Here is an 83,097-nt window from a genome sequence, read left to right as displayed (position 1 = left end):
ATCTACGCAGCGTGCTTAGGCACATCAGAGCGGGTCATTAGCTCAGTTGGTAGAGCAGTGGACTTTTAATCCATTGGTCGATGGTTCAAGTCCATCATGACCCACCATTCTTTATTCGTTGAATAATAGAGTGGTTAAAATCGGCGGATTTACGCAGCGTGCTTAGGCACATCAGAGCGGGTCATTAGCTCAGTTGGTAGAGCAGTGGACTTTTAATCCATTGGTCGATGGTTCAAGTCCATCATGACCCACCATTCTGGTTTATTCAATTTCAGTTTATCTGACTCCTATTTAGTAAATTCACATCACTTTACATCAAAAGCAAAAAACACTTACAAAAATCATCGTCAAGCTAAATATAAATGCGTTAATCAAATTGCTATTATATCAATCGTGTTAAGTTACTGACCATTTATAGCGACAGATAAATACAGTGATAACAAGGCGAAAATTTTGACATGTAGTTGTTCTCGGCAATTGCTCCTGCATTGCTCTACCTCCTGCATCCATGCAGTCGTACATAAAAAATAACTAACGCAGTTAACGCTTTATTTAGCCTGCTAGAATGATTAAATATTTAAGTAGATTGGTATTTATGACCACTACTGTTATTTAGTTTTATATTCTCGTATAATCCACCCCATAAATGCACTGTAGATTAAGTGGTCGAGAAATGAGTTTAGCTCAAACTATTATGCCTGAAGGTTATATCTTTCCTCCTAAACCAGCTCCATTGAATAATGATGAGCAGGCGCAATACAAAGCACGTATCAAGCAATTATTGATTGATAAAAATGCTGTATTGGTTGCCCATTATTATACTGATCCTGAAATTCAAGCGCTTGCTGAAGAAACTGGCGGTTGTGTTGCTGATTCGCTAGAAATGGCTCGCTTTGGTGCCAAGCACGATGCTGACATGATTATCGTTGCCGGTGTACGTTTTATGGGTGAAACAGCAAAAATACTGACACCGAATAAAACCGTGGTTATGCCAACACTAGAAGCAACTTGTTCGCTTGATATTGGTTGCCCAATTGATGAGTTCTCAGCGTTTTGTGATCAGCACCCTGATCGTAAAGTGGTTGTATACGCAAATACATCAACTGCCGTTAAAGCTCGCGCTGATTGGATTGTTACCTCATCGTGTGCCCTTGAGATTGTTGAGCACCTAGATGAAATGGGTGAAAAAATCATTTGGGGCCCAGACAAACATTTAGGTGCCTATATTCAAAAGAATACTGGCGCTGATATGATCATGTGGAATGGCGCATGTATCGTGCATGACGAATTTAAAACCAAAGCGTTAAAAGACATGAAAGCGCTTTACCCTGACGCTGGCGTTTTGGTTCATCCAGAATCACCAGCAGAAATTGTAGCGTTAGCTGATGCAGTAGGTTCAACCAGTCAATTGATCAAAGCGGCACAAACTATGAGCAATCAAAAGTTTATTGTTGCCACTGATCGCGGCATTTTTTATAAAATGCAGCAGTTATGCCCTGATAAAGAATTTGTTGCCGCACCAACGGCTGGCGAAGGCGCAACCTGTAAGAGTTGTGCTCACTGCCCGTGGATGGCAATGAACGGCCTCAAAGCGATTGAGGAAGCGTTATTAGATGCAACTGGCAAAGAAGTGTTTGTAGATATGGACCTTCGTGAAGGCGCACTCAAGTCGCTTAATCGTATGCTCGATTTCTCAGCGTCACTCCAACGCTAAACTAGGTTATAAAGATAAGGCCGCTGGTATTGCTATCAGCGGCCTTTTTTGTTTGTTTACTAGGCAGTTAACAGGCAAAAGGGAAAAACACCTTGCACCGCCGCGCGCTATTTCATACTATTACGCCGCGTTACCAAATGGTAACCTGCGGAGGGATGGCTGAGTGGCTGAAGGCGCACGCCTGGAAAGTGTGTTTAGGTTAATCCCTAACGAGGGTTCGAATCCCTCTTCCTCCGCCATTATTCAATATTAGGACGCCTCATGGCGTCCTTTTTTGTGCCTATAAAAAAGTGAAGTAAATAACTCAAATTCTAACTATTTTTTACTTTTTATTAGGTATTGGTGTTTAGTTGCTTGCAATAATAAATATAAAATGAGCAGCGTTAAAGTTGTAGTTAAACTTAAAACGACCGTTATTTAGTTATTTTGTTTGCTAGGTTAGTTAATAAATCAACGGCTTTAAAGCTCGCCGCTTCCATTTGCGATATATGATCAATCATTTTATCCGAATGGCCATCTGCAAAGGCTTGCAATGCTTGTATGCCATGGTTGTGAATCTCGGCGTGCGGGGCTTCTAAGTTTTTAAATTCAATATGGGAGGTGTATTTAGCTGCACCATCACCTTTATAGTACCATTTACCTAAACGACACATTGTGTGATCGGCAAATTCATCTGTGGTTTTATCAGATAAACCAAGTAGTACCTTATAAACTTCCAGTTTCCAAACGATATGATCCATTTTTACCGTCTGAATAAATGCGTTTTCAGTTGAGTCGGTAATAACTGAATACATGTTTTGTGAGAACGTAACAATTTTATTAGCGGTATCTTCGATAGCCGCTGAACTTTCACTGATCTCATTACTTTGTTTCCCGACGTCGGTAATGTTGCCAACAACGTGGTCCATTTGTTGGTTTACTTGTTCAATTAAGCCTGAAATTTCATTCGATGCATCAGCTGAGCGTTGTGCTAATGTGCGAACTTCATCTGCAACTACGGCAAAGCCTCTACCTTGTTCTCCAGCTCTGGCGGCCTCAATAGCAGCATTAAGGGCTAGTAAGTTAGTTTGGTCAGAGATGCCTTTGATAATGTTTACAAAGTCATTAATCCCTGCTGTGACTGTTTGTAATTGCTTTACAGATTCAGAGGCTGTTTTAGTGTCTCTGGATATCACAGAAGTTGATTGCAAAGTGGCGGATAGCATTACAATAATGTTATCAAGCAACTGCTGTGATGATTGAAAGCCATCTCTGTGCATTACAAGTTCACTTGAATTTGCTGCTAGGCTCTCCCTGATTTGCTCTATTAAAATTGAAGACTGTAGCCACAAGCGGTTTAATTCGTCTTGTTGTTTGGCAGTTTTATCAGTTTGATTTATTTGCGCTACTAACTGACTTTTAGCATTCTTAACTTGTTCCAGTTCATCATGCAGTGCTTCATTTTGGTTACGAATATCTACAATTTCATTTTTTAGTTTTGCAATTTCTTTTTTATACTTAGAATTAAATATCACGTATTTGTCCAACTGTTTCTGTAAATGTGCCCAGAGTAAATCTCAGCGTTGTGCTAGCACACTTAATCTAATAGGTTATTAGGTTAGTTTAGCAAACTATGTCGTAATTTTTTTGAGCAAGCGCAATAAAACAGTGTGCCATTGCTATTTTTAGGTCAACAGAGCAGCCTTAATGCGAGGAAATAACATCGCTTTATTAGTAAACTATATGCTTAGTGAGCAACTACATTCAATTACATGATAATGAAGATAGTTGCGCGCAAGAACATTTGTTAGTTTAATTGAGACAGACGACTTTATTCCGCCCTGTTTCTTTAGCTTTATAAAGACCAAGATCGGCTTGTTTAACCATGTCTTTATATTCACCTTGTTGATTATATTCACAGACACCTAAAGAAACAGTGACCTGAAGTAGCTTATCTTGGTAAGTCAATTCAATGTTACTTACAGCTAAGCGTAACTTTTCTGCAAGATGCGATGCTTGCTCTTTATTGGTTTCAGGTAAAAACACCAGAAATTCTTCGCCTCCCCAGCGAGCAACTTTATCCATATTTCTAATTGAATCTTGCAATGCGCTAGCCACTTTTTGCAATACAATGTCACCATAGTCATGTCCATAGGTGTCGTTGAGTACTTTAAAATGATCTATATCCAGCAAAATAATACTAAAAGTTTTTTTATTGCGATTAACCCGGCTCATTTCTAATTCAAAGATATCGTGCAATGCGCGGCGATTAAATAGTCCCGTGAGTTGATCGCGCAACGCAAGCTCTTTAACTTGCAGGTAGGCAGAGTGTTTTAGTCTATAGGCAATATAAATAAATAGGATAATTAAAAGACTGAATGCAACGATCCCATAGAGTCGTAGAATTGCATTTTCATTGCTTGTTTGCGCTAGTTTAGCTTCGATTAATGACTTTTCTTTAGAGGCAATATCATAGGCTGCTTGTGATTGATCAAATTTTTCTTTTGCAGCTAATGAGGTACTTTCATCATCTAATTCTTTGTATTCAATCATAAGTTCTAATGCGCGTTGGTAATTTCCTAATGATTGATAATTTTCGATCATTGGCGGATAGTTTTCTAAACGTTTGATGAGTTGACTCTCGCTTGAAAATATAGCAAGGGCTTGCTCAAAATAGTCGGCAGCAAGTTTATAATTACCTAAACTTTGATTGCTTTGTGCCAGATTACTTAAAACGGTAGGCTTATGTATTAAATCATTGTTTTTATTTACAATATCTAACGCTTTTAAATAATAATCAATGGCTTTTTGGTGCTCATTTAGCTCAGCATAAATAGTGCCTTTATTAATAATTATAGGAACTCGGTCAAATATATTATGAAAGTGGGCTACTTTTTCGGCTTGATTAATGGCAATTAATGCCTCTTGGTATTGGGCTTTATCAACGTACATTGCAGCTAAGTTTGCATACAGCTCAGTGAGCAGTATGTCATTTTCAGGGTATGCTGCTATTGCCTGTTGAGTGTATTCAATCGCTTTGTCGTAGTTTTTCATATAATAATTGGTAAACCCTAAACCAATTAATATCTTCGGTGAAGCATATCCTTGAATGTTTATTTGTAAATCGTGAGCATGTAAGATTTTATCGAGTCCATCTACCATTTTTCCTTGTCTAACAGAGTTAATTCCATACAAATAGTAAGTCATACTCGTAGCAAGCTGTGTGTCATCAGCAAAATAAACCGCTTTTGATAAATAAGAATCGGCTTCGGCAAACTTACCTAAGCGATATTTCATTAGTCCGAGGTTGTCATAAAGTGCGTATTTAGTTTCTATATCGACTTCGCTATCGAGTAACTGTGATACATCGTCTTTGAGCAAGTCGAATTCATGCCAGTTCTTGTCTTCATTCATAAATGCAAGCCAAACAACCATTAACTCAGCTTGTTGTGTGGTTGATTGTGCCGAGGAATATGTTGCTCTTAATTGTTGATAAGCTTGTGCGGATTCACCATCACTTTTGAGCTGTTTTATTTCACTGAGTGTGGATTCTACTGAGTCAATTTGCTCTGTGGCATAGCCACTATTAATAAACGTTAGCAGTAGTAATATTAAAATACCTTGTCGTACCATTATAAAGTCCAAAGAGTAAGGGGCGTGTTGAAGTCAACTAATGCCAAAGTTTTTGCAGTGGGAGCTGTGTTTATTTCACTGAACAGTGTGAATAAGCATAAATTAATTATCGCTAAAAGCGACATTATTGCCGTTATATTTTAATTTTTATAGGTATTAACTTTGTATCTTTGTCTTAAAGCGTTGCGCGTAAAAAATTTAAAGTTTGCGTGGATAAGTCGCAGAACAACACGTCTGCGACTCAATTATAGCGAAGTGTAATTAGTAACGTTTTTTAGGTGCTTTTAGTTGTGAATCAAATTCATCAGGAAATAGAATTGTGCCGTCGTCTTCTTCAGTTGGAAAAACGGCGATAAGTAAGTCATCTTGTTCAAGACCGGGTGTCCATCGGGTTGTCCAATCTTTCAATGGAATTGCTTTAGCTGTGCAATTTTCCCACTCACCGGTAGCCCATGCTTCGGCATAAATACGTTCAGGCCATACCGGTACACAATCATCATCTTCGTTGGCGAGCATAACACAGCCATCGTCGTCATTTAATATCCACACTTGTTTGAACTCTTGGACGGTCTCAAACATAAAAGCCAATCTTTTTTTGGCTCCTAAATTTAAGATTGTCTCGAATTTTTCAGATGCGGTTGCAGTTGCATTACTCATTAATAGACTCTCTCTAGAATGGCTTAGGTATAGTATATTGACTAATATGACAAAATGTCGATTAGTTAAAAATTAATTACACATTGCGTGGTATAAATCGTCGGCGAGTTGGCTTAGATCTTGTTCGCAGCGGTTAGTCAGTGCATAGGTTCGCAAGCCGTAAAGGCCCATTGCTAAAAAACGAGCTAGATGCTCAGCTGTGCGTGTGTTTGGGATTTCACCTTCTTTTATCGCGCGCTCAAATTGTTCGGCGAGGGCGTTTTCGTAGGCGTTTAAATTTGTCATTAGTACGTGGCTGATCTGTGAATCTTGCCCTTCAACTTCACTAATACTTTTAGTCAGTAAACATACTTTCATCGCATCACCACTGATACACTCGTTGACTATTGAGTCTAAGTATTGGCGTAGGCTTGGTAAAACGGGTTTATGTTGACAAAAAAGTGCCGTAAATTGCTGATTTCTATCAGCCTGATATTGCTCAATAGCCGCTAAAAAAATACCTTTTTTATTACCAAACGCAGCATATAAAGACCCCGGATGAAGCGCTGTAACTTGCGTTAATTTTTGCATACTCGTTTTAGCATAACCGTGTTGCATAAAAGCCAGCATCGCTTGGCGAAGTACAAATTCACGGTCAAATTCGGCTATTCTCATAGGGCGCTCTGTTGCATTCTATTTGACTTATAAGGTGTATGTGGGGTTAGTTTACTTAATCTTGAACAAATATTCAAAAATAGACTTGAATGTTTTATTGTTCGCCCTTATCTTGAATGTACACTCAAGATAAGGATTGATAAGAATGACCACTGATCTACTGCAACCGTTTAAGCTTAATGGCACGATTGAATTACAAAACCGTATACTTATGGCACCGCTAACGCGTTGTATGGCTGACGATAACTTAGTGCCAACCCAAGCGATGGTTGATTACTACGCACGCCGTGCTGAAGCCGGTTTAATAATTAGTGAAGCCACGATTATTCGCCCTGATGCGCAAGGTTACCCGAATACGCCAGGTTTATTTACCAGCGCACAAATTCAAGGCTGGAAAAAAGTAACCGATGCTGTGCATGAGCAGGGCGGTAAAATGTTTGCACAACTTTGGCATGTTGGTCGGGTTGCACATCCACACTTTTTTGATGGCGACGTTTTAGCCCCATCTGCGATTGGTGTTGAAGGCTCTGTACCACGTATGCGTGAGCTTACTTATATTACCCCAAAAGCAGCAACCACTGCCGATATTAAGTCATTAATTGCAGATTATGCAAAGGCTGCAGAGAATGCGCTTGAAGCAGGGTTTGATGGCGTTGAGATCCATGGTGCGAATGGTTACTTAATCGATCAGTTTTTACATTATGCAGCCAATGAGCGTGATGATGAATACGGGCAAACTCCAGAGAATATGTCGCGTTTTGCACTTGAAGTTGTTGATGCGGTAATTAATGTCATCGGCGCAGATAAAACTGGGCTACGTTTATCTCCTGGTGCTTACTTTAATATGAGCGAAGATAGCCGCGATAAAGCGGTATTTGATTACCTCTTAAACGAGTTGAATAGCCGAGCACTCGCTTACTTACATGGCGGTATTTTTGACGATAGCATGCGCTTTGCAAGCCTTGCAGATAAAACGACGTCAGAATATTTACGTGCGGCTTATTCAGGTACTTTAGTGGGTGTTGGTAGCTATGATTTTGACACGGCTAAAGCTGCTATTAACGCCAATAAGTTTGATTTAATTGCTATTGGTCGCCCGTTTATTGCAAACCCAGATTACATCAGTAAAATAAAAAATGCTGAAGAAGTGGTTCCATATAGTGATGAAATGCTGGCTGAACTAATTTAAACGTAGTTTGTTTTAGTCACTAAACCACCTACTTCTGTAGGTGGTTGCATTAACGTCGGAAACTACTTGTCTCTGGCGTTTATAACACGTCAATAGATGTTGATTGCAAACTTGTTTTAGGTATTTATTTGCGATTAGCAATATTGCTTTTTAATCGTTACTAATGCTGTGAAAAATACTCTTTCGTATTGATTTAACTCCCTCTCTATTTCCTACAAATATTACCGCGATAGACTGTTATTTAAATTATAATCTTTATTATGTTAATTGGTTAAGCTGCATTGTTGCCATAAATAATCAATATTTTTGTCACTGTTACGTCAATTTTTTCGAGCTTTTTTGTCATATATTCCCTCCATACTTTGCCCGTATACAAAACAATAATTGCAAATGGGACAACAATGCGTACTTTTACTAAAAGATCGACTTTAAGCTTAGCAATCGCTTTAGCGTTTTCAACTAATAGCTTTGCAAATACCAACGAAATAGAAGAAGTCACGGTAGTGGCAAAACCAACGAGCTATGCAAATAGTGTGATTGAGCAATCAATGATTGAACAGCAGAGTTCGGTATCAAGTGTATTATCGGTGATGGATAACCTACCGGGAATTAGTATTAACGAAGGTGATGCATTTGGTGGTGATGATTGGTCTACCACTATTACGATGCGCGGCTTTAGTATCGATGGTAACCAACAGCAGTTAGGTATGACGGTTGATGGTATTCCAAACGGCGGCTCTAATTATGGCGGTGGTGCAAAAGCTAATCGCTACCTAGACAGCGAAAACTTAGCCACGGTTGAAGTGGGCCAAGGTACCTCAGATATCGCGTCAGCATCACTTGAAGCGCTCGGTGGTACGTTTAATTTTGTAAGTAAAGATCCTAGCCTTGAGCGAGGAACTACATTTGCTTACACCAATGGTGACCATGATGCGACCCGTTATTATTTTAAGCATGAAACTGGCACTCTCTTTGATAACACGCAAGCTTATGTGAGTTATTCACAAACCAATACTAGCCGCTGGATAGGTGATGGCAGTAATGGCGGTAAAGATAATCAACATGCTGAGGCTAAATTTGTATCTAACTTTAATGCGCTGACTGTAACAGGGCGTTTATCGTATGATGATGTAAGTGAGACCAACTATAACAGTGTGAGCTTGCAGCAATTTGCGCAAACACCAAATTGGGATCAACTAACTTGGAATTGGACTGGCGTGCCACACTTTGACCAAATGTTTGCAGAAGGTTGGGGTACATTGCGTGAAAATGCGTTAGGTTACGTAAAGTTTGAATACGCAATCTCACCTTCGTCATTATTAACAATCAGCCCTTATTACCATAAAAACTCAGGGCGTGGTGATTGGATCCCACCTTATTTAACATCACCTGTCGACAAAGACGGTAATCCAACAACCGAAGGCGGCACAAATGCTGGCTCATATGGTTTTGCAGATAGCCAAGGTAAGCCATTAACGCCTAACGCAAATTGTACAGACACACTCAGTTGGCCATGGGATTCAGGCACAGGGTTGAATCCGGCGTGTTACCCAGATTCGGCAATACCGGTAATGTCATATCGCCATACACACTATGACAAGGACCGTTTAGGTTTAACCGCCGATTATAAATTAACCTTAGGGATGCACGATATTGAAGCAGGTATTTGGCTTGAGCAAACTGATCGTGACGAATCTCGTGATTGGCATAAAGTTATTGACGCTCGCGTGTATCATCACTTTGATAGCACCCCATACTGGACGCAATATAAAAATACTTTTGAAACAGATACCTTTAAGTGGTACGTACAAGATTCTATCAGCCTAGGCGATTTTACAGTTAATCTTGGCGCTAAACAGTATTTAGTTGAATTACAAAAATACGATCATTTTGCAGATCTACGCTCTGATAAAATAAACAGTGATTCAGATGTGTTATTTAGTGCAGGTGCTTTGTACCAGCTAACTAGCAGTACAGAGTTATTCGCCAGTTTCAGTGAAAATTTCTCAGCAATTAAAGATGGAGTGCTGGAGCGTGATAGTTCTACACTCACAGAAATTGAACCAGAAACAGCTGAAAATATCGACTTTGGTGTACGTTATAAAGCAGACCGCTTGAGCCTAACTGCGACCGCTTATTCTATTGCCTTTGATAACCGTATCACCTTTATCGCACCTGGCAGTGATACCGGCGGGATTGATTATACGATAGGTACAAATGGCTCTTACATCAATGTAGGTGGTATTGACTCGCAAGGTATTGAACTATCAGCAAGTTATATGCTTACAAATGAATGGAATATTTATACTTCATATACTAATAACAGCTCTGAATACGCATCGCACGATCCAAGTGCCTACGATGCCGATGGTGTTATCCTCAAAGATGAAGACGGAAAAGCGCTACCGCCAAGCTTTAAAAAAGGCGATGACGTAATCGATTCACCAAGCGATATGTTTGTGCTTTCGACCGATTATTACAGTGGCGACTTCCGCTTTGGTATATCCGCTAAATATACCGGTGAACGCTTAGGTGCATTTTTAGATGAGCAAACTCGTACACGTAATAAAGTTGATGGTTATACCGTGCTTGATATCAATGCCGGTTATGCCGCAGACGTCAATGCCGGCCCATTTAAATCAATCGATATTGCTTTTGCTGTCACTAACGTAACAGATAAACAGTATTTAGCGGGTGGGACAGGTAATGGCAGCACTTATTTTATTGGTGCACCACGAACTGCAGCACTTACATTTACTGCTAATTTTTAAGCCATAATTATAAAAATAATAACCAAAACCCATCCTTGTTGATGGGTTTTTATTGATAGGAATACTATGAAAGCAATAGCTAAACTGGCCGTAATAGGCTGTACATTAATGGTAAGTCATATTGTCAAAGCCAGTGATAATGTCGTGCTTGTGACGCTTGATGGTGTGCGCTGGCAAGAGGTATTTAACGGCGCCGATCAAAAATTGTTAGCAAATCCCGATTTTGTTAAACAGCCAGAGCAATTGAAACAACAGTTTTGGCGCGATGACAAACACGCCCGACAAGCTCAGTTAATGCCATTTATTAGCAATACGATTGCTCAACACGGTGTGTTAATTGGCGATAGAGAGAATGGTTCAACAATGTCGGTGAGTAACCCGTGGTATTTTTCATACCCAGGCTACAGTGAGATCTTAACTGGCAGTGTTGATGAGGCAATTAACAGTAATGATAAAACGCCAAATCCAAATAAAACTATTTTAGAGCGATTAGAGCAACGCGCTGACTATAAAAATAAAACCGCCTTATTTGGCAGTTGGGATGTATTTCCGTTTATTGTTAATACCAAACGCAGCGACGTATATGTAAATGCGGGTTTTATGCCAATTGAGGCAGACTTATTTGCCGATGCGCCACTATTAAATGCTTTACAACAGGAGATCCCAAGTCCTTGGCATAATGTGCGTTTAGACAGTTTTACATATCGTTTTGCCAAAGCTTATATGCTGGCAAAAAAGCCTAAGTTATTAGTGATCAGCTTAGGTGAAACCGATGATTTTGCCCATGATGGTCATTACGATCACTATTTGCAGTCGGCTAAACAAAGTGACGCTTTTATCAAAGACTTATGGCAAACCATTCAGACTACACCTGGCTATAAAAATAACACAACGCTTATTATCACCACGGATCATGGCCGTGGCAGTAACGCTAATGATTGGCAGCATCATAGTTCAAAACAAGCAATGGCAAAATCGGAGCAAGGTCGTAAAGCTTTTCCTGAGGGAATTATTGGCTCTGAGCATATTTGGTTAGCTGCAATTGGCCCAGATATTAAACCGCAAGGTTTATTAAAAACAACAACAGAGCTCAAACAAGCACAAGTTGCGGCAACGATTTTAACCGTACTTGGCGAAAACCCTAAGCAGCTTAATCCCGCTATGGCGGATGCAATTGATGAGATTTTAAAATGAAGCATTTAATTAAAGCGGCCGCATTGGTAAGCATTGTTGCGAGTTTTTCAGTATTAAGTACACCGCAAAAACTAACGCCGCAAAAAATACTGTTTGGCTCATGTGGGCATCAAGATAAAGATATTCCGATTTTTGACGCAATCAATAAAGAGCAGGCAGATTTGTTTATCTTTTTGGGTGATAACATCTACGGCGACACCAACGATATGCGCGTACTTGCCGATAAATATCAGCGCTTAGGCGCTAAGCCCGGCTTTAAAACGTTAAAAACACAGACTCCCCTTATTGCCATGTGGGATGATCATGATTTTGGCCAAAATGATGCAGGTAAAGAGTACCCACATAAAGAACAGTCTCGGAAAATTATGCTCGACTTTTGGCAAGAGCCAACGGGTTCAGTGCGTCGCACACGTGCCGATGGGATTTATACCTCGTATATGTATGGTGAAGATGAGCACACGATACAAGTGATCATGCCTGATCTGCGTTGGAACCGCGATGCACTTAACCACGTTAGTGAAACACAATACAAGACTGAGCGTAAAGCGAATAATCAAGGGCCTTATAGCCCAAGTGAAGTAAAAGGCGCATCGATGTTAGGTGAGGCGCAGTGGCAATGGCTTGAACAAGAGCTTAAAAAGCCTGCTGCAATTAAACTGATTGCTTCGAGCTTACAGTTACTGCCTGACTTTACCGGCTGGGAGTCATGGGCTAATTTTCCGGAGGATAGAAACCGTTTATTTGCGTTAATTAAAAAACACAAAGTAAACGGCGTGGTAATTATCAGTGGTGACACACATTGGGGTGAGATATCAAGGTATGAACAAAACCTTGATTATCCACTGATTGAAATGACCAGCTCAGGCCTTACTGAAAAATGGAAAAACGTCAGTCCTAATAAACACCGCGTGGGGAAGTTCACACATGACGTTAATTACGGTGATTTAAGCATTGATTGGCAACAAACAGATCCAGCTATTTCACTCCAGCTAAAAGGCATTGATGGCGATGTGATCATGCAAAGCCAATTTAGCTTATCAAGTATTAGCCCATATAAATAATGACTCCCTCAGAAAATAAAACGCACAGTAGCTATACTGTGCGTATAAAAAGTGAGTTAATTATTGTGCTAACTCGCTGATTTATTAATGCCAATTAGCGACAATGGCTACCCCTATAATTGAAAATATCTTACACTGTTTTTATCTCAAGCAAGAACAGTGTCGCAATGCTCAATATTATTCAATCTAACCGCATGGAAGCCCTGCAAGCGCAGTTTCATCAGCTTTTAAAAGTAAACCCATTAAGCAGCCCATTTGATAAAGAAGTGGTGTTGGTGCAATCTCCGGGTATGTCGCAGTGGCTGAAAATTGGTTTAAGTGAAAGTTTGGGGGTGGCAGCACAGGTAGATTTTCCACTGCCGTCGAGTTTTATTTGGCAGTTATACCAGCAGCTATTACCGAATGTACCCAAAGAGTCGGCGTTTAATAAACCTAATCTTGCTTGGAAGTTATTTGCTATTTTACCAAACTGCATTGATGAACCGTTATATTTACCCCTTAAAACCTACCTAGCAGGTGACACTGACGGTCAAAAAACCTTTGCTTTATGTGAAAAAATAGCCGATGTATATGACCAATATTTAATGTACCGTCCGCACTGGATAGCCACATGGGATAGCGGCACTGATAAATTAGATGATGTAGATATTAGTATCGCGCCGTGGCAGCCTGATCTGTGGCGAAAAATAGTAGCGCATAGTCAAGTGCTTGGGCAAAGTCAGTTTCATCGCGCCAATATGCAAGGGCAGTTATTAGCCGCGCTTGATAAAATGGACAGTAGCTTATTACCAAAGCGGATCAGTTTATTTGGTATTTCAGCCATTGCCAGTTCGCAACTTGATGTGTTTGATGCATTGAGTAAAAAAACCGAGGTATTTTTATTCTTTTTTAATCCCAGCGAACATTATTGGGGGGATTTAATTGATGAAAAAACGGCAGCTAAAATAACGGCTAAATACGCCAAAATGCCATTGTTGGAAGCGCAGCAAAAAAAGCAAAGTGAGCCAGAGCAAGACTACTATTTTATTGGTAATCCGTTGTTATCATCGTGGGGTAAATTAGGCCGTGATTACTTTGAACAGCTGGTACAGCGTGACGCAAGCTGGATTGATGGCTTTATTGATGTGTTTGACGACAGTTTACTTGGTCAAATTCAAAGCGAAATTTACCAGTTAGCGTTTAAAGGTGAATCCCTTACTGACAATAAAGAATGGTTTATAAACGATGAAGGTAAGCTTGCAATAAGCACTACCGATACCAGCATTGCTCTAAGTGATTGCCATACTCCACTTAGAGAAGTTGAGCGTTTGCACGATTACTTACTTAATTTATTTAATCAAAACCCCGAACTCACCCCAAAAGATATTATAGTAATGATGCCGGATGTTGGCACTTATAGCCCTTACATAGAAGCGGTATTTGGCGGTGCGCAGGGTAACCGTTTTATTCCCTATGCGTTAGCCGATCTAGCCATTGAGCAAGAAAAACCGGTACTGAGTTCGTTTGCAAGTTTAGCGGATCTGCCGTTTTCGCGCTTTGGTGTGTCAGATATCCTTGATTTACTGCAAGTGACGCAAATAGCTGAAAAGTTTAGTGTTGAAGCGCACGAATATGAGCAAATTCAATATTGGCTTGAGCGTGTTGGCGTCAAGTGGGGAATAAACGCCGAGCATAAGCATAGCTTTGATTTACCCGCGATAGAATTAAATACCTGGCAACATGGCTTAAACCGCTTATTGTTAGGTATCGCCCAACGTGATGAACAATGCCCGTTTAATGGCATATATAGCGCTGATGAAGTGGAAGGGATGGCACTTGATACACTCAATAAATTAGTGCATTTTATTGATGTATTGCAACACTTTAAACACAGGCTCACCCCAGACGACACGCTAACTAATAAAACCCTTATCCTGAGTGAACTATTAACGGCTATTTACGAGAGCGAAAGCGACGATAGCTGGGATTTACTGGTACTGCAAAAGGTGCTCGAAGAGCTGCAAAAGCACCATGATAATGGCGATTACACGCAAGTAGTGTCGCAGCGTATTGTGAGTTATTTAATTAAACAAGGCATTCAAGAAAAAGGTGTAGGGCAACGCTTTTTAGTCGGCCAAGTGAACTTTTGTACGCTAATGCCAATGCGTGCTGTGCCATTTAAAGTGGTGTGTATGTTAGGGCTTAACGATGCCGATTACCCACGAACGGTGCAGCCGATTGGTTTTGATTTAGTGCCTTATTCGAAAAAGCAAAAAGGTGACCGATCGCGCAAATTAGATGACCGTTACTTATTTTTAGAAGCGCTGCTCAGCGCCCGTGATAACTTATACATGAGCTATATTGGCCGTTCATGTTTTGATAATCAACCGCGTATGCCATCAACCTTAGTGAGTGAATTACTAGAATACATTGGCCGCAGTTTCAAATTTGCTGAGCCAAGTGAGCAAACCTTGCCTGAGTGTTTGATCAATAAACAGCATTTACAGCCTTTTAATAGCCTAAATTATCAGGCAGATACCACTAATACGCTGCAATCCAATCACAGTTATAATCCAATTTGGTTACCCGCTCAGGCGATAATCCCAGAGCCACTGACGGCGCTTGAGGTCAGAGCACCTGAACATCTTGAGCTGGATATGTTTATCCGCAGCGTATGCAATGCACAAGAGAGTTTTTATCAGCAAAGTTTAGGGTTGCGTTTAGCACAATTTAACGAAGTAGCTAAAGATGAAGAGCCATTTAGTTTAGACGCACTGCACCGTTATTTTTATCTCGACGAAATACTCGAAGCGGCTATTTTTGAGCAGCCCCTTAGTCGTGAGCAAATACTGCAACGAGGCGAGTTACCGCAGGCGCATGTTGGAGATTTGATCTTTGAGAAAATGCAGCACCGGGTTGATGCACTGGCAGGGCAAGTGAAAGAGCACATCAAGGGCGGCAAAAATGAACCGATTGAAGTTGCGCTAACACTTCACAGTGATAACAACAGTACTGAGCTTGAAGGCTGGTTAAATCATCTTTATCAGCACAAACAAGTGTTTTATCGCAGTGCCAGTATCAAGGCAAAAGATCTCATCAAGGGCTTTATATATCACCTTGTTGCGCAGTGCGTGGATCAACATGTAGAAACTGTATTACTTGGGCTTGATAAACAAATCACTTTTGCAGCTTTGGATAAAGCAGATGCCCAAGCACTGTTGCAAGATTGGTTTACTTTATATAACGCACTACTTAAAGAACCAGTGGCGTTTTTTCCTGTGAGTGGCTATGAGTACGTAAAAAGTGGTGGCGATATTGGCAAAGCAATGAGCAAATTTAGCCCACAATATATTGGCCGAGGCGAGGGCGAGAACCCCTATATTCGCTTAACAACGCAATCGTTGAATGAGTGCCAAGAGGAATTTATACGCTGGAGCGATATGCTACTTGCGCCGTTATTTGCACATGCAAAGGAGAGTGACCATGCAAGCGCTTAATCCACTTATGATGCCGCTTATTGGGCAAAGTCTCATTGAAGCCAGTGCAGGCACCGGTAAAACTTATACTATTACAGGTTTATATTTACGTTATTTACTCGGCATGCAAATCGCGCAACAACACTCATCGCCCGTAAATACTCCGCTGAGTGTTGAACAAATATTGGTCGTTACGTTTACCGATGCCGCCACCCAAGAAATTAAAGACCGTGTGCGCACTCGTATTATAGCAGCACGAGATGCACTGCTTGGCCAAGCAACAGAGGATGAGCTGATCAATGCTGTGATCGCCACAATCGATGATAAACACCGTGCATTTGATTTGCTCGATGCCGCCGCTAAATCGATGGATGAAGCAGCAATATTCACCATTCATGGTTTTTGCCAACGAATGTTAAAACAGCATGCGTTTGAGTCTGGTGTGGCGTTTAATTTGGAGTTTATTTTAGATCAACGAGAGATCTTGCTTGAAACCATTAAAGATTTTTGGCGAGTGTTTGTATATCCACTCAATAAAGAAAAAACTGATGCAATTTTAGAGGTATTTGCTGCCCCTGAAGCGTTATTTAGTAAAGTGGCGAACATACTTAATAAAGGCAATGCGCTGGTTACTCCGCAAATAAAACTAGATGATGTGTGGCAAGCACGCGAGCTATATCTTGGTAAAGTCGCGAGCTTTAAAAAAGCCTGCCTTGATAGCGAATTTATTGCAGCTGTAAAAAGCTCTGGCTTAAGTGGTGCCAAAACACCTGCACGTAAAGGTAGCCTTGCAGCGCTTGAGGCATTTTGTAAAGGTGATGAGCTGTTTTTTGAGTTTGGTACAAACAAGTACTCTTATGAAATATGGAGTACTGAAAACCTCAGTGACGAAGCTAATTATAAAAAAAATCAGCCTTTGTTTAGTCATGTAATGCTTAGCCAGTTTGATGAAATGGCTAAGCTTGTTAACACCGTTAATCAAGGCTTGGCAATCGCTATTGTGCAACATGCGGCAAGTTGGGTTAAACAAGCCATTGTAAAACGCAAGCAAGAGCAAAGCGTTATAACTCCTGATGATTTATTAACTAATTTGCACAGTGCACTCAATACAGAGCAAGGCGCAGCACTGGCAGAAAAAATAGCGCAGTTGTTCCCGGTAGCGATGATTGATGAGTTTCAAGATACTGATCCCATTCAGTACGGTATTTTTAGTAAAATTTATAGCCAAGAAAACACCACGCTTGCCATGATAGGCGACCCTAAACAAGCTATTTACGGTTTTAGGGGCGCGGATATTTTTACGTACATTGGTGCTAAACACGAAGTGGCAAAGGAGCAGCAATTTACCCTTGGTACTAACTTTCGTTCCAGTAGCGATGTGGTTGCAAGCGTCAATGCACTGTTTAGTAAACACGATAACAGCTTTATTTATAACGATGCGATCCCGTTTAATCGCGTGGCGGCACAAGGTAAAAAAGCCGATAAATCGTTTTTAATTGATGGCCAACCTGCCACCGCCTTTGAGTTTTGTGTGTTTGCAGATAGCGCCGCAGATGAAAAAAATAAACCAACTAATAAAGGCATTGGCCAGCAACATTTAGCTAGCTATTTTGCCAATAAAATAGTGACCTTACTTGAGCAAGCACAGCAAGGGCGTGCGTGTATTGCGAATAAGCCAGTCACGGCGGCAGATATTTGTATTTTGGTGCGTGATCGGGTTGAAGCGCAAATTATGAAAAAAGCCCTCAGTGATGCCAAAATTGCGAGCGTGTACTTATCCCGTGAGAGTGTATTTAGCCAAGAGCTGAGCCATCATTTACTTAATTTTTTATCGGCTTTACATGGCCAATACAACGAATCACTGTTGCGCGGCGTGTTAGCTGGGCCACTATTTTGCTTAAGTTATAATGACATTTATGCCTTGGCTGATGATGAAGCACAGTGGCAAGAGCATCTTAACTTTTTTGCTTACCTGAGCTCTATTTGGTACAAACAAGGTGCTATGGCAATGCTTGAGCACTTACTCAGTCACAATCAATTAAGCGCGAAATGGCAAGGGTTGGGTTACAACGTTGAACGTTGGCTGACCGATTTTCGTCATTTAGGCGAGATCCTACAGCAAAAACAAATCGAGCTAGAGGGTACTTTACGGTTATTACGTTGGTTTGCGCAGCAAGTAAGTCAACAAGATGGTGAAACCGTGCAAGTACGCCTTGAGAGTGATGCCAATTTGGTAAAAATAGTCACTATGCATGCTTCAAAAGGGCTTGAATACCCGCTGGTATTTATGCCATTTGCCAGCGGGTATCGTGAAACGAAAGATGCGTTGTATCATCAAGATGGCCAGCTGATTTACGATCTCAGTAAAAATGACGATGCGTTACAAAAAGCGGAGCAAGAACGCCTAGCTGAAGATTTACGGTTATTGTATGTTGCACTCACTCGCGCCGTTCATTACTGCGCAATTGGTATGTATAACCTAGGCCAAGGACAAAGTAGTCGGTTGGCAATTCAAAGTAGCTCCTTAGGGCATGTATTATTTGCAGGACTTGATATCACCAGTAGTTTAGTGTGGCGCACGCATTTACAAGAGTTTTGTGCAGACAAACCAGCCATGAGCTATCAACAGTTTACTAGCGAAGAGTTATTTCAGCAGGGTGCATTATCACTGCAATCAAGCCAAACACAAAGTCACAGTGTGAGTGTTAATAAGGTTAAAGTTAAAATTGAACGTGATTGGCGCACCACCAGTTTTAGTGCGCTGAGTTTTAAAAGTCATAGCGAGCATTTAGAACCTGGGCGCAGCGACGAAGATCATCAAAAAGATGAGTTTGCCACGCAACAAGACGATATTCGCTCACCTTATAGCTTTCCCAAGGGGGCAAAACCGGGTAGTTGTTTACACGAGATTTTTGAGCAACTGGATTTCACCAGCCCAGAGCAGCACCCCACAAACCATGAGCAAAACCTAAGCGTGGTAGTTGAGCGTAGCTTGAACAAATACCATATTAGTGACCAATGGCAAGAAACAACTGAGCAATGGGTGCTTGCCGCGTTAAACTGCCCATTGAATGAAAACGGTTTAAGTTTAAGTAAATTAACGCCACGGGATTGTTTGGTTGAAATGGAGTTTAATCTGCCAATTACCAGTTTAACGGCAAAAGGCTTGAATGAAACATTGATTAAGCACTTTGGTTTTAATCAAAGTAGACTCGATTTTTATGATGTAAAAGGCTTATTAAAAGGGTTTGTCGATTTAATATTTTGTCATAACGAGCAGTATTTTATTTTGGATTATAAGTCTAACTTTTTAGGCAATCAGCCAACTGATTATGAGCAAGAGCATTTAGAGCAAGCTATGAGTAGCCACCAGTACCATTTACAGTATCTAATTTACACCGTGGCATTGCATCGGTTATTAAAACAACGGATCAACAATTACAGCATTGAGCAGCATTTAGGTGGCGTATATTACACCTTTTTACGTGGTATGGCAGATGGAAAAGGTGTGTACTTTAAAAAGTTGACCGCCGAGCAAGTTATTATTTTAGATGGGCTTTTTAGTCAAGGCAGTGTTGCCCAAAGCATAGATGAGGCAACCGAAAATAGCCAAGGAGCAATGCTATGAGCGTGTTAGATACCAATACAGCCATTGCAACAGCAGCGACGAACGACGTACAAATAGTGCCATTATTTGATTACCTACTTAGCGAAAACCGGCTACGAATGGTTGATATAAAACTGGCAGAATTACTGTGTAGCAGTGAGCAAACTCAACAACCAAACGACGTTTATTCACTGCTTTTATTACTCTGTTTATCGCAGCAAAGTCAGCACAGCTGTTTAGATTTAGCGCAGGTAGATTGGCGTAATCCGTTTAATTTACGCCAAAGTGATTTTACCAAACTAGCGGGCATAATTCCTGACACACTCAGCCCGTTTAGCGACACATTTACCACCGCAGAGGCAATTAATTGCTTGCAAAACCATCCTAGTGTCGGGGAGACTAAACCGTTACAGTTACTTGAACAACGACTTTATTTTGCACGTCTAAGCGGTTATGAGCAAACACTGGCATCACGATTGTTGTTAATGAGTGAGCGTAAGCTCGATATTGATAGCGATAAGTTAACTCAGTTACTTTGTGACTATTTCCCCGAACAAGATGCACCAGAGCAAGGGCTCGATTGGCAAAAGGTCGCCTGTGCGATGGCAGCAACCAAAGGCTTTAGCGTTATTACCGGTGGCCCAGGAACAGGTAAAACCACGACCGTGACTAAGCTACTAGCAATTTTACAATCGCTTTATCAAAATGCCCCACTGAGTATTAAGTTGGTGGCACCGACAGGCAAAGCCGCTGCGCGATTAAGTGAATCAATCCTTGGGGCAAAACAACAGTTAAAAGATAAAATAAGCGCTGCTATTACGCCGCTGATCCCAGAAAGCGCGCAAACGATTCACCGGTTACTGGGGGTAAAACCGTTTACTAATAAGTTTAGGCATAACCGCAGTAATCCATTGCATTTAGATGTATTGATCATTGATGAAGCGTCGATGGTTGATTTATCGCTGATGGCTAAACTAATTGAGGCCTTACCAGAGCATGCGCGACTTATATTACTCGGTGACAAAGACCAGCTTGCCTCGGTTGATACCGGCAGTGTAATGAGCGATTTATGCCAAGGTTTAGTGCTTGGCCAAACACCAAGTTATTCAGAGGCGCGTTGCGCTGAACTAAACAGCTTATGCTTTAATAACCAGCGCAAATTGGTCGCAGGTAATAGTCAATTCAAACTGGCCGACTGTATTGCATTTTTACAGCACAGTTACCGTTTCACAGCCGACAGCGGCATAGGGCAATTAGCATTAGCGGTTAATACCAATAACAGCGGCAAGCTCAATTATGTAGAGCAAGAGCTGAGCAGCGGCCAATTTAAAGACGTTATTTTAGACTATGACATTGTAAGTAAACCGATTGATAAACTAGTACAAAGCGCCGCCAGTAAATACGCTCAGTATCTTAATTTAATTAAACAACACGCGAGCGTACAAGACATACATAAAGCTTTTGCCAGTTACCAGTTGTTAGCCGCAGTTCGCGAAGGGGATTATGGCGTTCATAGTTTAAATAAACGCATTGAAACGCAATTAAGCCAGCAAGGATTGATTAATGTAAACTCAAATCAGCGGCATTATTTGGGCATGCCGATTATGATTGCGCAAAACGATTATCAGCTAAAACTATTTAATGGAGATATTGGGATTTTAATGCACGACGACAGTGCCCAGCTCAAAGCCATATTTATTGACGAGCAGGGCAATCAACGGGCATTTTCACCAGCCAGACTACCAGCCCATGACACTGTTTATGTAATGACTATTCATAAATCACAAGGCTCCGAGTTTGCCTATACGGCTATGGTACTGCCACCACAAAACCAAGCAACTGCCGGCATCAACCGCCAGTTAGTCTACACCGGCATTACCCGCGCTAAAAACACTTTCGAGCTGGTGGCTGATAAAAAAGTGTTGTTAATGGCAATGAATAAATCAGTCAGCAGGGCATCAGGATTGTATGAGAGGTTGGTGGAGCTTTGAAAGGGAAAGCTTTAAGTTTTAAGCTGCTTGATCTGACCCCGTTAAATTTATCATGTAGGTCAAGCTTTAGCTTTTTTGTTGTCACAGATGCTTTTATATAAAATGCTGGTTAATCAGAATCATGGGATTAAATAGATGAATTCTTTATTGGTTATTTTGCTTTTAATACCATTTGTGGCATTTTCACATAGCCCAAAATTTCAACAAGTGGAGCAAGAAGCTAGGTTAATCGAAGTGACGCTTTCGGGCCGGATAGGGGTAACGGTTCTTGATACTAAAAATGGAGAATACTGGGATTACAAAGGTGATGAACGCTTCCCTTTGACAAGTACTTTTAAAACAATTGCTTGTGCAAAGTTATTGTATGACTCTGAGCAAGGGGATATTAATCTTAATAGTACAGTCAAAATTAAAAAGACAGATCTTGTGACGTATTCTCCGGTTATAGAAAAGTATGTAGGACAAGCAATAACCCTCGATGATGTGTGCTCTGCAACCATGAAAACAAGTGATAATACCGCGGCAAACATCATCATAAATGCAGTAGGGGGCACAGAAAGCATAACTGATTTTGTAAGGCACACAGGGGATGAAAAAACTCGCTTAGACCGTTTTGAGCCCGAGTTAAATGAAGGAATACCAGGAGACTTAAGGGATACAACGACTCCTAAATCAATAGCAAACACTTTAAATGAACTATTATTCGGCTCAACACTTTCTCCAATGAGCCAAGAAAAGTTAAAAGCATGGATGGTCAATAACCAAGTAACTGGTAACTTGTTGCGCTCAGTGTTGCCTGAAGGTTGGAACATAGCCGATCGTTCCGGGGCTGGTGGCTTTGGTGCTCGAAGCATTACAGCGGTAGTATGGAGTGAACATCAATCACCGATCATAATTAGCATCTACATAGCGCAAACTGAGGTCTCAATGAAAGAACGCAATGAGGTGATCGCTAAACTAGGGAACTCCATTTTTAAAGTTTATACATCGCAGTCTCGTTGATAAAGCTAACGTTGAGGTCTTTCATGGATAAAGAGTAAAGTCTGATGATCCTGCCAGAACAGCTAAACCATTGAATCAAAATAGCAACTCGGCTATGGTTGATGGATTAAAAGATAAATAAAACGAGTCACTTTTAAGGCTCGTTATAGAGGGAGTAGGTACAGGTGGATATTGAAGTTGCTTTGGTAAGCGCGTTTACAGTAAATGGCAAAGGTGGCAACCCTGCTGGTGTTGTGTTTAATGCTGACAGGCTCACAGATGCTGAAAAATTAAAAATTGCTCAAGTTGTCGGGTATTCAGAAACGGCTTTTGTTGCTAGTGATAATGAAGCTGATTTTGAGGTGTCTTTTTTTACGACAACAGCAGAAGTTGATTTTTGTGGCCATGCTACGTTAGCTACTTTTTCTACTATGTTCCAAGAAGGTGTGCTTACTGTGGGCACTTATGTTCAGCGCACCAAGGCTGGCATGTTATCAGTGAGTATTGAACCAAATGGTAAGGTTGTCATGGAGCAGCAATTACCTGAAAAAATAGCTGGTTTTTCATATCAAGAAATTGCCCATATGATAGGTATTGAAAGTAATATACTTGAAAGCACAAACTTACCTATTGAAGCTATCTCAACAGGACTAGCCGATGTCATAATTGCTGTTCCTCATGGATATTTAGATGCAATAGAGCCAAACGATGAACGTATCGCTGATTTTTGCAAACAGCATAACCTTGTTGGCTTTCATGTTTTTGAGCTTTGTGAAGTGCAAAGTAAACATACAGCCAGCTGCCGTAATTTTGCTCCTTTGTTTGGTATTTCTGAAGAGTCAGCAACAGGAAGCTCTTGTGGGGCTTTAGCATGTTACCTTACCGAGCATCTTGCTGAGTTAGGGAATGAATATGTTTTTGAACAAGGTAGGGCTATGAATTGCCATTCAATAATTACAGCATCTGTTGAGTCTAACAATTCAATAATAAACAGCGTAAAGGTGGGTGGTTTTGCCAATAGTATAGGCTCAGTAATAGTCGCCGTATAACAGCTACTCTCTTAAGCCTAGTAATTGACAATAGCGTACAATTGACTGTTTTTATTCTATGTTGAAGAAGCTTGTTTTAGCGAAGGTTAGATTACTCTAAAGGACTCAGTGTGAAATGAATACTATATTTTTGCCCATGTTCGCACACGTGATTTTGTGTGTTGTGCTATATGGTTTGCTCACTATTGCCAGAGCCCCAAGTGTATGGGGGCTTGGTAAAAGAGCGGATGGCTCTAATCCATTTCAATCTATACAGCCAAAACTCAGCGCTAATTTGAGCAACCAATTCGAGTGGCCGGTATTTTTTCATCTGGTTTGTGTGCTTTTAATTTCTACTGATTCAACAATTAGTTCAGCTTATTATTTGCTGGCTTGGGTCTTTATCGCTGGGCGAGTGTTGCACAGTGGTGTTCAAATATTCACTTCAAACATCAGGCTGCGAGGAAGTATTTTTACAATTAACTTCATCGCAGTACTCGCAATGTGGGTGATGTATAGCATTGAAAAAATGAGCAGTTAACAAGGTGGAAAGACTCGCAAACGTATCAAAAAATCAAACTAAAAAGCTTGTAACCACTTAGGCCAAAAATAAGCACTAACACCGGTAAAGTAAGTAAGTTTACCAGCATTGAGTTGGTGTATTTGCCCATTACTGTTTTTTGGTTAACCAGCCACACTAGGTAGGTGGTTACAATAGGCAGTAATAAGCCATTAGCGGCTTGGGCAAAAATTATCACGGCAACAGGGTCTAAACCCAGAGATGCCACCGCAGCACCAAATAATAAAATGATAATCGCGACACTTTTAAAGCGAGTGTTATCCATTTTATTTGACCAACCTAACATGCCACATACAGCATACGCACCGGCAAGGGGGGCTGTAATTGCGCTGGTTAAACCTGCTGCAAATAAGCCAATAGCAAAAAAGTAATGGGCGGCATCGCCAAGTAAGGGCTCAAGTTGTACCGCCATGTTGGCAGCGCTAATTTGTCCTGCATCTGTGCCATAAAATGCCACTGACGCGGTTGATAAAATAGCCAGGGTGATCACGCCACCTAAGGTGATAGATACGCCAGTGTCTACATTAGTTTGCTTAATGACTTTTTGCTTATCACTTTTACTGTCGTGCCTTGCAGCTAAAACACCTGAGTGTAAAAATAAGTTATACGGCACTATGGTGGTGCCCACTAATGCCAGTACCGTGGTAATTGAACCCTCAGGCATACTAGGAATAAACCCTGCTAACACATCACTCAGCGAGGGAGCAGCCATAACTAACGTAGAGATAAACACTAGGCTCATTAAAATCACTAATAAAATAAGCGCATTTTCAACGACTTTGTGTTTACCGCTGTAAAGTAACACCGCACTTAAAAATGCAATGAGTGGCGTCCAAAGCTGGGCATTAACATGAGGAAATATTTCAATTAATCCCATACTGGCACCGCTAAGGTTGCCAGCTTCATAGGCGGCACTGCCTACACCAATGGCGCTGATCACTAAAAATATAGCGAGAGATTTAAATAGGGGCGTTTCAATGTGGGCTCTTAGCGCTTGCGCTAAATCTTGCCCGGTGGCTACGCCGAGGCGCGCCGCCATAGATTGTAATAATATGGTGGCAATTACTGAAAACAGTAATGTCCATATTAGTGCAAAACCAAAGTTTGCACCTGCCACGCTGGCAGTCGTAATAGTCCCTGGTCCAATGAAGGCAGCGGTGACGAGTAGTCCTGGTCCTAATCGCATAATTGACCTTAATAGTACTTTTGCATATTGCTATTTAAAGTTACATCTAACGTTTTATAACGCGATGCCTGTATTATTGCTGCCACTTATATTAAGTGCCTTGCAGCGATAGCCGCCCCTTGGCAAACCCTTTTTTGATGATAATCATATGTTAAAAAAGGTCGCGTAGCATACCAACTTATATATAAATTTAAAGGGGGTGTGGCGCGTTTGCACAAAATTAATACAATCAATAAATAACAGTAATAACCGCTTACCTCAGTTTAGGGCTTATTTAACGACTTAGAGGATTACTTAATAACCTTAAATTGTTCACAGGTTTGTGCCAATAACTATAGGCTCTATAAACGCTTTGCACGCATTGTATTCAAGCAAAGGGTTTGAATGCCCTAAATATCACCCCATTCATGCCATCACGGCTTTAATAGCCTCTAAGCCTTTTCGCAAAGTGCTGGCATCGGTTGCATAATTAATGCGAATACACTGGTGTTTGTGTGCCCAAGTATCATCAATACCAATAAAGAAATTATGCCCAGGAATAATATAAACATCCTGCTCTTTGAGCTTTTGGTAAAGTTGTTCGCTGGTTATTTTTGCCTCTTTAAACCACAGCCACATAAAAAATGCGCCTTCTACTTTGTGTAAGTAAACGGGGAGGTGGGCAAATATTTCATCAAACAAGTTCATTGCTGTTTGTGCTTTTTCTCGATAAAAAGGTAGCACTGAATTTTTACACAGCGGGAGGAGTTCATCTTCATTAATTAGGCGTGTTACTAAACTTGGGCCAAAACTGTTCGGCGATAAAACCATACTGCCATTTACACGGCCAATGGCTTTAATTATGTCATTGTTAGCCACTACAATACCGGTTCGCAAACCCGGTAGGCCAAGTTTTGAAAGCGACATGCATAAAATAATGTTTGAGTTCCAGATTAAGTTTGCGTCGGTATAAATACACCCAGGGAATGGGTCGCCGTAGGCGTTATCAATGATCAGTGGGATATTATATTGCTTAGCCAATAAATCGAGATGATGTACTTCTTCATCAGTAATGACATTGCCTGTAGGGTTAGTAGGGCGAGACACACACAGTGCGCTAATGCTGCTGTCGCTTGCTAATACTTGCTCAACAGCTTTAAAGTCAATGATATATTTAAATTGGTTTGAGCCACTTTCAGTATTTAAAATTTCGATATCGGGCTTTATTGCTACAAACATATCGTCAGTTAAGCCCTGATCTGCATAGCCTACATACTCAGGTGCCAGCGGAAATAAAACCTTTTTATGGCTGCCATCAGGCATACTTCCAGCTAACAGGTTAAATAACACAAAAAAATTGGCTTGGCTGCCATTACCAAGCGCTATATTATTTGCGGTTAAATCCCATGAGTATTCACTTTTTAGTTGCTTGGCCAGAGCTGCACGAAATGCATCATTACCCGCAGGGCCATCGTAAAGTCCAAATACGTTGGAAAGTGTATTATTAGCAACAAGCTTTTGTAACTCATTGATAAAAATATCATTAACCTCAGGCACTAAGGCCGGATTACCACCACCGAGCATAATAATATTTGGATTGTTACTGTTTTTAGCATCGCCTAAATCTTCCATTAACTGTGTAATACCATTAGGTTGAGTAAATTTAGTGCCGAAGTTTGAGTAATCCATAATGACCGTGTGCCTTAAAAAATGATAAGTTAGTGTAAATTAACGCTATGAATTTGATATTGAAAAATTTTCACCGCTTAGATTAATATAGCCATAACCCGCTATAATCGTTTTTCTTATTTTAAGTAGGGCAGCCTTATCAGCAACCTTGAATCACACACTAAAACACATTTAAACACCACTGCAGACGATTCGGTTATTACTAATACGACCCTTAAAATTGCCACTTTTAATTTGTTTAATTACCTTGAGCCGCCTAATGCCTATTATGAATTTGAACGCATATACACCGCAGAGCAGTGGGCTAAAAAGCAGCGTTGGCTTATTAATTACTTAACCGAGCATCAGCCTGATGTGATTGGCTTTCAAGAAGTATTTAGTATTGAGTCGCTTAAAGAATTAGTTAAAGAGCAAGGTTATGTGTACTTTGCCGTGGTAGATGAGCCTCAGGTAATCGACGACTTTATTTACAAACGACCTGTAGTAGCACTTGCTGCTAAATACCCAATCGTTGAAGTGGCAAGTGTTGAGCATGACCATGAGCTTGCTAAAACCCTTGGTTTAACTGATGATTTTACATTTAGCCGAAAGGTGCTTAGAGCTACAATAACTTTACCGCATATCGGCAACACGGATTGTTATGTGGTGCATTTTAAGTCTAAGCGCTCCATGATAGAGCTCGATGAGCAAAACAAAGAACTCACACCCGAAAAAAATATTATCGAGCTATTAAAAGCCGATATAGCAGGGAGTTGGGGCTCAACTATTCAGCGCGGCAGTGAAGCCACATTACTGATGATAGACATAATTTCACGCCGCGAATCTACACAAAACCCAATGGTTTTAATGGGCGATTTTAATAACGACTTAGCTGATGGAGTTTTAAGCCATTTACTAACAAATACACTGCGCTTTGCCCCGACGTTTGACAGTAAAACTTACCTTGCAAAATATTGCCTTAACGACGCGTGGCAGTTATTTGCAAAGTCGCAATTAAATTCGGCTAATCAAAATAATGAAAATACAGTGGATTTAAAGCGTCAGCCTACCCATTATTTTGGCGCGAGCAGCTCCGTGCTTGACTACATTTTGCTATCTTGCGAGTTTGACTCAAGTTACGACGACAGCTTTTTTGAGGTGATCCATTATCATACTTACGATCGTCATTTAATTAACCCTGAATTTGAGCGTGATGATTTAAGCACCGATCATGGCGTGGTATTGATTAGCTTGGCATTAAGGTCGTAACGGGTTTTGTTACTAAAAATTGTAAGCGGATCTGCCGCTGACATAATTAATATTAAGGCGCTCAGTAGGTGCCTTGATGTTCTCCCTTTCCTTTATCCTGTTGTTTTAAAAAATCACTAATAATTAGTGCATTAACTCTAATTTATATTGATCTACATCATCTTTATTAACGGTGATAGTGGTAGATTAATGACGCTGGATTTTTAAGTTCGTTTAAATCGTTTATTACAACTACCCTTGTTGTACTTACAAAGCAGGGTTGCTTTCATATAACAATTAGCGTGCTGTATCCTAAAAATTATTTACCTTATTACTACCCCACTTACATTACTTTTTACATACATGGAGTTTTAGCACATGACAATTAAATCAACGTTCAAATCTTTGAGTAAACTCACTGTTTTGGTCATTGTGGGCGGGGTTGGCTGGTATGCTTGGCAAACCTTGCAACCTACATCATTTGCTGAACAACTCCCTGACAGTGTTGCCTATGGAAATGGGCGAATTGAAGCGACCGAGTACGATATTGCTACAAAATTACCGGGCCGCTTAGTTGACGTTATGGTGCAAGAAGGCGATATGGTCAAAGCGGGTCAAACGTTAGCGGTTATTGACACTGATGATTTAAACGCACAGTTACGTGAAGCTGAGGCGGGGCTTCGTGTTGCCAATGAGTCTCGTAAATACGCATTAGCGATTGTAGAGCAGCATAAAAGTGAGCTTAATTTTGCACAAACTGAATTGCGCCGCTCTGCAAAATTATTAGAAAAAGGCCATATTTCAAAAGAAGTGGTTGATCAACAACGAACCACCTCTGCTATTGCGCAAGCAGCTTTAACCGCGGCAAACGTAAAAGTTGTGCAGTCGGATGCTGAAATAGAAGCAGCGCAGGCACGTATTGAGCGATTACAAAGCAACATAGCCGACAGCACGCTCACAGCACCAATCAATGGACGCATATTGTATCGATTAGCTGAGCCTGGCGAAGTGCTTGGCAGTGGTGGCAAGGTTTTATCGTTATTGGATTTAACCGATGTTTATATGAGTATATATTTACCAACAGCGCAAGCGGGCAAGGTAACAATAGGCTCACAAGCGCGCATTGTTATTGATGCTGTTGCCGAGTATACATTGCCGGCTAAAGTGACGTTTGTGTCTGCACAGGCGCAATTTACCCCTAAATCGGTAGAAACCCGAAACGAGCGCGATAAACTGATGTTTAGAGTTAAGGTAAAGCTCGACTCGCAGTTATTAAAAGATCATATCAAACAAGTAAAAACAGGGGTGCCAGGGCTTGCTTATGTGTTGTTAGCACCTGAAAAAAATTGGCCTACGTCGTTACAGGTACGAGTACCTGAATAATGGATAACGCTAATAATAACACGGATAAAAACGCGCAACAGCCACCTCTTGAAAGTGTAGTTACGCTTACTAAGGTGAGTCATCGCTATGCTAATAATCGCGTGCTGGACAACATTAGCATTTCATTACCTGCCGGGAAAATGGTTGGGTTTATAGGCCCTGATGGCGTAGGAAAATCAAGCTTATTGGCACTTATAGCGGGGGCAAGGGCGATTCAAGAGGGGGAGGTTGAGGTATTAAACGGCAATATGCGTAGTAGTAGTTTTCGTAATTCGGTGTCGCCACGCATTGCTTACATGCCTCAAGGGCTTGGCAAAAATGTGTACCCAACACTTTCTGTGTTTGAAAATATAGATTTTTTTGGTCGCCTTTTTTCTCAAAATAAAGCAGAGCGCAAACAACGAATTAATAACCTTTTAAAAAGTACAGGCTTAGAGGCATTTGCCGATCGCCCCGCAGAAAAGCTCTCTGGCGGGATGAAACAAAAACTCGGTTTGTGCTGCGCACTGATCCATGACCCTCAATTATTGATTTTAGATGAGCCAACAACCGGAGTTGATCCGCTATCGCGTCGTCAATTTTGGCAATTAATAAACAGTATTCGCGCTGAAAATACACAGATGAGCGTACTGGTTGCGACCGCCTACATGGAAGAAGCCGATGATTTTGATTGGCTAGTCGCTATGGACGATGGAAAAGTAATCGGTACGGGCAGCCCACAAAACCTAAAAATGCAAACTAATAAAGAATCGCTTGATGAAGCGTTTATAGCATTACTTCCTGAAGAAAAACGTCATGATCATCAGCGGTTAGTTGTGCCACCTCGTAAACAAGACATAAAAACAACCCAGTTCGCTATAGAAGCAAATGGATTATGTAAAACATTTGGTGATTTTACCGCTGTTAACAACGTGAGTTTAAGTATTGAACAAGGTGAAATTTTTGGCTTTTTAGGTTCAAATGGCTGTGGAAAAACTACCACAATGAAAATGCTTACCGGGTTACAACCGGCAACCAGTGGCGAAGCAAAATTGTTTGGTGAAAAGGTCGATGCCAATAACATCGAAAGCCGCAAACGCGTTGGTTTTATGTCACAAGCATTTTCGCTTTATAACGAGCTTACAGTGAAGCAAAACTTGGTATTGCATGCTCGTTTATTTCACTTACCCGCAGAGAAAATAGAGCCGCGCGTTAAAGATTTAATTACTCGGTTTAACCTTAAAAAATACAGTGACGATTTTCCTACCGATTTGCCCCTAGGTATTCGCCAGCGTTTATCGCTTGCTGTTGCGGTAGTACATAGCCCTGAAATGCTCATACTTGATGAGCCCACATCGGGTGTAGACCCCGTTGCAAGGGATGACTTTTGGCAGTTACTCATTGAGCTTTCGCGCGAACAAGGCGTGACTATTTTTATTTCGACTCACTTTATGGATGAAGCAGCACGTTGCGATAGAATTTCGTTAATGCATGCAGGTAAAATACTTGCCAGCGATACGCCAGCTGCACTGTGCCAAGCGCGTAATACCGACACACTAGAAGCTGCCTTTATTGCATATTTAGAAGAAGCAGTAAATGCAGCCGGAGCAAGCTCGGCGATACAAGCATCGATAACTGATAAACCCAAAGCTTTGGCTACAGCGCCCGCTACTCGTAAGAATAACACTAACCCCGCATTTAGTTTGTTGCGGTTATTTGGTTATGCGCATCGCGAAACGCTAGAGTTATGGCGCGATCCTATTCGCCTAACGTTTGCTTTGCTGGGCTCGATAATTTTGCTGTTTATTTTAGGTTACGGCATTACATTTGATGTTGAAGATTTAAGCTTTGCGGTACTAGATCAAGACCAATCGCCCGAGAGCCGCAACTACATTCAAAATATGGCAGGTTCACGTTACTTTATTCAAAAAGCAGATATTAAAAGCCCGCAAGAACTTAATAAACGAATGCGCAGTGGTGAGTTAAGCGTGGCCGTTGAAATTCCACCTAACTTTGGTCAGCAATTTAAACGCGGCCGTAAACCTGAAATTTTAGTGTGGATTGATGGTTCTATGCCGTTTAGGGCAGAAACGATTAATGGTTATATGAGCGGCGTGTATTACAGCTATTTAACCAACTTATCTTTGCGCACTTATGCACAAGTACCAAACTTAGTGCCAGCTAATATTGAATCTCGCTATCGTTATAACCAAGATTTTAAAAGCATTGAGGCCATGGTGCCGGCGGTTATTCCACTGCTATTGGTATTTATTCCTGCGATATTGATGGCGCTTGGCGTAGTGCGGGAAAAAGAGTTGGGTTCAATCATAAACTTATATGTAACACCGGTTAACCGGCTGGAATTTATTATTGGCAAACAGCTGCCTTACATTTTAGTGAGTATGATCAGTTTTTTTGGCTTAGTCGCACTTGCTATTACCGTGTTTGGTGTGGCGCTAAAAGGCAGCTTTTGGGCGCTTAGTTTGGCTGCATTATTATACGTTACAGCGACTACCGGAGTTGGGCTGTTAATTTCGGCTTTTACAAAAACACAAATTTCAGCATTGGCAGCCACTACGGTGGTGGTGTTGATGATTGCCGTTAACTTTTGTGGGCTAATTGACCCTGTTTCTTCCTTAGAAGGGTTTGGCGCTATTATTGGTAAACTGTTTCCGACCACCTACTTTTTAGAGGCGTGTCGGGGAGTCTTTAATAAAGCGCTTAATTTTTCTGATTTATCAGCCCAGCTACTGCCTTTATTCGCTTTTATACCCGTGCTGACTCTGGCCAGTGTATTTTTACTTCCAAAGCAGGACAAATAGCCATGCAACGTCGCGGAAACATTGTTAATTTAGGTATTAAAGAGTTGCGTAGTTTATGGCGTGATAAGGTTTTGTTGCTATTCGTTTTTTTTGCTTTTACTGGATTGATTTATGTGGTGGCTTCAGCCACGTCGATAGAGTTAAATAATGCGCCGATTGCAGTTGTTGATCACGACCAATCGCAATTATCTAAGCGTATTATTAATGCCTTTTATGAGCCTTACTTTAAAACGCCAGACAGTATTTCATCAAGCGATGTTGACTCAGCTATGGATAATGGCCGTTATACTTTTGTGCTTAATATCCCGCCTTATTTTGAGCGTGATGTACTTGCAGCTAAGCAACCTACGATTCAAGTAAATATAGATGCTACGCGTATGTCGCAAGCATTTATTGGTGATAACTATATTCAAACCATCATTAACGGCGAAGTAAATGAGTTTGTGCAAGGTTATCGAACCGTTTATTCACTGCCAATAAAGCAATCGGCGCACATTATGTTTAACCCAAATATGACAAGTGTATGGTTTGGTAGCGTGATGGAATTAATGAACGTGATCACAATGATTTCGATTATTTTAACTGGCGCCGCGGTGATCCGTGAACGCGAACACGGCACATTAGAGCATTTATTAGTTATGCCATTAAGCCCCTTTGAAATAGTGATGGCGAAAATTTGGGCCAATGGGTTAGTGATTTTATTACTGACTACGTTTTCATTATTTATTGTGATCGAAGGTTTGTTACAAGTGCCTATTCATGGCTCGGCGGGCTTATTTTTATTTGGCGTTGCTATTCATTTATTTGCGACCACATCGCTGGGTATATTGTTAGGAACGCAGGCGCGCACCATGCCGCAACTCGGGTTACTGATGATCTTAATTTTATTACCATTACAAATGCTCTCTGGCGGTGTTACGCCGCGTGAAAGTATGCCTGAGGTAGTGCAAAATATTATGTTATTGGCGCCAACAACGCATTTTGTAAAATTTGCTCAAGCTATTTTATACCGAGGGGCAGGGGGGGATGTAGTTTGGCCTTACTTTTTAGCATTAACTGTTATTGGCAGTGTGTTTTTTACTGTTGCATTAATGCGCTTTCGTAAATCAGTGGCGCAAGGTTAGGGTATTAAAATATAACGCGTGTTTTCAAAAAAGTGGCTGTTTAAGATAAAGCCACCCGTTAACGTTAAAGCGCTAATGGGTGGCTACTGAAGATACCATCCGCAATAATAATTAAGCGAATGGGGATGACTTAGTTTAGTCTTGGGTTAATTTCTAAAGGAGACAGCGTAATGGTCGCATTACTGCTTGCTCCTTTATATTCTTGATAGTCTTTGTTTTCAAACAGCGTGTAAAAAACATCAACATAATCGTCATTATTAGTAAACCATTCATCCGGCATTGCTTTTAGTAGTTCATTGGTCAGCTTAGGGATAATGGCATAACCTTGCGCTTGTAAATCAGGAATGCTCGCCATTACTTGCTCTGATATTTCTAATAATTTTATTGCTAGAGTTTTATAGTTGGTGTTGTCATCTTGTTCCATTAAGAGTAAATCGACCGCTTGCCAACGATAACGCTGCCAATGAATTAAAACCTGATTAGGGCTGTAATCGGTTTTGTCATGATCTAAATAAGGTAAATCAACGATATCTAATATTGGTTCATCTCGGGTGGGGTCGATACCCGTTACAATGGCATAAATTTCAGCACCACCTGAGATCCAAGGTTCTTTGTCATCTTCTAAGCGTATTTTTTTCAATACACTGGTTTGCAGGGGTTGTTCATTGCTTAACTGGTTTTGTGGACTAACCGTGGTTTTACTGAATTTGTTAGCAGATAAAATTCCTCTCATTACTGCAATACCCGCATCTTGTACTTTTTGTTGATCTAATTCGACAATAAATACAGGTTGGGTCGGCATTTGATCAACACTAAGATAGTGAATGTCACCAAACTGATCGAACGCTTCAATCTCGCTCCATTGCGAATCGTCACCAGCAGGTGCAAATGCAAATAAAGGGCGTTCGCCTTGCTGCCAAGCGCTAAGCATTTCATCGCTAGCCAAACGCACTTGTAACAAACTACCGGTGTTTTGTGGTAAACCTTTAAGCTGTTGTAATGCGCTGTTTGCTAAACGAATATTTTGTTGTGTGTGCATGCCTAAAGACGGTAGCTGATCCGCATTCAAAACCAGTTTATATTGGCTTAGCGTTTGTTTAAGATCAGCGTTTAATACACTGTAATTAAGCGCTATTTGTTTTGCGAAATTGCGTTTAATGGTGGTTACGTCTTTGTATTGCGCCAACTTAGACAAGTTTTCACCTTTTTCGATTTCATATTGAGCTGAAAAAGCGGGCGCTGATACACAGTTCAACAGAGCTAAGGTTGCCAAGCATTTGGTTATTTTATTCATCATATTTATTTTACCGTTCCGTTATCAGTAACGCTATAAAACAATACTTAGAATAAATAATCAAACAAAATTTATAAAGTAAGTAATTAGTATTGTTTTTGTGGTTGCGCTTAGGCTGCAAAAAATACCAAGCCGCTGTTATAGAGTAAGTTTTATATAAAGAATGAATCTATTACAAAAAATCATTTTACTAAAAAGTAATTTCTATATATATCAGTGGCTTATATGTGGCTTGATAGTTGCTATAACTACTACTCTAATACCAACACAAAGGATTAAGCAATGACCGATATAGCACATTCAGCGTTTATAGCATTTTATTTATATTTAATTATGGTGTTAGTACAGTGGGCAGTGGCGACGTTTAGTAAAGCCAAACAGCCTGGCGCTGTGCCAGGAAAAATTGATAAAGACCTATCTCATGAGAGTTTTATATTTAGAGCGCATCGCACCTTTCATAACACATTAGAAAACAGCGCGTTATTTATAGGAACGGTTTTATTTGCCTTTGTGATTAATTACCACAGTTCGGTTTTTGCAATCTGTATTTGGGTTTACGTCATTGCACGTTTAATTCATATGGTACTGTATTACGCAATTGCCACAGAGAAAAACCCCAGCCCGCGTAGCTACTTCTTTTTGATTGGCGTAATTGCGAATCTAGTTATGCTGGTGATGCTAGGGCTAAGATTAGCCAACTAATAAAACCTGATAAAGCGAAAAGCGTTATTTGCTTTTCGCTTTTACATTTAGTTATCTACTACAGGTTTTTTTGTGCGGGTAACCCAAAAGCAAATTAACGACCCAATAGTCACGAGTACAACACCTTGTAAAAAATAGTCAGCTAAAGCAACGGATAAGTTAATAGAGGCAAACACAGTGGAGAAAATAGGGGTAAAATAAGACAAGGTGCCTAAAAGTATCATATTTCCACCTATAAATGGCTGACTTCACAAAGCAAATCCTGACCCAATAACAAGAGTATCGAGACTGGAAATACGATGATCTACTTATGGAGCTTGAATTTAAGGCAAACGATATACTCTTGCTTATTTCAGCTTAAATAACTATGAATTTTATGGTGTAACCTGGTACGAAAAATGGACATTGGGATGTAAGATTCAGTTTAATACGTCATCATCGATGAAAAAGGTACGTACAAAAGTTCGGCGTTTTAATCGGAACTTTACATAGCAAACTATTGTTTTCTAACCGACCTTTTTCTAAATATATTTGGTTGCCATCCCCAGTGTAGGGAACCGAGCCGTAAAAATACGGTAATAAAGAGTGCGCCTAAAATACACCAAACATAAGGTACTTCTAATAGAAACAGTGTGGCATAAGTTAAGCCACCAGATAGACACGCGGTGGAGTAGAGCTCTTCGCGCATGACAAGGGGGACTTCACGGCATATTACATCGCGCATTAGACCACCAAAGATGCCCGTGGTCATGCCCATAGTAATAGCCACAATCATCGTAGTGCCTTCGATTAAGGACTTTTCAATGCCAACAATATTAAAAATTGCCATGCCCAAAGCATCGACCAGCAACATGTAATAGTTTGATACGTGAGGTAAATGACGAATAAATATTACGGCGATAAATATGGCGCTGTATGTTGCGTATAAATAATCCGGTTCGGCTATCCAAAATACTGGGTGGTTTAATAATACGTCGCGCAGTGTGCCGCCGCCGAGCGCTGTCACTGACGCGACAACCACAACACCAAAACCTCCTATGTTTTTTTCATGGCCCATTAGAGTACCTGAGATGGCAAAAAACGCTACCCCGATCAAATTTAACAAATGAAAATAGTCAGATGCCATTGTGGTCTCCATACCATTACCAAAAAAGTAGCCTATTAGGATAGCGTACTGATGATTTATTTAGCCTGAACATAGGTATTGTGCATGATTAAGTTTTAAAACAGTGCTTGCAGCGCTCTTATATTCTCAGTACAAGAATGCAAATAAGCGCTGATACAGCTAAATACGGCACTATAAATTGACTTAAAGCGCAAATAAATTGAACGCATTAAATGGTTGTTCGTCCATAAATCATTGCTATTAGATGTTGTTATAGTTATAACGGATGTTAATTGTTTCAGAAATTTCTGAAATTAAATGGAGGTTGCCGAGTGTTTTGCACTCAAATTACTAGGACAATACCAATCTAATACGCGTGCTTTGCGCCTCTCTAATTGGAGAAGTAAGTGAATAAACATGTTTTTGCTGCTGCCCTCAGCTCTGTTATGGGCTTTATGCTTCCAGCGTTTGCTGATGTTCCAAATCCGACTGATACCCCATATTCCGGCACTATAAAAATAGCGGTTGATGCCACAGATCTAGCTCATCGTATTTTTAAAATAAACGAAACTATCCCTGTTAATGCTGGTGAAATGACTTTGCTTTATCCGCAATGGATACCTGGACATCACTCACCAGTTGGACCAATAAGTCAGTTGGCTGGATTGAAAATGTCAGCAAAAGGTAAAGTGATCGAATGGCAACGAGATCCTGGCAACGTATATGCTTTTAATCTTAAAGTTCCTAAAGGTGTACGTGAGTTGCATGTTGAATATCAATTATTGTCACCACAAAGTTCAGAGCAAGGGCGCGTTATGATGACGCCAGAAATGCTCAATTTACAATGGGATACAGTAGCGCTTTACCCTGCTGGGCACTATAGCCGTAAAATTAAATTTCAACCGAGTGTAACGTTACCAAAAGGGTGGCAGTTTGCTACTGCACTTGAAAAGTCTTCGCAAAAAGGCAATACAGTTACCTTTGAGGGAATTGATTTTGAAAACCTTGTAGACTCGCCAATGTTTGCCGGTAGCCACTATAAGCGTGTTGATTTAAACCCAAATGCAGATACTCCGGTGTTCTTAAATGTCTTTGCCGATAAAGAAAAAGATCTTGAGATCAGTGCTGAAGGGTTAACAGCACACCGTGAGCTTATTCAACAAATGTATGCGCTTTATGGTGCACATCACTTTGATCATTATGACTTTTTACTTGCCCTGACAGATAAGTTAGGCGGTATCGGCATGGAACATCATCGCTCAAGTGAAAATAGCGCGAAAGAAAATTATTTTACTGACTGGGATAAGTCATGGGTCGGTCGCGATTTATTAGCACACGAATTTAATCATTCATGGAATGGTAAATATCGTCGCCCCGAAGCATTATGGACACCGACCTATAACCAAGTTAAAGAAGCTAATGGTTTATGGGTATATGAAGGGCAAACACAGTTTTGGGGGCAAGTCATTGCGGCTCGTTCTGGACTTTGGAGCCAAGAAAATGCGATGGATATGCTAGCTCGTTTAGGTGCAACCTACGACCAAGGCCGACCTGGCATGGCATGGCGTAATATTTTAGATACAACCAACGATCCAACTATCGCTCAGCGTTCATCTTTGCCTTATCGTAGTTATCAAATGAGCGAAGACTATTACTCTGGTGGAGAATTAATTTGGTTTGCGGTTGATGCAAAATTACGTGAATTGAGTAACAACAGTCATTCATTAGATGATTTTGCCCACAACTTTTTTGGCGTAAACCCGGGTGATTGGAATGTGTTGACCTACAAATTTGATGATGTGATTAACACGCTTAATGGTATTGAAAAGTATCAATGGGATGACTTTATTAATTCGCGTTTAAAAGGCCATGTTAACTTATCTAAATCACTGGAAGACCAAGGTTGGAAATTGATCTATAACGATAAGGCCTCTGATGGCATTAAAGCAATTGAAAGCCGCTATAAATCAACTGATTTACTTTATTCTCTGGGCTTCTCGGTAAATAAAGAAGGCAAAATGCGTGACGTATTATGGGATAGCCCTGCATTTAATGCGGGTCTTGCGCCAAGTATGCAAATTGTTGCCGTTAATAATACTCAATTTAGTGCTGATGCACTCAAAGATGCAGTGACGGATGCTAAAGGCTCAAAAGCGCCAATTAAGCTCTTGGTGAAAAACTTTGATCAGTACAGTGAAATCCAGATCGATTATCATGATGGCCTTAAATATCCTCACCTTGAACGTATTGAAGGTAAGCCTGACTATTTATCACAGCTACTAACCGCACGATAAAATAAATCCGCGTAGGTTTATCAATACTTTTAAATATACCCACAGAGTGTGGGTATATTTATTTTATGCTAACCGATTATGATTTAGCATGTACCTTGAAGTTCTGGTTATTTTTTCATCGCAAAGTAATCCACAACTAACTGCGTCATCGCATTCACGCCTAATTGCAGTGCTTGCTCGTCAGCGAAAAACTGTGGTGAATGATTACTTGCTGCCGTTTTTGCATCTTGACCTTGTGGGGTAACACCTAAAAAGAAAAACAATCCAGGAGTTTCTAAAGCGTAATAGCTGAAATCTTCAGCGCCGGTGATCAAATCAGTGGTAATGATATTCTCAGCCCCAGCAACTTTAGTTAGTGTTGGCGTCATTTTTTGCGTGAGTTTTACATCGTTTACGGTGACAGGGTAGCCGTGGTCGATATGTACATCAGCTTTAGCACCACCGGATTCAGCGACCATTTCAGCTGTTTTCACTAAACGCTTTTTGATATCAGCGCGCATTGCTTGGTCAAAGGTGCGAATAGTGCCAATTAACTCGACACTATCCGGAATGATATTGGAACGTACGCCGCCATTAATAGCACCAAACGAAATAACTGACGGCGCTTTAGTAACATCAACTTGGCGAGATGAAATTGTTTGTGTGGCTATAATTATTTGTGATGATGCCACAATCGGATCAACACCATTCCATGGTCGTGAACCATGAGTTTGGCGGCCTTGTACATTAATTGTAAATGAATCTTCACTGGCCATAAGCGGGCCTTCACGGAAGCCAATTTGGCCTGTGTTTAATGAACTGGTTACATGTAAACCAAACACGGCGTCAGGTTTTTCTTTAAATAAGCCTTCTTTTAGCATGAGTTCAGCACCGCCTTCTTCACCTTCTGGGGCACCTTCTTCAGCTGGTTGAAAGACAAATAATACATCACCCGCTAAGTGATCTTGAATTTTAGCCAACGATTCAGCTACAGCCATTAGAATAGCGACATGGTTATCATGGCCGCAGGCGTGCATAACACCGACTTCATTACCACGGTAGGTTGAGGTCTGAGTTGAAGCAAACGGTAAATCAACTTGCTCAGTGACAGGCAGGGCGTCCATATCGGCACGCAGCGCCACTAAAGGGCCTTTTTTACCACCTTTGAGTTTAGCAACTACACCCGTATGGGCTATCCCAGTTTGTACTTCGAGCCCCAGTGCTTTTAAATGTTTAGTAATGTATTTAGCCGTTTCAAATTCGCGGTTACTAAGCTCTGGGTATTGGTGAAGATGGCGTCGCCAAGTGATCACTTTTTCACTTACACTGTGGTTAGCTTTTTTTAGATTCTTGTTGAGCTGTTGATCAGGAGCTGCTGCAAAACTTGGTGCAGATAACGTACTTAGCAATAAGCCGCTGTAAATAACTTTGTGTAACATAATGATCCCTTTTATTATTTGATTATTAAAACTAATGTAGAGTAAACCGATATGAATGAACAGGACCGTGCGATAGTTAACCAAGGAAATTGGTTTAGTAGCCGCTCTAAAGAATTTCAACACCAGCTATTGTTACATGCAAAAGTAATTAAACTCGATGCGGGTGAAGCATTATTTTTAAGAGGAGATGAAAATGCGGGTTTATACGCTGTTGTTAATGGAGTTATGCGAGTCAGTGGAGTAAATGGAGAAGGTAAAGAAGCGGTACTGAGTTTTATAGATCCCGCTATTTGGTTTGGTGAAGTTGCTTTATTTGATGGTGGTTTGCGTACCCACGATGTTTATGCACAAACACCCGCTCGATTGCTACATGTACCGCATCGGGCACTGATACAATTATTGGCAATCATGCCTGTTTACTGGCATGATTTTGGTGTTTTACTTTCACAAAAAATGCGGCTGCTGTTCACTTCATTAGAAGATCATGCTTTATTAACTGCACAGCAGAAAGTCTGTAAAAGGCTGGTTATGATGGCAACCATGTCGCTGCCCAGTAATACCGCTACTATTATGTTATCGCAGCAACAACTCGCAGATATGACCTATTTAACTCGTCAAACTATTAATCAAATCTTGCAGTTATTAAGTGAAAAAAAGCTTATTTCCCTTCATTACCAGCGTATAGAAATTCTTGATAAACAACAGCTGGCTTTACTTGTACATTAGCTGCGTTATTATTTTTACCTGATATAAGTACATTGGCCTTAAATTTGCTTTATAAAATAAAACTATCAATGGATTTGAAGCAATGAGCTCACTAATATTTAATAATCAGTACCGTACAGAACCTTATAACCCTCCTGTGCAAGCGAAAAGCATAAGCCATTCTAAAGCGGCAACCGAATTGCCAGAAACGGCAATAAATAGCCAAGCTAATACTGTTAGCAGCCCTAAAAACCCTTCATATGGAAAAGACTTTTTAGAAAAAGCAAATGAAGCGCTTATTTATCAACGATTAGGTGTTGATAAAGATAAAATAGCTGAACTTAAGGCCGCGATTGAAAAGCTGACAGAAAAAATACAAGAGCAGGGAGGGGGGAATGACGAATTAGCAAAACAAATGGAATCGTTACAAAAAATGCTTGGACAAGAATATCAAAAAGGCCGTGAGTTACAATCTAAAACCCCGGATCACGATAAAGGTAAAATCATAAGCGCATTTGTATAAGTGGATTTTACAAATGTCGGGTAGAAGACATTGTTACGTTGTGTTAACTGCTAAAGTAAATAATAAGATAATTATATAAAGTAAAGAAAATGAAAACACTGCAACAACAACTGGGCAATTATGGCTTATATCACCGTTCAAAACGCAATGTACTCACACACTTTTTTGGTATTCCACTCATTGTATACGCTGTATTGTGTTTATTAGCGCGTATTTATTTACCAGTTGCTGATCATGTTATCAATGGCGCTCATGTTTTTGTGTTAGCTACTGTGATTTATTATTTACTGCTTAATGTCTCACTAGGTTTGATAATGGCTGTTATTTTAGTAGTAATGAGTATAGCGGCTGCGCCAATTGCATCACTTAGTTTTACTAGCTGGTTAGCTGTTAGTATAGGTGTTTTTATTTTTGGCTGGGTTTTACAGTTTATTGGGCATTATTTTGAAGGTAAAAAACCAGCTTTTGTTGATGACTTAATCGGGCTTATCATTGGGCCATTATTTGTGCTTGTTGAGGCGCTTTTTTTACTCGGACTATATAAACAACTCGAGCAACAGATCACAGACATTGCGGGTCCTACAAAGCCTTAATAATAATCATAGGTAGAGCATGAACTTTAATAATAAAACGGTGTGGATCACCGGGGCATCATCAGGTATTGGTAAAGAGTTAGCGATACAGTTAGCACACTTAGGCGCTAATATTATTTTATCAGCCAGAAGTGCAGATAAACTAAATCAACTTTGTAGCGAGTTACCGGCTGGACAACACAAAGTAATACCTCTTGATTTATCACAACCTGAGCGGGTACTTGAGTATGTTGCAAATAGTATGGCTACGATTGGTAACGTTGATATTTTAATTAATAATGGTGGCGTGTCGCAGCGTAGTTTGTTTTTAGAAAATGACTTTATTGTGTATCGTCAACTTATGGAAGTTAACTATTTTGGTTTGATTGCGCTAACTAAAGCGGTATTACCGAGTATGGTTAAAAATGGCGGCGGCTGTGTAGTATCAATCAGTAGTGTCGCAGGTAAAGTTGGCTCTAAATTCAGAACCGGTTACTCAGGCTCTAAATATGCAGTCGTTGGTTTTATGGATTGTTTGCGAGCTGAAGTGGCCGATAAAAACATTCATTGTTTGACTATCTGCCCAGGCTCTATAAAAACGGCTATTGCTCATAATTCACTTAATGAACATGGTATTGCGCAAAATAAGGCTGAACACTCCATTGAAAATGGTATGGATGTAACGGCTGCTGTGAAGCAAATGGTCAGTGCAATAGCTAAACGTAAAGATGAAGTGGTGGTTGGCGAGGGGATCAGTGGCTGGGCTCCGACTATAAAACGTTTCTTTCCTAGTTTTTTTAATCGTATGACAGCGAAAAAGAATTATCGTTAAACAAACGATGAATAATACCGTGCTGGTATGCATTAACAGCGGCTTTATAGTTTATAAATTAGCTATAAATTGATTTTTTTGCAGTATTAGTAAACAGTTGTGCGTAGAACGATGGGTTAGAATGTAGAAAAAACAGGCGATCGCTTATGATCTCGCTGGAATTGGTCTTTTATACTTGCACCGATAATTATATGCACTTAAAGTAGCTAAAATGATGTAAACGAGTGATGAATACTGTGGAACAAAAACAACTTAAAGAATTAACACCAGAAGAACAAGAACAAGCAAAGCAGCAAAGTATTGCATGGCAACGTGAGTGTTTTCAAAATGCACAAAAGCATTTAGCAGAGAAGGGCGTAATGCCAAAAACTTTGCTAGAAAAAGAAAGCCGCTTTATCGCTCCGTTATGTGCCCTATGGAAGTTTAAAGGCCAAGACGGTAAAAGTTATTGGGTTATCACCGGTCGCTTACCAACTGATCATGCGTTAGCATCAGTTGCCGAAAATGCGCGTGATGCGCTGCGATATTTTTCTCTGCAATGGCAGTTAAAAGCAGATCAAATTATGCAAACCGGTGGACACGATAAAACTAAAGTTGATTTTGCAAACCTACTAATTAATCGTGCGCATGGTATTTATGAAATGTACGAAAAAGAAGAGCTGTGGGCAAACGAAGTTAATTAACCTGAAAGCTTATTTATAATTTTAACTTAAAGATTTTAATATAAAGAACAGCTTTAAAAATTAAAAAAGCGAACGTGTTATGTGGAGTTACACATTAATATGTTCGCTTTTTTAATGCCCATTGCGTTAAATTGGTGGTTTTTAACTCGCTAGGATGGCCATTTTTAATAAATTTTTATCAATGCACCAGTGTAAATGGTTTCGTATTGAATTTATTAATGGGGCATTGCATACGAAGCCGTGGAATACCTGCTTCCATAAACACACAACCTTGTTGTTCAAAGCCATTACGTTTAAATCGTTCTACCTCATTTAAAATACAATTAATGCTGACGCAATCACAACCCTGCTGTTGTGCAAGCTCAACAATATAATTCAGCAATGAACGATAGACGGAGCGATTACGGTGCTCTGGCAGCACCGCAATACGGCTAATAAGGCCATCGCTACATAATCGGCCTGTTGCAACTGGGCCTTGGCTGTCATCTGTTACCAGTATATGATGAGCATATCTATCAAGATTATCAAACTCGATATGTTTGGGAATATGTAGTTCACATACAAATACCCGCTCTCTGATCTGTTGTAGTAACTCCTTGCCTATATCCCATTCTACCTTGTTGATATGATAGCCCATACAAACACACTCCTAGCAAAACCAAATCCCCTCATTAATTAGTGTAGTAAAGGTTTGTATAAAAACTAAACTATTTTTTGAACTATTTAGTTGCTCTGCTGTCACCATAGTATGGTCAGTGAGTAATTTAACCGCAGTTAAGTCACTAACAGGGAGTGGGTAGTTTTCACCATTTACGCTGAGAAGTATTTCATTTTCAAAAACTTGATACAATGCACGGGTGCCACCGAGGCGCTCAAAAATCACATCATCATCATTCAATAGCTCAGCTATTTGTTCACTATTAAATAAATCTTCTGGCGGCATTAAATCCATTTCATGCTTAGGTTGACTAAGTGTATTACCTAACCAAGATTTAAGTAATGCGTCGTCATTTAGGGCCGCTTGCATTAATAGTTTAATGTTTTCGACTTCGCAAGCTTGGATCTCACCTTTAGAATCGCGCAGTGTTATTGCAGGGTCTTGATAACGGCTATTTCCCGCTTCTTTATCAATAATGTGATCAGCAAAGTTTGATAATAGATCGCGTTGATTTGGTGCACGAAATCCGATCGAGTAGTTTAATGCGTTTTCTACAGCATAACCTTCATGTGGGCAGCCCGGCGGGATGTATAAAATATCGCCTGGTTCTAGGATGCAATCAATCACGGCTGGAAATTGTTCAACTTGTAATAAACTTTTATTTTGTGCAAATTGTTTTAGTTTATTATCTGGCATACCGACACGCCAATGACGCTTGCCTTCACCTTGAATAATAAATACGTCGTATTGATCTAAATGCGGACCGACTCCACCCCCAGGCGTTGAAAAGCTGATCATTAGGTCATCAATACGCCAATTAGGAATAAACCGAAATGGTTCCAGCAGCTGCGCAGCATTAGGATGCCAATGATCGACTGCTTGTACGAGTAGGGTAGAATGTTGCTCGGTTAGTAATTCAAAATCTTCAAATGGGCCATGATGCGCTTGCCAGTCATTATCATGATTAGTGATAATACGCGATTCAATGCTCTCTTCCATGGCAAGACCGGCAAGCTCATTAGCATCAAGCGGGTCGGCAAAGTCTGTAAACCCTTGCTTGATCAAGAGCGGTTTTTTTTGCCAATACTGTGTTAGAAAGTCTTGCTCGGATAAGTCGTTAATCGTTAATTGATACATGCTGCGCCCATTAAAATGAAAAAAGCGAAAGGCAAGAGCCTTTCGCTTTATAGTGTATATAAAATAAGTTGTCGCAGAAAGCTTAAACTAGGTTGTCGATAAACTCGACAGCACGACCAATATAGTTAGCCGGTGTTAGTTTTTTCATTTCTACTTTTGCTTCTTCCGGTAACTCTAAACCATCGATGAAGTCAGCCATGATCTCTTGATTTACACGTTTACCACGGGTTAAATCTTTTAGCTTTTCGTATGGTTTTTCGATGCCGTATTTACGCATTACCGTCTGAATTGGCTCTGCTAGCAGTTCCCAGTTCTGATCTAACTCGTCAAGTAAACGTTGCTCGTTTACTTCTAACTTGCTTACACCTTTTAGGGTTGATTGGTATGCAATTAGCGCATAACCCATACCAACACCTAAGTTACGCAGTACTGTTGAGTCAGTAAGGTCACGTTGCCAGCGAGATACCGGCAGCTTTTGCGCTAGATGAGCGAAAATAGCATTTGCTAGGCCTAAGTTACCTTCGGAGTTTTCAAAATCAATCGGGTTAACTTTATGTGGCATAGTTGATGAACCAATTTCACCCGCAATGGTTTTTTGTTTAAAGTGATTTAGCGCTATATAGCCCCATGCATCACGGTCAAAATCTAATAAGATAGTGTTAAAGCGAGCAATCGCATCAAATAACTCGGCAATGTAGTCATGCGGTTCAATTTGCGTTGTAAATGGGTTGAATGTTAACCCTAGGCTAGTTACAAATTGCTCAGCATGATTGTGCCAATCGTAATCAGGGTAGGCACTTAGGTGAGCATTGTAGTTACCTACAGCACCGTTGATTTTACCTAGCATTTCAACTTGTGCAATTTGGTCACGTTGACGCTTTAAACGCATATATACGTTGGCAAATTCTTTGCCCATAGTTGAAGGTGTTGCAGGTTGACCGTGAGTACGTGTCATCATTGGTACTGCTTTGTACTCAATGGCTTTTTCTTTAATTGCATTAAGTAGTTGATCACAGTAAGGAAGTAATACTTCGTTACGTGCTTCAGTGAGCATTAAACCGTGAGACAGGTTATTGATGTCTTCTGATGTACATGCAAAGTGAATAAATTCATTAATTGCATGTAACTCGGCGTTGTCAGCTACTTTTTCTTTTAATAAGTATTCAACGGCTTTAACATCGTGGTTTGTAGTACGCTCGATATCTTTTACACGTTGCGCATCGGCTTCGCTGAAGTTATCAACAATCGCGTTAAGTAAAGCATTGGCTTCGTCGCTAAATGCCGGTACTTCTTTGATCGCATCAGCTGCTGCAAGGGCTTGTAACCAACGAACTTCGACTGTTACACGGTATTTTATCAAGCCAAATTCGCTGAAAATACTGCGTAGTTCAGTGGTTTTGCTGCCGTAGCGACCATCCACCGGAGAGATAGCTGTTAACGCTGAAAGCTCCATAATAACTCCTAAATTTTAGTTTTGAACGATAATTAAATATGGTTTTTAGCAATGGCGATAATTCTTCTTTTCGCAAAGAAAAAGTGACGGCGTTTACCGCCCATTTGTCGCCATAATACTGCACTGCGAATACCTGCTAATAATAATGCACGTATTTTGTGTTGTACTAATTGCTGTTTTAGTAAGTCAGGCTTGCCATAAACCTGAATTCGGTGCCCTAGGGGGCTAAGCACCTTTGAATAAATATCGGCAAGAGCCGTAATAACAGTGTCATCAGTAATAGCAAAGTGATCAAGACGTCGCTTGATATCATCAATGCTTTTACCAAGCTCTGCTAAGCTACTTGCTTTTGCGCTCAGTGCACGCTCAAGTTGCATTAAACCGCCAACGTATTTGACGATTTCAACATCTTTCTTTTCACCTGCACTGAGTTGATCAAGTAAGATTTTATAACCATCTCTTAGATTCTCAGTGCCTTGATACACATCACTGGGTGAATCAGGGGAGGTTTGTACAATACTGGTTAATAGTTTTTCTAATTCGTAATCGTTGCTACTGCCGTACTGCGCTATTTTTTGAACTTGTTTAGCAACTTGGCACATGGCTGCTAATGCCATGACTTGGTGTTCATTCATTATTTGATCACCGAATCAATAATACCGCCACCTAAACATATTTCGTTGGCATAAAATACCGCAGATTGTCCTGGGGTTACTGCTTTTTGTGGTTCATCAAATAATACTCGGGCAAAACCATCATCGCCAACGAGCAGCGTACAGTTTAGGTCTTCTTGACGATAGCGAGTTTTTACTGTGCAGCGGGTGGTACCTTTTGGCCCAACACGATCAACCCAGTGTAATTGGTTGGCATTTAGTCCATTGCTGTAAAGACGCGGATGGTCTTTACCTTGACCAACAATCAATACGTTGCGTTCTAAGTCTTTATCTACTACATACCATGGTTCGCCAGAGCCTTCTTTCATGCCACCAATTAGCAAACCTTTACGTTGACCGAGAGTGTGATACATCAAGCCTTCGTGTTCACCAACGTTGTTACCGTCTGTGTCTTCAATAACACCCGGTTGTGCAGGTAAGAATTTTTGTAGGAAGTCTTTAAACTTACGCTCACCGATAAAGCAAATACCGGTACTGTCTTTTTTATCGTGGGTAATTAAGTCTTGTTCTTCAGCAATGCGGCGCACTTCAGGTTTGGCAATATCACCAACTGGGAACAGCGTTTGTGCAATATGTTCATGACTTAATGTGTATAAAAAGTAGCTTTGATCTTTGTTATCATCAAGACCACGACACATAACGTATTTATCATCGCGTAATTCACGGCGTACATAATGGCCCGTGGCTATAAAGTCAGCGCCAAGCGCCGTTGCTGCAAATTCTAAAAAAGCTTTGAATTTGATTTCTTTATTACACATGATGTCAGGATTTGGCGTACGGCCTGCTTTATATTCAGCAAGAAAGTACTCAAATACGTTATCCCAATATTCTGCGGCAAAATTAACTGTGTGTAGTTCAATCCCCAGCTTGTCACAGACTGCTTGCGCGTCTTTTAAATCGTCGGCAGCAGCGCAATATTCATCATTATCATCTTCTTCCCAGTTTTTCATAAACAGGCCTTCAACTTGATAGCCTTGTTGTTTTAATAAATAAGCTGATACAGAAGAATCAACACCGCCGGACATGCCAACGATGACTTTAATGTGACTATTTTCGCTCATGGATAATTTCGCTTATACAGGTTGCTGTCATTTAAACTACTAGCGCATACGCGTATTATAGAGCTAAAAGGAGACACTCTGACAAATTACGCAGGCTATGAAAGGCCGCGATTATAGCAGTATACCCAAACCACCTCAAGATGCAGAATTCAGCGTTTCACAGGTGCTTAATATCAAGGCGTTACTTTGCAACAATGGCAGTCCCTTTTAATAAGTAACAACGCTGAGAGTAAGTGCCTGTGAAACGCCCAACGGGTTGGTTTAAAAGCGATTTATACTGCGTTATTGATTTTAACAATAGAACCACTATTACTTGCAATCAATGCCTTTACTAAATCGCTTTTAATTCCAACTGAAACTCGCATCTTGAGGTGGTTTGGGTATATAGACAGCCAAGCCACCCAAGATATGAGTTTTGTAGGGAACAGTTTCGTAGCCAAATTGGCAGGGAAGGTGTGGTTTTTAAGTTGTATTAAAAACGATGAAGTTTTTTGTAATGACACTTGGCTGGTTAAGTTTCAAAAAACAGCGCTTGGATTTTGAAACTTAACTAGGGCGTTATGGCTAGGTAAAAATTATTCTACACCAATAAACCCACCGGTTTGGTGTGTCCACAACGCGGCATAAATACCATTTTGTGCCAGCAGTTCTTCATGGCTACCTTGCTCTACAATGCCGCCCTCATCAAGTACGATGAGCCGGTCCATTTGTGCAATAGTGGATAGTCGATGCGCGATGGCAATGACGGTTTTACCGGTCATTAAATCATCAAGACTAGCTTGAATAGCCGCTTCAACTTCAGAATCGAGCGCGCTGGTGGCTTCATCTAAAATTAATATCGGGGCGTTTTTCAGCAGCACCCGAGCAATGGCGATACGTTGGCGTTGACCTCCAGAGAGTTTTACGCCGCGCTCACCCACTTGGGCTGCAAAACCTTTGTTGCCTTTGCTATCTTCAAGGTCATCAATAAACTCTAGCGCTTTGGCTTGTTTAGCCGCTTTCATCATTTCTTCATCGCTGGCATCTGGGCGGCCATAAAGGATATTTTCTTTGACTGTCCGATGCAGTAAAGAAGTATCTTGGGTAACCATCGCAATGTACTTACGCAGGCTTTCTTGACTCACTTTTGAGATATCTTGGCCGTCGATGTTGATACTACCGCTATCAATATCGTAAAAACGTAGCAACAAATTAACGAGTGTTGACTTACCAGCGCCAGAGCGACCAACAAGACCTATTTTCTCTCCGGCCTTGATGTTGAGATTTAAGCCATTGATAACAGCGCCGCGATTCGTTTCGTTTGCGGCTTTACCGTAGTTAAAATGCACATTATTAAAGTCAATTGCACCTGTGGTTACACTTAATGTGCTGGCATCAGGCAGATCATCGACTTCAATAGGGTTTGATAACGTTTTCATACCATCAGCGACAGTGCCGATATTTTCAAACAAGCCACTAATTTCCCACATGATCCACTGTGCCATGCCATTTAAACGCAGTGCTAAGCTTACCGCAATTGCAATTGCGCCGGCACTAATGGCGCTCAGAGTCCATAAATACAAAGATAATGCCGCAACACTAAATACTAAAAAGTAGTTAAGCGTTTGAATGGCAAAATTTAAACTGGTAACTAAGCGCATTTGCTTATACACAGGTTGTAAAAAAACATCCATGCTGTCTTTTGCGTACTGCTCTTCACGTTGGGTATATGAGAACAATTTAATAGTCGAAATATTAGTGTAACTGTCAACTATTCGGCCGGTCATCTCAGAGCGAGCGTCTGCTTGCGAGCTAGCCACTTTTTTGAGCTTAGGTACATAGTACATTTGGATCAAAATATACAGAGCTAACCATACAAGCAAAGGAAGCATTAAGCGCCAATCGGCTTCGGCTACTAAAAACACCATAGCGCCAAAATAAACCACGATATACATTAATACATCAAGTAGTTTCATCACGGTTTCACGCACCGCGAGGGATGTTTGCATTACTTTGGTGGCGATGCGCCCTGCAAATTCATTTTGGTAAAAGCTCACACTTTGGCGAAGCAAATAGCGATGTGCTAACCAACGAATTGACATCGGGTAATTACCTAACAAGGCTTGGTGCAATATCGCAGAATGAAAAAACACCACGATAGGTAGGACAACAAGTAGCACTATCGCCATTTTTATGAGTTCAGATTTTTGCTCAACAAATAATGTTTCAGGGGTGTAGATACTTAGCCAATCAACAAGCTGGCCCATATAGCTAAACAGTGATACTTCTAAAATCGCGAGCAATGCTGCGCTTAGCGACATAAAAAATAGCGAGACTTCCATACCTTTAGTGTAGTGACGACAAAATGCAAATAGCGTCGCAGGAGGCTGGGTTGGCTTTTGTTCGGGAAACGGCTTGATCATCCGCTCAAATAATCGATACATTTTAATATCTTGAATAGCAAAAATGGCGTTAACTATATCACTGAAAAGCGACAAAAACAGGTTTGCATAATGATCTTTTTGCTTGTTTGTCGGTTATTACAAAACAACAGTGACTACCATTTTATTTTGCCAATCAGCATATCTTTAAACATCACCCAGTCTGCCCATAAGCTATAAAACGGGTATTTGAACGTAGCAGGGCGGTTTTTCTCAAAGAAGAAATGACCAACCCAGGCAAAACCATAACCAATAATGGGTAGCAACCACAACAGCATAAATTGTTGGCTATACAGCACATACAAAACGATAATAAGCACCAAAGAGCTACCAAAAAAATGTAACCGTTTGCAGGTAATATTTTTATGTTCTTGTAAGTAGTATGGGTAAAACTTTTTAAAGCTAGTAAATTCTGGTGTATTTTTCATATCACATATCTTGTTAATGCTATTGACTGGTTTTAAATATTTAGTTTTACATTTCTTTACAGATATTAGGCGCTTTGATCTCATACTACTAGACATACTTACGACAAATTTATACCGTTATGAGTCTAACAAATAATTAAAAGATCATAATCATGTTAAAAAAAGCCATTACTTGCGCGGTGTTAGTTGCGCTTTGGGGTTGTTCTGAATCGACATCAATATCAACAAACAATCAAAATAATGCAGCAGCACCGATAACTGCTAACCAATCTATCACTTACCCGGAAACAAAAAAAGGGACTGTGGTTGATCAGTACTTTGACGAGAAAGTGGCTGATCCATACCGTTGGTTAGAAGATGATATGAGCAGTGATACGGCTAAGTGGGTTAAAACACAAAATGAACTGACTTTTTCATATCTTGAAAATATCCCGTACCGGGATAAATTAAAAGTCAGCCTTGAAAAGCTAATGAATTACGAAAAAGTAACGGCTCCATTTACTGAAGGTGAATACACCTACTTTTATAAAAATGATGGCCTACAGAACCAATATGTACTTTATCGTAGTAAAGGCAAGGGCGAAGCAGAGGTTTTCCTCGATCCAAATAAGTTTAGCGAAGATGGTACAACTTCAATGTCTGGTCTGACTTTCTCTGAAGATGGTTCGCTAGCAGCTTATCAGATCTCTGAAGGTGGCAGTGATTGGCGAAAAGTCATTATTATTGATACGCAAAGTAAAGAGCAAATTGAAAGTGCATTAATCGATATAAAGTTCAGTGGTATTGCTTGGGTTGGCAACGATGGTTTTTATTACTCAAGCTACGATAAACCTAAAGGCAGTGAACTCTCGGCAAAAACTGATCAACACAAAGTGTATTACCATAAATTAGGAACTGCACAAACAACCGATGAACTTATATATGGTGGCTCTGAGGAACAAAAACATCGCTATATTGGTGCCTCGGTAACGCGTGATAATCGCTACTTATTGATTTCTGCTAGTGTTTCAACATCTGGTAATAAACTGTTTATTAGAGATTTAACCAAGCCAGACAGCAAACTTGTCACAGTGCTTGATAATACAGATTCAGACACTTACGTTTTAGATAACGACGGCAGTAAGTTATTTTTAGTAACAAACTTAAATGCGCCGAATAAGAAAGTAGTGACGGTAGACGCCGCAAACCCAACTGTTGAGTATTGGCAAGATTTGATCCCAGAAACAGATAATGTATTGAGTATGTCTAAAGGGGGGGATTTCTTTTTTGCAAAATACATGGTTGATGCCATTTCTAAAGTGCAACAATATGACAAAGCTGGCAAGTTAGTTCGTGAAATTAGTTTACCCGGTGTGGGTACCGCTCGTGGTTTCAGTGGTAAAAAAGAAAGTAGTACGCTTTATTATTCATTCGCTAATTACACAACGCCGGGCAATACCTATGCGTTTGATGTAAATACTGGTAACTCAGACGTTTACCGTAAATCTGGGGCGCAGTTTGATTCTGCGGCATATACTTCTGAACAAGTATTTTATAGTTCAAAAGATGGCACTAAAGTACCGATGATCATCTCCTATAGAAAAGATTTAAAACGTGATGGTACTAACCCAACTATTCTATATGGTTATGGCGGTTTTAATGCCAGCATGACGCCAAGCTTTAGTTCAACCATTGCTGCGTGGCTTGAGCAAGGGGGTGTCTACGCCGTGGCTAATATTCGTGGTGGCGGTGAATACGGTAAACAGTGGCATGATGCGGGTACACAACTTAAAAAGCAAAATGTATTTGATGATTTTATAGCTGCTGCTGAGTATTTAAACGCAGAGAAATACACATCAAGTGATTACCTAGCCGTTCGCGGTGGTTCAAATGGCGGTTTATTAGTTGGCGCGGTCATGACTCAGCGCCCTGAGTTATTTAAAGTCGCACTACCTGCAGTAGGCGTACTTGATATGTTACGGTATCACACTTTTACCGCCGGAGCTGGCTGGGCATATGACTATGGTACGAGTGAGCAAAGTAAAGAAATGTTTGATTACTTAAAAGGCTACTCGCCAGTTCATAATGTAAAAGCTGGGGTTAAATACCCAGCGACCTTGATCACCACAGGCGATCACGATGACCGTGTGGTGCCAGCTCACTCTTATAAGTTTGCAGCGGAGCTACAAGCCAAAGGTGCAGGGAACAATCCATACCTTATCCGTATTGAAACTAATGCGGGTCATGGTGCAGGTACACCAACCAGTAAAATTATTGATCAATATGCAGATATTTACGGTTTCACCCTTTATAACATGGGTATCAAATCACTGTAATTGAATAATATAAATAAAACACCGAAGCGATTGTTTCGGTGTTTTTAAGGTTGCGCAGTGGAACTTTGCAACGCAAGAGTATTAATTAGCTATTACTTGAAAAAAGGCGTTGGTGTGTTTTAAACGCATATTCGTCAGTCATACCACTTAAATAATCACAAATTACTCTGTGTGTATTACCATTTTGTTGTTGTGCTAGGCGAAACACATTTGCTGTGGTTTCAGGTAAAAGTCGTAATGGTTCGCAGGCAAATGCTTCAAATAATTCAATAATTAATTTTTGTCCTTTAAACTCAATTTGCTGCATATGTGAAGCACGAATGAGTCGTTGATAAATAAATGACTTTAACGTCTCAAGTAAATGCTGATAACTGTGCGGTAATTCAACGGTGTAATTTAAAATTGGATTTTCAAACTCAAGTTCTGTGTGCACAATGGATGATTGAGTAATAAATAAGTTTACTAATTCCCCAATCACATCTTTACGTTGTGCTTCGCTACCTAAAAATAGCCGCTCGGTTAAGTTACTGTCGCTAAGCCACTCACATTGCACAAGCTCAAGTGCGGGTAAGGCATGATTTTGCCACTCTTTTAGGGTGATTTGCTCTGTTGCAATTGCGTCTTCAAGGTCATGTACGGCATAAGCGATATCGTCGGCAAGTTCCATAATGGCCGCATCAAGGGATTTAAAACTGGTTTTAGATCTAAACTCATCGACGGCCTTAAAATCGCCTAAGCGTTGTTTATCAGCGTCAGATAAAGGCGCTACAATCCAGTCAAAGGTCGCTTTATCATCCTTGTATAAACCTTTTGCTGGGCGCCAGTCGTCAGCTTTTATAAATGCACGTTGCGGATCATGATGTGGGATGGTGTGCCACAAGTCATCAATAAAAGCCGGGTATTTTATAAAGCCAAGCAAAGTACGGCGCGTTAAGTTCATACCATGACCATCACTGTATGGTTCAAGTCTTGAAACAATGCGCAGTGTTTGTGCATTGCCTTCAAAACCACCATGTTCACGCATCATGTAGTTAAGGGCAATTTCACCGCCATGACCATAAGGAGGATGGCCTATATCATGGGCCAAACAAAGCGTCTCAAGCAAACTAGGGTCGGGAAAATGTGTGAAGTCAGGGTGTTGTTTCTCTAAATGACGAAGTAAACCACTGCCAATTTGCGATACCTCTAAAGAATGGGTTAATCGTGTACGATGAAAATCATTTAGGCCAATCCCCATTATCTGAGTTTTAGCTTGTAAACGTCTAAATGCAGCTGCATGGATTATCCGGGAGCGGTCTACTTGCCACGCTGAGCGATTGTCATTAGGGCGAAACTTGTTTTGATTTATTATGCGGCTTTGCCAGTCTAATTTCATTAATGGGTATCCGGTAACTTCTTTAGCGTTTTTATGCGCTTAATTGTAGCCGATTTTTATAGATTATAAATCCTTCAAATGGGTATATTCGCCTTTATTGGAGTGCTTAGGTATAATGAATGGTCAGATGCGTGTGGATATACCATGCATAAACATTAGTTTTTTTGAGAGAATACATGCTTAAGTATCTATTTCGTTTAATCGTTAGCCTATTTTTTATTTGGGCATTGAGTTACCCATTTATAGAAAGGACGAATTCAACTATTGAGGGCGAAACAGCCTTAATCAAGCCACCAGTCAAAAAGAAAGAAAAGCCATTACATAACGTTAAGCTTCCTGATTTTAACGGCTTTAGTGATGTAAAAGAAAAAAAACATGCTTTTTTTAACTTTATTCGGCCGCATGTTGAGGCTGAAAATAAAAAAATCCTGCAGCAACGGGCAACGCTGGAGATTGCATTGATGATGGTGCAATACGATGAGCCATTAAGTCGCACGCAAACTAAGCAAGTTAAAACGATTTTAAACAGCTATAAATTACCAGAAACGATTGATAGTTTGTCTTTGCGTCAGGCATTACGTCGAGTTGATATTATTCCTAAAGAGCTAGCGCTGATGCAAGCGGCAAACGAATCAGCATGGGGAACGTCTCGATTTGCTCGAATAGGATTAAACTTTTTTGGTCAGTGGTGTTATAGCAAAGGCTGCGGTATGGTGCCTAATCGTCGTAATACTGGTGCAGACCATGAAGTAGCGGCATTTAAATCTGTGCGAGCAGCCGTGACTTCTTATTTTAAAAATATTAATACCCATGCAGCTTATAAAGAGTTACGTAGTATCCGCGCCGATTTGCGTTTACAAGAAAAGCCAATTTCAGCGACTAAGCTAAGTTACGGATTAATCTCCTATTCCGAGCGTGGTGAAGCGTATATCGAAGAATTAAATCAAATGATCAACCAAAATAGAGCTTACTTTGATGAATAACCCAGTACGTAGTATCAGCCATATTATGGCATTAGCCGTTGTACTAATAGCAACGTTTACTGTGCAAGCAAAAGAGTTTGTGGTTTCCTATGATGGCTTTTATGATCGTTTAAAAGTCGTCAATAAAGGTGATTTTCAATTTGCTCAGGTCAATTTTTACATCACCGACATTGCCAGTAATGACGAATGTTTAATTAAAACCGGGCGCATTATTACTGAGCGAGAGGAATTTTCACTTAATTATACTGAGCATGCTCAGCTTTTACTTCCTTTTGATAAACAACTTGATACAAATAAAGCTGTGGTGGTTATCGAGCCTCAAAATGAAAACCATGATTGCCAGTTAAAACTGCAAATTGAGGCGCGTGAGTTCAATAATAGTAATTTAAATAAACACCAGTTGTATCAGCTTAATGATGAGTTTGATGAATTATTATCGGATCTGTCGGGATTTTTTGTTAGCAAACTGATGAGCTTTTTATTGCCTGAACAACAAGGTGTGGTGCTGACTTTTGCAGAGCCAGTGACGATTGCCGATCCTGCTTTTGATTGCCAAGGAGCAATTTGTCATGTCAGTGTTACTGAGCAGTGGGAAGACGATAAAACAGCATTTACTGTGCCGGTGCCATTACTAAAAGTAACGCCATGGATTGCTAAGTAGTAAAAAACAGTTGAGTAAGCGCTGTTAACAGCAGCGCTTGATTTATGTTATTACTAATCAAGAGTAATCAAGAGTAATTAAAAAATATCCTTCCATATTTACTAATCAATGCCTATGAATAACCTTGTTTTTAGCCAATTGAGTTACACGCAGCCCAAAGCACGTTAAAATACAGTCATTATAGATTTAAAATAATTCCTTAGATATGAATAAAACCCATGTGATTGAATGCCTGCGTTTTGCTTTAGAGGCGCAACTTAGTACCGCGCAGGCTGCTGCAAAGACAGCCCATGACACCGCCACTCATGAAGAAAATATTGCTGAAAATAAATACGATACATTAGGCCTAGAAGCTGCCTATTTAGCGCAAGGGCAAGCACAGCGTGTGAATGACTGCCATTTGAGTATTATCGAGTTTGAAAAGGCATTTAAAATCGCTGTATCAAGTAAAGTTGCCATTGGTTCGCTGGTCTGTATCTGCGATGAAGACGAAAATCTAAAATGGTATTTTTTAGGGCCACTTTCTGGTGGTTTAAGCATTAAAATAAAAGACACTACAGTGTATGTTCTCACACCACTGTCACCATTAGGTCAATTACTGATGGATAAGCAACAAGGTGATGAGTTTAGTTTTACAATAGCGAATAAATCCACGTTATTAGAAATTATTTCAATAAGTTAGTGATGCTGAAAGGAGCTTTAACCAGCTTTTTTTGATCTTACTGTGGTTGATTAAATTTACTTATCTTAACGCTAAAAATTACTCGTTGGAAAGGTAGCGAAAAACCCTTTATAAATCACCTGTAGATTAAGCTGTAGCTGAATCTAAAGCACCCATCCTGTTAAGTACACGTGTTGCACAACGATGACTTAGCAGTATGGGTGTTTCTATTTATATTCACTCTTACATTTGTATTTTGACTTATTTTAGGAAAAGTCGTGTTTAAAACCTTGATTGTGGTTGATAACAACGAGCAGGCACTTGCTCACTCATTCGAAAACGTAATTACCTTCAATACCTACTTACGAGATTATCCAAAGCATAATGAGCCAAAAACGCGCATTATTAATCTATGCGACTCAAGCCAATACTTGAGTAAAGGCTATTATTGCTCATTACTTGCTGAGGCACGTAAACATCAAGTATTGCCAAGCGTAAAAACGATTAATGCGCTACGTAATGGCCAAACTTTGATGCTTAATGTTGGCCATCTCGATGATGCCTTATACTTTGGGCATGCAGTAAATGAACTACAAAACAAAGCAGCAAAAGCGGTATTTAAACAATATCCAGCGCCTATTTTATTTGTAGATGAAGCCGGGCTGTTACAGCAAGGTTCATTGGCGTCGCTTAATACTCAGCAGCATCAAGACTTTGTTGCTAAATTAACTGAGTTTACGCAAACACAGTGGCGTATAAGCAGTTCGCAAAAACGTTACCGCTGGGATATGGCTATTTTAGTTGATCACAATGAAAAAGTGCCACCAAGCGATAAAGATGCAATAGCCCGTTTTATTAAAGCGGCAGCTAAACATGGTATCTATGCTCAAGCGCTCAGTTTTGAAGAAATAGACAATATCGCTCAGTTTGATGCGCTATTTATTCGCCAAACAACTGCAATTGACCACCCAACTTACCGTCTGGCAAGTAAGGCGCAGAGCCTAGGATTAGTGGTGATTGATGATGCTGAGTCTATTTTACGCTGTTGTAATAAAGTGTATTTACATGATGCGTTTAATTATCAAAAAGTACCGAGCTTAAAAACCTTGGTAGTAGCTGATCAAAGTGATGAAACCATCAGTCAGCTTGAAGAGGCATTTACTTACCCATTAGTGCTTAAAATGCCTGAAGGGTCGTTTTCAAAAGGTGTCTACAAAGTAACTGATCGCAATGAGCTGGCAGCAAAATTGGCTGAGTTATTTGAATTTAGCGCTTTAGTTCTAGCCCAAGAATATATGTACACAGAATACGATTGGCGAGTAGGAGTTTTAAATGGTCGTGCTATCTATGCATGCCGTTATTTAATGGCGCGTAATCATTGGCAAATTTATAATCATGATGCAAAACGGTTTTTCTCTGGTGGTTTTGAAACACTGCCTACTTTTGAGTTGCCAAAAGCAGTTTTAGATGCGGCATTAAAAGCATGTAAAACTGTGGGCAAAGGGCTCTATGGTGTGGATGTTAAAGAGCACCAAGGCCGTGCATATGTGCTTGAAGTAAACGATAACCCAAGTATTGACCATAAAGTAGAAGATGGTTACTTAGGTGATGAACTTTATATGATTATTATGGAAGAATTTAAACAACGCCTCGAAGCACGAGGTCGAAGTTAATGACCGAGCATAGTGTGGCAGTTCGCGCTGCCACAGATAGCGATTTAAAAGCGTTACTTGAGATAGAGCAGCAAAGTTTTAATCAAGATAGATTAAGTGCGCGTAGCTTTAAGCGCTGGATTGCAGCCAAGCATGGTATTTTAATGGTTGCAGAGTCAGAACAACAGTTACTCGGCTATGGCTTAGTGTGGTGTCATAAAGGCACTCGTTTAGCACGTTTATATTCGCTAGCAGTTGCACCAAATGCACAAGGAAAAGGCGTTGCTCAGCAGCTTTTGAAAGCACTAGAAAGAGCAACGGCTGAACGCGGACGGTTATTTATGCGTCTTGAAGTGGCGGTAAATAATAAAGCTGCAATCGCACTTTATGAAAAGCTTGGCTATCGAGTATTTGGGCAATACAGTGACTATTATGATGATCATAGTGATGCCTTGCGGATGCAAAAAAACATTCGTAAAACCAATGAGCTTGAGTTTTCGCGTGAAACGCCTTGGTATCAGCAAACAACCGAATTTACTTGCGGGCCAGCGGCATTATTAATGGCAATGTCATCAATAAAAAAAGCGATTATTTCACAAGTGAATGAGCTTGATATTTGGCGTGAAGCAACCACTATTTTTATGACCTCTGGTCATGGTGGTTGTCATCCATTAGGACTTGCTTTAGCTGCCAATAAACGCGGTTTTACAGCCGATGTGATTATTAATACACGTGATACATTGTTTGTTGATGGCGTAAGAAGTGATAAGAAGAAAGCAATTTTACACACGGTTCATAATCAATTTGTGGTTGAGGCAATTAATCACAAACTAGATGTGAAGTATCAAGACTTAACCCTTGAGCACATAGAGCGCTGGTTAGCAGCCAAAATGGCCGTGGTGCTATTGATCAGTACGTATCGCTTTGATGGTAAAAAGTCACCGCATTGGGTGTGTGTAACGCATTTAGATGAGCATTGTCTATATGTCCATGACCCTTTTTGTGAAAGCGATAAACAGCTGGCGATTGATTGTCAACACGTACCCATCGCTAAGAGTGACTTTTTAAAAATGGCCAGTTTCGGTAGTTCTCGTTTGAGTACGGCACTGGCTATACACATGCAGTAATTTTAGGATTTTGAGTGACTTTTTTTGAATTAGTAGATATCGCCCCCTATTCGTGGTCGGCAATAGGCAGTGCTGCATTTTGTGGTGCTTTGATTGGTATGGAACGCCAGTTACGGGGCAAACCAGTAGGAATAAGAACCTCAGTACTGATTATATTAGGTACTTATTTGTTTTTAGCCACGGCGTTTATGCTCCATGGTGATGTGATTGACCACTCGCGCGTGGTTGGTCAAATTATTACTGGCATCGGCTTTTTAGGTGCTGGAGTGATGCTCGCTAAAGATGGCGCTGTGGTTGGGGTAACATCTGCGGCAACTATCTGGGTTTTGGCATCTATTGGTGTAGTGATTGCAACCGATAATTTATTGGCAGCTATTAAACTATCCATTTTAGTGGTGGGCATTTTATATGGTGTAGATGTCCTTGAAGCTAAGTTTAAAAGCTTAAGTAAAGGTGTACACGCTAAAGTTAAAAGTTATCACAAACGATACTATCGAAAAGAAATTAACGAATCAGAACGCCACTAAGAGTGGCGTTTTTATGTTGATAAAGTTATGCTTTGATAGCTCAATGCATCTTCAATAGGAGCTGGGCGGCCAATAAAGTAACCTTGCACATTATCAACATTTAATTTTCTTAATGCGTTAAGCTCTGCTTGCGTTTCAATGCCTTCGGCAACAATCGAACAGTCTATTGCTTTAGCAAAGCCACACAGTGCCTTGGCCAGTAAAAACTTACGATTGTCTTTATTTATATTTTGAGTAAGGCTGATATCTAATTTAATAATGTCGGCTTCCAGTTCTAAAATATGTTGAAACGACGAAAAGCCAGCACCTACATCATCAATAGCCAAACGTAGCCCTTTTTTTCGCAGTGGCGCTAATGCAGCTCGCATTACTGTATAGTCTGATATTGGTGAATGTTCAGTTATTTCTAATACCAACCTTGAACAATCGGCTCCTTGCAGAGTATATTCAAGTGCACCCGAGAGTATATGGGATGGTGAACAATTAATGGCGATATAAGTGGTGTCATTAAATTGCGCAATATAGGCGAGGCTGTTTTTTATCGCCAGCATTTCCAGAGATTCACCTAGGCCCACATCTGTTGCCTCTTTAAACCAGAGATCAGGTGTTTTATAAGGTTTGGTAAAAAAGCGTGACAGTGATTCAAAGCCCGCAATTTCATTACTAAATAGATTAAAAATAGGCTGAAAATAAATACTTATACTGTTGCTTGCAATAACCTCATCAATTGCTAATTTGGTTTGGCTATGCAATGCAGTATTATGCAGGTTTTTTTCAATTAATCCAGTTGCAATTTCAGAGATCATGTTTAAAAAAGACAAGTCCCGCTCGTTTAAGCTTTCATCATGATGCGATTTGTAACAACAAAACGTACCATATAATTTACCATTTGAAAGATTGATAGGCACACCAATATAAGCGCCTATGTTTAACTTGTCGGTTACTGGCATTATTTGAGTAATTGGATTTATTTTTGAATTGGTAATAATAGGGCTAAGCTGTTTCTCAGTGATTTTATGGCAATATGTTTCATTAATAGGATCGGAATTGCCCACTTTAACCGTTTTATTTGCTGATGGATTATCGACAACTTTGAAAACGCGTTCATCGTTAATAAACTCTGAAATAAAAGCAACATCCATATTTAAATGTTTGCGCACTAATCCCAGCAAATTTGTCAATTTAGCATCGATTGTTGAATTATCTTTTTGATCCAAAAGCACATCGCTAAAATTTGCCGTCATGGCGCCTCCATGTAATTTTTAGCACTTTTAATGCTATTACTATAATTTATATAGATATAAACGTCTAATTAGCGTTTGATTTTATTTGCTGCTTAGTTCAGTTTTCTCTATCTATAATCCAGGGAGGGACTAGCTCGTTTATAGATTTGCAGTCCTGCGCGATTAAATCGGTCGTTAATGGCCTAGAAAGTCCGGCACTTAGATGGTCCTTGTCGTACGCTTATCGTAATAATAAGAGTAAGCCTTATGCTTTTGTTATTTTAGCGTTTCAGTAGGTATAATATTTGGGGATGGTAAGATTTGTAAAAAATATGAATCTGACTACGCTAATAACCAGTGATTATTTATTTAGGTGTTGTTTAATGGAATCGAGTTGGCAAATAATACAGTGGAATGGGCCGAAAAGAATTGCATTACTGCTGTTTGCTTTCTTTTTTACAATACAGGTAGTGGCCAAACCAAGCTATCGTGTTGTGATATTAGTCGATGATAGTTATCCCCCATATTCTTACCTTAAAGACGGTGAGTTAGTGGGCTTATATGTTGATGTAGTTCGTCAAGCTGCCGATTTGATTAGTGAAAAATATATTATAGAGTTGCAACCAGTACCTTAGAAGCGCGGTGTTGACGCACTTAGACGAGGAGAGGACTTTGCCTTACTACCTCCTTATAAAAATGTGCAAGGGCGCAGTTTTATTTGGCCTTACTCAGAGCCGCTGCATGAAGAAGTAATACAAGCTTTTTGTAATCCAAACTCAAGCTTACTCAAGATTGAAAACACAGAATATCCATTAAAGCCGATTAATGTTGGTATCAATGCTGGGTATCTTTTATTCGATGAAGCATTGAACACTGCCATGGAGCAAAACAAAATAAAAATATGGGAAAATAAAGATACATTATCAAATATTTTGAAGCTGGCTAAAAATAGAATCGACTGTTATATCAACGACAAGTGGGCCATTTTATCAGGCATTAAAGCACTTAAGAAAAGCCATCCTTTTGTTGATTTGAGTCAACTTCAGCAAGACAGAATTATTTTCAAGCGAACTGCTCACATTGGTTATTTGAAAGCACCATCAGAAAAATTTCCATTTAAGGATGACTTTATTAAAGAAATGGACGCAGCGTTAAAGTTAGTATTTGAAAGGCGAACTCAAATCGACAGCGATGATAAATGATACGCGTTAAACGTCGATACTTATGTTTAACCCGCACTGTATATTTTGCTATCTAAAAGGTTTAACTGTTTAAAAATAACACCCCGCCAACTTATTAACCAAATAACTTTCTTCTAACCACTTTTCGATACTCGCTAGGCGTTTGCGAGAGCACTTTCTTAAACACGCGGGTTAAATGACCTTGATCATTGTAACCCACCTCTAAAGCAACTTCCTGAATTGATAAGTTAGATGATGCAAGTAGCTCTTTTGCTGTTTGTACGCGTAATTGCTGCCAATATTCAATGGGGCTTTGGTTGGTCGCAATGCGAAAACGACGGGTAAAAGAGCGGTAACTCAAACTAAATAGTTGAGCGACCTCTGTTAAACTTTGTTCTGTGGTTAAGTTGTTTTTTAACCAAAATTGAATTTGCGCGATGAGTTCATCTGGATGCCGATCAACGGCACCTTCAAGGTAGCGCTGATCTTCGTAAGGTTTCCTAATTTCGTGAGAAAAGTTGCGCTCAACATGCTGAGCGGCGGCCTGTCCGTAGTACTGGCTAATAATATGCACGATCACATCTGCTAAGGCATTTAGACTTGCCACACTGTATAAGCGCTCAGATTGGGTGATAAAAAAATCAGGCTTGAGCAGCACTTGTGGGTAGTCGCGTTTAAATTGTTCTGCATAATGCCAATGAGTGGTAGCGGGGTGACCATTTAATAACTTAGCTTCAGCGACTAAGCAATTGCCAGTACCCACGCCAATGATTGAGCTACCCGTTTGCCAGCTACTGGCAAGCCACTGAACTAACCCAGAGTTTGCTCTGACAACAGGGCGAGGATTGCGCCAAATACCGGGCACAATAATCAAGTCACTGTAAGGTGCTGTGCTGTAAGTGTGATCCGGTAATATTGCTAAGCCGCTGCGATTTTTGATAGGTTCGTTGTCCTCAGCGATTAAATTAATCGTTAATGGCCGAAAAGTTCCGCTGTTTATATGCCCCTTGGCGTACGCCTCACCGGCTCTGAGCATTTCAATTGGCAAGGTGACACTGGTGATCAATAAGTGCTGGTATACCAAAATACTTATTTGCAAAGGGCTAAGTACCAAGTTGTTGACCATTTAATTGCTCCGACCAGTTTGATTTGGCCTCATAGGCTCATTATTTGGCTATTTAAGCACAATGTTGATAATTAAATCCATCTAAACTGCAAGCTTCTCCTATAACACGTTTTCTCAAGGTAAATTATGACAGCATTACCCGTTATTATCGGCATGGGTGGAATTAACGCCGCAGGCCGTACTTCTTTTCATCAAGGTTATCGTCGTATCGTGTTAAATAACTTAGATACTCAAGCCCGCCAAGAAACATTTTTAGGCCTCGCCACGTTAATGAATTTAGTGAGTCTTGTGAATGGGCAACTGCAAGATTTACAAGGCAATACTGTTGAGCAAAGCGACATAGAAGCACGCTTTGGTGAGCAAATTATTGCCGGTACGTTAATTCGTAAAATTGAAAAAGAGCATTTTGATGTCGATGCAACACCGTGGCAGCAAAAAATGACGTTAACCGCGTCAGATGAAAGCGCTATTGTGTTTGAAACACGTCGTAAAGATTTACCTTCGCCGGTCCCTACAAGTTGGCAAGTAGAAGAGCTTGAAAATAAAAAAGTAAAAGTAACCATTGCGGCTCAGTTTGATATTAAACATGATTCTACTCGCGATAATCCGATTAAATCGGCTGGGCAACTACCAACAGGGTTTGATCCGTCTATTATGTACAACAGTCGCTACCAGCCACGTGGTTTACAAGCCACTATATTTGCTGCTACTGACGCGATTAAATCAACCGGACTCGATTGGCAACACATTATGAATAGTGTTGAGCCTGATAAAATTGGCACTTATTCAGCGTCGGTTATTGGTCAAATGGATGACAAGGGCTTAGGTGGTTTAGTAAAAGCGCGCCAGCAAGGTGATCGCGTCAGCACCAAGCAGTTAGCGCTTGGCTTAAATACAATGTCGACCGATTTTATTAATGCCTATGTGACGGGCAATGTAGGCACTACGTTTTCAACTTCAGGCGCGTGTGCAACATTTTTATATAACTTGCGCGCTGCAGTAAACGATGTACAAGCAGGGCGTACACGTGTTGCTATTGTGGCAAGTGTTGAATGCGCAATTACTCCTGAAGTTGTTGAAGGCTTTGGTAATATGAGTGCGCTGGCGAATATTGAAGGTTTACGCCGCTTGGATAACTTAAGCAATGATGATGAGCCTGATTATCGTAAAAGTAGCCGCCCATTTGGCGAAAATTGTGGCTTTACTTTAGGTGAAGGCGCACAAGTAGCGATTCTAATGGATGATGCGTTAGCACTGGAGTTGGGTGCAGACATTCTAGGCTGCGTGCCTGATGTATTTGTAAATGCTGATGGTGTTAAAAAATCAATTACATCACCGGGACCGGGTAATTATATAACCATGGCGAAGTCAGCGGCATTAGCCACGAGCTTATTAGGTAAAGAAGCATTACAACAACGTAGCTTTATTTTAGCGCATGGTTCAAGCACACCGCAAAACCGCGTAACAGAGTCATTAATTTATCATAAGGTGGCACAAACGTTTGCCATTGATAATTGGAAAGTAGCAGCACCAAAAGCGTATGTAGGGCACACAATTGCGCCAGCTAGTGGCGACCAATTAGCGATGGCGCTGGGTGTATTTGCACATAATATTATGCCGGGTATTACCACCATAGATAAAGTGGCCGACGATGTGCATAACCAGTATTTAGATATTCGTACTGAGCATTATCAATGCGAAGACATGGATATTGCTTTTATTAATTCAAAAGGCTTTGGCGGAAATAATGCCACAGCCACTGTTTTGTCACCCATGGTGACCATGAAAATGTTAGCAAAACGCCATGGTAGTGCGGTGATGGATGCATATGCATTGAGCAATCAAACCGTTACAGCTGCTCAGACTAATTATCAGCAACAAGCTGACTTAGGACAATATGAGCTAATCTATCGCTTTGGTGATGGCATGATTGATGAAGATGAAATTGTCATTTCTGATACCGACATGCATATTCCCGGTTTTGATAAAGCCATTGCATTTAGTAAAACGAATCCTTATCAAGATATGTTTTAAGCACATTATTCTTGAGTGGCAAGGCGCTTTTATAGCGCCTTTTTTAATGCGTGAAAATTAGCCCTATAAAGTTTTTAAATTGTCATTGGCTGCATTTTTTTGTTGAATCACCGCAGTTTACGCGATCTGTCATTTATCCTTGTTATAATTTCAAGCTATTAAAGAGGCCAACGTTTGAGAGTCCTATGATCGCCAGTTTATTATTGTTAAGTGCCAGTGTTACATTAGATAGCCATTTACCGCCATTGTTGCCATGGCAAGGTCAAAGTTTGGCACTGATACAACAAAAAGGCCCATTAACCACTGATTTCGAACTAAGCGAAGGGCTAAAGTCACCAAATTATCAGCAAACTATGGCCTTTGTAGATCGTCTTGTTGCAGCAAACCCTACCCAATTCCAAGTGCAAACTATTGCACATAGTGCCAGTGGCCGTGCGATCAACATGATGGTAGCAAGCGAAGATGGTGCATTTACACCTTCGCAGTTAATGCAAAACGCCAAGCCGACTATTTTTATTCAAGCGGGAATTCATGCCGGCGAAATTGACGGTAAAGATGCGATGTTTATGTTGCTACGCGATATTGCAACCGGTAAACGTCGAGATATTTTAAGCCAAGTGAACATTTTATTTATTCCTATTTTAAATGTTGATGGCCATGAGCGTAGTAGTCAGTTTAATCGCATAAACCAGCGTGGGCCAGTTGAAATGGGCTTTAGAACCAATGCTAATAATTTAAATTTAAATCGTGATTTCACTAAACTAGATACTCCAGAAGTACGTGGTGTATTAAAGGTGATCAAGCAGTTTAACCCAGATTTATATATCGATGTGCATGTGACTGACGGTGCAGATTATCAATACGATGTAACTTACGGGTACAACCCCGTATTTGCCAGTGAATCGCCAAGTGTGTCAGATGCGCTCAATAATTATTTTAAACCTATTATCGACACAAAATTACAAGAGCAAGGCCATATACCTGGACCGCTGGTATTTGTAATGGATAAGCGCGAGTTTAAAAAAGGCTTAGCGGGCTGGGTTGCCACGCCTCGTTATTCGAATGGTTGGGGGGATTTAAGATCGTTACCCACAATTCTTGTCGAAAATCATTCATTAAAACCGTATAAACAACGTGTACTTGGCACCTATGTATTTTTAGATGGGGCTATTTCAGCATTGGCGCAACATCATCATCAATTAACCGAAGCGGTTGAAAAAGAACGAGCTTTTGTGCCAAGCCAGCTTATTGTTGAACGCAGTTATGCAAAAGAGCCAAACACTATCGCATTTGCAGGGATCAAATATTCGCGCAGTAAAAGCGCCTTGAGTGGCCAGATGGAAGTAAAGTATTTAGGCGAAAAACAGCACTATGATGCGTTGCCTATTTACTGGCAGAAGGACGCAAAAACCGTGATCACCGTACCAAGTACATTTTATATTCCACCTGCGTATCCAGACATTGTCGAAAAACTCAAATTACATGGTATTACAGTAGAAAACGTGAGCAGTGATGAGCTGGTAACTAATTTAAAAGTCGCGGTAGTAACAAAGCATGAATTTGATAAAGCACCGTTTGAAGGACGTTTTAGAGTAAACGCAGATTTTGATTTTGTCGATGTACCAGAAAAGTCTCTGATCGGTTGGTCTAAAGTTGAAACTGCTCAACCTTTCGGTGAGTTAGTTGCCCATCTTTTACACCCCAAAGCACCGGATTCATTTTTTGCGTGGGGTGAGTTTAATACGATTTTTCAACGTACTGAGTACATGGAAAACTATGCATTAGCGCCGTATGCTCGCCATATGCTCAAAGATAAACCGGCACTTGCACTTGAGTTTGATAAAAAAATTCGTGAGGATGCCGCTTTTGCTAAAGATGCACAAGCACGATTAAACTGGCTCTATGAGCATACGCCATTTTATGATCAAGCTTATTTAAAGTATCCTGTGCTGATGACATTTGACACTAAACCGCAAATAAAGAATTAACATATGGAAATAATTACCGTACCGGTGACCGCTTTTGCACAAAAGTGCCGAGTGGTTATTTGTAAACAAACACGCCACGCAGCGGTTATCGACCCAGGTGGCGACGCTGATAAAATCATTACTGAGCTTGCCAAGCATCAGTTAAGCTTGCAGTGTATTTTACTCACCCATGGCCATCTTGATCATGTCGGTGCGGCAAAAGTACTTGCTGAGCATTTTTCTGTTGATATTGTCGGGCCACAAAAAGACGAATTGTTTTGGTTTGATGCATTACCTATGCAAGCGCAAATGTTTGGCTTTGCACCAATTGCGCCTTTTCATCCTCAGCATTGGTTAAGTCATGGTGATACGTTTACATTGGGTCAATTGCGATTTGACATTCGTCATTGTCCGGGCCACACGCCTGGGCATATTGTATTTTATGAAGCAACACATCAGTTAGTGATAGTGGGTGATGTTATTTTTAAAGGCTCAGTAGGGCGTACAGACTTCCCTAAAGGGGATGCCCAGCAGTTACTTGACTCGATTAAAAATCAAATTTTGACACTGCCTGATGAAACGCGAATTCTATCTGGGCATGGACCTGACACTAAAGTGCTGACTGAGCGCATATCGAATCCATTTATAAGTGGTAAATTTGGTTAGTTGCGCATAATAAATGCATAAAAGTACAAGACTCAACCTATAAACCAATGTATAATTTAACCAATTTAGTAAAATAAATAAGAAATAAAATGTCTCTAAATCATGTTGACCGCCAAATTTTGGCACTGTTACAGCAAGATGCAAGTCTTTCGACCGCTGATATTGCTGATAAAGTCGGTTTATCTCAATCACCTTGTTGGCGTCGTATTGCTAAGCTTGAGCAAGATGGTTACATCAAAGGCAAAGTTGCCTTATTGGATGAGAAAAAGCTCGGCTTTGATATGCTAGTGTACGCTCATGTTCGTTTATCAAATCATGGCCGTACAAATTTAGCTGAGTTTGAACGACTTATCCTAAGTTATGATGAAGTAACAGAATGTTACAGTATGGCTGGCACTATGGACTTTATGTTGCGGATCATTTCTAAAGGCATTGAAGGCTATGAACAGTTTGTTCGTGATAATTTATTGAATCTTGAATTTGTTCAAGAAGTTCACTCAAATGTCACTATGACTTGTGTCAAACGCAGTACATCGCTGCCACTTTAATCGTATCTAATCATGCTAGCGCTATAAAGGCGTTAGCATGTTCCTCTTACTGCAATTGTTAACCTTAGCTTAATTTGTTAGAATTCAGCGCTTTTTTGATCCCACACCCCGAAGAGGAATTCAATGTTTAACTTATTAAGCAAGGCGCCGAGCTCTGCTAAAAACGATATCTTATCAGGTATAACGGTTGCCCTAGCGCTCGTTCCTGAAGCTGTTGCATTTGCGTTTGTTGCAAATGTAGAGCCTTTAGTTGGTTTATATGCAGCATTTATTGTTGGCTTGATCACCGCTATTTTTGGCGGCCGCCCAGGTATGATCTCCGGTGCAACCGGTGCACTTGCCGTTGTTATGGTAAGTTTAGTGCTAGATCATGGGGTTGAGTATCTCTTCGCGACTGTATTGCTGATGGGGATACTGCAAATACTAGCAGGGGTGTTTAAGCTCGGTAAGTTTATTCGTATGGTTCCGCATCCGGTGATGCTTGGGTTTGTAAATGGTTTAGCGATTGTCATCTTCTTAGCGCAACTAGGTCAATTTAAGGTGTCCGATGGTCAAGGTGGCATGCAGTGGATGACAGGCACGCCGATGATGATCATGCTAGGATTAGTCGCTTTAACGATGGCTATTATTCACTTTTTGCCAAAGTTGACTACAGCTGTGCCATCAACATTAGTCGCTATTGTTACTGTAACCGCCATTGTTATCGGATTTGATTTAGAAGCGCGTACAGTACTTGATTTCTTAAAAGATATGACTGGTGACAGTGCGGCAACTATTGCTGGTGGTTTACCACAATTTCACATTCCAATGGTGCCATTTACCTTTGAAACACTGAAAATTATTTTACCTTATGCACTTATTTTAGCGGCAATTGGTTTAATTGAATCACTATTAACCCTTAGCCTGATTGATGAAATCACAGAAACCCGTGGTCACAGCAATAAAGAATGCATTGGTCAAGGCGCTGCAAATGTTACCTGTGGTTTCTTTGGTGCGATGGGGGGCTGCGCGATGATTGGTCAATCAATGATCAACATTAACTCAGGTGGTCGTTCGCGTCTATCTGGTATTACAGCAGCATTAATGCTCCTAGCATTCATTATTTTTGCCGCCAGTTTGATTGAAATGGTGCCGCTGGCAGCATTGGTTGGCGTGATGTTTATGGTGGTATTAGGCACCTTTGAATGGGCGAGTTTCAAAATGATGAAACGCGTCCCAAAATCAGATGCTTTTGTCATTGTATTAGTATCGGGTGTAACGGTGATAACTGACTTAGCAATTGCAGTATGTGTGGGTGTGATTGTGTCAGCCTTAGTATTTGCATGGCAACATGCTAAACATATTTTTACTACAAACTACATTGATGAAGAAGGTTCTAAAGTCTACGAACTACACGGCCCATTATTTTTTGGCTCAGTGAAAAAGTTCGCGGAGTTGTTTGATGTTAAAAATGACCCTAAAGACGTTATCATCGAATTTAAATACAGCCGAGTGGCAGATCACAGTGCCATTGAAGCAATTGATACTTTAGCTGATAAATACACCAAGGCAGGTAAACAGTTGCATTTACGCCACTTGAGCCCAGACTGTATACAGTTATTACATAAAGCGCGCGACTTAGTAGAAGTTAATGTAATAGAAGATCCAACTTATAAAGTTGCTTCAGACAAACTTGCTTAAACGAGACGTTTGATAAAAAAGCGAAGGCACTGCCTTCGCTTTTTTGTTGCTATCGAACAAATCATTGGCTGAAACCGTAGATGACATTAAAATTTATTTAAGTCACATAAAAACCAGTGCTCGGTGAGGCAATTATTGAGACTAAGCTCGACTAGTGCAGCTAGTGCCTGTATAATTCGCGGCCTCTTTATACCGTCTTATTGCCTGTATTAACTTTTCCTTATTCAGCGAACAGTGTACTTGTCAGTATTTGCTTAGGAAATTCATTTTGATCTCTACCGCTAATATCACCATGCAGTTTGGTGCCGAACCCTTGTTCGAAAATATCTCCGCTAAATTTAGTAACGGTAATCGTTATGGCTTAATTGGCGCCAATGGATGCGGTAAGTCAACCTTCATGAAAATCCTCAATGGCTCATTAGTGCCAACATCAGGTAACGTATCAATTGGCCCAGGACTGAAAGTCGGTAACTTAAGCCAAGATCAGTTTGCATTTGAGCAATACTCAGTGGTTGATACTGTGATCATGGGTGACGTTGCATTATGGAAAATAAAGCAAGAACGTGAACGTATTTATTCACTGCCAGAAATGAGTGAAGAAGATGGTATGAAAGTCGCTGAGCTTGAAAGCGTTTTTGCTGAAATGGATGGTTACAGTGCAGAAAGCCGCGCGGGTGATATTTTATTAAAAGCGGGTATTGAAGAAGAATTTCATTTTGGTCTAATGTCACAAGTAGCCCCAGGCTGGAAGCTGCGCGTCTTACTTGCGCAAGCCTTGTTTGCTAACCCTGATATTTTATTACTGGATGAGCCAACCAATAACTTGGATATTCATACCATTAGCTGGTTAGAGCACGAACTTAACCAGCGTAAATGTACCATGATCATTATTTCTCATGACCGCTATTTTCTTAATGCGGTATGTACTCATATGGCTGATATTGATTACGGTGAGCTGCGTATTTACCCAGGTAACTACGAAAAATACATTGAAGCATCAACACTTATTCGTGATCAATTACTTGCTGGTAATGCTAAAAAGCAATCTGAAATTGAAGAGTTACAAGATTTCGTTAACCGCTTTGGTGCTAATGCGTCAAAAGCAAAACAAGCGAGTTCACGTGCTAAACGCATGGATAAAATCAGCTTAGATGAAGTGAAGTCGTCAAGCCGAATGGCGCCGTCATTGTATTTTGATGAAGGTAAAAAGATGCACCGCCAAGCATTGATCTTAGAAGACTTTGGCCATGGTTTTGACGGTGAAGTATTGTTTGAAGGCGGCGAGCTGATTTTAGAAGCGGGTTCAAAACTTGCGATTATTGGTGAAAACGGTGTTGGTAAATCAACCTTTATTCGCTGTTTAGTGGGTGAACTTGAAGCTAATCACGGTGTTGTAAAATGGTCAGAAAATGCATCGATTGGCTATTGTCCGCAAGATAGTAGTAAAGACTTTGATAACGATTTAACCTTGTTTGATTGGATGTCACAGTGGCGTACAGCCAAGCATAACGATTTAATGGTGCGTGGCATGTTAGGTCGGTTATTGTTTACTGCGGATGATGCGAATAAAAAAGCTAAAAACTGCTCAGGTGGTGAGAAAAATCGCCTATTGTTTGGCAAATTAATGATGCAAGACGTAAATGTTTTGGTGATGGACGAACCGACAAACCACATGGATATGGAAGCCATTGAAGCGCTTAATAATGCATTAAAAGGCTTTGAAGGTACGCTGATTTTTGTCAGCCATGACCGTGAGTTTGTTTCATCATTGGCAACTCGTATTATTGATATTCGTGACAAAGAAGTGGTTAATTTCCACGGCACCTTTAACGAATTTATGGCAAGCCAACAAGAGCAAGCGAAGCTTTTGGCTGCAAAGTAAAGTTTATTGATCTCAGTTTTATTAAATGCATGATCATGCAAGCGAGTTCAAGAGCTCTGTAAATCAATATAATTGGTATTAAGTATCAGAAAACCGGCTGCGGCCGGTTTTTTTGTGTCTAAATTATGTAAAATTAAAAAGTTGCTTTGGTGTAGCTTTAAAGCGTCGTAACGTTAGCGCTGATAAAACCGATTTAATTAGTATAATTTTTAAGGTATCTATGTGGTAATTAAAGCTCGTATTCCTAAATTAGTGTCGAATCTTGAAAAACTAGCGCTCACCTTGTGTGTGCTATTTGTTAGCGGGGCTCTATTATTTCCTGATATGCTCACCGCGCATATTCAACCACTGATCATTAATGCATTATCAGTGTTGGGTGGACCATTTTTTCTGTTAGTTAATTTTTTATTGATAAGCGTTATTGTGCTGGCTATTAGCCCTCTCGGACAACGTAAAATAGGTGGAGAGCATACATCTGTCGAGTTTTCAACTTTTGGTTGGTTGTCAATGTTATTTGCTGCAGGAATGGGATCGGGTTTAATTTTTTGGGGCGTAGCTGAGCCAGCCATGCACGTATTGCAACCGCCATTAAAGCAAAGTCTTTACCCTGATAGACAAGGTGCTGCATTGGCTATTACGTTAGTAAACTGGGGCGCTCATGCATGGGCACTCTACGCAGTATTTGGCTTAGTCTTAGGTGGTTTGAGCCATAACAGTGGCAAAGCGGGAGATATAAGTGCTCCGGTGTTGAGTGTAACAACTTCATTTTTAAGTCGCGAAGGGCAGCTAAAGTGTAAATACGTGATCCAGTTAGTGGCCATTTTAGCTATTTTTTTTGGTGTAGTTGGCACGATTGCAAATTCAACATTATTACTACGAAAAGGGATTGAGCTTGAGCTTGGCATTAACTCGCCTTGGTTAGTTGGTTTGATTATTATTATGTTATTAGCGCTGTTGTTTAGCTTATCTGCGCGCTTAGGATTAAAAAAGGGTATTCAAACACTCAGTCAATTTAATGTTTTTTTAGCATTTGGAGTACTTATTTGGCTCATCATGATGGTACCACTACAACCGATTATAGATGTGGCGATCAGTGGCGTTAAATTTTATAGCCACTTATTAGTGACAGGGACATGGCAATTATCAAGTCAACTAAATGATCCTGCTTGGGCTAATAGTTGGACGTATAATTATTATTTTTGGTGGTTAGCGTGGGGACCTTTTGTTGGGGTTTTTTTAGCTAAAATAAGTCAAGGTCGGCCAGTTTGGCAATACATTGTTGGCGTAGTAATTGTGCCAACTTTCGTCACTTTAATTTGGTTTAGTGTTTTTTCGGGATCTGCTATTGCTTGGGATAGCGGCCATAGTAGTGGCATTATGGCCGCTATTAAAACTGATTATACAAAAGGCTTATTTGTATTTTTTAAGCAGTTAGGTTGGCAAGGAGGTGTGCTTATTTGGTCGAGCTTATTATTATTACTGATTTTTGTTGCTACTTCGGCAGATTCTGCAATTTTAGTGATCCGTAATTTAGCGGGGACAAAAAGCAGTCATCGATTTAGTTTGTATGTGTGGTCTTTTACTTTAGCTCTAAGTAGCTGGGTATTGTTATTACAAAATAATGAATTACTTAACCGTAGTATTGCAATTATTGGTGCAGTGCCTTTTTTGTTTATTTTTATTTTGCAGCTTATAGGATTTGTAAAAGAGTTTATGAAGGAGTTACAAGAGTAGTTAAACCTATTACTGTTGCTATGATCGAGCTAGTTTAAACTTTTAATTACTTTATTGTCATTCACTTACAGAGTTTTATACTTGTTCGTTTATAGTGGGTATTCCAGATACAACCACTAAGCAATACTAATGCTATTAAAAACTGGCTCATTCGAGGTAGTTAAATAATAACTCACGCATTTAAGCAATGGGATATAAAGGATTAAATTTATGTTCAAGCACTTTATTAGCGTTTTACTTGTCAGCCAATTACTAAGCGCGTGCACTGTAGCGGGTGTATTAGTTGATGGAGTTATTTATTCAAAAGCGGATACAAATTATGATGCTGATTTAGCGCAGGCCCCCGCACATGTATCGCCTCAAGATAATACTTACTTTAGTCATGAACAGACTTTGTCATTTGCGGACTTAGGCATCGAAGTAGATCGTTTTTTAGTGGGGTTAGTGCAAGAAAGCTCAGAGCCTACTCTGGTATGCAAAAGAATAACTAAATCAATACAACAATGTGAGGAAGTAACGACTGACAACCTCACAGTAGAGGATACAATTAACGCTGAAGATACACTTGATGAAATGATAAGTGTTCGTCGATAAAGCTGCTGATAAAAAAGTAACTATGATCGTAGCCTGCGTGCATATTCAACGTTAGCGGGTAATTAACTTGCTTTGCTACTGCAGTTAGGTTGTCTGGTTTTAGTTGCTCGACTAAAAAATTATCGGCATCACCTTGGTCAATACGCATTGGTAAAAATTCGTTACTGTGTGCCTTTTTCATTAGTTCACAGCTATCGTAATTGGCCCATTGTGATTGATCATCTCCTAAGTACTGACTAAACGCTTTTTGCCCCCAAGGACAGTCAATAGGGTTAGTGATTGGGCTAAAAGCAGAAACACTGGTGTAACTTTTTGGATTGCGCAATGCAATCATCAACGCACCGTGCCCCCCCATAGAATGCCCGCTAATCGCTTTTTTATCAGTCACGGGAAAGTGCTGTTCAATTAGCGAAGGCAATTCATTTACCACATAATCATACATATTATAGTGCGTGTTATAGGGGGCTTGGGTGGCGTTTAAATAAAACCCTGCGCCTTGGCCAAAATCATAACTGTCTTGGTCTGGCACAGTGTCGCCACGAGGACTGGTATCAGGTGCAACGATAGCAATACCAAGCGCTGCCGCTTTTTTAAATGCACCTGCTTTTTGCATAAAATTTTCATCCGTACAGGTTAAGCCTGATAACCAATACAGCACCGGTACTTTATTAGTTTGGCTGGCACCGGGTGGCAAGAAAATAGCAAACCGCATTGGGCAATGGGTGCTTGTAGATGTATGGCTGTATTGCTTGTGCCAGCCACCGCTAACTTTTGTGGCGCTTAAATTATCTAACATGGATTCCTCGCTAAAATACCACATAGCTTACACCCTATGTGGTATCTGTATTTTTAATATTAGTAGTGGATCACAGTACGAATACTTTTGCCTTCATGCATTAAATCAAACGCGTCGTTTATGTCTTCAAGACCCATGGTATGAGTGATAAAGTCATTTAATGCAAATTCGCCAGCCATGTAACGTTCAACAATCTCAGGTAGTTGTGAACGACCTTTAACCCCACCAAATGCGCTACCACGCCAGACGCGGCCAGTGACTAGCTGGAATGGGCGAGTTGAAATTTCTTGTCCTGCACCAGCAACACCAATGATCACCGATTCCCCCCAACCTTTATGACAACATTCAAGGGCTGAGCGCATGACATCAACATTACCTATACACTCAAATGAGAAATCAACGCCACCATCGGTCATCTCGACAATAACTTCTTGAATAGGCTTATCGAAATCTTTTGGATTGATCAAGTCTGTGGCACCTAATTTAGTGGCTAAATCAAACTTAGATGTGTTGATATCAATACCGATAATACGCGAGGCACCAGCCATTTTCGCGCCGATAATTGCTGATAAACCAATACCACCTAAACCAAAGATAGCAACGGTATCGCCTGCTTGAACTTTTGCAGTGTTTGTGACCGCGCCCATACCAGTTGTAACACCACAGCCCAGTAAGCAAATTTCTTCAAGTGATGCTGCTTTGTTTACTTTAGCCAGTGAGATCTCTGGCAGTACCGTATATTCAGAAAAGGTTGATGTGCCCATGTAGTGATAAATTGGTTGGCCATCTTTGAAAAAGCGAGTCGTGCCGTCTGGCATTAAGCCTTTACCTTGCGTTTCACGTACAGCGGAACACAAGTTTGTTTTGCCTGAAGTACACATTTTACATACACCGCATTCTGCAGTATATAAAGGAATAACATGATCGCCCACAGCAACACTGGTTACGCCTTCGCCGATTGCATAAACAACACCAGCGCCTTCATGCCCTAAAATGGCTGGGAAAATCCCTTCAGGATCGGCACCTGATAATGTAAATGCATCGGTGTGACATACGCCAGTAGCAGTAATTTTTACCATTACTTCGCCTTTTTTAGGCATCATTACATCCACTTCTTCTACAGATAGTGGTTGATTTGGACCCCAAGCAATTGCGGCTTTTGATTTTATAAATTCAGACATAGTAACTCTCTTGCTGGTTAAATACGAAGATGACTTGAAAACAATAACGCTATTTTATTTGTTTCTCAAACAATGTTAATCTTCATTTTAATAAAACACTTTTACAGTATGGTAATAATGAGTCGTTGGTTAGGCATAGACGAATTTATCGCAGTCGGTGAAGAAGGCAGCTTTACCCGCGCTGCAACCACATTAGGGGTATCCGTTGCACACATAAGCCGCCATGTAACGCAATTAGAGCAGCGCTTAAATACCCAATTATTAACGCGTACTACCCGTAAAGTTGTACTGACTAAAGAAGGCGAAGTCTTTTTACATCAAACAAAACATTTACAGCATGCAATGGACGACGCCACCGCGTTATTAGCACAACAGCAAAATGCTCCTAAAGGTAAAATTAAACTTACAGCTCCGGTTATGTATGGCGAAAGCTTCGTGATGCCAGCAGTGCATACTTTTATGCAACTGCACCCTGATGTAGAAGTGGTGATGGCGCTGAGCAATGAACAAGAAAATTTACTTGAGGGCGGCTTTGACTTAGCTATTCGCCTTGGTCATTTAAAAGACTCTAGCTTAAAAGCACGACGCTTAAGTGCACGTCATTTTGTAATTTGCTGCTCAAAAGCCTATTTAGCCCGTTTTGGCGAACCTCACACATTAGCTGAATTACAGCACCATCAATGCTTAGTCGGCAACAGCAGTTATTGGCGGGTGTGTGAGCAAGGGCGTGATAAACATATTAAAATTGCGGGGCGGTTACAGTGTAATAGTGGCTGGGCGTTAGCTGATGCAGCTAAAAAGGGTCTTGGCATCATACAAGTGCCAAACTACTACATTGAGAGTGATTTAGCCACGGGTGATTTAGTGCCTATTTTAACCAATAATCAGCCAAAACCAGAAGGTGTATGGGGAGTGTATCCTCCGCGACAATTTGTTGCGACCAATGTCAGAGCATTACTCGATCACCTTATTAAATCTCTAAACTAAAAGTTTAAATAAAGCGGCTTAATTTTGATACAGCAGTTGATTTGTCATGAATTTTTACACTTTTGCGCATACCCAATGGCGCTTTATTTATGCTAGTATGAGCGCTGAATTGGCATTAAATGTGACCATAAATAATTATGTTTCAACCTGTTAGCCTGTTTATCGGGCTGAGATACAGTCGCTCCTCGAAAGGGAACGCATTTATCTCTTTTATTTCGTTTTTCTCCATTGCCGGTATCGCCATTGGTTTAATGGCATTATTTACTGTCAGCTCAGTGATGAATGGTTTTGAAAATAACCTTAAAACCAATATGTTGGGCCTCATTCCTCATGTTGAAATTGCGTCTGATGGACAAACTCAAGCACAAATGATCCAGCTGCAAGATACCATTGTTGCGTCCAAATTTGTGAAAAGAGCGAGTTTGTATCGCCATGGTGAAGCCATTTTACAAACCAATCGCGATTTACATGGCGTGCTATTGCAAGGTTTGTACGACGATAACGCATCGCTTTATAAAATCAGCGATAAAGTTATTCAAGGTAATTGGCAAACAGTAATGACATCGCGCTATCACATTGCGGTTAGTCGTTATTTAACACGTAAACTGGGAATTGGTTTAGGTGATAAAGTGCGTGTGATCATGCCTAATGCGTCAACCTATACACCTTTAGGTCGCGTACCAAGCCAACGTTTGTTCACCGTTGCTGCCATTTATGAAACAGGTTCTGAAATTGATATGGGACTTGCTTTTACTAGCGGCGAATCGCTACAACGGGTATTAAAGTTGCCTCAAACTAGTGCTCCTAATTTGAGTATTTCACTGAACGATCCTTTTCAACTAGATGCCTTTAGCGCTTCAGCTAGTGCAATTTTAAGTCAACATACAGTCACCGATTGGCGCCAGTCACAAGGTACTTTGTTTGCAGCAGTCGCAATGGAAAAACGCATTATGTCGATGCTGCTGGCGCTGATTGTATTAGTTGCGGTATTTAATATTGTCTCTGCGTTGACCATGATGGTGAGCGAAAAACAAAGTGAAGTGGCTATTTTACAAACGCTTGGCTTAACGCCGGCTCAAGTGCAGCAAGTATTTATGATCCAAGGTTTGTACAATGGTTTGATTGGCACCAGTATCGGTGCAGCCCTTGGCTTATTACTCAGTGCTTATATCAACGAAGTGCTGGCAGGCATAGGTTTAAACTTGTTAACAGGGATTGCCTTACCAGTAAAATTTGACGTAATGAGCTTATCGCTGATTGCCGTAGGCAGTATTACCATGAGCTTTTTAGCCACTTTATATCCGGCGCGTAAAGCTGCCAATGTTAGCCCAGCAGAGGTATTGCGCTATGAATGATTTAGTTATCCAATGTGAACAGTTAAGTAAAGTGTATCAAGATGGTGAAAATCACGTTGAGGTTTTAAAAGGGGTTGATTTAACCTTACAACAAGGTGAGATGCTGGCTATCGTTGGTAGCTCTGGTTCTGGTAAAAGTACTTTACTGCACATTTTGGGGACTTTGGATTCACAAAGTGCCGGTGTGGCAAAAATTAAAGGTCAACAAGTTGCTAAGCTATCACGTGCTGAGCAAGCAAAATTTCGTAATGAGCATTTAGGGTTTATTTATCAGTTCCATCATTTATTAATGGAGTTTAACGCGTTAGAAAATGTTGCGATGCCGCTTTTGATCAAAGGTCTCAGCGCTAAAAAAGCCAATGCTAAAGCCCTCGTAATGCTCGATAAAGTAGGGCTATCGCACCGTAGTAGCCATAAACCATCAATGCTCTCTGGTGGAGAGCGTCAACGGGTGGCAATTGCGCGGGCATTGGTGAGCGAACCTGATTTAGTATTGGCCGATGAGCCAACAGGTAACTTAGACAAACAAAATGCGATTAAAATTTACGATTTGATCAAAGAGCTTAATAGCAGTTTGAATACCAGTTTTGTAGTGGTGACGCACGACTTAGAATTAGCCGATAAGCTGGGTAAAATTGCTTACCTTGATGATGGGAAATTGGCAATTAAAGAGGCCAGCCATGTTGCTTAGTGCCTATTTAAGTAAACGTTTTAGAGCAAGCTCCGGCAGCAGCGATGAAAAAAATGGCTTTGTTAGTTTTATTGCCAAAGCGTCAACCATTGGTATTTTACTCGGCGTTGCAGTGTTAATTGTTGCTTTGTCGGTGATCAATGGCTTTGAACAACAACTAGTACATCGCTTATTAAGCGTTGTGCCACAAGTTGAATATGTTGCGCCTAATCGTCCAATTGATAACTGGCCGGATAAAGTTCAAAAGCTCTCAGAGCAACGTGGCGTAACCGGTGCAGCACCTTTTATTAGTGTCAATGGCATGGCGCAATACAAAAGTGAACTAAAAGCGGTTGAAGTGCGAGGGGTTGATCCTGCTCTAGAAAGTGACGTATCGGCGGTTAATCAGTTTACCCATGGCAAGTTGGTCAGCCAAATAAGCGAAGACGAAATTATTTTAGGCCAACAAATTGTTAAACAATTAGGTGTTAAGCAAGGGGAGTTAATTACCTTATTGATCCCGCAAGTTAACGAGATAAGTACTGAGATTTTAGCACCCAAAAGGGTCACTTTAACCCTTGCGGGTATTATTGAAATGGGTGGCCCTATTGATAGTTCTGCTGCCTTCATCCATCTCAGTAAGGCGCAATCAGTACTTGGTTATGAACCACTGCAAGTAACAGGGCTTCGCTTAGCAGTAACCGATGTTTTTCAAGCGCACCAAATTGCGCTACGGGTTGGCCAAACAATTGATGATTATGTTTATATCTCTAGCTGGTTTAGAACCCAAGGTAGCTTATACCAAGATATACAAATGGTCAGAACCATTGTTTATATTGTGGTGTTTTTAATCATTGCGGTGGCAAGTTTTAATATTGTTTCGTCATTAGTGATGGAAGTACGTGAAAAACAGGCCAACATAGCGATATTAAAAACCATGGGCGCTAAAGACAGTACGATATTAGCGACCTTTATTTTACAAGGACTTAGCCAAGCATTTATTGGCGTGGTACTGGGCTCATTTATAGGTGTGATACTGGCGCTGAACATCAGTGAGCTTTTTACCCTACTGAGTCAGTTGTTAGGCTCAAACCCGCTGGAAGGGGTGTATTTTATTGAGTTTTTACCCAGTAAGCTGGTATGGCAAGATATTGTGATCACTGTTATTGTAACTTTTGTGTTGGCAGTATTAGCCACTATTTACCCTGCATGGCAGGCAACAAGAGTGGATCCAGCCAAGGTATTAGGCAACTAAGGGAAATTTATGTTTAGTTATCAAGTAGTAATTGATTATTGGTTTGATGAACTTGGTCCATCTGGTTGGTATAAAAAATCTGATGCTACAGATATTAAGATACGAGATACATTTAGTGATCTGTTGATAGCTATTACAACAGGCGAGTATGCGTCTTGGCGAGTGACTGCCTTAGGTGCATTAGCTGAAGTGATTGTGCTTGATCAGTTTTCTCGTAATATTTACCGGGATACCCCTCACGCGTTTAGTCAAGATCCGCAAGCGTTAACATTGGCACAGTTGGCAATCGAAAAAGGCTTTGATCAATTATTACCTGTTGAGCAGCGGGTGTTTTTTTATATGCCGTTTATGCACAGCGAATCGAGCTTTATACACCAACAGGCGATGGTATTATTTAAAGGTTTGAGTAATGAAGATTATGAACTTGCCCATAAAAATATTATCGATCAGTTTGGTCGCTACCCACACCGAAATGCTATTTTAGGGCGTCAGTCCAGCGCCGAGGAAGTTGCGTTTTTAGCTCAACCAGGCTCGCATTTTTAATCAAGCTTAGGTATATGAAATAATTGTTTAATTTCAGCAGCTAAATCAGGCGAGCTAAAATTGTTGTGCTGTTTTATCTGTTCAATATTAATAGCATCAAGGCGTTGCTCACTGGCGATCAGCACAATATTTTTATATTGGTTAAATTCAATCACCACAATATGACTGAATAGACTTCGAAGTGTCGTTAGTAGAGCGATTAATTGTTGTTTATTTTTTGCAGTAAAGTTGATGCAGATCTTACCGTATGTGCTAAGTCGAGCATGACAGTCGCACAAAAATGCCTGCTTTTGTAAAAACGCTGGCTGCGATTTACCACTAAAAACATCAATTAAAATCACATCAAATTTGCGGCTACTTTGAGCAATAAATTGTTCAGCACATTGCGCTACAATATGATTGTTGTCATTGAGGAAAAAATACTGCTTAGCTGCTTTAATTACATTCGGATTAATTTCGACAGTCGTTAATTCAAATCCGGCTTTATTAGTCACTGCTCGTTCAAAACAACCGCTGCCTAAACCTAAATTTA

Annotated in this window: 66 protein-coding genes, 3 tRNA genes and 2 pseudogenes (1 of these 71 cut by a window edge); 48 read left to right on the top strand and 23 right to left on the bottom strand. The window is 40.4% G+C overall.

Annotated elements, in window-relative coordinates:
- Positions 1-31 precede the first annotated feature (31 nt).
- The 4 genes from H5162_RS03500 to H5162_RS03485 all read left to right on the top strand — a co-directional run bounded on the left by H5162_RS03500 (position 32) and on the right by H5162_RS03485 (position 1,953).
- Positions 32-107, top strand: a tRNA-Lys gene (locus tag H5162_RS03500).
- A 71-nt stretch (positions 108-178) separates the two neighbouring features.
- A tRNA-Lys gene (locus H5162_RS03495) sits at positions 179-254 on the top strand.
- A gap of 419 nt (positions 255-673) precedes the next feature.
- Positions 674-1,714: a quinolinate synthase NadA gene (nadA, locus tag H5162_RS03490; protein WP_182730647.1), complete on the top strand. Its 1,041-nt coding sequence runs from the start codon at positions 674-676 to the stop codon at positions 1,712-1,714.
- A 149-nt stretch (positions 1,715-1,863) separates the two neighbouring features.
- A tRNA-Ser gene (locus tag H5162_RS03485) sits at positions 1,864-1,953 on the top strand.
- 174 nt (positions 1,954-2,127) lie between these two features.
- Here the strand turns inward: H5162_RS03485 and H5162_RS21500 are convergent.
- The 4 genes from H5162_RS21500 to H5162_RS03465 form a co-directional block, all read right to left on the bottom strand.
- Positions 2,128-3,228: a methyl-accepting chemotaxis protein gene (locus H5162_RS21500; RefSeq protein ID WP_310736414.1), complete on the bottom strand. Its 1,101-nt coding sequence runs from the start codon at positions 3,226-3,228 to the stop codon at positions 2,128-2,130.
- A gap of 277 nt (positions 3,229-3,505) precedes the next feature.
- Complete coding sequence (locus tag H5162_RS03475) at positions 3,506-5,326, bottom strand: tetratricopeptide repeat-containing diguanylate cyclase (RefSeq protein ID WP_182777667.1); 1,821 nt, start codon at positions 5,324-5,326, stop codon at positions 3,506-3,508.
- Between the two features lie 261 nt (positions 5,327-5,587).
- The gene (locus H5162_RS03470; RefSeq protein WP_145233101.1) at positions 5,588-5,983 is read right to left on the bottom strand and encodes a DUF2750 domain-containing protein; all 396 of its coding nucleotides are present in this window, start codon (positions 5,981-5,983) and stop codon (positions 5,588-5,590) included.
- A 72-nt stretch (positions 5,984-6,055) separates the two neighbouring features.
- On the bottom strand, positions 6,056-6,637 hold the full coding sequence (locus H5162_RS03465; protein ID WP_145233102.1) for a TetR/AcrR family transcriptional regulator: 582 nt from the start codon (positions 6,635-6,637) through the stop codon (positions 6,056-6,058).
- A gap of 145 nt (positions 6,638-6,782) precedes the next feature.
- Here H5162_RS03465 and H5162_RS03460 point away from each other — a divergent pair, with 145 nt between their 5' ends.
- The 10 genes from H5162_RS03460 to H5162_RS03415 all read left to right on the top strand — a co-directional run bounded on the left by H5162_RS03460 (position 6,783) and on the right by H5162_RS03415 (position 24,455).
- Entirely contained in the window at positions 6,783-7,826 is a 1,044-nt protein-coding gene (locus H5162_RS03460; RefSeq protein WP_182734291.1) for an alkene reductase, read from the top strand.
- A gap of 401 nt (positions 7,827-8,227) precedes the next feature.
- Positions 8,228-10,597, top strand: a complete 2,370-nt coding sequence (locus H5162_RS03455; RefSeq protein ID WP_182777665.1) for a TonB-dependent receptor domain-containing protein — start codon at positions 8,228-8,230, stop codon at positions 10,595-10,597.
- Between the two features lie 66 nt (positions 10,598-10,663).
- On the top strand, positions 10,664-11,791 hold the full coding sequence (locus H5162_RS03450; RefSeq protein WP_149982558.1) for an alkaline phosphatase family protein: 1,128 nt from the start codon (positions 10,664-10,666) through the stop codon (positions 11,789-11,791).
- Positions 11,788-12,852 carry an alkaline phosphatase D family protein gene (locus H5162_RS03445; protein WP_182777663.1) on the top strand — a complete coding sequence of 355 codons (1,065 nt, stop codon included), beginning with the start codon at positions 11,788-11,790 and terminating at the stop codon, positions 12,850-12,852. Before H5162_RS03450 ends, H5162_RS03445 begins: the two co-directional genes overlap by 4 nt.
- 167 nt (positions 12,853-13,019) lie before the next feature.
- Positions 13,020-16,328, top strand: a complete 3,309-nt coding sequence (gene recC, locus H5162_RS03440) for an exodeoxyribonuclease V subunit gamma (protein ID WP_182777662.1) — start codon at positions 13,020-13,022, stop codon at positions 16,326-16,328.
- The gene (gene recB, locus H5162_RS03435) at positions 16,315-19,935 is read left to right on the top strand and encodes an exodeoxyribonuclease V subunit beta (protein WP_182777660.1); all 3,621 of its coding nucleotides are present in this window, start codon (positions 16,315-16,317) and stop codon (positions 19,933-19,935) included. Before recC ends, recB begins: the two co-directional genes overlap by 14 nt.
- A complete protein-coding gene (gene recD / locus H5162_RS03430) occupies positions 19,932-21,905 on the top strand; it encodes an exodeoxyribonuclease V subunit alpha (protein WP_182734284.1) in 1,974 nt (657 codons plus the stop codon). Before recB ends, recD begins: the two co-directional genes overlap by 4 nt.
- 135 nt (positions 21,906-22,040) lie before the next feature.
- Complete coding sequence (gene blaCARB / locus H5162_RS03425; protein ID WP_182734283.1) at positions 22,041-22,907, top strand: CARB/PSE/RTG family carbenicillin-hydrolyzing class A beta-lactamase; 867 nt, start codon at positions 22,041-22,043, stop codon at positions 22,905-22,907.
- A gap of 164 nt (positions 22,908-23,071) precedes the next feature.
- The gene (locus H5162_RS03420) at positions 23,072-23,935 is read left to right on the top strand and encodes a PhzF family phenazine biosynthesis protein (protein WP_182777658.1); all 864 of its coding nucleotides are present in this window, start codon (positions 23,072-23,074) and stop codon (positions 23,933-23,935) included.
- Positions 23,936-24,050: 115 nt separating this feature from the next.
- A complete protein-coding gene (locus H5162_RS03415) occupies positions 24,051-24,455 on the top strand; it encodes an MAPEG family protein (protein ID WP_182734280.1) in 405 nt (134 codons plus the stop codon).
- 25 nt (positions 24,456-24,480) lie between these two features.
- On the opposite strand, the gene H5162_RS03410 is transcribed toward H5162_RS03415, so the two are convergent.
- Both H5162_RS03410 and H5162_RS03405 read right to left on the bottom strand, forming a co-directional pair.
- On the bottom strand, positions 24,481-25,680 hold the full coding sequence (locus tag H5162_RS03410; protein WP_182777656.1) for an Nramp family divalent metal transporter: 1,200 nt from the start codon (positions 25,678-25,680) through the stop codon (positions 24,481-24,483).
- Between the two features lie 405 nt (positions 25,681-26,085).
- Positions 26,086-27,348 carry a valine--pyruvate transaminase gene (locus tag H5162_RS03405; RefSeq protein ID WP_182777654.1) on the bottom strand — a complete coding sequence of 421 codons (1,263 nt, stop codon included), beginning with the start codon at positions 27,346-27,348 and terminating at the stop codon, positions 26,086-26,088.
- A gap of 234 nt (positions 27,349-27,582) precedes the next feature.
- Between H5162_RS03405 and H5162_RS03400 the strand changes: the two genes are divergently transcribed.
- The 4 genes from H5162_RS03400 (at position 27,583) to H5162_RS03385 (ending at position 33,883) form a co-directional block, all read left to right on the top strand.
- A complete protein-coding gene (locus H5162_RS03400) occupies positions 27,583-28,596 on the top strand; it encodes an endonuclease/exonuclease/phosphatase family protein (protein ID WP_182777652.1) in 1,014 nt (337 codons plus the stop codon).
- 357 nt (positions 28,597-28,953) lie between these two features.
- The gene (locus H5162_RS03395; RefSeq protein WP_182759345.1) at positions 28,954-29,958 is read left to right on the top strand and encodes an HlyD family secretion protein; all 1,005 of its coding nucleotides are present in this window, start codon (positions 28,954-28,956) and stop codon (positions 29,956-29,958) included.
- Entirely contained in the window at positions 29,958-32,759 is a 2,802-nt protein-coding gene (rbbA, locus tag H5162_RS03390; protein ID WP_182777650.1) for a ribosome-associated ATPase/putative transporter RbbA, read from the top strand. Before H5162_RS03395 ends, rbbA begins: the two co-directional genes overlap by 1 nt.
- Positions 32,760-32,761: 2 nt before the next feature.
- Positions 32,762-33,883: an ABC transporter permease gene (locus H5162_RS03385; protein ID WP_182777648.1), complete on the top strand. Its 1,122-nt coding sequence runs from the start codon at positions 32,762-32,764 to the stop codon at positions 33,881-33,883.
- A 130-nt stretch (positions 33,884-34,013) separates the two neighbouring features.
- Here the strand turns inward: H5162_RS03385 and H5162_RS03380 are convergent, their stop codons facing one another.
- Positions 34,014-35,180 (bottom strand): DUF3103 family protein, encoded by a 1,167-nt coding sequence (locus H5162_RS03380; RefSeq protein ID WP_182777645.1) that lies wholly within the window; start codon positions 35,178-35,180, stop codon positions 34,014-34,016.
- 279 nt (positions 35,181-35,459) lie between these two features.
- Here H5162_RS03380 and H5162_RS03375 point away from each other — a divergent pair, with 279 nt between their 5' ends.
- Positions 35,460-35,879, top strand: coding sequence for an MAPEG family protein (locus H5162_RS03375; RefSeq protein ID WP_145233119.1), 420 nt, complete (start codon positions 35,460-35,462; stop codon positions 35,877-35,879).
- 47 nt (positions 35,880-35,926) lie between these two features.
- Here H5162_RS03375 and H5162_RS21310 read toward each other — a convergent pair.
- Positions 35,927-36,157: pseudogene (locus tag H5162_RS21310) on the bottom strand (EamA family transporter); the annotation flags it as partial.
- Between H5162_RS21310 and H5162_RS03370 the strand changes: the two are divergent.
- Positions 36,154-36,371 (top strand): annotated as a pseudogene (locus tag H5162_RS03370) (ClbS/DfsB family four-helix bundle protein); the annotation flags it as partial. The pseudogenes H5162_RS21310 and H5162_RS03370 overlap by 4 nt on opposite strands.
- A 4-nt stretch (positions 36,372-36,375) precedes the next feature.
- Here H5162_RS03370 and H5162_RS03365 read toward each other — a convergent pair.
- The gene (locus H5162_RS03365) at positions 36,376-37,005 is read right to left on the bottom strand and encodes a trimeric intracellular cation channel family protein (RefSeq protein WP_149982542.1); all 630 of its coding nucleotides are present in this window, start codon (positions 37,003-37,005) and stop codon (positions 36,376-36,378) included.
- Positions 37,006-37,391: 386 nt separating this feature from the next.
- Between H5162_RS03365 and H5162_RS03360 the strand changes: the two genes are divergently transcribed.
- Positions 37,392-39,278, top strand: a complete 1,887-nt coding sequence (locus H5162_RS03360; RefSeq protein WP_182777643.1) for a M61 family metallopeptidase — start codon at positions 37,392-37,394, stop codon at positions 39,276-39,278.
- A gap of 107 nt (positions 39,279-39,385) precedes the next feature.
- On the opposite strand, the gene H5162_RS03355 is transcribed toward H5162_RS03360, so the two are convergent.
- Positions 39,386-40,696, bottom strand: coding sequence for an amidohydrolase (locus H5162_RS03355; RefSeq protein WP_182777641.1), 1,311 nt, complete (start codon positions 40,694-40,696; stop codon positions 39,386-39,388).
- 51 nt (positions 40,697-40,747) lie between these two features.
- Between H5162_RS03355 and H5162_RS03350 the strand changes: the two genes are divergently transcribed.
- The 5 genes from H5162_RS03350 (at position 40,748) to H5162_RS03330 (ending at position 44,011) form a co-directional block, all read left to right on the top strand.
- A complete protein-coding gene (locus H5162_RS03350; RefSeq protein ID WP_182777639.1) occupies positions 40,748-41,422 on the top strand; it encodes a Crp/Fnr family transcriptional regulator in 675 nt (224 codons plus the stop codon).
- Between the two features lie 82 nt (positions 41,423-41,504).
- Positions 41,505-41,924 (top strand): hypothetical protein, encoded by a 420-nt coding sequence (locus H5162_RS03345; protein ID WP_182730631.1) that lies wholly within the window; start codon positions 41,505-41,507, stop codon positions 41,922-41,924.
- Between the two features lie 89 nt (positions 41,925-42,013).
- Entirely contained in the window at positions 42,014-42,517 is a 504-nt protein-coding gene (locus H5162_RS03340; protein ID WP_145233124.1) for a DUF962 domain-containing protein, read from the top strand.
- A 19-nt stretch (positions 42,518-42,536) separates the two neighbouring features.
- Positions 42,537-43,328 carry an SDR family oxidoreductase gene (locus H5162_RS03335; RefSeq protein WP_145233125.1) on the top strand — a complete coding sequence of 264 codons (792 nt, stop codon included), beginning with the start codon at positions 42,537-42,539 and terminating at the stop codon, positions 43,326-43,328.
- 227 nt (positions 43,329-43,555) lie between these two features.
- The gene (locus H5162_RS03330) at positions 43,556-44,011 is read left to right on the top strand and encodes a DUF4826 family protein (protein ID WP_220493027.1); all 456 of its coding nucleotides are present in this window, start codon (positions 43,556-43,558) and stop codon (positions 44,009-44,011) included.
- A gap of 178 nt (positions 44,012-44,189) precedes the next feature.
- On the opposite strand, the gene H5162_RS03325 is transcribed toward H5162_RS03330, so the two are convergent.
- The 7 genes from H5162_RS03325 to H5162_RS03295 all read right to left on the bottom strand — a co-directional run bounded on the left by H5162_RS03325 (position 44,190) and on the right by H5162_RS03295 (position 51,842).
- Entirely contained in the window at positions 44,190-44,648 is a 459-nt protein-coding gene (locus H5162_RS03325; RefSeq protein ID WP_182759338.1) for a GNAT family N-acetyltransferase, read from the bottom strand.
- 12 nt (positions 44,649-44,660) lie between these two features.
- On the bottom strand, positions 44,661-45,806 hold the full coding sequence (locus H5162_RS03320) for a cupin domain-containing protein (protein WP_182730630.1): 1,146 nt from the start codon (positions 45,804-45,806) through the stop codon (positions 44,661-44,663).
- A gap of 82 nt (positions 45,807-45,888) precedes the next feature.
- On the bottom strand, positions 45,889-47,259 hold the full coding sequence (gene purB, locus H5162_RS03315; protein WP_145233128.1) for an adenylosuccinate lyase: 1,371 nt from the start codon (positions 47,257-47,259) through the stop codon (positions 45,889-45,891).
- A 32-nt stretch (positions 47,260-47,291) separates the two neighbouring features.
- Complete coding sequence (hflD, locus tag H5162_RS03310; protein WP_149982535.1) at positions 47,292-47,894, bottom strand: high frequency lysogenization protein HflD; 603 nt, start codon at positions 47,892-47,894, stop codon at positions 47,292-47,294.
- Entirely contained in the window at positions 47,894-48,994 is a 1,101-nt protein-coding gene (gene mnmA / locus H5162_RS03305) for a tRNA 2-thiouridine(34) synthase MnmA (RefSeq protein WP_145233130.1), read from the bottom strand. Before mnmA ends, hflD begins: the two co-directional genes overlap by 1 nt.
- Positions 48,995-49,569: 575 nt before the next feature.
- Positions 49,570-51,417 (bottom strand): ABC transporter ATP-binding protein, encoded by a 1,848-nt coding sequence (locus H5162_RS03300; RefSeq protein ID WP_182734261.1) that lies wholly within the window; start codon positions 51,415-51,417, stop codon positions 49,570-49,572.
- Positions 51,418-51,530: 113 nt separating this feature from the next.
- Positions 51,531-51,842: a DUF962 domain-containing protein gene (locus H5162_RS03295; protein WP_145233132.1), complete on the bottom strand. Its 312-nt coding sequence runs from the start codon at positions 51,840-51,842 to the stop codon at positions 51,531-51,533.
- Between the two features lie 152 nt (positions 51,843-51,994).
- Between H5162_RS03295 and H5162_RS03290 the strand changes: the two genes are divergently transcribed.
- The gene (locus H5162_RS03290; RefSeq protein ID WP_182777637.1) at positions 51,995-54,157 is read left to right on the top strand and encodes a prolyl oligopeptidase family protein; all 2,163 of its coding nucleotides are present in this window, start codon (positions 51,995-51,997) and stop codon (positions 54,155-54,157) included.
- An 85-nt stretch (positions 54,158-54,242) separates the two neighbouring features.
- On the opposite strand, the gene H5162_RS03285 is transcribed toward H5162_RS03290, so the two are convergent.
- The gene (locus H5162_RS03285; protein ID WP_145233134.1) at positions 54,243-55,532 is read right to left on the bottom strand and encodes an anti-phage deoxyguanosine triphosphatase; all 1,290 of its coding nucleotides are present in this window, start codon (positions 55,530-55,532) and stop codon (positions 54,243-54,245) included.
- A 176-nt stretch (positions 55,533-55,708) separates the two neighbouring features.
- Between H5162_RS03285 and H5162_RS03280 the strand changes: the two genes are divergently transcribed.
- From H5162_RS03280 to H5162_RS03255, 6 genes are all read left to right on the top strand, one after another.
- On the top strand, positions 55,709-56,515 hold the full coding sequence (locus H5162_RS03280; RefSeq protein ID WP_182730627.1) for a glucosaminidase domain-containing protein: 807 nt from the start codon (positions 55,709-55,711) through the stop codon (positions 56,513-56,515).
- The gene (locus H5162_RS03275; protein ID WP_145233136.1) at positions 56,508-57,176 is read left to right on the top strand and encodes a DUF2987 domain-containing protein; all 669 of its coding nucleotides are present in this window, start codon (positions 56,508-56,510) and stop codon (positions 57,174-57,176) included. Before H5162_RS03280 ends, H5162_RS03275 begins: the two co-directional genes overlap by 8 nt.
- A 205-nt stretch (positions 57,177-57,381) precedes the next feature.
- On the top strand, positions 57,382-57,858 hold the full coding sequence (locus H5162_RS03270) for a GreA/GreB family elongation factor (protein WP_145233137.1): 477 nt from the start codon (positions 57,382-57,384) through the stop codon (positions 57,856-57,858).
- 257 nt (positions 57,859-58,115) lie between these two features.
- The gene (locus tag H5162_RS03265; protein ID WP_145233138.1) at positions 58,116-59,510 is read left to right on the top strand and encodes a RimK family protein; all 1,395 of its coding nucleotides are present in this window, start codon (positions 58,116-58,118) and stop codon (positions 59,508-59,510) included.
- On the top strand, positions 59,510-60,616 hold the full coding sequence (rimI, locus tag H5162_RS03260) for a ribosomal protein S18-alanine N-acetyltransferase (protein ID WP_145233139.1): 1,107 nt from the start codon (positions 59,510-59,512) through the stop codon (positions 60,614-60,616). The genes H5162_RS03265 and rimI overlap by 1 nt, the downstream gene beginning before the upstream one ends.
- A 14-nt stretch (positions 60,617-60,630) precedes the next feature.
- Positions 60,631-61,143, top strand: coding sequence for an MgtC/SapB family protein (locus tag H5162_RS03255; protein ID WP_145233140.1), 513 nt, complete (start codon positions 60,631-60,633; stop codon positions 61,141-61,143).
- Between the two features lie 11 nt (positions 61,144-61,154).
- On the opposite strand, the gene H5162_RS03250 is transcribed toward H5162_RS03255, so the two are convergent.
- A complete protein-coding gene (locus tag H5162_RS03250) occupies positions 61,155-62,387 on the bottom strand; it encodes an EAL domain-containing protein (protein ID WP_182777635.1) in 1,233 nt (410 codons plus the stop codon).
- 362 nt (positions 62,388-62,749) lie between these two features.
- On the opposite strand from H5162_RS03250, the gene H5162_RS03245 reads away from it, so the two are divergent.
- Both H5162_RS03245 and H5162_RS03240 read left to right on the top strand, forming a co-directional pair.
- Entirely contained in the window at positions 62,750-63,001 is a 252-nt protein-coding gene (locus tag H5162_RS03245; protein WP_182777633.1) for a hypothetical protein, read from the top strand.
- A 63-nt stretch (positions 63,002-63,064) separates the two neighbouring features.
- Positions 63,065-63,568 carry a hypothetical protein gene (locus H5162_RS03240; protein ID WP_182777631.1) on the top strand — a complete coding sequence of 168 codons (504 nt, stop codon included), beginning with the start codon at positions 63,065-63,067 and terminating at the stop codon, positions 63,566-63,568.
- Positions 63,569-63,662: 94 nt separating this feature from the next.
- On the opposite strand, the gene H5162_RS03235 is transcribed toward H5162_RS03240, so the two are convergent.
- A complete protein-coding gene (locus H5162_RS03235) occupies positions 63,663-64,673 on the bottom strand; it encodes a GlxA family transcriptional regulator (protein WP_182777629.1) in 1,011 nt (336 codons plus the stop codon).
- Between the two features lie 126 nt (positions 64,674-64,799).
- Between H5162_RS03235 and H5162_RS03230 the strand changes: the two genes are divergently transcribed.
- The 8 genes from H5162_RS03230 (at position 64,800) to H5162_RS03195 (ending at position 75,778) form a co-directional block, all read left to right on the top strand.
- Positions 64,800-66,707, top strand: a complete 1,908-nt coding sequence (locus H5162_RS03230; RefSeq protein WP_182777627.1) for a beta-ketoacyl synthase — start codon at positions 64,800-64,802, stop codon at positions 66,705-66,707.
- Between the two features lie 185 nt (positions 66,708-66,892).
- The gene (locus tag H5162_RS03225) at positions 66,893-68,695 is read left to right on the top strand and encodes a M14 family metallopeptidase (protein WP_182734250.1); all 1,803 of its coding nucleotides are present in this window, start codon (positions 66,893-66,895) and stop codon (positions 68,693-68,695) included.
- A 3-nt stretch (positions 68,696-68,698) separates the two neighbouring features.
- Positions 68,699-69,340, top strand: a complete 642-nt coding sequence (locus tag H5162_RS03220) for an MBL fold metallo-hydrolase (protein ID WP_182777625.1) — start codon at positions 68,699-68,701, stop codon at positions 69,338-69,340.
- A gap of 89 nt (positions 69,341-69,429) precedes the next feature.
- Entirely contained in the window at positions 69,430-69,888 is a 459-nt protein-coding gene (locus H5162_RS03215) for an Lrp/AsnC family transcriptional regulator (protein ID WP_016707271.1), read from the top strand.
- A gap of 123 nt (positions 69,889-70,011) precedes the next feature.
- Positions 70,012-71,568, top strand: coding sequence for a SulP family inorganic anion transporter (locus H5162_RS03210; protein WP_145233147.1), 1,557 nt, complete (start codon positions 70,012-70,014; stop codon positions 71,566-71,568).
- A 268-nt stretch (positions 71,569-71,836) separates the two neighbouring features.
- Complete coding sequence (locus H5162_RS03205; RefSeq protein ID WP_145233148.1) at positions 71,837-73,450, top strand: ABC-F family ATPase; 1,614 nt, start codon at positions 71,837-71,839, stop codon at positions 73,448-73,450.
- Between the two features lie 222 nt (positions 73,451-73,672).
- Complete coding sequence (locus H5162_RS03200) at positions 73,673-75,184, top strand: BCCT family transporter (RefSeq protein ID WP_310736413.1); 1,512 nt, start codon at positions 73,673-73,675, stop codon at positions 75,182-75,184.
- Between the two features lie 210 nt (positions 75,185-75,394).
- The gene (locus H5162_RS03195; RefSeq protein ID WP_182759329.1) at positions 75,395-75,778 is read left to right on the top strand and encodes a hypothetical protein; all 384 of its coding nucleotides are present in this window, start codon (positions 75,395-75,397) and stop codon (positions 75,776-75,778) included.
- Here the strand turns inward: H5162_RS03195 and fghA are convergent.
- Together fghA and H5162_RS03185 are read right to left on the bottom strand one after the other, a co-directional pair.
- Positions 75,732-76,574, bottom strand: a complete 843-nt coding sequence (gene fghA / locus H5162_RS03190) for an S-formylglutathione hydrolase (RefSeq protein WP_182730618.1) — start codon at positions 76,572-76,574, stop codon at positions 75,732-75,734. The two genes, H5162_RS03195 and fghA, sit on opposite strands and share 47 nt — an antisense overlap.
- Positions 76,575-76,633: 59 nt before the next feature.
- A complete protein-coding gene (locus tag H5162_RS03185) occupies positions 76,634-77,755 on the bottom strand; it encodes an S-(hydroxymethyl)glutathione dehydrogenase/class III alcohol dehydrogenase (RefSeq protein ID WP_145233151.1) in 1,122 nt (373 codons plus the stop codon).
- 117 nt (positions 77,756-77,872) lie between these two features.
- Between H5162_RS03185 and H5162_RS03180 the strand changes: the two genes are divergently transcribed.
- The 5 genes from H5162_RS03180 to H5162_RS03160 all read left to right on the top strand — a co-directional run bounded on the left by H5162_RS03180 (position 77,873) and on the right by H5162_RS03160 (position 82,565).
- A complete protein-coding gene (locus H5162_RS03180; RefSeq protein ID WP_179959209.1) occupies positions 77,873-78,742 on the top strand; it encodes a LysR family transcriptional regulator in 870 nt (289 codons plus the stop codon).
- Between the two features lie 137 nt (positions 78,743-78,879).
- Positions 78,880-80,097, top strand: a complete 1,218-nt coding sequence (locus tag H5162_RS03175; protein WP_145233153.1) for a lipoprotein-releasing ABC transporter permease subunit — start codon at positions 78,880-78,882, stop codon at positions 80,095-80,097.
- Positions 80,090-80,788 (top strand): lipoprotein-releasing ABC transporter ATP-binding protein LolD, encoded by a 699-nt coding sequence (lolD, locus tag H5162_RS03170; protein WP_145233154.1) that lies wholly within the window; start codon positions 80,090-80,092, stop codon positions 80,786-80,788. Before H5162_RS03175 ends, lolD begins: the two co-directional genes overlap by 8 nt.
- A complete protein-coding gene (locus tag H5162_RS03165) occupies positions 80,778-82,022 on the top strand; it encodes a lipoprotein-releasing ABC transporter permease subunit (RefSeq protein WP_145233155.1) in 1,245 nt (414 codons plus the stop codon). Before lolD ends, H5162_RS03165 begins: the two co-directional genes overlap by 11 nt.
- A 9-nt stretch (positions 82,023-82,031) precedes the next feature.
- Positions 82,032-82,565: a DUF924 family protein gene (locus H5162_RS03160; protein ID WP_182777623.1), complete on the top strand. Its 534-nt coding sequence runs from the start codon at positions 82,032-82,034 to the stop codon at positions 82,563-82,565.
- On the opposite strand, the gene H5162_RS03155 is transcribed toward H5162_RS03160, so the two are convergent.
- A protein-coding gene (locus H5162_RS03155; protein WP_182777622.1) for a spermidine synthase crosses the window boundary here: on the bottom strand, positions 82,562-83,097 show its 3' portion. The gene runs 229 nt beyond the window's last position; only the last 536 of its 765 coding nucleotides appear in the window; the start codon falls outside the window, past its right edge; its stop codon occupies positions 82,562-82,564. The two genes, H5162_RS03160 and H5162_RS03155, sit on opposite strands and share 4 nt — an antisense overlap.

It is taken from the genome of Pseudoalteromonas sp. SR41-8 (assembly GCF_014163915.1).
GTDB classification, from domain to species: Bacteria; Pseudomonadota; Gammaproteobacteria; order Enterobacterales; family Alteromonadaceae; genus Pseudoalteromonas; species Pseudoalteromonas rhizosphaerae.
The sequence above is the reverse complement of the archived record's forward strand: the minus strand, read 5'-3'. Positions and strand labels throughout refer to the sequence as shown.

What these genes read in the sequence shown, in the direction of transcription:
- nadA (WP_182730647.1), top strand. Translation starts at nt 674, where the DNA reads ATGAGTTTAGCTCAAACTATTATGCCTGAAGGTTATATCTTTCCTCCT.
- H5162_RS03475 (WP_182777667.1), bottom strand. Translation starts at nt 5,326, where the DNA reads ATGGTACGACAAGGTATTTTAATATTACTACTGCTAACGTTTATTAAT.
- H5162_RS03470 (WP_145233101.1), bottom strand. Translation starts at nt 5,983, where the DNA reads ATGAGTAATGCAACTGCAACCGCATCTGAAAAATTCGAGACAATCTTA.
- H5162_RS03465 (WP_145233102.1), bottom strand. Translation starts at nt 6,637, where the DNA reads ATGAGAATAGCCGAATTTGACCGTGAATTTGTACTTCGCCAAGCGATG.
- H5162_RS03460 (WP_182734291.1), top strand. Translation starts at nt 6,783, where the DNA reads ATGACCACTGATCTACTGCAACCGTTTAAGCTTAATGGCACGATTGAA.
- H5162_RS03455 (WP_182777665.1), top strand. Translation starts at nt 8,228, where the DNA reads ATGCGTACTTTTACTAAAAGATCGACTTTAAGCTTAGCAATCGCTTTA.
- H5162_RS03450 (WP_149982558.1), top strand. Translation starts at nt 10,664, where the DNA reads ATGAAAGCAATAGCTAAACTGGCCGTAATAGGCTGTACATTAATGGTA.
- H5162_RS03445 (WP_182777663.1), top strand. Translation starts at nt 11,788, where the DNA reads ATGAAGCATTTAATTAAAGCGGCCGCATTGGTAAGCATTGTTGCGAGT.
- recC (WP_182777662.1), top strand. Translation starts at nt 13,020, where the DNA reads ATGCTCAATATTATTCAATCTAACCGCATGGAAGCCCTGCAAGCGCAG.
- recB (WP_182777660.1), top strand. Translation starts at nt 16,315, where the DNA reads ATGCAAGCGCTTAATCCACTTATGATGCCGCTTATTGGGCAAAGTCTC.
- recD (WP_182734284.1), top strand. Translation starts at nt 19,932, where the DNA reads ATGAGCGTGTTAGATACCAATACAGCCATTGCAACAGCAGCGACGAAC.
- blaCARB (WP_182734283.1), top strand. Translation starts at nt 22,041, where the DNA reads ATGAATTCTTTATTGGTTATTTTGCTTTTAATACCATTTGTGGCATTT.
- H5162_RS03415 (WP_182734280.1), top strand. Translation starts at nt 24,051, where the DNA reads ATGAATACTATATTTTTGCCCATGTTCGCACACGTGATTTTGTGTGTT.
- H5162_RS03410 (WP_182777656.1), bottom strand. Translation starts at nt 25,680, where the DNA reads ATGCGATTAGGACCAGGACTACTCGTCACCGCTGCCTTCATTGGACCA.
- H5162_RS03405 (WP_182777654.1), bottom strand. Translation starts at nt 27,348, where the DNA reads ATGGATTACTCAAACTTCGGCACTAAATTTACTCAACCTAATGGTATT.
- H5162_RS03395 (WP_182759345.1), top strand. Translation starts at nt 28,954, where the DNA reads ATGACAATTAAATCAACGTTCAAATCTTTGAGTAAACTCACTGTTTTG.
- rbbA (WP_182777650.1), top strand. Translation starts at nt 29,958, where the DNA reads ATGGATAACGCTAATAATAACACGGATAAAAACGCGCAACAGCCACCT.
- H5162_RS03385 (WP_182777648.1), top strand. Translation starts at nt 32,762, where the DNA reads ATGCAACGTCGCGGAAACATTGTTAATTTAGGTATTAAAGAGTTGCGT.
- H5162_RS03380 (WP_182777645.1), bottom strand. Translation starts at nt 35,180, where the DNA reads ATGATGAATAAAATAACCAAATGCTTGGCAACCTTAGCTCTGTTGAAC.
- H5162_RS03375 (WP_145233119.1), top strand. Translation starts at nt 35,460, where the DNA reads ATGACCGATATAGCACATTCAGCGTTTATAGCATTTTATTTATATTTA.
- H5162_RS03365 (WP_149982542.1), bottom strand. Translation starts at nt 37,005, where the DNA reads ATGGCATCTGACTATTTTCATTTGTTAAATTTGATCGGGGTAGCGTTT.
- H5162_RS03355 (WP_182777641.1), bottom strand. Translation starts at nt 40,696, where the DNA reads ATGTTACACAAAGTTATTTACAGCGGCTTATTGCTAAGTACGTTATCT.
- H5162_RS03350 (WP_182777639.1), top strand. Translation starts at nt 40,748, where the DNA reads ATGAATGAACAGGACCGTGCGATAGTTAACCAAGGAAATTGGTTTAGT.
- H5162_RS03345 (WP_182730631.1), top strand. Translation starts at nt 41,505, where the DNA reads ATGAGCTCACTAATATTTAATAATCAGTACCGTACAGAACCTTATAAC.
- H5162_RS03340 (WP_145233124.1), top strand. Translation starts at nt 42,014, where the DNA reads ATGAAAACACTGCAACAACAACTGGGCAATTATGGCTTATATCACCGT.
- H5162_RS03335 (WP_145233125.1), top strand. Translation starts at nt 42,537, where the DNA reads ATGAACTTTAATAATAAAACGGTGTGGATCACCGGGGCATCATCAGGT.
- H5162_RS03330 (WP_220493027.1), top strand. Translation starts at nt 43,556, where the DNA reads ATGAATACTGTGGAACAAAAACAACTTAAAGAATTAACACCAGAAGAA.
- H5162_RS03325 (WP_182759338.1), bottom strand. Translation starts at nt 44,648, where the DNA reads ATGGGCTATCATATCAACAAGGTAGAATGGGATATAGGCAAGGAGTTA.
- H5162_RS03320 (WP_182730630.1), bottom strand. Translation starts at nt 45,806, where the DNA reads ATGTATCAATTAACGATTAACGACTTATCCGAGCAAGACTTTCTAACA.
- purB (WP_145233128.1), bottom strand. Translation starts at nt 47,259, where the DNA reads ATGGAGCTTTCAGCGTTAACAGCTATCTCTCCGGTGGATGGTCGCTAC.
- hflD (WP_149982535.1), bottom strand. Translation starts at nt 47,894, where the DNA reads ATGAATGAACACCAAGTCATGGCATTAGCAGCCATGTGCCAAGTTGCT.
- mnmA (WP_145233130.1), bottom strand. Translation starts at nt 48,994, where the DNA reads ATGAGCGAAAATAGTCACATTAAAGTCATCGTTGGCATGTCCGGCGGT.
- H5162_RS03300 (WP_182734261.1), bottom strand. Translation starts at nt 51,417, where the DNA reads ATGTATCGATTATTTGAGCGGATGATCAAGCCGTTTCCCGAACAAAAG.
- H5162_RS03295 (WP_145233132.1), bottom strand. Translation starts at nt 51,842, where the DNA reads ATGAAAAATACACCAGAATTTACTAGCTTTAAAAAGTTTTACCCATAC.
- H5162_RS03290 (WP_182777637.1), top strand. Translation starts at nt 51,995, where the DNA reads ATGTTAAAAAAAGCCATTACTTGCGCGGTGTTAGTTGCGCTTTGGGGT.
- H5162_RS03285 (WP_145233134.1), bottom strand. Translation starts at nt 55,532, where the DNA reads ATGAAATTAGACTGGCAAAGCCGCATAATAAATCAAAACAAGTTTCGC.
- H5162_RS03280 (WP_182730627.1), top strand. Translation starts at nt 55,709, where the DNA reads ATGCTTAAGTATCTATTTCGTTTAATCGTTAGCCTATTTTTTATTTGG.
- H5162_RS03275 (WP_145233136.1), top strand. Translation starts at nt 56,508, where the DNA reads ATGAATAACCCAGTACGTAGTATCAGCCATATTATGGCATTAGCCGTT.
- H5162_RS03270 (WP_145233137.1), top strand. Translation starts at nt 57,382, where the DNA reads ATGAATAAAACCCATGTGATTGAATGCCTGCGTTTTGCTTTAGAGGCG.
- rimI (WP_145233139.1), top strand. Translation starts at nt 59,510, where the DNA reads ATGACCGAGCATAGTGTGGCAGTTCGCGCTGCCACAGATAGCGATTTA.
- H5162_RS03250 (WP_182777635.1), bottom strand. Translation starts at nt 62,387, where the DNA reads ATGACGGCAAATTTTAGCGATGTGCTTTTGGATCAAAAAGATAATTCA.
- H5162_RS03245 (WP_182777633.1), top strand. Translation starts at nt 62,750, where the DNA reads ATGGAATCGAGTTGGCAAATAATACAGTGGAATGGGCCGAAAAGAATT.
- H5162_RS03235 (WP_182777629.1), bottom strand. Translation starts at nt 64,673, where the DNA reads ATGGTCAACAACTTGGTACTTAGCCCTTTGCAAATAAGTATTTTGGTA.
- H5162_RS03230 (WP_182777627.1), top strand. Translation starts at nt 64,800, where the DNA reads ATGACAGCATTACCCGTTATTATCGGCATGGGTGGAATTAACGCCGCA.
- H5162_RS03225 (WP_182734250.1), top strand. Translation starts at nt 66,893, where the DNA reads ATGATCGCCAGTTTATTATTGTTAAGTGCCAGTGTTACATTAGATAGC.
- H5162_RS03220 (WP_182777625.1), top strand. Translation starts at nt 68,699, where the DNA reads ATGGAAATAATTACCGTACCGGTGACCGCTTTTGCACAAAAGTGCCGA.
- H5162_RS03215 (WP_016707271.1), top strand. Translation starts at nt 69,430, where the DNA reads ATGTCTCTAAATCATGTTGACCGCCAAATTTTGGCACTGTTACAGCAA.
- H5162_RS03210 (WP_145233147.1), top strand. Translation starts at nt 70,012, where the DNA reads ATGTTTAACTTATTAAGCAAGGCGCCGAGCTCTGCTAAAAACGATATC.
- H5162_RS03195 (WP_182759329.1), top strand. Translation starts at nt 75,395, where the DNA reads ATGTTCAAGCACTTTATTAGCGTTTTACTTGTCAGCCAATTACTAAGC.
- fghA (WP_182730618.1), bottom strand. Translation starts at nt 76,574, where the DNA reads ATGTTAGATAATTTAAGCGCCACAAAAGTTAGCGGTGGCTGGCACAAG.
- H5162_RS03185 (WP_145233151.1), bottom strand. Translation starts at nt 77,755, where the DNA reads ATGTCTGAATTTATAAAATCAAAAGCCGCAATTGCTTGGGGTCCAAAT.
- H5162_RS03180 (WP_179959209.1), top strand. Translation starts at nt 77,873, where the DNA reads ATGAGTCGTTGGTTAGGCATAGACGAATTTATCGCAGTCGGTGAAGAA.
- H5162_RS03175 (WP_145233153.1), top strand. Translation starts at nt 78,880, where the DNA reads ATGTTTCAACCTGTTAGCCTGTTTATCGGGCTGAGATACAGTCGCTCC.
- lolD (WP_145233154.1), top strand. Translation starts at nt 80,090, where the DNA reads ATGAATGATTTAGTTATCCAATGTGAACAGTTAAGTAAAGTGTATCAA.
- H5162_RS03165 (WP_145233155.1), top strand. Translation starts at nt 80,778, where the DNA reads ATGTTGCTTAGTGCCTATTTAAGTAAACGTTTTAGAGCAAGCTCCGGC.
- H5162_RS03160 (WP_182777623.1), top strand. Translation starts at nt 82,032, where the DNA reads ATGTTTAGTTATCAAGTAGTAATTGATTATTGGTTTGATGAACTTGGT.